General features: G+C 44.6%; 97 protein-coding genes, 1 tRNA gene and 2 pseudogenes (1 of these 100 only partly in view). 48 read left to right on the top strand and 52 right to left on the bottom strand.

What is annotated here, in order from left to right:
• Positions 1 to 203: 203 nt before the first annotated feature.
• Positions 204 to 2063, bottom strand: coding sequence for a PDZ domain-containing protein (locus HB679_RS19160; protein ID WP_214073627.1), 1860 nt, complete (start codon positions 2061 to 2063; stop codon positions 204 to 206).
• A 68-nt stretch (positions 2064 to 2131) separates the two neighbouring features.
• Positions 2132 to 3250 carry a DUF4407 domain-containing protein gene (locus HB679_RS19155; protein WP_214073626.1) on the bottom strand — a complete coding sequence of 373 codons (1119 nt, stop codon included), beginning with the start codon at positions 3248 to 3250 and terminating at the stop codon, positions 2132 to 2134.
• Positions 3251 to 3372: 122 nt separating this feature from the next.
• Here HB679_RS19155 and HB679_RS19150 point away from each other — a divergent pair, with 122 nt between their 5' ends.
• The 3 genes from HB679_RS19150 (at position 3373) to HB679_RS19140 (ending at position 5324) form a co-directional block, all read left to right on the top strand.
• Positions 3373 to 3687, top strand: coding sequence for a rhodanese-like domain-containing protein (locus HB679_RS19150; RefSeq protein WP_214073625.1), 315 nt, complete (start codon positions 3373 to 3375; stop codon positions 3685 to 3687).
• A 5-nt stretch (positions 3688 to 3692) separates the two neighbouring features.
• Positions 3693 to 3878: a DUF6358 family protein gene (locus HB679_RS19145; RefSeq protein WP_214073624.1), complete on the top strand. Its 186-nt coding sequence runs from the start codon at positions 3693 to 3695 to the stop codon at positions 3876 to 3878.
• A 102-nt stretch (positions 3879 to 3980) separates the two neighbouring features.
• A complete protein-coding gene (locus HB679_RS19140; protein WP_214073623.1) occupies positions 3981 to 5324 on the top strand; it encodes an MFS transporter in 1344 nt (447 codons plus the stop codon).
• Between the two features lie 100 nt (positions 5325 to 5424).
• On the opposite strand, the gene HB679_RS19135 is transcribed toward HB679_RS19140, so the two are convergent.
• The 11 genes from HB679_RS19135 to HB679_RS19085 all read right to left on the bottom strand — a co-directional run bounded on the left by HB679_RS19135 (position 5425) and on the right by HB679_RS19085 (position 16378).
• Positions 5425 to 6663, bottom strand: a complete 1239-nt coding sequence (locus HB679_RS19135; RefSeq protein WP_214073622.1) for a cyclopropane-fatty-acyl-phospholipid synthase family protein — start codon at positions 6661 to 6663, stop codon at positions 5425 to 5427.
• A 63-nt stretch (positions 6664 to 6726) separates the two neighbouring features.
• Positions 6727 to 7536 (bottom strand): DUF1365 domain-containing protein, encoded by an 810-nt coding sequence (locus tag HB679_RS19130; RefSeq protein ID WP_214073621.1) that lies wholly within the window; start codon positions 7534 to 7536, stop codon positions 6727 to 6729.
• Between the two features lie 230 nt (positions 7537 to 7766).
• Positions 7767 to 9107 (bottom strand): FAD-dependent oxidoreductase, encoded by a 1341-nt coding sequence (locus HB679_RS19125; protein WP_214073620.1) that lies wholly within the window; start codon positions 9105 to 9107, stop codon positions 7767 to 7769.
• 42 nt (positions 9108 to 9149) lie between these two features.
• Positions 9150 to 10274, bottom strand: a complete 1125-nt coding sequence (locus tag HB679_RS19120; protein WP_214073619.1) for an alpha/beta hydrolase — start codon at positions 10272 to 10274, stop codon at positions 9150 to 9152.
• Positions 10271 to 11305 carry a cyclopropane-fatty-acyl-phospholipid synthase family protein gene (locus HB679_RS19115; protein ID WP_214073618.1) on the bottom strand — a complete coding sequence of 345 codons (1035 nt, stop codon included), beginning with the start codon at positions 11303 to 11305 and terminating at the stop codon, positions 10271 to 10273. Before HB679_RS19115 ends, HB679_RS19120 begins: the two co-directional genes overlap by 4 nt.
• Positions 11306 to 11466: 161 nt before the next feature.
• Entirely contained in the window at positions 11467 to 12261 is a 795-nt protein-coding gene (locus HB679_RS19110) for a DUF1295 domain-containing protein (protein WP_214073617.1), read from the bottom strand.
• Entirely contained in the window at positions 12254 to 12589 is a 336-nt protein-coding gene (locus HB679_RS19105) for a DUF1475 family protein (RefSeq protein WP_214073616.1), read from the bottom strand. Before HB679_RS19105 ends, HB679_RS19110 begins: the two co-directional genes overlap by 8 nt.
• 97 nt (positions 12590 to 12686) lie before the next feature.
• On the bottom strand, positions 12687 to 13211 hold the full coding sequence (locus HB679_RS19100; RefSeq protein ID WP_255547663.1) for a peroxiredoxin: 525 nt from the start codon (positions 13209 to 13211) through the stop codon (positions 12687 to 12689).
• A 73-nt stretch (positions 13212 to 13284) separates the two neighbouring features.
• The gene (locus HB679_RS19095; RefSeq protein WP_214073615.1) at positions 13285 to 13896 is read right to left on the bottom strand and encodes a SprT-like domain-containing protein; all 612 of its coding nucleotides are present in this window, start codon (positions 13894 to 13896) and stop codon (positions 13285 to 13287) included.
• A 148-nt stretch (positions 13897 to 14044) separates the two neighbouring features.
• Positions 14045 to 16159 (bottom strand): ferrous iron transport protein B, encoded by a 2115-nt coding sequence (gene feoB / locus HB679_RS19090; protein ID WP_214073614.1) that lies wholly within the window; start codon positions 16157 to 16159, stop codon positions 14045 to 14047.
• Positions 16160 to 16378 carry a ferrous iron transport protein A gene (locus HB679_RS19085; protein ID WP_214073613.1) on the bottom strand — a complete coding sequence of 73 codons (219 nt, stop codon included), beginning with the start codon at positions 16376 to 16378 and terminating at the stop codon, positions 16160 to 16162.
• A 272-nt stretch (positions 16379 to 16650) separates the two neighbouring features.
• Between HB679_RS19085 and HB679_RS19080 the strand changes: the two genes are divergently transcribed.
• From HB679_RS19080 to HB679_RS19070, 3 genes are all read left to right on the top strand, one after another.
• Positions 16651 to 17103: a 3-oxoacyl-ACP synthase gene (locus HB679_RS19080; RefSeq protein WP_214073612.1), complete on the top strand. Its 453-nt coding sequence runs from the start codon at positions 16651 to 16653 to the stop codon at positions 17101 to 17103.
• Between the two features lie 33 nt (positions 17104 to 17136).
• A complete protein-coding gene (locus HB679_RS19075; protein ID WP_214073611.1) occupies positions 17137 to 17790 on the top strand; it encodes a YceH family protein in 654 nt (217 codons plus the stop codon).
• A 100-nt stretch (positions 17791 to 17890) separates the two neighbouring features.
• A complete protein-coding gene (locus HB679_RS19070; protein WP_214073610.1) occupies positions 17891 to 19618 on the top strand; it encodes a histidine kinase N-terminal 7TM domain-containing protein in 1728 nt (575 codons plus the stop codon).
• A 71-nt stretch (positions 19619 to 19689) separates the two neighbouring features.
• On the opposite strand, the gene HB679_RS19065 is transcribed toward HB679_RS19070, so the two are convergent.
• From HB679_RS19065 to HB679_RS19055, 3 genes are all read right to left on the bottom strand, one after another.
• The gene (locus tag HB679_RS19065) at positions 19690 to 22617 is read right to left on the bottom strand and encodes an outer membrane beta-barrel protein (protein WP_214073609.1); all 2928 of its coding nucleotides are present in this window, start codon (positions 22615 to 22617) and stop codon (positions 19690 to 19692) included.
• Positions 22618 to 22652: 35 nt separating this feature from the next.
• Positions 22653 to 23441 (bottom strand): hypothetical protein, encoded by a 789-nt coding sequence (locus HB679_RS19060; protein WP_214073608.1) that lies wholly within the window; start codon positions 23439 to 23441, stop codon positions 22653 to 22655.
• A gap of 159 nt (positions 23442 to 23600) precedes the next feature.
• A complete protein-coding gene (locus HB679_RS19055) occupies positions 23601 to 24710 on the bottom strand; it encodes a histidine kinase (RefSeq protein ID WP_214073607.1) in 1110 nt (369 codons plus the stop codon).
• Between the two features lie 118 nt (positions 24711 to 24828).
• On the opposite strand from HB679_RS19055, the gene HB679_RS19050 reads away from it, so the two are divergent.
• Entirely contained in the window at positions 24829 to 25539 is a 711-nt protein-coding gene (locus HB679_RS19050) for a LytTR family DNA-binding domain-containing protein (RefSeq protein WP_214073606.1), read from the top strand.
• A 175-nt stretch (positions 25540 to 25714) separates the two neighbouring features.
• Here the strand turns inward: HB679_RS19050 and HB679_RS19045 are convergent, their stop codons facing one another.
• From HB679_RS19045 to HB679_RS19030, 4 genes are all read right to left on the bottom strand, one after another.
• Entirely contained in the window at positions 25715 to 26344 is a 630-nt protein-coding gene (locus tag HB679_RS19045; protein ID WP_214073605.1) for an NAD(P)H-dependent oxidoreductase, read from the bottom strand.
• 69 nt (positions 26345 to 26413) lie between these two features.
• A complete protein-coding gene (locus HB679_RS19040; protein WP_214073604.1) occupies positions 26414 to 28624 on the bottom strand; it encodes a biosynthetic peptidoglycan transglycosylase in 2211 nt (736 codons plus the stop codon).
• Positions 28625 to 28732: 108 nt separating this feature from the next.
• Positions 28733 to 30118 carry a hypothetical protein gene (locus HB679_RS19035; RefSeq protein WP_214073603.1) on the bottom strand — a complete coding sequence of 462 codons (1386 nt, stop codon included), beginning with the start codon at positions 30116 to 30118 and terminating at the stop codon, positions 28733 to 28735.
• 87 nt (positions 30119 to 30205) lie between these two features.
• Entirely contained in the window at positions 30206 to 30601 is a 396-nt protein-coding gene (locus HB679_RS19030; RefSeq protein ID WP_214073602.1) for a hypothetical protein, read from the bottom strand.
• Between the two features lie 168 nt (positions 30602 to 30769).
• Here HB679_RS19030 and ruvX point away from each other — a divergent pair, with 168 nt between their 5' ends.
• Positions 30770 to 31183, top strand: coding sequence for a Holliday junction resolvase RuvX (ruvX, locus tag HB679_RS19025; protein WP_214073601.1), 414 nt, complete (start codon positions 30770 to 30772; stop codon positions 31181 to 31183).
• Positions 31184 to 31319: 136 nt separating this feature from the next.
• Positions 31320 to 31748: a hypothetical protein gene (locus HB679_RS19020; protein ID WP_214073600.1), complete on the top strand. Its 429-nt coding sequence runs from the start codon at positions 31320 to 31322 to the stop codon at positions 31746 to 31748.
• Positions 31749 to 31760: 12 nt separating this feature from the next.
• Here HB679_RS19020 and HB679_RS19015 read toward each other — a convergent pair whose 3' ends face one another.
• The gene (locus tag HB679_RS19015) at positions 31761 to 32249 is read right to left on the bottom strand and encodes a molybdopterin-dependent oxidoreductase (protein WP_214073599.1); all 489 of its coding nucleotides are present in this window, start codon (positions 32247 to 32249) and stop codon (positions 31761 to 31763) included.
• Positions 32250 to 32345: 96 nt separating this feature from the next.
• Here HB679_RS19015 and HB679_RS19010 point away from each other — a divergent pair, with 96 nt between their 5' ends.
• From HB679_RS19010 to ffh, 6 genes are all read left to right on the top strand, one after another.
• Entirely contained in the window at positions 32346 to 32984 is a 639-nt protein-coding gene (locus HB679_RS19010) for an O-methyltransferase (protein WP_214073598.1), read from the top strand.
• A gap of 2 nt (positions 32985 to 32986) precedes the next feature.
• Positions 32987 to 33550, top strand: coding sequence for a glucosaminidase domain-containing protein (locus tag HB679_RS19005; protein WP_214073597.1), 564 nt, complete (start codon positions 32987 to 32989; stop codon positions 33548 to 33550).
• 16 nt (positions 33551 to 33566) lie between these two features.
• Positions 33567 to 34457 carry a glucosaminidase domain-containing protein gene (locus HB679_RS19000; RefSeq protein ID WP_214073596.1) on the top strand — a complete coding sequence of 297 codons (891 nt, stop codon included), beginning with the start codon at positions 33567 to 33569 and terminating at the stop codon, positions 34455 to 34457.
• 64 nt (positions 34458 to 34521) lie between these two features.
• The gene (locus HB679_RS18995; RefSeq protein WP_214073595.1) at positions 34522 to 35280 is read left to right on the top strand and encodes a hypothetical protein; all 759 of its coding nucleotides are present in this window, start codon (positions 34522 to 34524) and stop codon (positions 35278 to 35280) included.
• Between the two features lie 75 nt (positions 35281 to 35355).
• Positions 35356 to 36396 carry a DUF3078 domain-containing protein gene (locus HB679_RS18990; RefSeq protein WP_214073594.1) on the top strand — a complete coding sequence of 347 codons (1041 nt, stop codon included), beginning with the start codon at positions 35356 to 35358 and terminating at the stop codon, positions 36394 to 36396.
• A 115-nt stretch (positions 36397 to 36511) separates the two neighbouring features.
• Entirely contained in the window at positions 36512 to 37837 is a 1326-nt protein-coding gene (gene ffh / locus HB679_RS18985; RefSeq protein ID WP_214073593.1) for a signal recognition particle protein, read from the top strand.
• A gap of 66 nt (positions 37838 to 37903) precedes the next feature.
• On the opposite strand, the gene HB679_RS18980 is transcribed toward ffh, so the two are convergent.
• A complete protein-coding gene (locus HB679_RS18980) occupies positions 37904 to 38266 on the bottom strand; it encodes a type II toxin-antitoxin system VapC family toxin (RefSeq protein WP_214073592.1) in 363 nt (120 codons plus the stop codon).
• Positions 38253 to 38420 (bottom strand): hypothetical protein, encoded by a 168-nt coding sequence (locus tag HB679_RS18975; RefSeq protein WP_214073591.1) that lies wholly within the window; start codon positions 38418 to 38420, stop codon positions 38253 to 38255. Before HB679_RS18975 ends, HB679_RS18980 begins: the two co-directional genes overlap by 14 nt.
• 108 nt (positions 38421 to 38528) lie before the next feature.
• On the opposite strand from HB679_RS18975, the gene HB679_RS18970 reads away from it, so the two are divergent.
• Together HB679_RS18970 and HB679_RS18965 are read left to right on the top strand one after the other, a co-directional pair.
• Entirely contained in the window at positions 38529 to 40130 is a 1602-nt protein-coding gene (locus HB679_RS18970; RefSeq protein ID WP_214073590.1) for a M1 family metallopeptidase, read from the top strand.
• A 248-nt stretch (positions 40131 to 40378) separates the two neighbouring features.
• Positions 40379 to 41722, top strand: coding sequence for a glycoside hydrolase family 140 protein (locus tag HB679_RS18965; protein WP_214073589.1), 1344 nt, complete (start codon positions 40379 to 40381; stop codon positions 41720 to 41722).
• 2 nt (positions 41723 to 41724) lie between these two features.
• Here the strand turns inward: HB679_RS18965 and HB679_RS18960 are convergent, their stop codons facing one another.
• Both HB679_RS18960 and HB679_RS18955 read right to left on the bottom strand, forming a co-directional pair.
• A complete protein-coding gene (locus tag HB679_RS18960) occupies positions 41725 to 42306 on the bottom strand; it encodes a TetR/AcrR family transcriptional regulator (protein WP_214073588.1) in 582 nt (193 codons plus the stop codon).
• Between the two features lie 63 nt (positions 42307 to 42369).
• A complete protein-coding gene (locus HB679_RS18955) occupies positions 42370 to 43119 on the bottom strand; it encodes a glucose 1-dehydrogenase (protein WP_214073587.1) in 750 nt (249 codons plus the stop codon).
• 163 nt (positions 43120 to 43282) lie between these two features.
• Between HB679_RS18955 and HB679_RS18950 the strand changes: the two are divergent.
• A pseudogene (locus HB679_RS18950) lies at positions 43283 to 44338 on the top strand (YifB family Mg chelatase-like AAA ATPase); the annotation flags it as partial.
• Here the strand turns inward: HB679_RS18950 and HB679_RS18945 are convergent.
• The 3 genes from HB679_RS18945 to HB679_RS18935 all read right to left on the bottom strand — a co-directional run bounded on the left by HB679_RS18945 (position 44325) and on the right by HB679_RS18935 (position 46637).
• On the bottom strand, positions 44325 to 45803 hold the full coding sequence (locus HB679_RS18945) for a recombinase family protein (protein ID WP_214073586.1): 1479 nt from the start codon (positions 45801 to 45803) through the stop codon (positions 44325 to 44327). The pseudogene HB679_RS18950 and the gene HB679_RS18945 overlap by 14 nt on opposite strands.
• A 137-nt stretch (positions 45804 to 45940) precedes the next feature.
• On the bottom strand, positions 45941 to 46399 hold the full coding sequence (locus HB679_RS18940) for a hypothetical protein (RefSeq protein ID WP_214073585.1): 459 nt from the start codon (positions 46397 to 46399) through the stop codon (positions 45941 to 45943).
• The gene (locus tag HB679_RS18935) at positions 46377 to 46637 is read right to left on the bottom strand and encodes a hypothetical protein (protein WP_214073584.1); all 261 of its coding nucleotides are present in this window, start codon (positions 46635 to 46637) and stop codon (positions 46377 to 46379) included. Before HB679_RS18935 ends, HB679_RS18940 begins: the two co-directional genes overlap by 23 nt.
• A gap of 591 nt (positions 46638 to 47228) precedes the next feature.
• Between HB679_RS18935 and HB679_RS18925 the strand changes: the two genes are divergently transcribed.
• Both HB679_RS18925 and HB679_RS18920 read left to right on the top strand, forming a co-directional pair.
• Positions 47229 to 48110: a hypothetical protein gene (locus HB679_RS18925; RefSeq protein WP_214073582.1), complete on the top strand. Its 882-nt coding sequence runs from the start codon at positions 47229 to 47231 to the stop codon at positions 48108 to 48110.
• Between the two features lie 34 nt (positions 48111 to 48144).
• Entirely contained in the window at positions 48145 to 49059 is a 915-nt protein-coding gene (locus tag HB679_RS18920; protein ID WP_214073581.1) for a toll/interleukin-1 receptor domain-containing protein, read from the top strand.
• A gap of 59 nt (positions 49060 to 49118) precedes the next feature.
• Here HB679_RS18920 and HB679_RS18915 read toward each other — a convergent pair whose 3' ends face one another.
• A complete protein-coding gene (locus tag HB679_RS18915; protein WP_346345162.1) occupies positions 49119 to 50705 on the bottom strand; it encodes a recombinase family protein in 1587 nt (528 codons plus the stop codon).
• A 311-nt stretch (positions 50706 to 51016) separates the two neighbouring features.
• Here HB679_RS18915 and HB679_RS18910 point away from each other — a divergent pair, with 311 nt between their 5' ends.
• Positions 51017 to 52240 carry a TraM recognition domain-containing protein gene (locus tag HB679_RS18910; RefSeq protein ID WP_214073579.1) on the top strand — a complete coding sequence of 408 codons (1224 nt, stop codon included), beginning with the start codon at positions 51017 to 51019 and terminating at the stop codon, positions 52238 to 52240.
• Here HB679_RS18910 and HB679_RS18905 read toward each other — a convergent pair.
• On the bottom strand, positions 52237 to 52590 hold the full coding sequence (locus HB679_RS18905) for a hypothetical protein (RefSeq protein WP_214073578.1): 354 nt from the start codon (positions 52588 to 52590) through the stop codon (positions 52237 to 52239). The two genes, HB679_RS18910 and HB679_RS18905, sit on opposite strands and share 4 nt — an antisense overlap.
• A gap of 114 nt (positions 52591 to 52704) precedes the next feature.
• Between HB679_RS18905 and HB679_RS18900 the strand changes: the two genes are divergently transcribed.
• Positions 52705 to 53397, top strand: coding sequence for a class I SAM-dependent methyltransferase (locus tag HB679_RS18900; RefSeq protein ID WP_214073577.1), 693 nt, complete (start codon positions 52705 to 52707; stop codon positions 53395 to 53397).
• Between the two features lie 501 nt (positions 53398 to 53898).
• Here HB679_RS18900 and HB679_RS18895 read toward each other — a convergent pair.
• The gene (locus tag HB679_RS18895) at positions 53899 to 54180 is read right to left on the bottom strand and encodes a hypothetical protein (RefSeq protein ID WP_214073576.1); all 282 of its coding nucleotides are present in this window, start codon (positions 54178 to 54180) and stop codon (positions 53899 to 53901) included.
• 123 nt (positions 54181 to 54303) lie between these two features.
• Between HB679_RS18895 and HB679_RS18890 the strand changes: the two genes are divergently transcribed.
• Both HB679_RS18890 and HB679_RS18885 read left to right on the top strand, forming a co-directional pair.
• A complete protein-coding gene (locus tag HB679_RS18890) occupies positions 54304 to 54774 on the top strand; it encodes a hypothetical protein (RefSeq protein ID WP_214073575.1) in 471 nt (156 codons plus the stop codon).
• 275 nt (positions 54775 to 55049) lie between these two features.
• Positions 55050 to 57722, top strand: a complete 2673-nt coding sequence (locus tag HB679_RS18885) for a type IV secretion system DNA-binding domain-containing protein (RefSeq protein WP_214073574.1) — start codon at positions 55050 to 55052, stop codon at positions 57720 to 57722.
• 160 nt (positions 57723 to 57882) lie between these two features.
• On the opposite strand, the gene HB679_RS18880 is transcribed toward HB679_RS18885, so the two are convergent.
• On the bottom strand, positions 57883 to 58116 hold the full coding sequence (locus tag HB679_RS18880; RefSeq protein ID WP_214073573.1) for a helix-turn-helix transcriptional regulator: 234 nt from the start codon (positions 58114 to 58116) through the stop codon (positions 57883 to 57885).
• A gap of 109 nt (positions 58117 to 58225) precedes the next feature.
• On the opposite strand from HB679_RS18880, the gene HB679_RS18875 reads away from it, so the two are divergent.
• The gene (locus tag HB679_RS18875) at positions 58226 to 58684 is read left to right on the top strand and encodes a hypothetical protein (RefSeq protein WP_214073572.1); all 459 of its coding nucleotides are present in this window, start codon (positions 58226 to 58228) and stop codon (positions 58682 to 58684) included.
• Positions 58685 to 59064: 380 nt separating this feature from the next.
• On the opposite strand, the gene HB679_RS18870 is transcribed toward HB679_RS18875, so the two are convergent.
• Together HB679_RS18870 and HB679_RS18865 are read right to left on the bottom strand one after the other, a co-directional pair.
• The gene (locus HB679_RS18870) at positions 59065 to 60228 is read right to left on the bottom strand and encodes a hypothetical protein (RefSeq protein WP_214073571.1); all 1164 of its coding nucleotides are present in this window, start codon (positions 60226 to 60228) and stop codon (positions 59065 to 59067) included.
• A 131-nt stretch (positions 60229 to 60359) separates the two neighbouring features.
• Positions 60360 to 61727 (bottom strand): hypothetical protein, encoded by a 1368-nt coding sequence (locus tag HB679_RS18865; protein ID WP_214073570.1) that lies wholly within the window; start codon positions 61725 to 61727, stop codon positions 60360 to 60362.
• A 60-nt stretch (positions 61728 to 61787) separates the two neighbouring features.
• Between HB679_RS18865 and HB679_RS18860 the strand changes: the two genes are divergently transcribed.
• On the top strand, positions 61788 to 63719 hold the full coding sequence (locus HB679_RS18860; RefSeq protein WP_214073569.1) for a discoidin domain-containing protein: 1932 nt from the start codon (positions 61788 to 61790) through the stop codon (positions 63717 to 63719).
• Between the two features lie 5 nt (positions 63720 to 63724).
• On the opposite strand, the gene HB679_RS18855 is transcribed toward HB679_RS18860, so the two are convergent.
• Positions 63725 to 65200, bottom strand: a complete 1476-nt coding sequence (locus tag HB679_RS18855; RefSeq protein WP_214073568.1) for a hypothetical protein — start codon at positions 65198 to 65200, stop codon at positions 63725 to 63727.
• A 62-nt stretch (positions 65201 to 65262) separates the two neighbouring features.
• On the opposite strand from HB679_RS18855, the gene HB679_RS18850 reads away from it, so the two are divergent.
• The 3 genes from HB679_RS18850 (at position 65263) to HB679_RS18840 (ending at position 68812) form a co-directional block, all read left to right on the top strand.
• Positions 65263 to 67053, top strand: a complete 1791-nt coding sequence (locus HB679_RS18850) for an O-antigen ligase family protein (protein WP_214073567.1) — start codon at positions 65263 to 65265, stop codon at positions 67051 to 67053.
• Positions 67054 to 67133: 80 nt separating this feature from the next.
• Positions 67134 to 67613, top strand: a complete 480-nt coding sequence (locus HB679_RS18845) for a DUF2059 domain-containing protein (protein ID WP_214073566.1) — start codon at positions 67134 to 67136, stop codon at positions 67611 to 67613.
• Between the two features lie 350 nt (positions 67614 to 67963).
• Positions 67964 to 68812 carry a hypothetical protein gene (locus HB679_RS18840; RefSeq protein WP_214073565.1) on the top strand — a complete coding sequence of 283 codons (849 nt, stop codon included), beginning with the start codon at positions 67964 to 67966 and terminating at the stop codon, positions 68810 to 68812.
• 171 nt (positions 68813 to 68983) lie between these two features.
• Here the strand turns inward: HB679_RS18840 and HB679_RS18835 are convergent, their stop codons facing one another.
• A complete protein-coding gene (locus HB679_RS18835) occupies positions 68984 to 69244 on the bottom strand; it encodes a helix-turn-helix transcriptional regulator (RefSeq protein ID WP_346345161.1) in 261 nt (86 codons plus the stop codon).
• Between HB679_RS18835 and HB679_RS18830 the strand changes: the two are divergent.
• Both HB679_RS18830 and HB679_RS18825 read left to right on the top strand, forming a co-directional pair.
• Positions 69244 to 69729: pseudogene (locus HB679_RS18830) on the top strand (ATP-binding protein); the annotation flags it as partial. The gene HB679_RS18835 and the pseudogene HB679_RS18830 overlap by 1 nt on opposite strands.
• A 76-nt stretch (positions 69730 to 69805) precedes the next feature.
• Positions 69806 to 70648, top strand: a complete 843-nt coding sequence (locus HB679_RS18825; RefSeq protein ID WP_214073563.1) for an FkbM family methyltransferase — start codon at positions 69806 to 69808, stop codon at positions 70646 to 70648.
• Positions 70649 to 70674: 26 nt separating this feature from the next.
• Here the strand turns inward: HB679_RS18825 and HB679_RS18820 are convergent, their stop codons facing one another.
• From HB679_RS18820 to HB679_RS18800, 5 genes are read right to left on the bottom strand one after another with little or no spacing between them, the layout of a single operon-like run.
• On the bottom strand, positions 70675 to 71484 hold the full coding sequence (locus HB679_RS18820) for a hypothetical protein (RefSeq protein WP_214073562.1): 810 nt from the start codon (positions 71482 to 71484) through the stop codon (positions 70675 to 70677).
• An 11-nt stretch (positions 71485 to 71495) separates the two neighbouring features.
• Positions 71496 to 72500, bottom strand: coding sequence for a type IX secretion system membrane protein PorP/SprF (locus HB679_RS18815; RefSeq protein WP_255547662.1), 1005 nt, complete (start codon positions 72498 to 72500; stop codon positions 71496 to 71498).
• Positions 72497 to 73471, bottom strand: coding sequence for a gliding motility-associated C-terminal domain-containing protein (locus tag HB679_RS18810; protein ID WP_214073561.1), 975 nt, complete (start codon positions 73469 to 73471; stop codon positions 72497 to 72499). Before HB679_RS18810 ends, HB679_RS18815 begins: the two co-directional genes overlap by 4 nt.
• 23 nt (positions 73472 to 73494) lie before the next feature.
• Positions 73495 to 74187: a hypothetical protein gene (locus tag HB679_RS18805; protein WP_214073560.1), complete on the bottom strand. Its 693-nt coding sequence runs from the start codon at positions 74185 to 74187 to the stop codon at positions 73495 to 73497.
• A gap of 36 nt (positions 74188 to 74223) precedes the next feature.
• Positions 74224 to 75330: a hypothetical protein gene (locus tag HB679_RS18800; RefSeq protein ID WP_214073559.1), complete on the bottom strand. Its 1107-nt coding sequence runs from the start codon at positions 75328 to 75330 to the stop codon at positions 74224 to 74226.
• A 397-nt stretch (positions 75331 to 75727) separates the two neighbouring features.
• Here HB679_RS18800 and HB679_RS18795 point away from each other — a divergent pair, with 397 nt between their 5' ends.
• The 6 genes from HB679_RS18795 to HB679_RS18770 all read left to right on the top strand — a co-directional run bounded on the left by HB679_RS18795 (position 75728) and on the right by HB679_RS18770 (position 81413).
• Complete coding sequence (locus HB679_RS18795) at positions 75728 to 77056, top strand: APC family permease (RefSeq protein WP_214073558.1); 1329 nt, start codon at positions 75728 to 75730, stop codon at positions 77054 to 77056.
• Positions 77057 to 77218: 162 nt separating this feature from the next.
• Complete coding sequence (locus HB679_RS18790; protein WP_214073557.1) at positions 77219 to 77887, top strand: OmpA family protein; 669 nt, start codon at positions 77219 to 77221, stop codon at positions 77885 to 77887.
• A gap of 141 nt (positions 77888 to 78028) precedes the next feature.
• Entirely contained in the window at positions 78029 to 79174 is a 1146-nt protein-coding gene (locus HB679_RS18785; protein WP_214073556.1) for a hypothetical protein, read from the top strand.
• Positions 79175 to 79176: 2 nt separating this feature from the next.
• A complete protein-coding gene (ricT, locus tag HB679_RS18780; protein ID WP_214073555.1) occupies positions 79177 to 80571 on the top strand; it encodes a regulatory iron-sulfur-containing complex subunit RicT in 1395 nt (464 codons plus the stop codon).
• A gap of 14 nt (positions 80572 to 80585) precedes the next feature.
• Positions 80586 to 81068, top strand: a complete 483-nt coding sequence (locus HB679_RS18775) for a gliding motility lipoprotein GldH (protein ID WP_214073554.1) — start codon at positions 80586 to 80588, stop codon at positions 81066 to 81068.
• A 54-nt stretch (positions 81069 to 81122) separates the two neighbouring features.
• Positions 81123 to 81413: a hypothetical protein gene (locus HB679_RS18770; protein WP_214073553.1), complete on the top strand. Its 291-nt coding sequence runs from the start codon at positions 81123 to 81125 to the stop codon at positions 81411 to 81413.
• Here the strand turns inward: HB679_RS18770 and HB679_RS18765 are convergent, their stop codons facing one another.
• Entirely contained in the window at positions 81414 to 82382 is a 969-nt protein-coding gene (locus HB679_RS18765) for an aldo/keto reductase (protein WP_214073552.1), read from the bottom strand.
• Between the two features lie 142 nt (positions 82383 to 82524).
• Here HB679_RS18765 and HB679_RS18760 point away from each other — a divergent pair, with 142 nt between their 5' ends.
• Both HB679_RS18760 and rmuC read left to right on the top strand, forming a co-directional pair.
• Entirely contained in the window at positions 82525 to 82842 is a 318-nt protein-coding gene (locus HB679_RS18760) for a helix-turn-helix domain-containing protein (RefSeq protein WP_255547661.1), read from the top strand.
• An 88-nt stretch (positions 82843 to 82930) separates the two neighbouring features.
• The gene (gene rmuC / locus HB679_RS18755) at positions 82931 to 84334 is read left to right on the top strand and encodes a DNA recombination protein RmuC (protein ID WP_214073550.1); all 1404 of its coding nucleotides are present in this window, start codon (positions 82931 to 82933) and stop codon (positions 84332 to 84334) included.
• Positions 84335 to 84451: 117 nt separating this feature from the next.
• Here the strand turns inward: rmuC and thiL are convergent, their stop codons facing one another.
• A complete protein-coding gene (gene thiL, locus HB679_RS18750) occupies positions 84452 to 85510 on the bottom strand; it encodes a thiamine-phosphate kinase (RefSeq protein WP_214073549.1) in 1059 nt (352 codons plus the stop codon).
• Between the two features lie 276 nt (positions 85511 to 85786).
• On the opposite strand from thiL, the gene HB679_RS18745 reads away from it, so the two are divergent.
• Both HB679_RS18745 and HB679_RS18740 read left to right on the top strand, forming a co-directional pair.
• Complete coding sequence (locus tag HB679_RS18745) at positions 85787 to 87268, top strand: DNA/RNA non-specific endonuclease (RefSeq protein ID WP_214073548.1); 1482 nt, start codon at positions 85787 to 85789, stop codon at positions 87266 to 87268.
• A 204-nt stretch (positions 87269 to 87472) separates the two neighbouring features.
• Positions 87473 to 88000, top strand: a complete 528-nt coding sequence (locus HB679_RS18740; RefSeq protein WP_214073547.1) for a hypothetical protein — start codon at positions 87473 to 87475, stop codon at positions 87998 to 88000.
• Positions 88001 to 88145: 145 nt separating this feature from the next.
• On the opposite strand, the gene nadA is transcribed toward HB679_RS18740, so the two are convergent.
• Positions 88146 to 89138, bottom strand: coding sequence for a quinolinate synthase NadA (gene nadA, locus HB679_RS18735; RefSeq protein WP_214073546.1), 993 nt, complete (start codon positions 89136 to 89138; stop codon positions 88146 to 88148).
• 409 nt (positions 89139 to 89547) lie between these two features.
• On the opposite strand from nadA, the gene nadB reads away from it, so the two are divergent.
• Positions 89548 to 91140, top strand: coding sequence for an L-aspartate oxidase (nadB, locus tag HB679_RS18730; protein ID WP_214073545.1), 1593 nt, complete (start codon positions 89548 to 89550; stop codon positions 91138 to 91140).
• A 53-nt stretch (positions 91141 to 91193) separates the two neighbouring features.
• Here nadB and HB679_RS18725 read toward each other — a convergent pair.
• Both HB679_RS18725 and HB679_RS18720 read right to left on the bottom strand, forming a co-directional pair.
• Positions 91194 to 91266: transfer RNA gene (locus HB679_RS18725), tRNA-Gly, on the bottom strand.
• A gap of 35 nt (positions 91267 to 91301) precedes the next feature.
• Positions 91302 to 91853: a hypothetical protein gene (locus HB679_RS18720; RefSeq protein ID WP_214073544.1), complete on the bottom strand. Its 552-nt coding sequence runs from the start codon at positions 91851 to 91853 to the stop codon at positions 91302 to 91304.
• A gap of 47 nt (positions 91854 to 91900) precedes the next feature.
• On the opposite strand from HB679_RS18720, the gene HB679_RS18715 reads away from it, so the two are divergent.
• Positions 91901 to 92413 (top strand): gamma carbonic anhydrase family protein, encoded by a 513-nt coding sequence (locus tag HB679_RS18715; protein WP_214073543.1) that lies wholly within the window; start codon positions 91901 to 91903, stop codon positions 92411 to 92413.
• Here the strand turns inward: HB679_RS18715 and HB679_RS18710 are convergent.
• The 5 genes from HB679_RS18710 to HB679_RS18690 all read right to left on the bottom strand — a co-directional run bounded on the left by HB679_RS18710 (position 92403) and on the right by HB679_RS18690 (position 98883).
• Positions 92403 to 94052, bottom strand: coding sequence for an Ig-like domain-containing protein (locus HB679_RS18710; protein WP_214073542.1), 1650 nt, complete (start codon positions 94050 to 94052; stop codon positions 92403 to 92405). The genes HB679_RS18715 and HB679_RS18710 overlap by 11 nt on opposite strands.
• Positions 94053 to 94164: 112 nt before the next feature.
• Positions 94165 to 96027 carry a tRNA uridine-5-carboxymethylaminomethyl(34) synthesis enzyme MnmG gene (gene mnmG / locus HB679_RS18705; RefSeq protein WP_214073640.1) on the bottom strand — a complete coding sequence of 621 codons (1863 nt, stop codon included), beginning with the start codon at positions 96025 to 96027 and terminating at the stop codon, positions 94165 to 94167.
• 75 nt (positions 96028 to 96102) lie between these two features.
• Positions 96103 to 96354, bottom strand: a complete 252-nt coding sequence (locus HB679_RS18700) for a hypothetical protein (RefSeq protein ID WP_214073541.1) — start codon at positions 96352 to 96354, stop codon at positions 96103 to 96105.
• 7 nt (positions 96355 to 96361) lie between these two features.
• A complete protein-coding gene (locus HB679_RS18695; RefSeq protein WP_214073540.1) occupies positions 96362 to 98230 on the bottom strand; it encodes an ABC-F family ATP-binding cassette domain-containing protein in 1869 nt (622 codons plus the stop codon).
• A complete protein-coding gene (locus HB679_RS18690) occupies positions 98227 to 98883 on the bottom strand; it encodes an NAD-dependent epimerase/dehydratase family protein (protein ID WP_214073539.1) in 657 nt (218 codons plus the stop codon). Before HB679_RS18690 ends, HB679_RS18695 begins: the two co-directional genes overlap by 4 nt.
• An 85-nt stretch (positions 98884 to 98968) precedes the next feature.
• Here HB679_RS18690 and HB679_RS18685 point away from each other — a divergent pair, with 85 nt between their 5' ends.
• The 5 genes from HB679_RS18685 to HB679_RS18665 all read left to right on the top strand — a co-directional run bounded on the left by HB679_RS18685 (position 98969) and on the right by HB679_RS18665 (position 102739).
• A complete protein-coding gene (locus tag HB679_RS18685; protein WP_214073538.1) occupies positions 98969 to 99682 on the top strand; it encodes a pirin family protein in 714 nt (237 codons plus the stop codon).
• Between the two features lie 86 nt (positions 99683 to 99768).
• Positions 99769 to 100548 carry an ABC transporter permease gene (locus HB679_RS18680; protein ID WP_214073537.1) on the top strand — a complete coding sequence of 260 codons (780 nt, stop codon included), beginning with the start codon at positions 99769 to 99771 and terminating at the stop codon, positions 100546 to 100548.
• A 4-nt stretch (positions 100549 to 100552) separates the two neighbouring features.
• Positions 100553 to 101347 (top strand): ABC transporter ATP-binding protein, encoded by a 795-nt coding sequence (locus tag HB679_RS18675; RefSeq protein WP_214073536.1) that lies wholly within the window; start codon positions 100553 to 100555, stop codon positions 101345 to 101347.
• Positions 101344 to 102096: an MlaD family protein gene (locus HB679_RS18670; protein ID WP_214073535.1), complete on the top strand. Its 753-nt coding sequence runs from the start codon at positions 101344 to 101346 to the stop codon at positions 102094 to 102096. Before HB679_RS18675 ends, HB679_RS18670 begins: the two co-directional genes overlap by 4 nt.
• 70 nt (positions 102097 to 102166) lie before the next feature.
• Positions 102167 to 102739 carry a TetR/AcrR family transcriptional regulator gene (locus tag HB679_RS18665; protein ID WP_214073534.1) on the top strand — a complete coding sequence of 191 codons (573 nt, stop codon included), beginning with the start codon at positions 102167 to 102169 and terminating at the stop codon, positions 102737 to 102739.
• 190 nt (positions 102740 to 102929) lie between these two features.
• Here the strand turns inward: HB679_RS18665 and HB679_RS18660 are convergent, their stop codons facing one another.
• On the bottom strand, positions 102930 to 103030 hold the end of the coding sequence (locus tag HB679_RS18660; protein ID WP_214073533.1) for a glutathione peroxidase. Its footprint extends 412 nt past the window's final position; 101 of the gene's 513 nt are visible here — the last part of the coding sequence; the start codon falls outside the window, past its right edge; it ends in the stop codon at positions 102930 to 102932.

Genomic DNA, 103030 nt, shown 5'->3' with positions numbered 1-103030 from the left:
CTGACTTAATCGCCCGTTCAGAGATCGTCACGCTTGTACCTCGCTCACGATGACGTGCAGGGGGTGGTGAAGAACCGATCGTGGCAATCTCCGGCTCGCTGACTTAATCGCTCGTTCAGAGATCGTCACGCTCGTACCTCGCTCACGATGACGTGCAGGGTGGTGAAGAACCGATCGTTATGATCGTACCGTTTGTGTCTTAGTTATTTCACCTTCGACGACAACCACGAATTCCGGAAAGCCAATTGATCTGCCGATGGCGTAAGGCCTGCTTTTTCAAAGGTTAAAACTTCCAGTGCAGGGCTTTCTTCTACGGTAATTGTGGTTTCGTGCACTCCGCTGCGATTAGTATAGGTTATAGCTATTTTATCGCCTGGCTTTTTAGCGTTCACTACGGTACTCATCGTGTATGAGTCGGGGATATCTTTTCCATCTGCTTTGGTGATTACGTCGCCCGCATCAAGGCCCGCTTTATAGGCTGGCGTACCAATGCTGCTAGGGTATGCTAGGGCTAAACCGTTGCCAACACCATGTACCGCTGTGCCCCGTCCATATACGGTCAAGCCAATCCACGGTTTGCCCGCGGCATGCTTGCGTAATACCAGGCCTGCTTTTGCCAGCAGTGTTTCATAATTATTTTTGTCGATGCCATTAATGTACTTATCAAAAAATTCGGCAGCGAATTTTGGGTTCTTGGTCACTTTGCCCAGGTCGGTCTGTAAATCGGCAACGGTATAAGGTTTCATCACTTTGCCGCGTGCCAGCCAAACGGTACGCATGTAATCATCCAGCGTTAAATTAAAATCGCTGCGCAGGCGCAGATCAAGCGCAAGGGCTATGGCGCCGCCATAGTAGTAATAACTGGTGAATGTATTTGTGTAGTTAGTTGGGTCGATAGCGACGCCTGCATCTGTAAACACCGCGTCGCGGCTAGCCTGCGTTGCTGAATATTGTAACGCGCCCGGACCATTCAGCACCGAGTTTACCAACCCGGATAGCGTACCTGCATAGTCGTCTACATTATGAAAACCAGCACGAACCAACAATAGCTCGCCATAGTATTGTGTAAAGCCTTCTGCAAACCAGAGCTCATTGCTCATGTTAGCATGGTCAAAGTTAAATGGCTCTAACGATTTTGGGCGGATGCGTTTAACGTTCCAGCTGTGAAAATATTCGTGTGCAAAGGTGCTTAGTAAGCCTATCTCATTGCCGGCAACCTTATTGTCCATATCGACGATACAAGTTGAGTTGCGGTGTTCCATGCCATCGCCGGAGTTGGTTGGATATACATCATCCAGGAAAGTGTATTCGCCATAGTCGTACGTTGGCAGCTCACCATAAACGGCTTTTTCTTCGAGCACTACCTTTTGCACCTGCTTGCCAAAGTTGTCAATGGTGGCTTGTTCATCGTTAGAATGAATAGTCAGGTTAATGCGTTCGGTCTTACCGTCGGTATTAGTTACATCCCAATGGGTTTCTTTAAAGTTTGATAGCTCAGTTGGACTGTCCATCATATATTGAAGATCGGGTGCCGAGTAGATATTGGCGCCTTCATGCTTTAATTGGGTGGCTACTTTCCAGCCGTACTTATCCAAATCGTTAAACTCAAAGCGGACAGGGCGTTTTTCTGAAGCACCGGCAACCCACATAAATGCGGCCGGCATATTTAAATGCGCATGGCTTTGATCAATACCGGCATAAGTGCCGTCTGTCCAATTGGCGTATAGCGTGTAGGTTATTTTAACAACTTTATCATGTTCGGCAATCACGTATTCATCGCCGGCAGTTTGTTTAACAACTAACGGGGCACCGTCGCCATTGGCGGCTTTTACATTGTAAACGTTTTTACCAAACTCATGGGTAGCATATCGCCCTGCTGACGAGCGGCTCATGTGCAGCTCAATCGGTCCATCCTGCGCGGGCGAAAGGGTTATCGAAACTTCGGCTTCATGATGCGCCGCGTTCGGGAAAGAAATAGAATAGTAAATGGGTTTTTGAGGAGCTTGCGCAAAAGCGTCTGCCATGCACCCGGTAAATGCAGCGACAAGTAATAGTTTTTTCATCAGATCAGTGTAATTGGGGTCAAAATACGAATTAATCTGATGAACGGCAAAACGTCTCAAATTTGCGTTTAGTCATAACGATGCCGGTCGCGATCCTGCCCCGTGCGGCTGGCCAGCGTGTTGCGCCGCCGCTTTACATCCTCGTCGACATGATCGTCATAAACACTATCAATAACTTTGATGTCCCGCTCTTTATCGCGCTCGGCATAGTAGATATTGGCTTCGTGAGTTTTGGCCATAGCCACATCATATGGCCCTTTGGGCGACATCAGCTTTACAAAAACCGGCAGGCACTCAAACAAAATAAACAGGTAACCAATAAATGATATTGCAAGGTAAGTATCTAAATCGCGGGTTCCGTTATCATTATAGGTGAGCTGACCCAGCGCCCAGTTACGGTCGGCAAAGCCGGCTACTTTTGCCAGGCTGTCCAGTTGATGGTCGCTAAATAAACGGGTAGCATTCACACCTTCATATTCTTTACGCTGACCAAGGTATTGGTCCATTTTGTCGGCGTTTTGAGTAACCAGTTTCAGGCGGTCTTCTTTTTCCTGTAGTACACCTTGCTTTTGTTTGGCATAAGTACCGTAGCCTACAATGCCCGAGGTTTGGTTATTTTTGTCACCAAAAACTTCCTCGTTTAATTGCACACGCGAGCGGTTGATGTCCCTTTCCAGCGAATCTTTTTCTTTCTTCAGATCAGCCGTTTTGGCCAGTTCCTGGCTATATTTCTGATTATACGTTTTTTGCAGTGTATCTATTTTACTATGCTGGCCCTTTATGTAAGCGACTTTTAATTTCTGGCGAATTTCTTTGTCAAAGATCTTTAGCTCCAGCGGGCGTGATATCACAATACCGATCATAATCGCCAGTAAAATACGTGGCGATGCCTGCAAGATCTGTTGATTGGTGCTGCCTTCTTTATTGATGGACGATACGATGTAACGGTCCATATTAAAAATGGCGGTACCCCAAAGTAAACCGAACAGAATAGCGAAGCCAACGGCAAAGGCATCGCCGTTAAAAACAAAGTACATGGCGTATCCGCCTGAAAGTGAAGCAAAAAGTGCTGTAAAGAATATGGTTGCGCCTATGCCTACGTATTTATTATGCTCGATGGGATATTTTTGAAGCGTGTCTACATGTGCGCCCGAACAGAACCAGAAAAACCGGGTTATTTTATCCATTTATGATGTCGTAATACAATTATTGTTTATGAAACGCACTAAGGCTCCAATTGTTACAAAAATAGGACGTATTTGTTACACATAAGCCCTACATTTGACATGTAAATTAATTTCAAAACACTATGCAAGAGATAACAGTACAAGAACTTAAAGACAAATTAGATAGCGGCGAAGACTTTCAGCTGGTTGACGTTAGAGAAGATTTTGAGTACGAAACATCAAACATTGGTGGCCAGTTAATACCGCTGGGCGGCATATTAATTGAGGCCGATAAAATAAGCAAAGACAAACCTGTAGTAATTATGTGCCGCAGCGGTAAACGCAGTGCAGCAGCCATTGCACAGTTAGAGCAATTGGGTTATACTAACCTGTCAAACCTGCAAGGCGGTATTTTAGCCTGGGCATCAGAGATTGACCCTGAGATGCAAGTATACTAATTGTTATGAGGAAAAAGATTTTTTTGAGCACCCTTTACAATCTTTGCATTTTTGGGTGTTTATTCCTGATCTGGAAAGGTATCGATGAAAAACATTACGAATATGTTGCCGGCGGCGTGGTTGGTGTAGGCATATTTCTGGTGCTTAAAGTGCGGATACTCAAAGAGGTCCGAAACACATTGAAACCCTGATAACATTAAAAGGCCCGGAATAATACTCCGGGCCTTTTTCTTTTTGCCTAATCAACCTTTTCATCTAAAATTCATTATCTTATTAGCATATTGCGATAAGAGATGCCCGTTGTAAAATTTCCCTTCAGAAAACAGCTGGCTTATACCTGCGGGATGATAGGCTGGAGCATGATGACCAATACCATCATTGTGATGCTGCCCTACTTTTATCTGCCCCCATCAAACTCAGGGCTAACCCAATATGTGCCGCAACTACTGTTATTCGGCTTATTCAATATTTTATCGGTTATTGCTGCTTCGGGGCGTTTTGTTGATGCGATTTATGATCCATTCATAGCATCGTCCAGCGATAAAAGCAATAACCCAAAAGGCCGGCGCATCCCATTTATGAAATGGGCCATTATCCCGGCGATGCTTTTTTTCTGCCTGACGTTTTATCCGCTGGTAAAAGGCGAGAGCATGAGAAATGCTGAGTGGCTCACCATCAACATGATCTTTTTCTTTATGGGGGCCACAACCTATATCATCCCCTATAACGCGTTGCTTCCCGAACTTACCGACACGGCTGCCGAAAAGGTGCGACTATCGTCATTTCAACAAGTGGGCTTTATCATCGGTATTGTGTTCTCAGCGCTCATCAACAACTTTGCCGATCTGTTTCAAAAGTTCGCGCATATAACCGAGCGCGACACCGCGCTACAATACACCATATGGAGCTTAAGCATATTGGCCGGTTTATTTATGCTGATCCCGGTATTGTACATCAACGAGAAAAAATATTCAAGTGGCAAGCCGTCACACTTGCCACTGTTGCCGGCTATCCGCAAAACCTTCAGCAACCGTAATTTTAAATACTACCTGGTTTCTGATTTTTCATATTACATGGCGTTGAGCATCATATCCAGCGGCTTACTGTACTTTGTAAAGGTGCTGCTGCATTTGCCCGAATCGCGCGGAGGGGAGTTGATGGGAGTGATGGTGCTATTCTCGCTGGTGTTTTATCCGCTGGTTAATTACCTGTCTAAAAAGATCGGTAAAAAACCTATTGTACTGTTCTCCTTCGCGCTGCTGAGTTTAATTTTTGTGGCGATATTTTTCTTAGGTAAATTTCCGTTCGCTCCGATTGTACAGGCTTATATGCTGGTGCTTTTTGCCGCGATTCCATTGGCCTCACTAGGGATACTGCCTAACGCCATACTTGCTGAGATTGCGCAGCGCGATGCCAACCAAACCGGCGAAAACCGCGAGGGGATGTTCTTTGCCGTGAAGTACTTATTTGTAAAACTAGGTCAGACTTTGGGAATTGCTTTGTTTGCTTTTTTAACCGTATACGGCAAAGACCCGGGTAATGATTATGGTTTGCGACTTAATGGGATCTGCGGATGCGTGCTTTGTGTAATGGCTTTTGTGGTGTTTACGCGGTTTAAGGAAGTAAGGAGGAGGTAACCGTTTTCTGTCATTGCGAGGAGGAACGACGAAGCAATCGCACGCGTTCGGCTTTTCTCCTTGCGATTGCCGCGCTACGCTCGCAATGACAAATTTATTATTAAAACCCTGTATTATTCGGCCTTGAATAAACCAACTGCATGGTATTGATATTACGCATAGCGAAAGCTGCCTCGCAATAGCATAAATAGTAGTTCCATTTGCGGATGAAACGCTCATCGAAACCTAAGGCTTTAACCTCTGATAGATTAGCATTGAACTGATCGTACCATAATTTTAACGTATGGGCGTAATCGGTACCAATATCTTTTAAGTCAACCAGGGTCATATCGCCGGTGCGGTTGATAGAACCGTTGATAGCACCTACCGATGGCAGTAGCGAGCCTGGGAAGATGTGTTTCTGGATCCAATCCACACCTTTGCGCAGGCTTTCATACCGTGAATCGGGAGAGGTGATTACTTGTAATGCCAGTATGCCATTCTTTTTTAACAGGTCATGGCATTTTTTGAAATAAACATCCAAGAACTTGTGTCCAACAGCTTCCAGCATTTCTACCGAAACAATCTTATCATACTGACCCTCAAGCGTACGGTAATCGCGCAGCTCAATACTTACACGGTCACTTAAGCCTTCGGCTTGTACGCGCTCTACTGCCAGTTTATGTTGTTCTTCTGAAATGGTTAATGAGGTTACTTTGCAGCCATACGTTTTTGCCATGTAGATAGCATTGCCACCCCAGCCACTGCCAATCTCCAACACATGGTCGGTAGGCTTTAAGTGCAGCTGACGACATAAGCGATCATACTTGGCTAATTGTGCTTCCTCTAAAGACATTCCGTTTTTATAAAAATAGGCGCTCGAATAGGTCATTGTAGGGTCCAGGAAACTTGCAAAGAAATCATTATTCAGATCATAATGTTCGGCAATATTTCGGCGCGATCCATTAACCGTATTGGCACGTTTAAAGTGATATACTTTGTTAAATAATTTTAGTAGATTTAATGAGAGGGTTTTTACTCCGCTGCCAGATACACCCGGTGCGTTGTCGATATTTAACAGCACCCATTTAATTACATTGGTAATGTTATCGGTCTGCCACAAACCATCTACATATGCTTCCCCAAAACCAATATCGCCAAATAAAATTATCCGCCTAAAAAACTCGTTGCTAACCACGTCTATACGTGCAGCAATATTGCCCTCGCCCGTACCCATGGTCAGTTGCTGACCGCAAGGCAAAGTGATATACAGCCTACCCTTGTCCATTTCAGACAGAGATTTTAAAACCAGGTCCTGATAAAAGCTTTTCTTCTCGACTAAGGCAATTGTATTAGACATTGTATTCAGTTGATAAATGGTTCGTTAGGCTACTTACGGAAAAAGCTTTACTAAAAGTTTTAATTAAGATAAAACATTTGGCTTATATGGTCTAAAAACATCCTTCTGAAGCTGTTTATCCGCATCTTTTTTATGATAAGGGATTTTCTTTAACCATAATTTAAGCGCCTGCCAATGAATTAGCCCAATTACCTTTAACGTAATAAGCGGGAAACTGATAAAATACAACAGCAAATTGGCATCGGTAAGTGCCGCGCGATTACCACTTAGTGTGCTGATAAAAAAACGTTCGCCTGCCTTATTATAATCATCAATCCGCACTTGTAGTTTTTCGCCGGGGAGTCTCAGATCGAAATCAAAATTGGTATCCATCTCCATAAATGGCGACACGTAGAAATACTTCTCGGTATTCAGTTTAAACTCGTCGCCCTGTTTGGTATCGGCACCTAAAAAATAAGGCTTCATTTCGCGAAAAGTATTGCAAACTTCAACTATCGAACAAACGGCGTTGCCCTGCTCGTCATAACAGAAATAAAATGATACCGGGTTGAACTGGTAGCCCATGGTACATAGATTAGTCAATACCATAATGCGGCCATTGCCAATATCAACACCATTTTGTAACAGGTAATCTGTGATATGCTGACGGATATTTTTTGAGGTATCCGGTTTCTCGCGAGGTAATTGCAGGTGATCTTTATCGCGGAAATTGAAAAGGTTGAATTTATTGCGACTCATGAATTTTAGTCGCTTTGCCAGCGCGTCGATCTCATCCAGATCCAAATAAAACATAAAGACATCATAATGAAACCGGTGCTCTTTGGGTGAGAGCCGGTGATGCATTACAGTAGCTTTATATAAACAGGAGTTCATTGATTTAATGTACGGAAAAAATGGGGCTTTGATTTTATTGTCATGCCGAACTTGTTTCGGCATCCCACGCGCTAAGTATACACCTATATGTCTGTCAACGGAGATCCTGAAACAAGTTCAGGATGACTATATTATTTTGTCATTGCGAGGAGGAACGACGAAGCAATCGCACGCGTTAAAGCTTTTCTCCTTGCGATTGCCGCGCTACGCTCGCAATGACAGTTTTAATATTACTTCGGCTCCTCTACCAATTCTTCCCTATATACTGCCTTACCCAACAATTGCGAACACAAATTCACCGCGCTGGTAAAAGCATCCTCATGGAAACCATATTTAAAATAGCTGCCGCAATAATAAATCGGTCCATTCTCATTTAGTTTGTGCAGTTCGGCCTGGGCCTGTATGGCTGGAACATCAAATAGTGGATGCTCGTAATCTAACTCTTTAATGATCTTTTTGGGGTCGATATCATCGTGCGAGTTGATGGACACGAAATAATTCTTCTTGTCTGACACGCCCTGTAGCTCATTCATCCAGTAAATGGTTGTTGGCGCCAGCTTGCCTTTATGATTACGGATGCTGTAGTTCCAGCTGCTCCAGGCCAGTTTGGTTTTAGGCATGATGCTTTCGTCGGTATGCAGAATGGCTTTGTTGTATTGGTACTTGAATTTGGATAGCAGACGCTTTTCGTCGACGGTTGGCGCAACCAACAATTGTAGCGCCTGATCGCCATGCGTGGCAATGATCACCCGATCAAACTTTTGTTTAGAGCCGTCAGCTGCTTCAACAACTACGCCATCTGCTTCTCGCGTTACTTTGATCGCTTTGTGATTAACGTAAATCTTATCTTTAAATGGCTTGATCAACAACTCGCGATAGCTTTGACTACCATTATGCAGCGTGTACCATTGGTGCTGGGTATTCAAGCCTAAGAAACCATGGTTCAGGAAAAAACGGATCAGCGTCACCGCGGGGAAATCCAGCATCTGCTCCATCGGCGTGGACCATACTGCCGAACTCATGGGCACCAGGTATTTCCATAACATATCCTCACCAAAACCAAACTCTTTAATGTACTGGCCGATGGAATAGTCGGCATATTTGGGGTCGTCGACAATCTTAACACTTTCTTTGTTAAACCTGCCAATCTGCATCAGCATTCTGATGTAGCGGATATTGAAAATATTCTTCCGCTGCGCAAACAGGTGATTAACGCTGCTGCCGCTATACTCCAATCCGGTTAGGACATATTGCACACTGAATGACATATCGGTTTTCTTAACCGGGGCGTTAAGCTCTTTAAACAACCGGCAAAGGTTTGGGTAGGTTTTATAGTTAAACACCATAAAGCCGGTATCCACATAAACAGGCTTGCCATCTTCATCAATAGTTACGGTGTTGGTATGGCCGCCTACATAATCGTTTTGTTCGTAGATGGTCAGATCGGTATGCGGATGCAAGAAATGTGCGCAGCCCATGCCGGCAATGCCGGTGCCGATGATGGCCAGACGCTCCCGCCCATTGAAGGGAAAGCTATTAGCGGCATTATTATTTATGTTGGTTTCTTCCATTTGGTTTCTGCGTTATTACTCCCCCTTTAGGGGTCGGGGCGCTTAAGGTGTTGCTGTCGTTACTGCACTTAAAAACCTCTCCACCGCATAAGTAGACAATTGCCCACCGGGACCATTCAAATTATAATCAAAGCCATGCGTTGCCCAAGGCAGTTTTAGCCAGTAATGTTTAATGCCGAATCTGTTTAGCTTTTCATTCAGTCGGCGGCTGTGTTCATAAGCTACCAGCACATCACTATGCCCATGGATGATGAGCGTCGGCGGTGAGTTTTTGTCGACAAATTCAATTGGCGAGCTGTTAAAATAGTTCTGAGGCACTTTTTCGTACGGGCCGCCCAGATAATGGCGCATTACTGCGCGCGAATCCATGATCAGGGGATTTGATGGAATGGAGTAGCCCCACACCATATCGGCGGGGCCATAAAAATCTATAATGCCTTTAATGTTTTTGTCATGCAGCGTATAGGCAGCCAGTAAAGCAATCTGTGCACCGGCTGATCTGCCTAATAAAACAAATTTATTGGTGTCGATATTTAGCTCGTCGGCATGTTTAGATAAGTACTTTACAGCCGACTGTACGTCCTCCACCGGTGCCGGGTTTTGCCATTTGGGCGCCATGCGGTAGTCGATAGCTGCAACATTATAGCCTAATCGCGCCAGGTGGCTGTTTAGCTCTGGCAATTGTTTACTGTCGCCACTACTCCAGGAACCGCCATGAATTACAATAATGCAAGGCTTTTTGCCGATGATTTGTGAAGGATAATAATCAAGATTTAGCGAAGTATCGGCATACTTAACGTATTGAATATTTTTGTACGATAGCGGTTTATTGCCGGCAAAAAGCTTAGTGATACTAAAGGGGTTCTCGTCGTTGTCTGATTGGGCAAAGTCAATATTGATATCGTGCTTCAAACCCGAAGCAACAACGTAAGCCCTGACAATAGGCGACAGATAGATTAATATTGCCACAACGCCAATGATCGTTCCTATCAGTTGGTATTTCTGTATCCAAATGCCAGATAGCGTTAATAACGCGGTGATTCCTGCAAATAGCAATGGAAACTCTGTTACGCCTATCGCCAGTAGCCATAGGTAATAAGCAGGCGCTTTAAAAATTGCCAGCAGCGATATTAGGAAAAACAGGATGATTAATAATAACCTGATCATGCGCCGGTTTTATGAAATAAGTAGTGGCTCACAATCCATTCGTTACCGTCGTTAAAGTTCCAAAGTTCGGCACAAGCCATATAGAATAAGCGCCAGTATACCCACCATTTTACCGCTTGCTCTTTTCCATAGGTTTGTTCAAACAACGGTATGATCTCGGCTTTGTGCTCGTCCATATTTACCAGCCAGGCTTCGGCAGTTTTACCGTAATGGCAGCCGTTAACATGCCAATGTTTTTCGACCACCAAATCATCATTAAAATAAAACAGCAGGTCGTCGCTGGGCATAATACCGCCGGTGAAAAAGTATTTGCTCATCCAGTCGGTATCATCAATAACCTCAAACTTGTACGCGTATTCTTTGTGGGTAAATATGTGAATCCACAATTTACCATCAGGTTTTAAAAACGAGGCTACCTTAGCCAGCAGCAATTGGTAATTGCGCATATGCTCAAACATCTCGACAGACACCACGCGGTCAAACTGCTCGTCCAGCGTAAATACGTTGATGTCGGAAGTTAAAACCGTCAAGTTGGTAATGCCGCGTTGCTTAGCTTGTTCGTCGATATAAATCTTTTGCGTACGCGAGTTAGATAAAACCTTAAAGGTGCTCTTAGGATATTTCGCCGCCATAAACAACGACAATGAGCCCCAACCGCAACCCAGCTCCAACACCTGCTGACCGTCAACCAACTCGGCGCGTTGGCAGCTTAGTTCCAGCATATCGGTTTCGGCAGTGCTCAGATCGGCAGTACCGTTTTTCCAATAGCCAGACGAGTATTTAAGATTTTTACCCAGGCAGTATTGATAAAATGGCGTGGGTACTTCGTAGTGTTGCTCGTTTGCATCGGCAGTATTGATGGCTATAGGCGAGGCTTTCAACTCGGCGATCAACTCCATCAGGTGGGCCTGTTGCGCTTCTACGTTGCCTTTATTTTCGTCGTCAAGCCGTTGTTGTAATAGCTGACGGATGCCTTTGCGCAGCAAAAAATCGGGGATCTTATCGTTTTCTAATAGTTTGTCGTACCACATGGTATAGAAGGTTTGTGTTGTACGTAGTACGTCAGACGTTTTACGTTTTTAGTGTGCTTTATGTTTTTAGAGAGATACGGCGTAAGCCGCAATATAGATTTTGAATGATGATATTTAGCTGTCCAATTAACGTAAAACGTCCAACGTATAACCTAAATGTATTACCCCTTTTTGAACCACGGCACAAAAACACTCACCTTTTGCTGATACTTTTTAAAAGCCTCGCCTTTACTGCGCAATGATTGCGCCTCGGTTGTGGGGATGCCTGTTACTTTAGTCAGCAAGTACAAGATAATTGCCGGGCTTATCACCGCCAGGTAGCCACAAGGAGAGCCCAGGGCGAACACGAAGTACGACACCCACATCAGCCATTCAAAAAAATAATTAGGGTGGCGTGAGTAGCCCCAGAGGCCGGTATCGCATACCTTGCCTTTATTAGCCGGGTCCTTTTTAAAGTTGGCCAGTTGCTGGTCGGCAATGGCTTCGCCGATAACGCTGATCAACCAAAGCAAAAAGCCAGTGTACTCTATCCACGAAATACAGGGCGTTGTATTTAGGGCGATGATGAAAAAAGGAATGGCCAGCAGCACGTTTGATATAGCCTGCATCTGGAAAAAGCCAAACATTTTAGGTTCGGCATTTTTGCCCCATTCTTTGCGGATATGCGCATAGCGCGGTTCTTCTTCGCGCAAGTGTTTGAGTACGCGTAAAGCCAGGTGGGTACCCAGTCTAAATCCGGCAGCAACAACCATTCCGCAGATCAGCAGTTTTCGCGGTTCATAACCCGGAGCAAACAGATAAAGAATGATAGCAATCACCGGGAAATTGTATGACCAGAAAATGTCGACCACGCCCGCGTTTTTGATTTTGTAGGCCCAAACCCAAACCAGCGCCATGATGACGCAACAGGCGATCACGCTATAAATAATCAACCCTAAAAGAGATGTATTATTCATGTTGTTTACTAAAAAAATCTTTTAAGCCTTCGCCGGGTTTTAGTCTGAAAAGCTGTATCAGGACAAAAGCACAACTGGCTATACTGCCCAGTACAACTAACAATATCAACCAGATAATTTTTAAGGCGATGGATCTCTCCTTATAACACACCCATACAAAAATTACCAGCACATTGGCATAAAAATCCCAAAGCGTGGCGCGCATCCAGGGGATGGAACCCAAGAAGTCCCATTCTTTAAATAGGTTGCTGTGGATGCTGGTAGTGATAACCGTGTAGCACATCCAGGCAAACAGTACGCTGAAAAGTATTTTGAGGGTAGTGATCATGGTCTGTTAATTAAGCCCCTCCCAACCCTCCCCAGTAGGGAGGGCTTTGAAAAGCCGGTTAAAAAAGTCTCCCCTTCCGGGGGAGATTTAGAGGGGGCTATTTCTTAGCCGACTTTATAAACGCCAGCGCATCATCAGCATGTTCTTTGCCTTGCAGCATGGCAGCATGCTGATAAACAATTTTGCCCTTTAAATCTACTATAAAAGTTTCGCGACCGGAAAACATCAGGCGACTTCTTACACCAAACATATCGTAAACCTTATTGCCTGGATCGCTTAAAACAGTAAAGGGAAGCTGGTAATGCTCTGCAAAGGCCTTATGGCTAGCTACGGTACTGCTATTTATACCGATTACCTTTGCACCGGCTTTAGTAAAAGCATCAAAGCTATCGCGGAAGGCACAAGCTTCTTTGGTGCACACCATACTTTCATCCTTCGGATAAAAATAGATCACCATAATGTCTTTGCCTATATGGTCGGCTACATTGAATGTCTTGCCGTTTTGGTCAGTTAGCGAAAAGGCGGGTACCTTATCGCCAACCTCTAAATGTTTTTTATCCTGTGCGTGTGATTGGATTATTAAACCGGCCATCAATGCGCAAACTAAAAGCAACTTCTTCATAAGTCTAAATTGTTGTGTTTACAACACTTACGCAAGTTTATAGTTTGGCGGTTGGAGCCGAGGAAAATAAATGTTAGTCGTTAATCACTTCTACCTCGGCTACCGGACTAAACAGGTAAACTTTTTTAGTGGCCAATTCGGTGCATTTGTAACGTTTGCGCAATTTCTCTTCCCTGCGGAAAATGCGGCCATCCTTCAGTTTAAATATAGCGTGGATAGGTAATTTTTCAACCGTGTGGATGTCTTCTTTCGGCGCGTCGTATTTGCGCAGAGAACGGTACAGTGTTAAATCAGAACAACTGGATGCCGCCGGATTATTCAAATAGCTCACAATTGCATGCTTCACATCAGGCGGAAAAACTTCTTTTTCAAAAAAAGGTTGCATCATTTTTTTGAAATTGCTTTTCCACTCATTGCCGTGGGGTTTTACCTGGTGCTTATGTTCGTTCCAGGTGTGTAGGTGTGCAAACTCATGCACCGTGGTAACCAAAAATGCGTAGGGATTTAAATCAAAATTAACAGAGATGCGATGACCCTTGCCCTGGTAGGGTGCACGGTAATCGCCAAATTTAGTGCCGCGGTTGCGCGAGATCTTAAACTCGCATTTAAAGTAATCTATCCAACGGCCAATTAGCGGCGCGGCATCGGGCGGGAGATACTTTTCTAATACTTTTACTTTATCCAATTTCTACCTCAAATCAAAGATACTTTTTTAAGCGGAAAGCTGAAAGACTAAAGGTGAAAGCAAAAAGTCATTGAGATAAATTGACAGGGGGGTGCTTAAAGAAAATTTGACAAGAAAAGCTTTTAGCTTTATTCTTTCCGCTTTAAGCTCATTTCAACAAGTGATACGCCACGAAACTGGCCGCATAAGCCAGCACTGTCATGTAAGCAAATTGTATGGCCGGCCAACGCCAGTTTTTGGTTTCGCGATACACTACGGCCACCGTGCTGGCGCACTGCATAGCAAAGGCGTAAAACATCATTAATGAAAATGCTACCGCAAAGGTAAATACCGGTTGGCCCGTCTGCGTGTTTTTAGCCTGGTGCATTTTTTCCTGTACCGATTGGATATTGTCCGCATCGCCATTCACACTGTAAATGGTGGCCATGGTGCCCACAAAAACTTCGCGGGCAGCAAATGAGGTGATCAGGGCTATGCCTATCTTCCAATCAAAACCCAGCGGGCGGATAACCGGCTCAATGCTATGACCCAGCACGCCGGCGTATGAGTTTTCTAATTTTGCTGTCGCGATGTCGCGGTCCAGTTGATCGTGCGGGACAGTTTTGGTGTATTGAGGTTGGCTGTATTTGGCATCAATTTGCGCAAAACGATTACCAGGACCATAACTAGCCAGCACCCAAAGCACAATAGAAACGGCTATAATAACCTTACCCGCTTGCAGTACAAATGCTTTTGAACGCTCATACATCGAAAAGGCAACATTCTTCCACCTTGGCGTACGGTAAACCGGCAGCTCCATGATAAAGTAGCCGCGCTCGCGGCTCTTTAAAATATATTTAAATACCCAGGCTACAATAACGGCCGATACCAGGCTCAGTACATACATCCCCGTTAGGGCTAAACCTTGCAAGTTAAATACCCACCAGATATTTTTATTGGGGACAACCAGCGCAATGAGCAAAGTATAAACCGGCAAGCGGGCAGAACAAGTTACCAGTGGCGTAACCATAATGGTGATCATCCGGTCCTTCCAGTTTTCAATAGTACGGGTACTCATGATGGATGGCACGGCACAGGCAAAACCGCCGATTAGCGGAACTACAGATTTGCCGTTCAAGCCAACCTTCCGCATCAGCTTGTCCATCATAAACGTAACACGCGACATGTAGCCGGTATCTTCTAATATCGATATAAAGGCAAACAGGATAGCGATCTGTGGGATAAAAACCATTACACCGCTTAAGCCGGCTACAATACCATCAGCCAGAAGGTTCACCAACGGGCCGGCAGGCAAGGTTTTATGCAGGGTATTTTCCAACCATACAAATGCCTGCGAAATTAAATCCATCGGATACGACGCCCAGGTGAAAATCGCCTGGAACATAAACATCAGTATGGCGAAGAAAATGATAAAGCCAAAAACCTTATGCGTTAAAACCTTGTCTATTTTATTGCTTATGGTTTCGTCTTGCGCCGTAGATGGTGTTTTTACCGTATCGTAAAGCAAGTCGTTTATAGCGCTGTAGCGGGCAATGGTTTCAGCACCTTGCGCTTTCTGCGAATGGAAACCATGCTCTTTTTCAAGCGCTTCTATCCGGTCCGACTGTTCAGTCGACAGAAATTTGAGTGTTTCATGCTGATGCGCCAGCTGTAAAGCAAAGTATGGATTGCCAATATTCAGCTCGTTGCTGATGCTTTCTATCAGCTGCGGGGCGATGGATCTGACATCAATGCTATCTACCTGCATGGCTACCTTGTTAGCAATAGCAATAGCCTGCTTCAGTTCGTCAATACCTTCTTGCTTACGCGCTGCAATAGGCACAACGGGTACGCCCAGGTTTTGCGCCAGTAAATTAATATTGATATCAATGCCCGACTTTTTAGCCAGGTCCATCATATTCAGCGCAACAATTACCGGGATCTTCAGATCGGCAACCTGGCTGTATAATAGTAAATTTCTTTTAAGACTTGTTGCGTCAAGAATAACCACAACCAGGTCGGGACTCAGCGCGTTGGCCCTGTCGGCTAATACCGAAAAAACTATAGATTCGTCCTGGCTTTTTGGATAGAGGCTGTAAGTGCCCGGCAGGTCGACAACCTCTGCCACACGGCCATCAGGCAGTTTGGAGTAGCCTACTTTTTTATCAACCGTAACCCCCGGAAAGTTTCCTATTTTTTGGTTAAGCCCGGTTAATACGTTAAAGAGTGTTGATTTACCGGTGTTTGGATTCCCAACAAGTGCAACTCTTATATCGGCTTTCAATTATTTATGCAAAATGATAGTTGAGGCTTCGCGTTTACGCAGGCTCAATTGGTATCCGGATACATTGATGGCAATCGGGTCGCCAAGCGGCGCAATCCGGTCAACCCTGATCTCTTCGCCGGGCAAGCAGCCCATCTCCATTAATTTTACTGACATTTCCAGATCAGTAAATTCTTTTACGATACCTTTTTCTCCAACCTGCAATTGCGAAAGTTTCATCTTAAGTGGTTAACTGAGCAAATGTATGTCTTATTTATAATAAATCCAAATAAGCTGATTTATTTTATGCCTCCGATCACCTTATTGTAACAAATACACACTTTGAAAAATTTTTTTTTCATGTATATACATCTGTTTCATAAAAAATAACGTTCTTTGTGTATTATCTGTAAGCTCACGCTTACAATGTGATAAGGTTTAGGTTGAAAGCCCCCAAGCAGCGAGTGTGCGGGGGCTTTTGTTTGCCTAAAATTTTAAAGTTTAAAACCACCGTGAATCAACTCAAACAGCTATTATATCAACAATGTCTTAACTATGTTGAGCAGCGCATGGCTGCCGCACAACAGGGTATTGACGAAGCGCAACAAGCATCAAAAGACGATACCAAAAGCAGCGCAGGCGATAAGTATGAAACCGGACGGGCAATGGCACAGCAGGCAACAGACCGTAATATGGCCCAGCTCACCGAAGCCAATAAACTAAAAGTTGCTTTAAATCAAATCAATCCGGCGACGATACATGACAGCGCCGACCTTGGCAGTGTGGTGATAACCAACCTGGCTAAACTCTATATTGCCATAAGCGCAGGCGCTATATCTGCCGAAGGCGAAACCTATATGGCCATTTCGCCCGCATCGCCCATCGCCCTAAAAATTAAGGGACTGCGGGTTAATGATGAATTTAATTTGAACGGCAAAGTTTATAAAATAGAAAGTATTTTATAAGTTCACGCCCAATCTAATATCAAACCTTATAATATGGATAACCAGCAAACCCTGCCGCTACTTAATGCCACCGAACTACGTGTACTTGGATCTTTAATAGAAAAAAGCCGCGCCACGCCCGATTATTACCCCATGACCATTAATGCCATTACCTTGGCTTGCAATCAAAAAACGTCGCGCAAACCGGTTGTACAGTATGAAGATGAGACGGTAATGGATGCGCTGAACACCTTAAAAAGGCGCGGACTGGTATCAACCGCAACCGGCGGGTCTATTCGTTCGGTAAAATATAAACACAATTTTGCTATTGTTTATCCACTTATCCCATCAGAACTGGCCATTATGTGCCTGTTGATGCTGCGCGGCCCGCAAACACCAGGAGAGATTAATACCAACGCCAGCCGCTTGTATGAGTTTGAGTCGATAGAAGAAGTGCAGGAGATGCTTGAAAAGCTAGCCGCCGGAGATATTACCTATGTAATGCAGTTGCCTAAGCGCCCGGGGCAAAAAGAAGCGCGATACGCCCATTTATTAGCCGGTGTACCAGAAATTACCGACGAGGATGATGATTACGAACAGCCAGCCGGCCGTTCAAACAGCGGGTTGGAAGCCCGCCTTGCCAAAGTTGAACAAGAGCTTGCCGAGCTAAAGGAAGCTTTTGATAAATTGATGAAAGAACTGAGCTAAAACAAATAAATAGCCCGTTTTATCTAGCCTGCATTTACTATATTCGTATACGTTGTGCAGGGCTAGCCTGCTAATGCAATATTAATACCCCTGAATCATTATGCACCTGCCCAATAATTTATTTGCTATAACGCTTATTTTAAGCGGCTTGGTTACTGTTGGGGTATCGTGGGCAATATTTAAGCGAACGGGTGGCGCTGTGCGTTGGTTTGGGTACATGATGCTAAGCATAGCCATCTGGGCCATTGCTTATGGCTGCGAACTGTCTTCCTACTCATTGACCCAGATGTTGTTCTGGATCAATTTCGAATACTTCGGCATTGCTTTCGCGCCCACACTCTGGATCGTCTTTGTTATTGGTTTTACCGGCAAAGAACATTGGCTCACACCACTTAATCGTTTCCTTATATTTTTAGAACCTAGTATTACGTTGTTAATGGTATGGACCAACCACTGGCATCACCTCCATTATGCTTCGGTTGGCGTTGATAACTCGGGCCCATTTCCATTGCTGGCTATAACCACCGGGATCTGGTATAAAATTCATACCGTCTATTTTTATTCTATGTTAGGCTGGGGGATGTACCTGATCATATCCCGTTTCAGAAAAGCCGACGAGTTCATCAAAAAGCAAAATCGTATCATCCTTTTTGGTGCATTTATACCCTGGTTAATTAACTTAAGCTACTTGTTAAACCTACGCCCTTTCGGGCACCTGGATTTAACGCCTTTTGCCTTTATTGCATCGTCTTTAATTATCTCTATCGGTTTATTGGGCTTTAAATTGTTCGACGTAGTACCCATTGCCCGGGGTAAAATTGTTGATGCTTTACAAGAGGGCATCCTGGTGTTTGATACGCAAAACCGGGTAATTGATATTAACCCCGAAATGCGAAAGATCCTGCCGCCTAATATTAATCACGTTATTGGCAAATCGGCGGCGCATTTGTTTCCTGGCTTTACCGAGTTGAACGATGCGGTACATAACCAGGAAAATAGCTGGATAGAAATAAAACTGGATGATGGCCGGATTTTCGCGGTGACGCTTACTTCGCTGTTTGAACGACAAACTATTTACAGCGGCAAGATCATGCTGTTTCGCGACATCACCGAGCGCAAACAAAGTGAGGAAAAGCTGCAGGAATTGAATCAGTTGAAGGACCGTCTATTCTCTATCATTTCGCACGATTTACGTACCCCATTACTTAGCCTCATGGATATTTTGAGTATGAACAACGACGGTATGGTGAGCGATGAGGAGTTCAGAAGCTTCTTACCTACATTGACCAAGAATATTGGCTATACTTCCGGACTGGTAGAAAACCTGTTACAATGGTCTAAAAGCCAGTTGGAGGGTACAATAATTAACGGGGTACATTTTGATATCAAGGATAATGTAACTTACCTGGTAAGTAGCTTTGCTCAATTGGCTGCTGATAAAGGCATCAGCATTAAAAGCCATATTTATATGCCGACAATGGTGTTTGCCGATATGGACATGGTTCAGGCTGTACTGCGTAACCTTTTATCAAACGCTATTAAATTTTGCCGTGCCGGCGATAAAATCATCGTCGATGCCGAAGTTAGAAGGGATACTGCCACCATTTGGATTGCCGATACCGGTGTAGGCATTGCCTCAGAAAACCTGAGTAAGCTCTTCGGAAACAATAACTTTACTACCCGCGGTACCACCAATGAACAGGGCACTGGTTTAGGACTATTGCTTTGTAAAGATTTTATCGAAAAAAACTGCGGACGTATTTGGGTAGAGAGCACACAAGGCCATGGCAGTAGTTTTTACTTTACCCTCCCCACAGATCCGGCTTAAACAGACGTAGCGATGAGTTTAAACCCATCGCTACGTTTGTCCTGCTGTTGAATGAACAAAAACCTTGCTTGTTAGTAGATAAAACTACCGTCGCCACGGCGTTGCATGTTGCGACCGTTACGTTGTGGTGTACCGCTCCATTTTTGCAGATTCCAGCGCAAGCCCACCAGGAAATAGCGGCTTTGCGCATTTGATAAAGTATTGGTAACACCGCCAGAGGTTACCGTTTGCTGGATATAATTGTTTTGATGCAGCAAATCATACACGTTCAAGGTGAAGACCAGGTTACGTTTCTGAAAAAACTCTTTTTCAAAACCCGCATTCAAAATCAATGGGTTTGTATTACCGCCGCTAATACCGGTGATGTACCGCTTGGTGGCATCATAATTAATTTGCCAGGTTTGAAAGAAATAAAACCGGCCCTGTAACCCTAACGATGTGGTATTTAACGAAGTGGATTTGGCATTTAGCAATGTGGTAAAATAGCGTGAAACGTCATAACCCACAAAAGGGTTGATCTCGACATTATCATTTGGGCTAATGCGTGGGCCAAAGCGCTCGTCAAAGCGCCAGTTGGTTTGATGATACAATTCATTGTTACTCATAGCCGGGGTATAGCTGTAAGTGATATTGCCGTTTAACGATAGATTTACCTCGCGCTGGTTTGATTGTTTGGAGAAAGAGTAGCGCCCTACAATGTTGCGCGCCCCGCTGATGTTGAGATAATGTGTTTCATTTATGTTTTTAAACGTGTTTTTGGTAGAGTCGAGCGGATTAACCGTTAATGGAACTTGTATCAGCAAGTTATTTTGTGCTATAGAGTTTTCTATTGAGCTGGCATTTAACCCCAGGCTTATGCTGGTTTTAGAGTTGGCAAAATAGTTATTGTATAGTGCGCTGATAGCATGTGTAAACGACGGCTTCAAATTAGGATTACCAACAACGATATTGTTGGGGTTTGACCGGTCTGTAAACGGCTGCAACTGGGTAAAGCTAGGCTCGGCGTTAGTTCCGGTATAATTCAGCGTAAATCGCTCTGTGCGAGACCATGAATAAGCAAACCGAAATGCCGGGATGATCCTGAAGTCGGACTTTGAAGTGGAAGCATTCTGGCCAACCGCAGTATTTAATTTCTCGCCAGACAATGAAAACGGAACTGCCGAAGCGCCGATAGACAGGTTTACCTTGGTGTTATAATATCTGTAATCAATGGTACCTTTAGCATCTGTCACTTTATAATCGTAAATATTGCTGTATCTCGGCACTTCTTTTACTAAAAAGTTTGCCTCTACGGTATCCTGTATAGAAACTGCCGAGTTGTTGCGCTGGCTGATGTTGCCGCTAAACTCCAATAATGATGTTGTGCTCAAGGGTTCAACATAAGTCATGGTAGCCCGGTAGTTGGTGGTTGTATTGGTACGTGTACTCAACAAATGCACAACCGAGTCTTTTATAGGAAAGCTGGCAGTCGAATCGGCAAAATATTGATAAGATGTATTCTGCTCGCCATTTGCTTTGCTGGTAGTATGTGTTATGCCCAACTGCATCGAGAAATTGCGTTTCGGTTTTTTAAACAAGTGCAAGTATAATGCGGTGATACCGTAACTGCTGCTGGTATTTAAACTTGAGTTTGTGCCGGTGTTGGTGACATGCTCAAAACCCGACTTGTAGAAGTTTTTATTATCACTATAAGCGTCATTGAAACTGGTAGACTTACTATAATCAAAAGTGGGGTTAACCTGTATGTAGTTAGAGCTATCCAGGTTCATGTCCATTTCAAAATGAAGATCATGCCCTTTGCTGTCGTTTTCTGAGTTGCTTTTATTGGTAAAATCACTGGTGCCCAAGCTGGTATATCGTTGGCCGTAACTATCATTAAGGGCGTTGTTATCTTTAAAGTTATAAACGTAGTTGGTAACTACCTGTATCTTTTTGCTCCATTGGTCCCGATAGTTAAATGACGGCGAACCCTGCTTGATGGTACCGCCACTGGCGCCATTGCCGCCGCCGCTGCGGGCATTTTGGCCAACGCCTGTGCCACCACCACCATCATTAGTAGCGCCGCCCTGTAAGCCTGATGATTGTACACCTTGTATTGTATTATTAAGCTTACCGATAACGCCCAATTGCTGATTGGCGTTAATACGTTGCAAAAACAACTGTGCGTTAAACCTGTCATCGTCACCGTATTGCCCGGTTAAGCGTCCGGTAGTACCTACCGATCGATCTGCCTTTGTTGTAACGTTCAGTACTTTTTGCGGATCGCCGTCTTTAATGCCGGTACGTGCGGCCTGGTCGCCGTAGTCGTCAACAATCTGTACTTTTTCAATGATATCCGCGGGTAAATTCTGGATAGCCTGCGCTACATCGCCACCGGCGTATTCCTTACCATTTAACTTGGCTTTCATTACCTGCTGGCCCTGGTGAGTTAGGGTACCATCACTCCCCACTTCCATGCCTTCCATTTTCTTCAACAGTTCATCAAGTGTAGCGTTTGCACGCACTTTATAATCGCTGGCGCGATACTCAACCGTATCCTCTTTGTAGGTAACACTTGGGGTTCCGTTAATGGTTACCTCATTTAGCTTGTTGTTAGCATTTTTAAGCGTTATGGGGTCAAGCACAAGGTTTTTCTTGGAATCGCTAAATGCGCATTTCTGCACATAGGGCTTAAAACCTACGCTGTTTACACTAATGGTGAAAACGTTCTGTTTAACCGCATGGATAACAAATATGCCATCGGCATTCGTGGCTACGCTTATCGTGTCAGACTTCGATTTCAGTATAACAGTAGCACCAATAACGGTTTGCCCATTTTCATCTTTGATTATACCGCTCACATCTCTGCTCGCCAGCGGGGGAGCTATCGGCGTAGCCGGTTGGTTGCCCCGGTCAGGTCGGCCCTGGCCACCTTGCCCGCCGCCCCCACGGTCGCCTCTCTGCGCCCAAAGCTGGCCGGCCGTCAGCATAAGTAGTGTTATAAAAATTAGTTTCTTCATGGGTAGGTATGAATTGTTTTTATAGGTAGCTGTTTTTATTTTTTTGCCAGGGTGTATTTGCCCCAAAAATCGCTGGGGGTTACCAGGTCCAGAAAATCGAGCGCATTTTTTCCACGGGCACCGCCGCCCCCTCCGCCACCACCACCACCGCCAGGAACCTGGAAGCCTTCCAAAACAATATGGTAAGCAAGCTCTTTAGTGTCGCCGGGCGCAAGGCCAATTAATTTTAAAGGGATAGCCATTTCAAAGGTCAGATCGCCGTCAGTGTCAAAATTTATAGCAGTTTTAATCCCCTCAGAGTTGTAGATGGATAACAGCGTGTCGGTTATGCTTTTCACATTCAACACCCTGAGTTCCTTTGCGGCTACAATGGTGCGCTGTTGTACCGCGTGCATCAATTCTGTATCTGCCCCGGCGTTACGGTTTTCAAACCGGTTACCCAGGCTACCTGCTAACCTTTCCGGGTGGTCAATTATCGGGAAGGTAACGCTTGGCGCATCTTTATCTTTTTTCTTACCATCGCTGTTAATAATCAGGTCTATCCCGCCTGATATAATTTTAGCTTTTGTTGTGAAATCGGTTGATTTGGCTACCAGGTAAATATATTTCTCGTCGTTAGCCAGTATATATAATAAGCGTGTATTGTGGTTATAGGCCTGGAAATTGCCGTTCCACTCATTGAGTTTACCATCAATTTTAATGGGCGATGGCGCCAAAACGCTTCCCGCCTGTACCGTTGCCAGTTTCTTGGGATCGGCAACCTGCGCAAACAAATAGGTGCCGGCCAACACGAATAAAACTGTTAAGGGGATAAGCTTTTTCATTTATAAAAAGATAAAACGTAAGCCGGACTTTTAGTTCGGCATGAACAAGGTTAATAATAGCGTATCAAAGTAAGAAATAAAGTATACCACCTTGTTGATTGTAGCGACAAATTTACGGATTGCTGCGACCAGCATTTTGATTTTTAAGACCTTACGCCTTTATTGAGCCAGCGTAATAAATAGGTTAACCGTGAAGGTATCCTTTTGATTTTCGATATCGAGCTGATGCTTGTTCGGGTATAAAATAGCCAGGCGGCGACGCACGTTTACAATACCAATACCCGAGTTACTATCCTTAGAAACATCCAGCGGGCTAATGACATTATCGACTTTAAAATGCAGCTGGTTTTGGGTTTCGACAACTGCTATAGATATATTGATCACCGGGTTTTCTATCATACCGGTGCCATGCTTCACCGCATTCTCTACAAAGGGGATGAGCAGCATAGGCTCAATGGTGTACCTGTCCAGATCGCCGCTGGTTTGCAGGTTAACTTTTACTTTGCTGCCAAAACGCAGCAGTTGCAGGTTGATATAGCTGTTTAAATATTCAAGTTCTTTACTTAACAACACCTTGTTATCATCGCTCTCATATAACATATAGCGCATTAACTGCGATAGGTTAATTAACGATGGCTCCAGATCGTCAGACTTTTTGCGGGCCAGCGATACCAGGTTATTCAGAATGTTAAACATAAAATGCGGACTGATCTGCGAACGCAAAAAGGTCAGCTCCGATTGCAGATTGATGTTTTCGCGCTCTTTAACCAGCTGCTGACGCGCCCGGTTATCCAATATTACCCGGTAACAAAAACTGCAAAGTATGGCAACTAATGACGACAGGATAGGCGACAAGTTATACGGGTTTCTGAAACTTCGGCGCCAATGACGTTCATGGTGCAGTCTTGGTTCGGGCTGGCCATTAGCTAAACTATCTAGCGCCGAGGGATGATGGACAAAGCGCCCTATGTGCGGTGGCTCAAAACGTAACAGATGCCAGCACAACCAATAACCAATCAGCAGCGCGAGCAGCGCTACTACATACAACAAGATGTTTTTATCCCAAAGGGGATATACTGCGAAGGTGTGGATATAGAACAGGCATAGCAATAAACAATAGCTGCTTACAACGTTGCCAATAAACCGCGACCGCTCTTCGTTTGGCGTGTTGTTATCAATGCCCAGAATGAAAGGTAGTACCAATAATAATAACCAAACCACAAATGGCATTGCCATCAGGAACCAACGGTTATCAATTAGTCTTTTCATAACACAAATAAAATCAGAAAAATGCACATTGTAACATCTATGCGACACCCGACCATATTGTTGCGACGAACAGCACATATTTACGACGATAAATAGCTATTATTGTATATACCAATCCATGAACTGCATCATCATTGACGACGAACCCCTGGCGCTCGAACTGCTGGAAGACAACATCCGCATGGTGGATGGTCTGGAGCTGGTTGGGAGTTTCCAATCTGCTATGGCGGCTACAAACCTGCTACAGCAGCAAACCATCGACTTGATATTTTGCGACATCCAAATGCCCGGTATCAATGGGCTGCAATTTGTAAAAAGCTTAACCAATAAGCCGCTCATTATTTTTGTAACCGCTTATGACCAATTTGCTTTAGATGGCTTTGAACTGGATGTGGTGGATTATTTGCTCAAACCGGTAGCAACAGAACGATTCCTGAAAGCCTGCAACAAAGCGAAAACTATATTTGAGCAAAGCAAACGCAGCGCGGGCACAGAGCTTGAAAAACGTCGAAAGTATATTTTTTTATATGCAGATTATAACCTGGTCAAGCTAAATCATGAGGATATTACTTATATCGAGGGTTTAAAAGACTATGTAAAGATCTACCTGGCTAATGCACCTAAGCCCATTATATCCCGGGTGACCATCAAATCCTTAGAAAGCCAGTTACCGGCAGATGATTTTTTCAGGATTCATAAATCATACATCGTGAACCTGGACCATGTGCATTCTATCCGCAAGGGCAGGGTTAAGGTAGGTGATGCAGAAGTGCCCGTTAGTGACGGCTATAAAGAGGTTATTGATAAAATGACGGGGCGGTTGGATTAAGACCAATAACCACCACGTCATTGCGAGCGTAGCGTGGCAATCCCTATACGCTAGACAATCGCTTCACCGGAGATCGCCACACTCGTTCCTCGTTCGCGATGACGTAAGGAGTAAAAAAGCGATGCCGTTTTTCAACAACATCGCTTATCAAATTTTTGCTTCCCTTGTCCCGGATTTATATATGAATAAATAATTCTTCTTTAGGCCTGCGCACTTTAACAGCTTTGCTTAAACCATCATCCTCTGCACGGAAACCTACAGGAGCAATTACTGCAGTTGTTAAACCCAATGCTTTTAAACCCAAGATCTCGTCAAATTTGGCAGCGTCAAAACCTTCCATTGCGCAAGTGTCAATGCCGTGTTCGGCGGCAACGGTTACCAGTACGCCCAGCGCTATATAGCATTGCTTTTTGTTCCAGGTGATCCTTGCTTCATCTTCCATCTTGCTTATATTATTGCTGATATTGGTTTCAAACAACGCTAAAGTCGCACGGTCAACGCCACGGGTTTGAGCGATACGATCGATGTAATTTTTTACATAAGCGCTATCCAGACCGGTTTCGGCAGCAAACACCAATATGTGCGATGCGGTGGTTAATTGTTGCTGGCCGCGGGCGGCTTCGCGCAACTGTTCTTTAACATGTGGGTCGCTAACCACAATAACACGGTAAGCCTGTAAACCGGCAGACGATGGCGCCAGCTGTACGGCATCTAATAAAGTATGTAGTTGTTCGTCGCTTAGTTTTTTAGTGGCGTCGAATTTTTTGGTGGCATAGCGCCAGTTTAATTTATCTAATAATGACATATGTGTGTTAACATCTAATTTGTGCCAAAATTAAATGTTTAAACACATATTAGCATCGTTATAAAGTAATTATAGTTTCCCCTGGTCTTTTAGTGCCTGGCGCTTGGCTTTGATATCGTCTTTAATGGCGCGTTTTTCCTGGCGAATCTGTTTATTGGTTTTACCTGTAGGATCTATCGCGTTGATACGCTGATCTTCCTCATCCTTCAGCATCTGATCTGTTTTTTGCTGTGTGGTATCTTTTTTACCAAACAAGCGCTGGAAGAAATTAGGTTTCTTTTCTGGCTGTGGCTCTTCTATAACTGGTAATGCAGCATCTATATCATCATCAACCGGTGCATTCAGGATTCGGTTAGCAGAGGCCGAATCAACCGGTGCCACATGGCGGCGCTGACTTTCTTTCAGGCGCACGGTATAAAACCCGTACGAGCTGCTATCTGCCTGTACAAAACCCTTGCCCATCATCATACGGCCTAATGAGTTAAAATAATTCTCCAGGCCCGGGCGCAGGCTGCCATCAGGCAAAAATGCATACAAACCGGCTTTAGGGCGCGGTACAATACTGGCCAGGTAAATACTTTCACCAAGGGTTAGCTCGGCAGGCGTTTCGCCAAAATAATAGCGTGCGGCTTCGGCAATACCGTAAATACCAGGACCCCATTCAATGATGTTGAAGTACACCTCCAGCATGCGATCCTTGGTCATGATGTTGTTATTCTCTATCAGCCAAACAATAAAGATCTCTTCAATCTTACGGCTCAATGTTTTCTTACGGGTAAGGAACGAATTTTTAACCAGCTGCATAGAAATTGTACTGCCGCCGCGTTTAAACTTATGTTCTTTGATATCGGTAACAACCGAAGCCCGAATAGCTTTTTCTACAAAACCATGGTTTTTATAAAAGGTCGGGTCCTCTGCAGTCATAACCGCATTGCGCAGGTATGGTGATATATCCTCAAGCGGTGTATAATCCGGGTTTGACGGCCCGATCATGTGCGACGGCATCGGCTTGTCATTTTCGTATGGCGTATAAACAAACGGTTTGTTTAGCTTGGTCAAATCTGTTTTGCCGTAGCTAATGATCTTGAAACCGGCATCCTTATCCATACGCGAATCAACCTGCAAGCTATCCGGGTTGTTTTTATTCAGATAAAAATTAGCCGAGTAGTTTAGCTTTCCAGCGACCTTAATGCCCGCCAACGATTCAAACATCCCGTTAGGGAATGAATCAAAAAGATCCTGCGCGTTTTGCCAACCGGTAGTTACTTTAAACTCATATATCTTAACGGGCTTAAGCGTGTATTTAATAAAGGGATGCGCGCTCAGTTTTTTAAGATGGATAACAGACGAGCTATCCAGCGATAAATAGTTCGACCCAACAAAAAAGTTAGCTTCGATCGATCCATCGGGTACAACAATGTCATTTGCAGCCAATCCCGGTTGATTGATAAGCAGGTTATGAACGCTGCAATAAGTTTCTATCTGGGTTTCGCCATCCTGGTGTTTAACGTCATTTAGCTTGATGGTAACATTATCGAAATTCACCTTTGCCTTAAAACGCTTACCGATGAACGGAATTTCTACTTTGCCATTATCGGCATACAATTTAACATCGATGTGTTTATCGCTGGGGTGCATGGTACCAGAGAAATGCCAGGTAGCAACAGTATCGTTTAGTTTGATAGTCGAGGTTAAATCGCCATCATCAATCTTAGCCGTTTGGGTAAGCAGTTTAAGCTGCGTGCTATCGTTTTTAAAGGAGACTAAAAAATTATTTATCAGCAGGTTATCCGGTATTTTATATAAAACCTGTTTAATGAGGTTGTTTGATAGCTCACTCAGATCGACTTTGTTATGCGTCTGTGTTGAGTCGGCTTTCTTTTTAAACAAAAAATCAAAGTTTTTAACGCCTTTAATATCTGTGAGGTTTAAGTGTCCGTTTAACAGATCCACATTAGCCAGCTTGATGTTGCCAAACAGCAAAGGCAGCAATTTAATACTTACATCAAAGTGTTTAATAGTTAATAAGCTATCGCGATTTTCTGGAACTATAGTAATATCAGAGCAGGTAACCGTAGTAAGGCCGGCAAAGTGCGCAGAGCCTATTTCAAGGTCGAGATGATACTGACGTTTGGCTTTTTCTTTAGCTTTTGCGATTTCATGTTGCAGGATGCTTTCACGTTTGGTATAGGCAATGTACCCGCCGATAAGCAATATAACGAATAAGGAAGCAGCTATAATAACCGCCAGGCGGATGTATTTAGGATTAAGGCGACGCATCAACGATTTTTTATCCAAAACTAAACTAAATTGTAAGGATACAAACGCCGCGACCAGCAAAATGTTTCCTTTGCATCGGCGCGTCGCCTTAATTTTACGCTATCTGGCCTACATATCCATCATATGGCTCATCTTCATCAGTGATGGGTTGATACGCAGATAAACCTCAAAACTTAGCGGTGCAGAGCCGTAATAATTTTTCAATGGCAATGGCGAAACGTCTACTGTTCCTTGTATGCCCAAAGTTAGGTTGGTGTTTTTAACCGTGCTGATGATATAGTTAGTACCCAACGTAAAGGCGTTGATGTTAAAATTTGGATTACCCGGGAATGTGGTTTCCATATCCAGCTCATCAGCATCTTTTTGAACATATTCATATCTGCCATAAATAGCGGCACGGCTGCGTTGCAATGAGCTTTCCAGCAAGATAGATGGCAATGTTTTACCGTTGTTTAAGAAATGGTTTTGCCCGTAAACCAGCGTAGTAGAAATGTAGCTGTCGTCGCCCAGCATTTTAGTATTAATGGCAGATGCTGTGAAGCGATTTACGTTTTGCGCAGGTTCTGCCTCTTCCGGGCTGCGGATGTAACCATCAGAAACCTGCAGCGCCCATTGTTTCGACGGATTGTAAGATATTCTGGCCGAATACGAATCAAACCTCATGGCATCAAAATTATACCTAAACTCATCCGGCTCTCGGCCGGTAAATATGGAACCTTCAAGCTTAATATCGCGGTAGCGAAAGCCCAATGTGGCTACACCAAAGGTAATGTGTGTAGCATCCTGGTAATGATGGCCCAGGGGCGCGTCCGGGTCGTCCATAGCAGACAAGCGGTGCATAAACACGGGCGGACCAAGTGCCGGCTCGCCGGGATACCCGAAGGATGCTGAGAGATCTGTCTCTTTAGCGATTCGCTGGGTATAGGCCACGCTCAGCTCGGCAAACAGATCATGCGGGTGTTGGGTATCCACCAGTTTATGCCCTTTGTACGATTCACCGGTTTGGTAGAGCAGCGGATACCCCGCCGGACCAACCAAAAACGGATCGGCAGAGAACATGGTGTTGATAGCAAACAAGCCGTTGTTGCCAACCTTGGTTTGGGTCATGGCCATGATCATGCTGGGTGCATCAAACTTGGAGCCTCCGCGATTGCCCGCCTTGAAAGCATCCTGGTTATTGTAGCGGATAAAGACGTCGCCATGGATCATGGTGGTCCATTTCTTGCCTTTAATCATATAGGCGTATGACGGAGATTCATCAGGGACCCAGGAGGTGCCCGAGCCGTCGCGGTTCATGGGCAGATCGAGCGAAAACTGACTGTTCATCTTCATGTCGCCCATGTCCATCATCATGTCGTCATCGTTCATTTCGACGCCATTCATGTGGTGCGTATGTTTCTTAGGCTTGGTAGTATCGGTTGTGGTTTGCTGCGCGAACAACGGTATCGCGGCAGCTAAGCATATAGCAGTAGTTATTATTGGTAAGATTTTCATTGGGGCTGATTAAAATTAATCGTAAAAAACAACAGGCATACAGCAGGATTATCCCGCTGATGCAACAATCAGGACGATGAATTTAAATCAGATACGGAGTGAGCAGTTTTTAATATACTGCGCGGCCTTGCCCGAGGATGGGGTAGGCGGCGGCGGTGGTGGCGGATTAGCGTTCAGCTTGTCCAGCAGCGCTTGTTGTGCCGATAGTACGTAATCGCCAAAAGGGATTTTAGAAACCTCAAAGCCAAACAGCTTCATCATTAAAGAAGGCGACTCGCCTTGATGAGCGTCTTTAACTTTTAAGTCGACTTGTTTTTCTTTGCAGCATTTTCTGGCTGCCAACGGTACTGCGCAGCTTTTAGCGGGCACAATAATACTGGCGCCGGCCAGCACCTTACCGCAGAAATGCAAATTCAGCGCGAAGCCCAAAGCTGTAACCAGGTACACCTTTGCCATAAACATCGCCGAATATCTTTTGAGCATGTTACAAAGCTAATTGATAGTTAGTTAAAATGCAAGGACGAATCGGCTGCGAAACTTTTATGTCTGTGTAGTGGGGAATGATGTGATTGTGTGGAATACCTGTCATCATTCTTAAACAATCTCTATCTTTACCCCAATGATCATTGCCCCACCAAACACCATACCACCATGCGTATCATAGCTTTCGATTACGGCACCAAACGCATCGGCATAGCGGTGACAGATCCCTTGCAGATCATTGCTACCGGGTTAGATACGGTGCATCCTTTACACATCATCGATTTCTTGAAAAAATATCTGCAAGCCGAGCCGGTAGAGCGCTTTATAGTAGGCGAGCCTAAGCAGATGGATAACACACCATCGCAGTCGGCCATACATGTTAAGGGCTTTGTTAATCTTTTGAAAAAGACATTTCCTGAAATCCCCATCGAAATGCTTGACGAACGCTTTACCTCTAAAATGGCATCGGCAGTAATAGCGCAAAGCGGTATGGGTAAAAAAGCCCGGCAAAACAAAGAACTGGTTGATAATATCTCGGCGGTTATCTTGCTGCAAAGCTGGATGGAAAAGTCGCGACCTTGATTTTTAGGATTTAAGGATTACCTTGATTGCAGCGCGATAATCGTATCTCAAAATTTTGCAATCAAAAATCAAGAAAATCCTTAAATCCTAAAAATCAAGGTATATATTTGAATTAACCACTAAAACTTAAACGCCTATGAAAACCAACCTAAAATTTATCGCCGTATTGTTATCCTTTTATTTTGTCACAACTACTGCTTTTGCACAAAAAACAGATGCTAAGACCGCCCCATTCGTTGGCATCTGGGAACTGTATAAATCGGCGGCTAATGGCAGTCCTTTAGGTAATTACCCTCCGGGCTACATCAAAATATACTACGCTGATGGCAGCTTTTCTATTATAAGGGTACAAAACACAGGGTCAATTATTAAGGGCCGCGGATTTTATGCCGTTGACGATGACCAAACTTGCAGAGAGGCCGACAAATTAGAGGATCTTGCCCCCAAAGGCTTTAAAATTAGCTACGAGTTTAGCGCTGATAAAAAGATATTAACCATTGGGTTTTCTTACCCGGATGGATCGGCGTTTACAGAGGCCTATAGAAAGTTGGAACCTGCGTCTTAATGCAAAAATCAACTACTTCAAAAAAACCACTTTTAAACCGGTTACCTGCCTAACGCAGCGAGCCGGTTTTTTTTCGTCCTGTACAATTATTCTGAACGGACCCTCGCCAGTAGGTAGCGGTTTGCCGTCAACGGTATCAGCCAGGATAATCAAACGGTCGGTGTAGTTTTTATCCAACTCCGCCAGCGCAAAGGCTACTTCGTAGTTATCAGCTGCATCCACCAACACACATTTGGTTAGGTTTTTTCCTTTCAGCTGATCTTCCATGGCGACGCCGGCTTGTTTTAAAATATCAGACAGCGTAACGCCGGTATAGGTATGATCAACTTTGCCATCTTTATCTTTACGCGTTACGGTAGTTTGTTTAAACTGGTGCAGGGTGGTGGCGTCGATAGTCAATGGGGTAGCCACCTCACCGGTAATTTTTACGCCTTGTGCTAACGATGCGAAAGGCAATATAAATAGGCCTGCAAAAACTATTTTGATTAAAGTGTTTTTCATTGTGTTTTATTGATGATATAGTGTCGAAAATAGGTAAACTATAGCCGAAATACCGTCTCAAAAAACCATTTATTTCAAAATGCTTACCTTTGCCCCATGGAAATTTTGCCAGACGACTTACAAACGTACCTGAATAACCATTGCGAACCGGAACCCGAGGCCCTGCAGTTTATTAACCGCGAGACCTATTTAAAGGTACTTAAGCCTAACATGCTTTCGGGCCATTATCAGGGTAGATTGCTGAGCATGCTGAGCAAAATGACGGGGCCGCGGCGCATTCTGGAGATTGGCACTTTTACCGGTTATGCCACCATTTGCCTGGCCGAAGGGCTGACAGAGGATGGCATTATACATACCATTGAGGTGAATACCGAAATGGAAGAAATGCTGAAAAAACATTTTTCGCTAACAGATGTTGAAAAAAAAATCCAGCAGCATTTTGGCCCCGCAGAGCAAGTATTGGCCACTTTAAACTCAGAAGTGTTTGATATGGTGTTCATTGATGCGGATAAAAAGAATAATTTACTTTACTTTGACTTGATTTTAAATCAAGTCAGATCCGGAGGGATCATAATAATTGATAATGTTTTGTGGAAAGGAAAGGTTTACGGCCCCGAAAAAGACGCCGATACCGAGAGCTTCCGTAAACTAAATGACAGCATAGCTGCCGACACCCGGGTTGAAAAACTCATACTACCGGTGCGCGATGGCATTCTGCTCATCAGAAAAAAATAATTATGAAGAAAACCTTACTGATTTTAGCGTTACTTACCGCGTCATTCGGCGCATTTTCGCAAAAAAACACGTCGTTAGCTTACATCGAACAATTTAAAGACAATGCCATACAAATTATGCATGAAACGGGTATCCCCGCCAGCATTATTTTAGGCATCGCCATGCATGAGTCGGGCTGCGGCAACAGCACTATCGCTCAAAATTTAAATAACCAATTTGGTGTTAAGGGCGGCGGCGGTGCCGTGTTCTACAAACATCAAAAGAAAGTAAGATCGGCTTACAAAAAGTATGATTCTATTTTAGAATCGTTCGACGATTTTGCACGTATCATCACCCAGCGTCAGCAACTGGGCCGCATCTCTGACCAGCTTACCCAGTATGATTATGTAAAATGGGTTAAAGGCATACAAAAAAGCGGATATGCCAGCAGCCGCAAATGGGGAGCTCAGGTATTGGGCATCATTCGCAAGTATCAGCTAAATGATCTGGATCAAACCCCGGCAGAGCAAGCTCAAACCGCCCAGGTTACTACAACGCCTGCAGACGCTCCCGACTTAAAAAAATAAATCCTATTTTGGCAGCATGACTAATGCAAGGCCCCGAGCTATTGCCCATGGGCAAATTATAAACTATTTGTTTGCCGTTACGGCGCTTTTATCATCTTGCTCGGCGCATCGACGGGCCATCAGCAATTCCCCGGGCATTAATCTCATTTCAAACACCGAGGCTAATCACAATAACGACGTTATTAAGCGCGAGCGCAAGGACGCTATAGCAGCTTACGTACCTTTTACCGCCCTTTCTTATATCGACCGTTTCAAAACCATCGCCATACAAGAAATGAACCTCTATGGCATCCCGGCCAGTATCACATTAGCGCAGGGTTTGTTTGAGTCGGGTAATGGCAATGGCGATCTGGCCAAGATTGCAAACAATCATTTCGGCATTAAATGCACCAGCGACTGGAAGGGCCGCAGCTATTATAAAGACGACGACCTGGTAAATGATTGCTTCCGCGTTTATGATCATCCAGAAGATTCATACCGAGATCATTCTGAGTTTTTAAAAAGAAAACGTTACGCATCATTGTTCGAGCTGGATAAAAATGATTACAAAGGTTGGGCCTATGGCTTAAAGCAGGCGGGCTATGCTACCAACCCCAAATACCCGGAGCTGGTGATTGGCATAATAGAAAAATATCACCTTGACCAATATGACCGCCCTGAAGGAGAGGTCCAAAAAATTAAACGAGAAGATCGCGTGTTATCGCAAATCAACCAAAATATAGGTAGGGCCGTAAAAGACTCGTTGGTACAAAACACCCCAACCGCCAAATTGTATACTATAAAAACAGGCGACACACTATACAACATTTCCAAGCGTTTTGGTTTAACTGTTGACGAGCTTAAGGCTTTAAATAATATGGCTGATAACACAATTAAAATTGGCCAAACGTTGGTGATTGCAAAGTGAGATCCCGTTAATTATTGTTAAATATTTCGCCGCAACCCAACCATTAAATTAGTTTTGTCTGTTAATGAAACCCGCGCTAATCTTTTTTATCTGCATTTTAATAGGTGCGCGGGCACTGGCCCAGGAAACCACCACCCTTTCAGGAATTATATTTGATACCGATAGCAAGGACCGGTTGTCGCGGGTTAATATTTCTAATTTAACCACCGGCTATTATTCGTACGATAATATAAATGGCACCTTCGAGGTTGGCGCCAAACCTGGCGACAAGCTGGTTTTCTCGCAAGCGCAGCATCACCCGGATACCATCGTAGTTAAAGATTTTACGCCTATTGCTGTTTACCTTAAACCAACGTCTATACAATTAAAGCCGGTAAACATTCATGATTTAAAATTGGATCCTGATGCACGTTTGGCCGCCAAGAAAAAAGATTATGGCAAGGCTTATGGCTCATTAGCTGACGATGATTTTCTGACGCTTACCCCCGGCCTGGGCGTTGGCTTAGGCATTGATGCCATATGGAATGCCCTGAGCCGCGAAGGGCGCAATGCAGCACATCTGCGCCAAACAATTGCAAATGATTACAAACAAGATGTGGTAGATTCGCGTTTTAACAGGGCGTTTGTTGCACGTATAACCGGCTTGTCCGGCGACAAGCTAACGGATTTTATGAATAAATATCGCCCGGGGTATTACTTTTTAGCAACCGCCAGCGAGTACGAGTTTATAACTTCCATACATACCAATTTAAGGCGTTATTTACGTAATCCGGCCGCGCATGCTTTAATTCCGCTATCGCGGCTGGACACATTAAAAAAATAAATTTTTCATCCCGGTTAAACCTTATAGCGTTTAGGCTATCTGATTTAAAAGGAAAATGCGTTTCTTTGTCTATCTATGCATAAAAACATACCTGGATATCTTTTTTTAATACTCTTAACGTGTGCAACGTTTTCCGCATCAGCGCAAAACACAGACACAACAAGAAAAGACAGTGTAAAAATAGATACTGCTATTTTAAACAGGTATCGTATTGATGCGCCCAAAAACTCTTTACCGGTGCGCAGCCGCACCATCCAACTCAAGCAAGAGTTAATACCCGTTACTATGCTGGATTACCACGTTAGTTACTGGCATAAATGGATTACGCTTGGTATCAATTTCAACCAATCATCCTTTAGTAATAACTATGCGGCGGGTGGTACAAACGCTATGGCTATAGGCGCTAATTTTGAATATAAGGCCGAATATCATAAAGGAACATTTGATTACGTGCCGGATCTGCAAATGCGTTATGCAAAATCGAAGAATAAAGGCCAGGGTTCCAGAAAATCAGACGACTGGTTATGGTTTGATAATAAGGTAGCCAGCCAAATGTCGAAAAGCTGGTTTTTCTTTGGCTCATTAAACTTCCAGTCGCAGTTTGACAAAGGTTATAACTATGATCAGCCCGATTATCATACTCAATTGCCGCCATCTTTAATATCCCGATTTATGGCGCCGGGTTATCTGACCGAATCTATTGGTTTTGAATATAAACCTAAACCCTGGTTTGATTTACGTATAGGTACCGGTACTGCCCGCCAAACCTTTATGATAGACACGACGGTATATCACAACAATGGAGGTAATAATAACAATGTGCCTATCGGAAAAACCTTCCATAATGATCTGGCATTTCAGTTGGTTGCAGCTGTAGATAAAATGCTTGACAAAAGAAATACGCTGCACCTTACTACCCGTTATCAACTATTTATACCTTACCAGGAGAATGTTAAATTCATTAGTCATCGTATAGATGCCGGCTTAAGTGCGCAGGTAACCCGCCTGTTCAGTGTTTCTATGAATAGTACATTTATATACGACAGAAGCCAAAAAGCAGACCCGCAGGCCACGGAAGGGTTGTATATGGGGCTTTCTTATCACTTCCCTTATTAGGGCCAGTTTAATTTCTTTCTTTATTCTGGCGATCTGTTGGCGGGCGTTAAGGCATAATTGATACAAAATCATACCTTTGTAACCTCAAAAAGCTTAATTAAAGTACCAAGTAAATATGTTTGAAAATCTTTCGGATAAACTCGACAGGGCGTTCAAGGTCCTGAAGGGCCAGGGAACTATTACAGAAATAAACGTGGCCGAAACTATGAAAGAGATCAGAAAAGCTCTTTTAGACGCCGACGTAAACTATAAAACCGCCAAAGCATTTACTGATGATGTAAGGCAAAAAGCACTGGGGGCTAACGTACTAACGTCTGTTTCGCCGGGTCAGTTGCTCACCAAGCTCATGAACGATGAGCTGGCTGCTTTGATGGGTGGCACTACTGCAGAGCTTAACGTATCTGCATCGCCAACCATTATATTAATCGCAGGCCTTAATGGTGCTGGTAAAACCACGTTCACCGGCAAGCTGGCCAACTATCTTAAAACACAGAAAAATAAAAAGCCTCTATTAGTTGCCGACGATATTTACCGCCCTGCAGCTATCGACCAATTGATGGTGCTGGGTGAACAGATTGGCGTTCCGGTTTATACCAACCGCGAGTCGAAGGACCCGATAGCTATTGCCCGCGAAGGTATCGCGCAAGCAAAACAAAACGGCAACAACATCGTCATCATTGACACCGCAGGCCGTTTGGCTATCGATGAGGCTATGATGGTGGAGATCGAGCAGGTTAAAGCAGCTATCAACCCGCACGAGATTTTGTTTGTGGTAGATTCCATGACCGGCCAGGATGCGGTGAATACCGCTAAAGTATTCAATGACCGACTTGACTTTACCGGTGTAGTACTAACCAAGCTGGATGGCGATACCCGTGGCGGTGCCGCGCTATCTATCAAATCTGTTGTTAACAAGCCTATCAAATTCATCGGTACCGGCGAAAAGATGGAAGCTATTGATGTTTTCCACCCAGATCGTATGGCGTCGCGGATATTGGGCATGGGCGACGTGGTTTCTTTGGTTGAACGCGCGCAAATGCAGTTTGACGAAAAAGAAGCTGCCGAACTACAAAAGAAGATCCGCAAAAATAAATTCGACTTTAACGACTTTTACAGCCAGATCCAGCAGATCAAGAAAATGGGTAACATGAAAGATCTGATGGGCATGATACCGGGCGTGGGTAAAATGATGAAGGATGTTGATGTACCAGATGATGCCTTTAAAAGCATTGAGGCCATCATCCAATCCATGACTCCGGCCGAAAAAGAAAACCCCGATTTGATTAACCAAAGTCGCCGTAACCGTATAGCCAAGGGCTCGGGTAAGGACCTTACCGAGGTTAATCGCCTGATCAAACAGTTTGAAGATATGCGGAAGGTAATGAAGCAAATGAGTAATCCGGCAGCCATGGCCGCCATGATGAAACGAATGCCGAGATAACCTCAAAAACACAGAAAGCGACTTAGGTCGCTTTTTATGTTTTTGAACGGGCGATTTTCTGTCGGCTTAAATTAATATAAGCTCTATGCCTTCTATATTTTTAAACCCTTTGTCAGATGACACCAACGGTATTTGAAGATATTTTGAAGTGGCTGCTATTATCGCATCTGGCGTTTTTATCTTGGTTTTTTGTCGTAGCTCAATAGCCAGCCTCCTAATTTCAGCGGTAAGCTCGAAAACAATACAATCATCCAAAATAGCACGAAGTTTTTGTTGTTCTTCTTGGGTTATCTTATGCCTGCCAAGCAATTCTATTTCGGTAATTACCGACACAATAACAGAAGAATCCAGAAATGGCTCTACTTTTTCCCTGCCTTCGTGAACATCAATTAAAAAGTTAGTATCATCAACAAAATCAAACCCAGTCATTCCTCACTTGCTTTTGATATTCAAGTCCGTCAATACCACGTTTTAGTTTTCCAAAATGGTTGCGTAACCCTTTTTTACCGGATGTTTTAGCAAGCTCGTCCATAGCCTGTTGTACTTTTTCTTTGGTAACCGGTTTTTTTATCTCGATGGTCATAATCAAATATAACAAAAAATCTTTGTCTTATTAAAACGCAAACATGTGATATAATTTCTTCTTAAATCGAACAATTTAGCTTATTATTACATGTAAGATAGTAATGCTATGAACAAACTGAGGTTATACTTTTTTGCGGGATATGCGCTATTTACGCTGTCTGCGAAGGCGCAATCGCCCGATGCTCTGATTGATGTATTACACTATGGATTTAGCATCCGGCTCAACGATGCCGATAACAATATTAAAGGCAAAGCCGAGATCCTGGTTAAGTTTTTGAAAACTCCCGGGATCTTCCAGATAGACCTGGTCAAAAAGAAAGTCGACGGCAAAGGCATGACGGTGAACCGTGTTTTGGAAAACGGCAATGCGGTACATTTTCAGCAGGATAGCGATGCGATCAACATCAGCACCAAAGCCAGAGAAAATACTCAGAAAACCTACACCATTTATTACGAAGGCATACCTGCCGATGGCCTGATCATATCCACCAATAAATTTGGTAAGCGCACTTTTTTTGGCGATAACTGGCCAAATCGTGCCCACAACTGGATACCCTGCGTGGATGAACCTGCCGACAAAGCCTCGCTTGATTTTATGGTTACCGCGCCCGACCATTACACCGTTATCGCCAATGGATTAAAGATTGGCGAAAGCGTGTTGCCCGGTCACCTAAAAAAAACGCATTGGGCAGAAACAGCACCGTTGCCAACCAAGGTCATGGTGATCGGCGTAGCCGACTTTGCCATTGACCACCCCAAGGATGTAAACGGCATCCCGGTTTATACTTACGTTTTCCCGGAAAATGCCCAACAGGGTTTTAAAAGCTATGCCGTAGCCAGCGACATCCTGCCTTTTTATATCAGCAAAATCGGCCCGTACGCTTATAAAAAGCTGGCCAACGTACAGTCTAAAACCATATTTGGCGGTATGGAGAATGCCAGTTGTATCTTCTATTTTGAGGAGTCGCCGTCTACCAAAGATATCGAGGAGCTGATGGCACATGAAATTGCCCACCAATGGTTTGGCGATGCCGTAAGCGAGAAAGATTTCCGCCACCTTTGGTTGAGCGAAGGTTTTGCCACCTACCTTACCAATTACTACCTGGAAAGCAAATATGGTGTCGATACCTTGAAAAAGCGCTTGATCGCGCAGCGCAAAAAAGTTATCCGTTTTGAGAAAGAGCGTTATACACCCGTTGTTGACACGACGATTAAAACCGACTATATGCCGCTGCTCAATGCTAACAGCTATGAAAAAGGCAGTTGGTTTTTGCACATGCTGCGCCGCAAGCTGGGCGACGGTGCTTTCTGGAAAGGCATCAACACCTACTATCTGAAATACCAGGGCGCCAATGCTAATACGTCCGATTTCCGCGAAGTGATGGAGGGCATCAGCGGACAAAACCTGAAGCCGTTCTTTCATCAATGGCTCAACACCTCCGGTCACCCGGACCTGGCGGTAACCTGGAAATTCGACCCCAAAACCAAGATAGTGGATATTACCGTCGAGCAAAAACAAAACGACTTATATGCTTTCCCGCTTGAAGTTGAAATTGATGGACAACTGCAAACCATGAACATTACCGAACGCAGCACAACTGTACATTTGGCGGCAGGCAAAAAGCTGTCCGCTATTAAAGTAGATCCGAATGTGAATTTATTGGCGAGTTATGCGGTGGTGGATCAATCAGGAGCTGGTTCTAAATAGACACTTGCTGATCCACGCGAGAGAGTGGATCACTTTTAATGACTTTTACGTCTTTTTTGGATCAGCCAAGAATATGGGTTTCGCTACCACTGATAAACCGGATTTGTTATTTAGTTTATGGGGTTTTATTATCAAGCCGTCATTGCTGTAAGGAACGAAGCAATCTCTCTGTTTGCGATAAGCCGATCAGGTTTATAGAAAATTCTATAACTTACAATATTATAAACCTTGCTTCGGCGTCAATATTCATGAAAAAGTATCTACTCAGCATCTTATTGCTTGCGGCTCAAGTAAGCGCTTTCGCGCAGTTTACGGTAAGCCCGGATAAGCACTACATCCTCAAAGACAACCAACCATTTTTTTGGCTGGGCGATACAGCCTGGGAGCTTTTTCATCGCCTGAATAGAGAAGATGCTGATTTTTACCTGAAACATCGCAGCGAGCAGGGTTTTACAGTGATCCAGGCTGTGGCCTTGGCCGAGTTCGACGGACTCAATAAACCCAATGTTTATGGTGATGAGCCGCTGATCAACAATGACCCGACCACACCCAACGACAAATATTTTAAACATGTAGATTATATCATAGACAAAGCGGCCGAATGCAATCTAAACGTTGCTTTATTACCCACCTGGGGCGACAAGATCAATAAGGCCTGGGGTGTCGGGCCGGAGATTTTTAATGAGAAAAACGCAGCTATATATGCAGAATGGCTGGCTAAACGGTACAAGAACCGGAAAAACATTATCTGGATTTTGGGCGGCGACCGCAACCCGCGTAACCAAACAGATATAGCCATTTGGCGGGCAGTAGGTTTAGCCATAAAAAAGGCAACCAATAATAAGGCGCTCATCACCTACCATTGTTCACCCAATGAATTAGGCTCGGCAGAGTGGTTCAGGAATGAGTCATGGTTTGATTTTAACATGTTTCAAAACGGCCATTGCCGCGATGTAACTAATTATATTAAAGTTTATAACGCCTATAACGCCCTGCCGCTTAAACCGGTTATAGACGGCGAGCCCCTTTACGAGGACCATCCTATTTGTTTTAATGTGGCGGATCTGGGTACATCCAGCGCTTATGATATAAGGCACTATGCTTATACAGATCTGTTTTCGGGCGCGTTCGGGCATACTTATGGTTGCCATGATATCTGGCAAATGTATTCACCAAATAACGAGCCGATAAATGGCCCACATGTGTTCTGGCAAAAGGCAATTGATTTACCAGGCGCCAAACAAATGACTTTTGTAAAGCGACTGATGGTATCGCACCCCATACTTGACCGCATGCCCGACCAAAGCCTGATTGTAGAAAATGACTTGCCGCCCATGCAGCGCATCCAGGCTACCCGCGGTAAAGATTACGCTTTTATCTATTCATCAGAAGGAAAACCTTTTACGGTAAACATGGGTAAAATAAGCGGCGACAGAATTAAAGCAACCTGGTTTGATCCTAAAAGCGGTAAAACCACACCTGCCGGCGAGGCAGAGAATCAAGGAACAAAGAAGTTCACACCTCCGTCATCCGGTTACGGCAATGATTGGGTTTTGGTACTTGATAATAGCGGAAAGAATTATCAGTTGTAAAATTAATCCAGCACCGATACGGTTATTTTAATAATGTTGTCAAACATGGCTCTGTCTAACGTTGATTTCGCGGTTACCTGAATGCCTTTTACCGTGTTAAAGATAAACCTCGCCAGGGCACGTGCATCCATAGGATTACTGATCTCGCCATTGTCTTTGCCTTTTTTGATCAATTGATAAAACGACTCTTCTAATTGCTGATCGTTTTTACAAACCACGTCGTTCACCTCCTGGTCATGCAGCGCCACCTCCACTTCGGCGTTTACCATAAAACAGCCTTTCTGTTGTGAATCGCCCAGCATTTCATCGGTGGTAAACTCCAATAAACGCCTAATGGTTTCTTTTGCCGGAGTGGCATCGTCAATAATTTCCTGAATTTTGGCATATCCCTGTTTCCGGTAGCTCTCCAGTGCCTTCATGTAAAGCGTGTGCTTATCGGTATAGGTATCATACAAGCTTGAACGACTAATACCCAATCCATCCACCAGGTCCTGCATAGACGTACCATTGTACCCCTTGTACCAAAAAAGTTGGATGGCTTTGGCCAGCACTTCGTCTTCATCAAAATCTTTCGTTCTTGCCATAATAGCGAATAGCCTTGCTTGTTAAAGCAAAGCTATTCAATTAACTCATTTTTAACAACCCTATTACCTTATACCGCCACTGGCTACCAATATTTCGCCGGTAAGCCAGCGTGAATCGTCTGATGCCAGGAATACGGCAACATCTGCAATATCATCAGGCAACCCAATACGGCCAAGCGGTGCAGTACGTATAGCTTCTGCGTGAAAATCGCTACCAATAAAACCCGCGGTATGCGTACCCTCTGTTTCAACCATCCCCGGGTTAATAGAGTTTACGCGGATTTTTTTAACACCAAGCTCTTTGGCTAGTACATGGGTAATTGCATCAACCGCACCTTTGGTACCGGTATAAACAGAACTGCCCGGAGGCGTAATATTGGTTACTGCCGAACCAATGTTAATGATGCTGCCACCGTCTGCATTAAAGTTTTTTACTGCGCCTTGAGTGGCTAGAAGCAATCCTAAAACGTTAGTGTTAAATTGGGTGTGAAAATCTTCGGCGTTGATTTCTTCGATAGCGCCAAATTTGTAAACACCGGCATTATTTACCAGAATGTCAACTGCGCCAAAAGCTTTAGTTGCTTCTGCAAATAAACGGGTTACGTCGGCTTCGTTTGACACGCTTGCCTGAACGGCTATAGCTTTGCCACCTGCCGCTACGATCTCTTCAACCACCTTATCGGCACCGGCTTTGGCCGAAGCATAATTTACTACTACGCTTGCGCCGGCTGCTGCAAGGTGTTTAGCTATACCCGCACCTATTCCTTTTGATGCGCCTGTTACTACCGCTACTTTATTTTCTAATTTTTTCATGTTCTTGGTGATTGTTTTTCTATGTTTGGAACAATCGTTCCGCAAACATACAACCATTAAGGAACGATCGTTCCAAATAAAAAATATCATTGCTTTTTGATGACGCAGCATTTCTCGCTCCGAATAAATTCTATATCTTACGCTATTATAAATCTTATTGCAAGTGTTAGTTAAAACCTTTGGCAGCGCCGTTTACGGCATCGAAGCCATTACCATTACTGTTGAAGTTAATATTGCCGCCGGCACCAAGTATTTTATTGTGGGCCTGCCCGATGTTGCCGTAAAGGAGAGTTATTTCCGGATCGAATCTGCTTTAAAAAATTGCGGTTTCCGGATGCCGCGCCAGCAAGTGGTGGTAAATATGGCGCCCGCTGATATCAAAAAAGAAGGTTCGTCATACGATCTGACTATTGCTACTGCGGTCCTTGCTGCGTCAGGACAAATCGAAGCAGAAAACCTGGACAAGTACCTCATCATGGGCGAGCTTTCGCTTGATGGCGGGCTACAACCCATTAAAGGTGCATTGCCTATTGCTATACAAGCCCGCAAAGACGGTTTTAAAGGTTTTATCCTACCCAAACAAAATGCCCGCGAGGCCGCCATTGTAAATGAGCTTGAGGTTTATGGCGTCGAGAGCATAAAAGAGGTAGCCGGATTTTTTAATGGCGACATTGAACTAACGCGTGAAGAGATAAACACCCGCGAGGAATTTTATAATAGTATCAATAATTACGACAGAGACTTTAGCGAAGTAAAAGGGCAGGAAAATATTAAACGTGCTTTAGAGATAGCTGCGGCAGGTGGTCACAATGTGATTCTGATTGGCCCGCCCGGGGCTGGTAAAACCATGCTGGCACGCAGGTTACCTTCGATATTGCCGCCATTGAGTTTATATGAAGCTTTAGAAACCACCAAGATACATTCGGTAGCGGGCAAACTGTCGGCGGCAGATGCTTTGGTTACTATACGCCCGTTCAGGTCGCCGCATCATACCATTTCAGATGTCGCCCTTGTTGGCGGCGGGGGCAATCCGCAGCCCGGCGAGATCTCGCTGGCGCATAATGGCGTTTTATTTCTGGATGAGTTGCCAGAGTTTAAGCGCAGCGCACTCGAAGTAATGCGCCAGCCACTGGAAGAACGCCGGGTAACAATCTCAAGAGCCAAATTTACGGTCGATTATCCCAGCAGCTTTATGCTGGTAGCCTCTATGAACCCCTGTTGCTGTGAGAACTTTTCTTCGCGTTTTCAGGAAGCTGGGGGACGTACGCGAGCGTGATCGTGATGTCCTCCCTGCCGACCTGGATGCCACTTACCACCGTCTCGACGATGCCGCGCTTTTGCTCGAACTCCAGGTGCTGCCACCGCTCGTAAAGCGTCCGCAGCTCTCGTATGACGCTGTCGCCGGACATGAGCTGAACGGTGCGGACATCTATCTCCGCCTCCAATAACGGAAGCTGCCTGTCCAGTTGCTGCAGCCGCTCCTCGGCGGGCCGGTTTCTTTCCGCAAACTGTTCCTTGGACAGTTCGCCCTCGACGCGCAGGTCCAGCCACGCGTCCATTTGCCGTTTCAGCCGGGTTCGCTCCCTTTTTGTGCTTTCGAGCAGCTCCTTTTTTTCCTGTATTACGCCGCCGGCCTCGGCGGCGTACCCTGCCACGTCGATGCTGCGCAGATAGTCCTGCAGGTACGCTTGGAATATCTCGTCCATGTCGGCGACCGAAATCCGGTGCCTGCACTTGCTGCAGGCATACACCTTTGAGGTGTGGTAGACGTACATGGTTTTCCCGCACTCGCATTTCACGAACCCTGACAGCAGGTACACCGCCTTGGGTCCCGGCGTGCGCCTGCTTTCCTGGATGTCGAGCAGGCGGTTCACCTCTTCCCACAGTTCCGAGCTGACTATCCGCGGGCATGGCATTACGACCCACTCGCTTTCCGGCTTCAGCTCCCAGGCCTTTCCGTCACCGAGGCTTCTCGTGTAGTTGGCGCGGCGCTCGCCCTTGGCGGAGCTGTCGCGCAGCAGCCTCGAGACAGAGGTGGCGGTAAACATCGACCCGTTGCGGGTTCGGTATCCCGCGTCATTGAGCGCCTTTGCGGTAGTCAGCTTTCGCTGGTGCAGCATGAAGAGCTCGTACATGAGCTTTCTTACCGGCGCTTCCCGCTCGTCGATTACCAGTTCCTTGTCCTGCCACCGGTATCCGAAGGCAGCCTGCCCGCCCAGCGGCTTGCCGAGCTTTGCCCGAATGGGCACAGACGCGGCCACCCGGCTGCTGATTTCCTCGCGCTCCCATTCGGCCATCGCGGCGATCATGGTATAGAACAGTCGGCCCGCGGGGCTGCTGGTGTCGATGCTTTCCGCAAGCGATATGAGGTCCGCGTTGTGTAGGCGGAACACGTTGGCAAACTCGAGAAGCTCGATGGTGTTGCGGGCAAGCCGCGCGAGCTTGGAGAATACCAGGCCCGTAATGTGGCCGCTCGTTACGTCCGCCAGCATGCGCTGCGTCTCTGGGTGCTGCATTACCGACTTGCCGCTTACCGCGTCAAGCTGGTAGATTTCCATTATTTCCCAGCCCTTTGCCTGGGCGTAGTACCGCGCCCGCTGCTCGTGGTGCTCGGGACTGTCGTCCTTTACCTGCATTTCTGTACTTACTCGGATGAAGATGCCGATTCGTTTGTTCGGTTCCATTGGTTGGCTATTTGATTGTGAAAGGAATAGTGTGTTTAATATAAAGATAGCGAATTGTCTGTAGCCTTTGTAGTAAAGCAAAAGGCGCGCAAAAAGATGCATCGCAGCCGAACAAAAAAGCCCTTTCGGGCTTTTGATTATTGATGAAAGCAGGAGGCAAGTATAGCTTGAAACGCCTTCTCGTGGTATTGGTTCTTCTGTCTCATGGCGCTCTCGTAGGTGGGAACGAGCGCTGGAAAGTGCTCTATTACGATCCGCATCATGTGCGCAGTGTTTCTGGCACCAACGAACAGCTTTAGGTCCTTCTTGGTACATGTCTTGATTCCGCAGCCATGGCGCTCGCACGCCTTCGTCACCTCGTCCAGAACCGACTGCACGGTTTCTGGGTGGTGCGACTTCGGTGGGAGCTTTATAACAACAGCCGAAGCTCCGTATTGATATATGTACCTCTCGATGCGGCTGGCTATTATTTCTGCCTTCTTTTTCGACCACGTCTCCCGAAACGAATGGGTCGCCCAGTTGGCAAGTTCGCCGTCTTGCAGCACCGCCACGCCGACCGTCGTCGTGCCGAGGCTAACTCCGAGTACCGTCGCCATGAAGCCGCGTGTAGTCGTTAATTTTCCCCACGAATATCGCCGCTCGGGAGACGGCTATCAGGTGGTCCGGCGCGTCGCACGCCTTTTGCAGCGACTGCCTGATGTAATCGTGCGGTACTTCCTTGGTATATTTTAAGAACTGCTTGAGCGAGGTCTGGTCTTTAAGTCTGTAGGCTATTTCGTTGGCCAGACTGATTTGCTCCTGTGTATAGAATTGGTTAAAGTGTGCGCGCTCCATAATGATTTGTTTTCTATTAATTGTAATCGTTCGTTCGCTCGCTCGATTTTTTTATAGCTTTCGCACTATCGTTCGATATATCTAGCCACCCACACTGTGTTTTGTCCGGTAAAAGACATAAGGCCCTCTAAAGGACAGGGTATCGCCCCTCAAAGAAGCACAGCTCCGCTGTGTCCATTTCGGCTTTTACCTTCCTGAAATAGTCTGGGTAGAGGTCGTTGGGATAAGTGCGATACAGTACACTTAGCTTTACCAGGTTGACGCCCGAAGGCATGGATTTTCCCTTCTCCCAACTTCGGAGCGGGACGGTGCCGTACAGCCCGAGCAACTTAGCCACCTCCGTCTGCTTGTATCCTCGCAGTCGGCGGTGATGCACTAGTCTATTTGGAATAGGTCGAGTTCCTTTTTCCATACGACAATTTTACCGTAGGGATCGGATGTAGTAAGTAAAGTAGACCTGTCGATAAACACGTCTTGTGGATTTAACTTTTGGTAATACCTTTTTTATTGGATTTGGTTTACCCGAAAAATCTTTGTCTTCCCCTTCATGATAATGGCTATCTTTAAAATGCTCATTAAACAATTAAAATCATGACTATCGTTGCATCTTGGTTCAACAACGAATCACCTAAAACGCCGAGCATTTGGACAGCCTCGGACACAAAAATATCTTTTGAAACAGGAGCCACGTTGCAGGGTAACAAAATATTCGAACTGAGCGTCGTATGCAAGCAACTCTCTGGTAATGGCTACGGAACTATATTGCACCGCTCTTCCTTAACTTTTGCCTATGCGGGAAGCACCATGCTGGCGGTAAACACATTTGCGACACTGAATACTGTGTTAGGCAATCTCGGCGGGGGCGGTGTTACCAACCGACTTTTGCCGGACGGTGAAAGTATACTTCGGTCTGCGGCAACCATTTTGCGAATGCACAACATGTCCATTCGCAATGCGGGCGAGATAACAATCTGCGGCGTTTGCCCCAAAAGCGGGAGGCTGTTTATCGGCAAGGTAACCGCCAAAATGAAGGAAGACGTTATGGACTACAGTATCGATTTGTACTTTAACGATCTAAAATCGTTTACTTGCGTACTGATGGGAAGCCATAAGGAACCGATTCGCGAACTGGTTGTATTGGAGATTAAAAAAAACAAGACGAAGCGCCATGCTTATTGGCGCGCGCCATTTCAAGTCTTGGCCAATATAGTTTCCGAAGAAACCTATCCCGACGAAATTGGCGGAAACCTTCTGTTGTCCGTTGTCTATCCACAGTGGGGCACTAAGCTCTATTCCGTAACTCGAGAAGTCGGAGACGGCACGCAAAAATACCAGAACATAGATATTTTTGGCGAACTTGGCAATAAGGTTGGCGAATGCCTAATCGCGATAGACAGCATGATTATCGACTTTGATAGCGTGGACGCTTTTTATCAAAACTTATTATCAAAATCTTCTCCTAATAAAGAGTAATACAAATTGGTTTTTCAGTAATATGTAAGTACCTATGGCCGCAGACTTATTTATCTCCTACGCATGGACATCAACCGAACATCGCGAATGGGTTCGGCTGTTTGCAAGCCAACTCCACCTGATTGGTTATAACGTGAAGATTGACGAAACGGTAGACTACGGTTCCAGCCTCAGCGGTTTTATGCAGGAGATAACAGACTCTTCTCATGTTTTATTAATTATAGACGAGAATTACGTCTCCCGTGCGAACGATATGCCAGATTCAGGGGTTGGCATTGAGAATAAATGGATTGGTGGTGTCTTCAGCAATAAACCCGCTAATTGGCTGTCAGTAGTCTTTGTCCGAAATCCTGAAAACAAGTTGCCCGCTTGGCTCATAGGCCATAATCCCAAAGGCTTCAACTTTAACGCCCGTCCCGAAAAAAACGAGTTTGCAGGAGCAGCGCAAGTTGACGCTGTTTGGCGGTGGGTTGAAGGCTTGCCAGCCAATAAGGCAAATGCAGTGACGTTGGCAGAAATTCGCAAGCGAGCGACAAGAATCGAACGCGCCGATGCCCTGCGTAATCCCGCGAATTACGCGAACCCGGCCCTAAATGGGCGCATCACGTTTCAACATAAAAATCAAAGGTATTTTACTGTAGGTCAAGGCGAGTTTGAGTTTAAAATTAAATTCGCTGAGCGTAGTCATAATAGCATTTACGTTTACTTTGATAACGAACTTAAAGCCTTGGGCTTAATCACAATACCGAATTATGATCGACAAGCCGTTGATTCATTCTTAACACCGGCTCGTGCTGCCGAGCCTGTCGTCGGTCAAAGCGTTGTTCTAATGAACACCCATGGCCTACTTTGCATAATCACCATTGATGAAGTGCAGAGCGAAGTTAACTCTACCGAATATATTCCACCGCACGTAACATTCTCTTATGAAGTATTAACTGGCTTATAAATGACGCCCTGATTAACTCTTGAAACTACACGCACTGTGGACATGTATCCGTGTTGTTTTCAGGCTTGTTTCTTAGTTATTTGCCTAACCCTTATTAAATCGCCCCTTACCGCCTCCCAAAACCCTCTGTTTTCCAAGAGGTCATCATACAGTAAAGTAAATGTATCGGTTGACAGGGTGTTTTTTTCTGGGAGCCCAGAGTCCACTCTAGACGATTTACCATCGTCAAACACCTCTTTTACTTTAAAAACACTGGCTATTTTCGGTGTTCGTAAAATATTGCCATCCCATAATACACCCTTGGTAAAAACGAACTCTTGAAAGAGTTTCCTTATTTCCAAAGTGCCGGACTGCCAAAATACATGAGGCGCTTTCAATATTTCAACGGCATCTCGCATTAGTTCAGCAATGCTTACTTCATTCGCTTTGCCGACATACAATTGGGTCTTTAATTCGTCCAGTTCAGCTTCCAGGTGTTTTATTCTTAGGGTTAACGTGTCCTCCTTTATCGTGGTGCTGCCGATTAAATTTAGGAACTTATCTATCTGCGTGTTTATTTCTTCAATCCTTTTTTTGATCGCCACCGCGGCCAACGCGCTATTATTTTCCTGCAATCCGAAATGCTTCTCCAGCGCTTCCCGGAGCAAATTTATGTGGGCAGTGTCAAAAGCCAGAGTTTGCAACAGGTCTAAAAACTTTTGTTCCAAGGCTTCTTTCCTTATGGTCGTGTTTGGTAGTCCGAACGAGTAATATGGATAGCGTTTCGTCTTTCCTTTTGACCAATAGCCTACCAGCAGCTTGCCGGTCTCGTGCTTTATGAATCGGCGAAGAGGAAAGTCCGGGTTTTCCTTCAAATAATGCCGCGTTTTGTTTTTCTTACCTTTCAATATGCCCTGCACCGTTTCAAAAAGATCGACGGGCAAAATGGCTTCGAAGGTCCCCTGCACCGTCATGCCGAATTTCTCGATTACCCCCTTATATAATGGATTTCGCAGCAATCGGTAAAAATACGCGTGGTTGATCGGGTTGCCGATTCTGTCAGCCAGCCCCTTTTCGGCCATAAGTAATCGAACCACTTCCGTCGAATACAGTCGCTCCGCGATCATTTCAAACGCTTCGAGAACGAGCGGCGCGGCATGGCTTGGCGCTATCGTGGCCTTGTCTATCCTTATATTTTCATAACCAATAGGCGCCTTCCATACGTAGCGCCCTTCCTGTACCGCTTCCTTCATGCCGCCCACAGACCGCTCGGTTCGCACCTCGTTGTCGAACTGGCTGACGTTAGCGATTATGTTCTCCATAAAGCGGCCGGCAGGGGTGTCCTCAAAGTACTCAGTTACTGACTTGATTTGTATGTCTCTCCTCTTTAGTCGTACCTTGATGTGGCTATAATCTGCGATGTTTCTGCTAATGCGGTCAACCTTGTAGGCTATCACCGCATTAATTCCGTTCTTCCTGCTTTCGCAGAAGGCGAGCATCTGTTGCAGCTGTTTTCTATCCGCCGTTTTGGCGCTCTCTCCCTTTTCGATGAATATTTCAGCTATGTCATATCCTTCCTGTTCCGCGTACTCGCGGCAAATACGCTCCTGCGATACAAGAGAGTTTCCCTCGTCAACCTGCTCCCTGGTGGATACCCGGCAGTATATGACGGCGCGCTTCGCGGCGTTAGTTTGTGTTTCGCTTTCTGTAGAAATAAGCCGTTACAATTATCTGCGCCAATAGGTCAATCTGTTCCTCGACCGACCGCTCCACCTCCGGAAAACCAAAAGCGGAACCCTGCACAACGTCTGTGTTGCTAGACAACAGACAGCAAGGCTCCGCTTTTGGTACGTTGTTCTTTTGTCTGTTGTCTAGCGGATTCAGCATAGCATAATCTTTTTGAGGAATACAAACAGTATGGTCTTCGAAGGCAACTTTTGGTAGTGAAGCACAGGCCGTATAAATCCACCTTTTTACATTGCTACCTTACCAGCAGTATTTTTTCTATCATGCCTTAGTGCATGACCATTCAAAACCATTCACCCCCATAGGCTACACCAACTGGCGAAACGCAAACCAACTGTTCGGCATCAAGCTGCAAGACCGATATAGCCACATTTACGTGCTCGGAAAGACAGGGGTTGGTAAAACGACCCTATTGCTTAACATGGCGATTGACGACATATACAAGAACTACGGAGTATGTCTTATAGAGCCGCACGGCGACGCATGCCTGAAGCTCCTCGAGGAGATTCCAGAACACCGAAAGAAGGATATCATCTACTTCGATGCAACCGAGCCAGCCCACCGCACGGGCTTTAACCCGCTGCACGACGTGCCAAAAGAGCAACGACACGTCATAGCATCGGAAATAGTCATGTCGTTCAAGAAGATATGGAGCGACAGCTGGGGCGTACGTCTCGAGTACGTATTGAAATACTGCATTCTAACGCTGCTGGACTATCCGACAGCCACGCTGCTAGACATAACTCCGCTGCTGCTAGACCCGCAGTACAGGAACCTGATACTGCATTACACGGAAGATGCCGCAATTCTCTCTTTCTGGCATAACGAATACGATAGGTATTCGCCGACGCTGAGGACCGACGTAATCATGCCGATTCTCAACAAAGCGGGGGTGTTCCAATCGAACACAGTGTTGCGCGAGATAGTTGGACAGCAGGAAACGTTAGACATGGACAAAATAATGAATGAAAGCAAAATTCTTGTCTGTAACTTGAGCAAAGGATTAATCGGGGAAGATGTGTCGCAAATATTGGGAAGTCTTTTGACTACCGCAATACAGGCGGCGGCAATGCGGAGAGCAAGGTTTTCACCAGACCAACGTAAGCCTTTTATGGTATATATAGATGAGTGCCATAGCTTTATAACAACATCTTTTGCCAATATGTTATCTGAGGTGCGAAAATACCACGTCTCTTTGTTTTTAGCACACCAGTATTTAGAGCAATTATCCGAGGATGTATGTAGCGCGATACTCGGAAATGCAGGAACAGTGATTGCGTTTCGCCTCAGTGCAAGCGACGGAAAAATAATGGAACAGGAGTTTTATCCCGTTTTTAAACAAAGTGATTTTGTTTGCCAGGGACGATTTGCAGTTTATATAAAACTACTAATTGATGGATTAAGCAGTAAACCGTTTAGTGCTAAAATAATAGACATAGAGAGTAATGAAAGCTAGCCTCTACTTTGATGTGAGTGGTCGTCCCCATATTTAACACAACTACATGCTTGTACAGGAAAACCTGTATCTAATCTCCAACAAGTTTCTATAGCATCTACCAGCAGGGGACTATTTTTATCAACGGGCGTGATTGTTTGAATTCTTGTTTTTCTGTCAGTCATTTCTATAAGTACTTCGTCGTCCGCGACCTCAAAATGTTCATGTAACAACGTTACCCCAAACCTTTGCAAAGCATTATGCCTTCTTAAAACGTCATAAATCTCACCCATAACCGGTAAGTCATTTTCATTCAATGGTTCAACATCTCCGATGTCAACCAGTCGCTTGGATAAAACCTGTGCTTCCATTTGATTTTCAATTTATTAACTAATATAAAAATATCGATTATCATTTCAAAGAGCCATAAAAAATAATTAATTAACCATTTTGACTTTCATAAAATCAATGATATAATATTCTTAGTGAAGGTTATTGTTTCCGAAAATTATAGAAACAATCAAAAAGTCATTATAAAGGGCTTTATTTCCAAATTTCTTGAAACTAAAAATATTGATACTATGCTTGATATCGGTGCAGGTAGTTCAGCTACAGCACTCGCGTTTAAGGAATCTGTTCGTTCATACTTAGCAGTTGAAAAAGATAAAAGAAAAGCAGAAAGCTTACGATCAGTTGATATACCAGTTATCAACAAAACATTCCCATGTTCTATTAAAAAAAAGTGGACGTTGGTCTTGTTATCTCATTCGATCCCAGAAAACAAACACAAATACCATAATTTTATTAAACAGGCGTGGGATTTGGTTAGCGAAAATGGATATCTAATTATCATTACTTTCAAGGGCGTTACAGATAGTCTTCGTAATATCAAATCTGAAATTTTCGAGACCAAACTACAAGCGTTTGAAAATGAAAAATATATCGAACTCATTAAAATATTAGAGTTATTTGGGAAATTGCAATATAAAACAATAACCAGCATAGAAAGTTCAACTTGTAAAAACGATATATATAATTCGGTTTTGAGTTCATTAAAATGCAATAAAAAGCAAAAATGTAAATTGACATCTATTTTAGAAAAGCGTTATAGAACAAATCTAACCTATAAAATCTATCATAAACATAACGTCCTAATATTAAAAAAGCATAACAATTAGTACCTTTTTCTAGTTCATAGGAGGAAAAAAGGTATTTCACTCACCGCAATCACATAAAAAATAACGCCAGGGCATGGACGCTTGTGGCACCCACTATTCAGTCAGTGCCACAAGCGCCGATGCTTTTTTCCTGTCATGATTTTTCATCGCGATTGCGCTCGTTTCATAAACCTTGCCTTTGTCTTTTCAGCGCTTGCTTTGCGCGCTCCTGAAAACCCAAGCAGGTTTCGTGTTAGGCTCGCCTGCTCAATCGGGAAACGCTGCGCTGGCCAAGTAGTATGCGCCACTCCGCGCGCCAGCAGCCCCCACGGCGCACACTGACTTGTCCTGCTTGTGTAAGACATACCTTGCAGTCGCTCCGCTGCCCCTGCAAGGACGTTTCCCTCAGCTCGCAGTCGGCTCCGTTGCTCTGCGCCGCCTCTTTACGGCTCGCGCTGCGAGGCGTTGCGCCGAATCCCCAGCACGCCGGCTGCGCCGTCATGTTGGGGATATCGTGCGCCGTTAGGAAAGGTACTTTTCGCCGAGCTTGCCGAGCACGCTGTCGTGCCGCGACAGCATGTCGTTTTGCCTCCTCAGCAGGGCGTTGTGCTCCTCGAGCAGTTCCATATATCGATCCTGCTTGCTGCTCAGCCTCTTTATGCCCAAGAACCAGCGGAACACGCCGCGAAGAAGCAGCACGCCCAGTATTAGGCCCAGTATCGGGTGAGTCATCATGAGTTCGAGAAGATTCCAGTTCCAGTGCAGGTGCGGGAACGAATAGGGCTGTTGGTAAAAAGGGTCCATGCGAATGACGGCTTAGGTTAAAACTTAATTAAAGTTAGAGATGCAGGTTGTAAAAAACAAGCATTTGGAATTTTAAATTGTTGTAAGTAGCTTTATATCAAGCAACAACCAAAAACCTTCAAAATGTCGACAACAACTCTCAACCACACCTACCGGCACTTTGCCGACCTCCAGCTCTCAACCAAGGAGTTCTACAAGAAGCTCGAGGAAAGGATAAAGTCATACGAGTATCCCGCGGACGTGCAGGTCTACCGTGCGAACCTGTCCACCTCCGGCATCTTCAGCGTAAAGCGCGAATATCTCGTCATCTGCTACCGCAGCTACGTGTACTACGTCTGCGCCGCCCCGTTCGGCAGGAGCTTCTTCATCACGTGGTGGTTCCAGTACGAGCGCTCCGGCTTCCTGGAATGGCTTTTCGTAAGCAGGATTATGAGCGCGCTTTTCGAGGACAAGGAAAAGACCATGTTCAGGAAGGACACGCGCCTGATGTTCCAGAACAGCGTGAACGACATCATCACCGAACTCTCCGCTACCGTGCAGCCGACGCACGGCATCCGACCAACAGCGCCGCTGGCGCAACAGCACCTGTCGTAGCATGGAATACCGCAAGGCACTTACCGAGCAGTTCTACCAGTGGGAGCAGCGTGGCAGGGGCTGGCACCTCTTCGAGTCGCCTGTAGACCTGGAACCGGCCTTCGAGCCGTTCTTCGGACACTTCGTGCCGGGCCCGATAATCGATGACGGGATACGGCCAAGCTGGTGGCACAGGCTGATGCCCGGTGCAACGACTGCCGCAACCGATAGCTCGCCAACCATCCCCGATCCGCCGCAACCTTTGGCGTACGAAAGCAGCGATCACGGGGGATAACGTGATTTTTGCGGTTTCCATCCCGAAAACGTATTCGGCAAACGCTGCCTCCATTGAGCGTCTGCTTGCTATGCTGGCGTCGGGCAGGCAGACGATCAGCTTCGAGCTTATCGCTACGAGCGCTCTAGTGACGCTGCAGTTCGCCTGCAATTCGGGCGGCGCGTACTGGCTCAGGGCGCAGTTGGAAGCCTATCTGCCAGAATGCGCTGTTTCGGAAGTTCGGGACGACATGCTCGCCGCGCTCATGAAGGGAGGAGGCGGATTTTGCGCCTCGGACTTCGGGCTTAGCGAGGAGTTCACGCGCCCGATGGCCGGATTCGAAGGCAAGGGACAAGACCCCTATACTCCCCTGTTCGGAGTCATCTCGCAACTGCGGGAGCGGGAGGCCGTCGTCGTGCAGGCGCTTTTCTGCGGCCTGCGTCACGCCTGGGCGGAAAGCATCAACAATTCCGTGACCGACAACCGGGGCGACGGGTCGTTCTTCTATAACGCGCCGGAAATGCCCAGGCTCGCGCAGGAAAAGACCGCGCTGCCTCTCGTCGGCGCAAGTCTGCGGGTGCTTACCATAGCGGAGACGGGCCAGGCGGCGCAACACCTGGCGGAGCACGGCGTGCGCTGCATCGTGCTGGCATCAATCTCGCCAGCGAACTCCCTGCTGGCGCTGCCCAACCACGACTACAGCCTCGAACTGCGCCTAAGGGACATCGCAGGCCGGCAAACCCGCCGGCTGGGAATGATCCTGAACGTAAGGGAACTTGCCGCCTTCGCGCACCTGCCGAGCGCCAGCCTTTCAAGGCTGCTTGCAAACGGGCGCGCCACGAAAGGCGCGCCTGAGCACCTAAGCGACGAAAGCTACGTCCTGGGAATCAACGAGCACCAGGGGCGCTCTGCCGCGGTCGGCATAGGCGTGATGCAGCGCACGAAGCACGTGCACATCCTGGGAGGCAGCGGCGTGGGCAAGTCCACGCTGCTGCATTCTCTCATGCTCCAAGACATACGGAACGGCATGGGGCTCTGCTGCCTCGATCCCCACGGGGACCTCATCGACCTCGTTCTGGATTCCATCCCTGCCGGGCGCGTGCAGGACGTCGTCCTTATCGACCCTTCGGACGCCGGATACCCAGTCGGCTTCAACATCCTTTCCGCCCACAGCGACGCGGAGCGAGAACTGCTCGCCAGCGACCTCGTGTCGCTCTTCAGAAGGTTCAACACTTCCTGGGGCGACAACCTAAACTCGATACTTGCCAACGCCGTTATGGCGTTTCTGTACAACTCTACGCCGGGACATCTGGGCGAGCTTCGCCGCTTCCTGGTAGAGCCCGCCTACCGCAGCCTAAAGCTCGCCACCTGCACCGACGCGGACATCAAATATTACTGGCAGACCGAATATCCCCTGATAAAGTCGGCGTCCATCGGCTCGATCCTGACCCGCCTTGACAGCTTTCTGCGCCCCAGGGCGATCCGCAACATGATCTGCCAGCATCGGGGCCTGGACTTCGGCTCCCTGATGGACTCCAGCAAGATCGTCCTCGTGAAGCTCTCGCAGGGACTGATGGGCGCTGAAAACAGTTACCTGCTCGGCGCATGCATCGTCGCTAAATTGCAGCAGTGCGCGATGGCAAGACAGCAGCAATCCGCGCGGGACCGCGTCCCCTTCTTTTGCTACATAGACGAGTTCCACAACTTCGTTACAGAGAGCATGGGCCATATCCTCAGCGGCGGGCGCAAGTTCGGCCTGGGCCTGGTGCTGGCGCACCAGGACATGCAGCAGGTGCAGCGCAACGACAGCGATATCGCCAGCGCGCTGATGTCAAACGCGGGTACCCGCATCTGCTTTCGTCTCTCGGACACCGACGCCCGGCGGATGCAGGAGGGCTTCGGCGGGTTTAATGCCGACGACCTGCAAAACCTCGGGGTTGGCGAGGCGGTGGCGAGGGTGAACACCGCGGACGCGGACTTTAACCTGAGCATCGTGCAGGCGAGCGAAGACGCGGGACAAAAAGCCGCGTGCATCGAGCACTCCCGCGATCGCTATAGCGTTCAAGTATCGCCCGCGGCTGATAGCGCTTCAGATCAGGAGCCAACGTCACAATCTCCGCCAGCGATAGCGAGACACGATTTGCCCAGCGAAAGCGCCCCCGACAAATATGCTTCGTCCGCTGAGACCGAAAGGCCCAATAGGAGCGAGATGCGGGAGCATCGATATCTGCAAAACCTCATAAAGGCAATGGCGGAACAGCACGGTTACAAGGCCAACTTGGAAGTCCCTACCGAGGACGGCTTGGGGCAGATAGATGTCCTGTTGCAGAAAGGAACCGAAACGATAGCCGTGGAGGTGTCCGTATCCACGGGTGCAGAGTGGGAGCTGCATAACATTAGAAAGTGCCTGGCCGCGGGCCATGCCAGGATTGTCGTCTGTTCGCCCAAGCCACAGAAGCTGCTTCAGATAGAAAAAAAGGTCAACCAATCTCTCTCAGCTGAGCAAAGGGAGAAGGTCCTTTTAATTGCGCCGGAACGGATATCCTTATTATTCGCCGACTCGGCGGATAGGTATTCCGAAGATAAAACTATGAAGGGGTACAGAATAAAGGTAAAGTACGACAGCGCGACCCAGGACTCCATAAAGGCTGAGATCATAAAAAGAATTGTAAGAAAACAGGCTCCTGGCGTCTGAGACATTCTCGACAGAATCCATAAATACCAGAGCGCATGCATGGCAAGGCAACGCGGGATAATGACACCGATAGCAACGGCAATTAACATACAGGCGAGCAAACCGCGTGGTTCTCTATTCCATTGGACAATATGTATATACGCCTCTTCTACTTATTGTGCTATTGAGTAACGAACAGATCGTTCATAGGAATCTCGAGCGCGGTGCAGATTCTTTTCAGCATCAGAACCGTGACGTTGGTGTTACCCGCCTCGATCCTCCGCATGTTCGACTTCTCGATGTCGCAGCGATAGGCCAGCTCCACCTGGGTGACCCCCTTCTCCTTCCGTATCGCCGCTATCCTGGAACCCAGCGCCGCCAGGAAATCCCCGTCTTCTTTTTCCCGCGCTTTCATGAGGGGAAATGTCCAACTTATTTTGCGACAAATAGTTATCATATATGATAACTATTGCCTATATTGTTCCCCGATAAACAATCCAAACATCAACTAATCAAACCAGCTCATGAAAGCAATCAGAACCTACGCGCTACTTGCGGCGCTGCTCTGGGGATCGTCCCTGGCGTCTTGCAAGAAATCAGAACAGGCAAAGGAAAAGTCAAGCCTGCTTACCACCGCGGCCTGGAAGCCGGGAGCCATGGAATGGCAGACGACGCAGGGAAACTGGATCACTCCCCCGTCGTGGGCGGGCGCGGAATACCTCGCGCCGATCACCTTCTACGACAACGGCACCTACACGACGGGAACGACCTCGGGCTCGGCTGGCGCGTGGCAGCTCTCTACGGACAAGACGCAGCTCGTGATGGTCAGCTCGGGGGGCACCAGTTCAACAGTCACCATCGCGTCGCTTACGGCAAATTCTCTGCAACTCTCCCACGCACTCCCTGCTGACACCTACGATTACAATGTGAGCACCAAGGTTACCACGAACTTCACCAATACGCGCACGACGTTTTCGCACTAGATAGGAAAATAGGAGAGATTTCTCCCAGATAGCGCGCCGACAAGATGTCGACCTTCGCCCCAGGCGCGCTATCTTGCACACGAGCAAAAATATTAAAGCAAAAGAGATGACATTCGTGTCGAGAAACGCACCATCGGCGGGATAAGAGGTTATTCGACCAGGCGCTTCCTTCGCCAGGTAACGTCTATGATTATTCTTTCAAACACGCCGGCAACATCGCGGCCTTGTCGGTGAATTGGCTAAACACCCCGCCGCCAAGTATAAGTGCTATTTTCCTTGTGAGCAGAAGGGAGACCCTGTTGTCGTGAGCAAAGAGGTAGAAGCTCCTGCGTCACGGCTACGACTGGTAATCTCGACGCTCTTCTCAGAAGCCGCTTTCATTACCCCAACCACAACTTGTTTAAAAACTCGGCGTAAAACGCGGTTTGCAAAAATATCGCGAGCAAATAGTAGATGACGAAAAACCCCAAAGCAGCTTTATGATGTTTGAGAGCAATTAAGGTCGAAAAAAACATTACAAGAAAACCTAAAACCCTTAGATTAGGATATTCGAAAGCGCCCGTGAAAAACACCCCCAATACAATGAGCAGGGCAAGGCCTAAGCGTTCAAGCGGTAGTGGATTAAAGTGCTTAAATAGATAGACCAAGAAGATTAAGGCAAACGGGGTGCACATCACGTGACGATTCAGGCTCCAAATGTTAGTGCCCCCATTGCTTTTATAACTGAAGACGACATCTAGGATAGACATTCCCGACATATACAATGCGGACATTAAGACCGAAGGATCTAGGTCGCGATTCTCTGTTGCAGATTCAGAAACTTTCCGCCGAATCCTTATTACGGCTGCTTTGATGCAGATGTAAATCGCTATGCAGCCCAAAAGGAGCGTAACAGCGTCTACGCCAAGAACCCGCGCTGGAGAGATTGTGGTCAACGGAAAAGTAGGGACAAGCCAATGCCGATTCCAATATTTTTGGATCTCAATAAAATAAAACCACTTTCCAGTGGCACATTTCAAATACCAGGATGCCAACAGAAAGCCCGCGGTACTTGCCAACAACTTGCAGACCGCTTTTATAATAGAATTTCGTTCGAATGTTGCGGTTAGTAACTCGCATATGATTATAGCCGGCAAAAATATCATGCAAACCGACCGGACCAACGAAGCGCCGAAGAGGCCTATGCAGATTAGCAGGTTCGATTTTTTTCTGTACCCGATGATAAGTATGGTGCAGAAAAGAAAAAACAGCGATTCGGAGTAAGGCAGAGCGAAGAAGATAAACGAGGGAAACGATAGAAGCATCAGCAAGAATCCGGCCTTTAGCTTTTCGACTTTCAGCAGGACAACAAACGAACAGCCAAAAACCGCGAGATTAAAAAGACTGATGCCTAGATTGCTGAAGTCAAAATAGCTCCAAACCAAGGGAAATAAGGGAAAAAAGGCGGCATTGTTACCCGCGTTGGGCTGGTAATAATACCCGAACTCCTTGATAGAGAAATACCAGTACGCGTCATAATGGAGCAAGTTGGATTGGCTCGGCATCGCGTAGCTTTTCCTACAATAAATAGACAGCAGTGCGTATAAGCATGCAAGGAGAGAAAGGTGGAAAATTGCTAGTAGTATGGTTTTGTCCAGCTGCAAAAGTTTTGCTCTTATATAATTGAACATGGTCATCATTTGAAAAGTACGAAAGGCAGCCTCACTTCATTATAAAAGATAGTTGACGACGATTCGTCGTCCAAAAAAAACTTTAAGGTTGTCTTTTCCCTGGTATACGGTATCGATATAGGAATAGCCAGAGAATCCCTGGGACCGATTTCCACGTCAAAATCGCGTTCGATTTTCCTCGCAAAACCGGTACTTTGAACATCATATTTCACTCTGCCCCTAAACTTAGCAGCGTTGTTGTTATACAAAACAGCAACCGTGTCCAACACGTTATTGCCATTTATCTTATAGAGCCTGGACAGGTCAACCCTGGTGTTGTTGTCATAACCAAGCACCGCAACCTGGGGCCTTCCTGTTAAGCCGCCGTCACCCCCGCTGTCAAAAACTCGAACGGCCAACACGTTTTTCCCGCTCCATTTTATCCGCCGGTCGTTTGAGCTTAAGTCATACATTCTGTCCAGACCCGCTAAGGTCGACCTGTCCTTAAAGCGAATATTGCCGGCATAACCGGGTTTCGCTGTTGACCCGTTCTCTCCTATCAGCTCACCATTTAGGAAAACCTGGTCGGTGTCGTCCACTTTGCCGATCAAAAACCTAACTGTCGAATTGTTGGACTGTCGAATTTGTAAGCTTAAACCTGTCAAATCTACGGCCTGCCTATACCAGGCGAAGCCGTCAAGCCCGTTATGTCCCTGCCTCTCCCAAACTTCGCCGCTGGAAATTGAGCGCCACTCTTTGTCATTGAGATCGATGTTTTTATAACCGGAGGAGTCCCCTGCTTTGAACTTCCATCTTGCCGCCAACTTGAAGCCCCGGACTAATTCGAATGTCGACGTCTTTATAAACACGTCGGAAGTCATGCCGCCACCAGCCTTTTGCTTGCTAAGAACCCTAACGGCTATCAGATTCTCCCCATCCCAATTTATCAGCCTGCTTCCTATAGGAATTTCATATTTGCGCGTCAGATCGGGCATGGAAGCCGCGGAAACGAACGACGTGTCTCCTGCGACGTTGTTTCCGCCGATAAGATTGCCGTTGAGGAAAAACTGGTCCCGGTCACCTATGAGCCCCAAATAAAACTCTAGCTTTTTCGCTCCCCCGTGTTTCCTCATTGCCGAAGGAATAACCACCTTATACCGGTACCACGCAATCCCGTCACCGGCATCATTGCTTACCCCCAGCTGTTCAAATGTTTCATCGTTTTTTATCAACGACCAGCCGGAATCGTCGAGCCCGGGGCTTGAATAGCTCTTGGAGTCGCCAATTTTAAATCTCCACCGCTCGCCGAGAAAAATCGTGCTGCATTCTTTTTTTGCCTGCGTGCATCCTAGCGCACAAGAAATAAATGCCAAAAAAGTAAAAAAAGATTTCATTTGGTTCAGGCTTAGGTATTTTTAATTAGTTTTAAATATAAAAAACTTATCACACCTAAAATGCGAATTATCCTCTTTTTATTGTCGAGCGTGCTTGTTATTTCTTGCCGGCAACCAAGGCTTCCGGCAAATATTCAGAGGTCCGTAGAGGAATCAGGCGCTAATCGCTCTCAGATCGCCGAGCTTATCAGCCACTATTCGGGCTCCGCCAGCGATAGCCTGAAGCTCCGAGCGGCGCTGTTTCTCGTGGACAACTATCGCGGAAGGGGCTACTATACCGGCGAGCTCCTTAAAAAATACATGGACTATCCCGCGTTTGTCATGAGGGATCTTGATCACGGCGAATACATTATGAATTCCTTCTCCAAGCTTTATGGGCCATACGACAAGGGCGACCTTTCCTTTCAGTACGACCTTAAGGAGCTGAAAGCGGAACAACTTATATCTAACATCGATGCCGCTTTCAAGGAATGGGGTGAACGCCCTTGGGCGAAATCTTACGACTTCGAACAGTTTTGCAACTACGTTCTGCCATTCAGGATAGACGACGAGGCGCCGTGCTATAACCGCATGGATATTTACAAAAAGTTCAGCTTTATCCTCGATTCAAAAAAGCAAAAACTCGATGTTGTTGCTGCTTGCGCCCTGGTAAATGACGAGCTAATTAAAGAAGGATGGGTTTTAAGCAACCGCGCGACATTTTTGCCACACTACAATGCAGATACCCTGATTAAATACAGGACAGGGTCTTGCAGGGAAATGGTTGATTTAGGTATTTATACCATGCGATCCTTAGGCATTCCCGTCACCTTTGACTTTTTGCCTCACTGGCCCTATCGGCGCCAGGGGCACAGCTGGGACGTGGTAATCAACGAAAAGGGCAAGGCGATACCATTTCTTGCCGCAGAAGACGATCCCGGCACCCCGCATCGGCCAGGAACAGTCAGAGGCAAGGTCTATAGGCATACCTTCATCGCCAATCCCTTAAGCCTGGCCGGCGTGGCCAACGAAAGCGAAACTTTGCCCGAGCTCATGGACGACCCGTATACCATGGACGTGACAGACGAATACGCGAAAGTGCACACGGTGAAGCTGGTTCTCAATAGAATTAATAACAACGCTAAAACACGCCTCGCCTATCTGTCCGTTTTTGACGACGAAAAGTGGCAACCGATCGCATGGAGCAAACTGGTCGGTCAAAGCGCCGTTTTTGATAAGGTTGAAGGCGGCATAGTTTTTATGCCATCGTATTTTAGCAGGAACGGGGTTGTCCCTGCCAATCCGCCTTTCATCCTCAACAAGGATGGAAGCATTCACGATTTAATTGCCGACACGCGACACCGTATCCGCGATTTTTATTGTCAAAGAATCTACCCTGTCGTTGCCGAAAGCTATATGACCGATAATATGACCGAGGGAAGGCTTCAGGGCGCGAATAAGAGGGACTTTTCAGACCGGACCGATCTTTACGAGTTTAAAGTCAGGGCCCTGCCAGGCTTGAACAAAATCATTCCTACCAGCAATAAAACCTTCAGGTATATCAGATTCATTTCTTCTGCGAAAAACAAATGCAGCGTTGCCGAATTCAACGTGTATTCATTGGGAAAACGGCTTTCAGGAGAGCCGTTCGGGGCAACTTTCGCTGAAGAAGAAGGGTTGGGCAAAGCCGTAGACGGCAATGCTTTTACAAGCTATGAATCCGGTTTGACGTCCTCGTGGATAGCCTTGGATTTAGGGAAGCCAGTAAAACTAGACAGCATTACGTTGCTGCCCAAGATCGACAATCCTAGAGAACACGGGATTGTTCCCGGTAAAGCATACACATTAAACTACTGGATAGACGGAAAGTGGAAGCCTATTGGAACCCAGGTGGCAAGGACCGACGAACTGCATTTCAGGAACGTACCATCAAACGCATTGTACCTGCTCTCCACAGATCTTCGGGACACGAGAATCTTTACATACCAGAACGGCAAGCAGGCATGGTGGTAGGGTTCTTACAGCTCTAGCTCATATAGCAACAGGGGGTCGTCCCGGCGTCCGTCAAGCCCTTTTAAATAACTAATCCATGCAGGAATGCTCCTCGTAACATCTTTCAGCCTGTATGACTCAAACAGCTCCGAATACAAATCTACATACCGTTCTTGAATGAGTATCAGGTTCGTGTACTTCCTATTAAATCTCGCCGCACTTAGTAATTCGAGAGGCAGCGTCCGCACATTTTTGTCAAGGTAAAACTTCTGATTCGGCGGAATCGGGTGATAAGGATTTTCGTTACCGACGATCCAAAGTATAACGTCCTTGCCACGGTAGGTCTCATGAATCGTTTCGGTTATGTTCATCATTCCATCGTTGTTTGCGGGAGAAAACACAGTTACCAGCAAGGCACCGCTGTTCAGAACAGAGAGTAAAAAGACCGCGGACATCTTCGGCCACTTTAGATGTTTGCAGGGGCCGAGTAAATGTTGCAAGCAATCGTAAGCAGACAGAATGAATAACGGGACAATATTTGCAAGCGGAAATAAAAACCGTAACTCCTTGTGTGGAGTCAAAGCGTGCACCAACAAGAAAGGAACGATGATCCAGCAAATGAGGCTCTTACCCCGGAATAGGCAACACATTAAGATACTGGCCCAAATGACTATGCCTATGGGAAGGGTTGCGTCCTGGGACGACTCTGTGAAATAAAAATACCAAGGCGATACCCCGTACCTCGATGCTGCACCATCGACAATATTTGCGACGTAGTAGTTTACAAATGTTATGGTAGCCGAATTGTAAAACCAAAAATCTATCAGGAAACCGGCAAAAATCATTGTTGCTAGGGCGGTTACTATTTTGAATAGGTCCTTTAACGCGATTTTATGCACAACAATAAGCCACACAATAATCCCGAACGACATAAACGCGCTTTGAAAACGAAAAATGAAATTCAGCCCACAAAGCAGCCCGAACAACATGTATCGATTTTTATTCCTTGAAAACAAAACCGCGACGGATAAGATAAGCGCTAAGCCGGAATAAGACTCGGAAGAAAAGCGAACGTTCACAAACGGCAGAAACCACAAAAAATATGCCGTCAAGCGATACGACACCCAAAGACTGCTGTGCAACAAATGCTGTGTCCTCTGTATGAAATAGGTAATCGAACAGACAGCGAGTAATGCAGTGATCATTCTCAAGGCAATCATAAGCTTGTAATGATCGGTCAAGCCCAACCATCTAAAAACAGACATGAAATAAAAAGCGATAACGGGCTGTGTGGCGGACCGAATTTGTGCGTTATATTCCCAAGAAAGGTCGGATGGAGCATTATTTCCTGCCTTCAGTTCGGCAAATTCGATTAATTGATAATGTTCGTCGTAGTAGTAATAGCCGTTGTTAAATATAGCCGAGGTTGCATATACAATCATCGCCGAGATGAACAGTACTGTATTTACCGTTAGCGCATTCTTTTTGATCCGTTTTATCATTAAGTTTAGGTCGTCATTTATTTGCTAACGGGCTGCCCCGATAACCTTGCACAATTTAAGAAATGTTTATTAAAGAATCGCGAAGTGCTCATTCCAACATTGTTCGTTATGTCCGCGCTACCCAGGTTGCCGTCTTGTCTCTTTTATTATTGTCGTTTTGCGCAATAACGTTTTTCAATCCTTACTTATACAACTATCCCATTTATAAGGGAGGACATTATTTCTTTGCAGAGTTGCTGAGCCTCACTGTTTGCGCGGGAGTTTTTATCGAAATTTCAACGGTTCGAAAGTTTTACAGCCTAACGAAACTAGATATCGCTTTTGCGGCATTTGTGTCAGCGTGTCTGTTGTCTAGGATACGATTCGCAAACGATCTCTATATCAACGAGATAACAATGAACTTTTTCATGCTATGTCCGATCTATTTGCTAATTCGCCTAGTCATTAACAATCAGAATATAGGTATACTTTTTTACGTGCTGGCAGCTTTGTATGTTATTGAAATCACGATGCTAGTAACAGAGCTTGCGACTTCATACCATTCAACACATCTCTTTTTGGCGCTGAAAGGCACATTGGGAAATTCTGGTTTATGCGCTGAATTTTTGTTGTTGGTTACACCTGTCATCGGCCGCCTTCTAGGAAAACATCGCTTTAAGGCACGCCTTATAGTTTATGCGCTAACCTCGATCGCGATCTTTTTAATGGAATCCCGAGCCGCCCTACTGGCACTTGCGGTCATCCTGGCATTCGATTGGGGCCTATTTGAAAGCGGAAGAACCAGACAGCGCTTCGCTAAATCACAGTTCGCTCTTCTTGTAGTTATTGCGACGATTTTTGCGGGACTGCTTATTTGTAAGAAGAACTCCGCTCTAGGGCGGGTGTTTATATGGGAGCTGTCTGCTAAGCACGCTTTCGGCTCACCCATTGTGGGAATCGGCTATGGTGAATTCCCAAAGCATTATCAGGATTGGCAATTGAGTTACTTCCTGTCGCCAGACGCAAATCAAAAGAACATAGCCTTCGCAGATCTCCCTAACAACTGCTTTAACGAAGTATTGCAAATATTCATCGAGTTAGGTGCCGCAGGCCTGTTCTGTTTTCTACTCATTTGCTACCTTGTATGCCAGGCTCGTCCAAAATCAAACCAAAGCCCTGTCCGAACTCTAAAAGTAAGCCTTTGTGCGTTGTTGGTGTTTTCGTTATTTTCCTACCCCCTGCATAGTTTGCCAATCCTGTCGTTTGGCATAATTTTTTTGGCGGCCATTAGCACCTTTGGCCTTTCTTCCCAAAAGGTGTTGATAAAAGGGGTATACGGAAGGCTGCTTTTGGCCATAGTCTTCTTTTGGAGCGCCTATGCAGTTGCTTTTTCAAAGCAGAATAACGAAGCAATAGCGACATGGAACAGTGCAAAAAAAACTGAATCTGCCCACCAATCTGGTGCACTTAATTTGTACGGAAAAGCGTATCCCCAGTTAAAAACAAATGGACTGTTCTTGCTCGACTACGGCATGAGTTTGTTTTACAACCATAAATATAGAGAATGCATCGGAGTACTGCACAAAAGCAGCTTACTCCTGCCGAGCACCGAGCCTATTTTGTTCGCCGCGCGAAGCTACCAGGAACTCGGTGACTTGAATGATGCCGAGAGCTTATACTATCAAGCCTTGAATTCAATACCATCTAGGCTTGCCCCCAAATACCTTCTTCTGAAGCTTTACCTGTTGAAACGCGACACTGCAAACGCTCGGAACCTCTGCATAAACATGATCGGGTCTGGCGAAAAAGCCCCCTCAGTTGAGGGGGAGGCGTATCTGCAATTCGCGGAAGAGACTTTAAAAAAAATAAAATAAATATTCTTAGGTTATATCAAACGAACAACCTACATTCGTATAACTTAAACCATTCATACACAGCGAAAACCTACTTTCCTATGGCCTTTCATATAAAAACGCTACTTGCGCTTAGCTTGATGTTTGTCTCATTCTTTTCCTTGGGTCAATCACCATCAAAAAGGGCAAAGATCAAAACCCTTATCGAGTTGGAAAACGAAGATCAAGTGATTCAGAAGGTGATGGCCAATTTCGTACAAGGCTTCAAGGCCGAAAGTAAGCTTACTAATAATGTAAGAGACAAGGCTAGATACGATGCATACATAAGCTCTTTATTAACCGATGCTACCGCCTCCGCCAAAAGGATCGTAGAAAAGGAACTGCCTATCATTTACGACAAGTATTACACGGAAGAAGACTTGGTCGAACTGATAAAATTCCGTCGTTCACCGTTGGGACGGAAGGTATCGCAAACCCTCCCGCTAATCCAAGCAGACATAACCAGGGTGATGTTAACGACCGAATATCCGCAGCTTAAGGAAAAGTTGGAAAAGAAGATTGCTGAATACCAAAGTAATTAAACATTTCAGTCTGGTGATATGAAAAACAATAGGACAACTTACGTAGGCGCTTTTATTTCTGGATTTGCCTTATTTATAGGGTCAAGTTATTTTCTGCACCTGTTCAGGGACATGGTTTATCAGAAGAAAAGCCTTGCCATGTCGAATAAAGAAACAATCGATTTTATCCTGGGAAGCCGAAATGTGACTAACCTCTGGAATGTTCAATATTATATATATGCAGCGCTGATACTTTTAGCCTTTTTTGGGGCGTGTGTTTTTCTTGTGGTATTCAGATCAAGGTCAAAAAGGCTACGCAAAACTTAATTTAAATTCTCAAAATCAATAAACATATTCAAACCTAACATCACATGAAAATTAGAAATTACATCTTCGCCGGCCTAGGGTTGGTGACGTTCTTTGTTGCCGTATTTGTTTACAGCTGCAAAAGAGACGGTATGTCCACGCCGGCTGTTAAAAAGGATTACGCGTATTATCAGGCCAATTTGTCTTCCAACCCCGATATTGTTGCTGTATTTAACAGTCATCAGGCCTTCATTAATACTTTCTCGGTTGCCTCAAAAAAAAGAATCGTTTCGATGATGCGCTACGGAACGGTTCCTGACTCTTTGAAGAAGCCTAGGTTGTCGATTGAGCAATTGCAGAAAATAGATTTTGGAATTAAAACGATGGGTGATCTTGAAAGGTCCTGGGCCCTGAGAGGTTTCGCCAAGGACACCCTGCGTATGGCAGGAAATCTTGCCGCGGGAAATGCGTCGCTCGTTAATTTCGTAAAGAGTGACAAGGAGTTCTGGGCCTTGCCTCAAGAGCAGCGAACCTCTTTACTAAAGGACGCGTTTTTAACGCTGTTAAAAAACTCTAGAAGTAAAAAAGGCTTCTCTTTGTTCAAAAAAGTGCAGGAACCGGACAGCTTCGGCTGTTACGATACATATAACACAACATTTAACCGCGCCCAAGAGGATGACGAAACTGCAAATGCCGACTGTATTTCGTTAGCTGGATCGTTGGAGTTAGCTTGCATGATGGGCGGTCCTGAACCGGCGACTTTGATTTGCTTGGCTGGAGTAGCGGCCGCAGAAGAGTATTGCCAAAATTCTGCGACCAATGCCTATAACACAACTTTAGATAGAGCGGAGGATGACTGGTCCTCATGCGTACGTTCGCATACGTCGGCATACAGTAAGACGACTACATTGTAGCTCTCGCAAACTTCAAAACAAAAAAGGCCTGATATAGATTAGGCTTTTTTTGTTTTAGGCGACGGGTACGGATGATTTATCGCAGCATATAAATTCCGGTGCTAAGGGGTTAAAAATAAAGATTAGCTAATCAAAAAAAACACCGCTCAATATGAGCGGTATTAGATTTGACTATTTACCTTCGGGTAGGTATCCGAGGAAAGCGAAAATCTTCGGGTGATGCCGCCCCTGCGGGTTCGCCCTGTTGTTTTCCCAGGATGTTACCGTGTCCTCCGAGACGCCGATCACCATCGCCACCTCCCTTTGCAGCATGCCCGACTCGATGCGCTTCTTTCTAAGGTGGTCGCCGAGCGTCTGGGGATCTGCGGGGGGAATCGCGAGGAAGGGCTTTTTTAATGTTTTGCGTCTTGGGGAAAATGTTATCACAGGGATGTCCATGCGGCTATTATAATCACCCCGAAAAAGAATGTATTTGCCCGCCGGGTATGGTGCAAAAATACCTGAGCAAAATATCCGGGCCATTGCTTGACCGTATAGACCTGCACGTAGAAGTAACACCAGTTAACTTTAGCGAGCTGGCCTCAGAGCGCCTGGCCGAGAAAAGCGAACTTATCCGAGAACGCGTCATCAAAGCCCGCGAAGTACAAATGGCCCGTTTTAATGAGCGCCCCGACCTGCATGCCAACGCCCAGATGAGCGCCCAAATGGTGCGCGATGTGTGCAAGATCAGCGAAGCGGGACAAAACCTCTTAAAGAAAGCAATGGAAAAACTGGGGCTATCGGCTCGTGCTTATGATCGGATATTAAAAGTGGCCCGCACCATTGCCGACCTGGGTGGGAGCGAAGATATTCAGATTGAACATTTAGCAGAAGCAATACAGTTCAGAAGTCTTGACCGTGAAGGTTGGGCGGGTTAGCGGATCTGGCCGTAATCATTCATTTTACAACAGATTGTCTATCTTTAGCTGATGCAGAAACGTCGCAGCCATAGCAATGAAGCGTAACGATAGAATAAAATTTAATATAACCCGTAATTGGAACTTCCCCGGTAAAGAGCGCCTGTCGTCATTACTAAACTCTTCTTATAAAAAACGGGCTTCCAGGGGGGGTATAGCATGGTTGACAAACGAGGATATTGCCATTTTTTGTAATGCTGATAATTACATTGAATGGAGCGTTCTAAGCAATGGCACCTACGAGGATGAGATCAGCAAGCTAATCCGGATCTCGTTAAAGCCGGGTGATAGCGCGTTGGATATTGGCGGTAATATCGGTTTGCAAAGCATCCGGATGTCAAGATGTGTTGGCAATAGCGGTAAGGTTTTCGCTTTCGAACCATTAAATTATCTCCAGGAAAAATTTAACAAAAACATTCGCCTAAACCAGGCAGATAATGTGACTTTGCTACCATTCGCCTTATCGGATGTGGAAGGCAAGGCTGAGTTTGCCATCAATCCCGGTATCTGGAACCAGGGAACATTCAGCCTCTTGAACAGCGATGCCGGGCCAGAAAAGCAAATAGTTGAAATTAAAGTCGCCGACCAACTTGCTGAACTTTCCTCTTTGCAATCTTTAGCTTTAGTTAAAATTGATGTAGAAGGTTTTGAACACCAGGTGCTGCGCGGAATGAAAAGCCTGCTACTAACACACAAACCACGCCTAATTTTTGAGTACGACGCCGACTATTGGATTAAAACCGGGCAGGATATACAAAATTGTTATGCCTTTTTAACTGGCCTGGGTTATTCATTGTACCAGGTTGATAAATTTGGTTGCGACCATATCAATTCGCCGCAACAAATTCAAGGCGGTAACCTTTTTTGTATACCGGAATAAATATTGAATCAGATCTAATAATTGAGTTATTGGGCAGTAACCTGGCCACTTAGCATATTGACCAAATAAATGTAAGTTGTGTTATCGCCCGAGATATGTAAAGTAACTCTGGACATATGGATTCCTAAAAACTCGATAGAGCCGGTAATGTTATCGGTTATATTGTTAGTTGCGTCTTTATATTGAAAAATAGCTGTTATGGTTGATGTTCCAGCCACAACGTCGGCCGTGCCGCTGCTAATGTCTACCTTAATCCCTTGCAGGTTATAATAACTATCCATGTATTCGTATTGCGCAATAGATTGTTTGGTTGCATCAATATGCGATGAAAAATAAATAATGCCCTGTACTGCTGATACTTTATACGTTTGGTCGATAGCCTTTACATTGTATAATTGGGTAAGCTTATAAACGGCTTTAAAGGCCGGCGCAGTTAGCGTATTGGCGATACTGTCCTGTAATGAGTAGCTATTCAAAACGTTGTTTTCGCAGCCATAAACAAACTTAAAGCGGGTATAATACGTCTTTACTGTGTCGATAACGTCCTGGCTGAGGTTGTAAGCGGTATCAATAGTTAAACCGCAATAAGGATTAACATCATTAATCTGCGGGCCACGGTGTGCCGGGGTGGATATGCTTAGCGGAGCCTTGATCCCGTCAGAAATATTGGCGCCCCCATACTGGCCAGACAATGATTTGTATAAACTTACCGCCAATTCGCGGCTCAATTCGGCCGGATTAAAAATACTATTAGGGCCACTATCGCTTTTTTTACAGGCTGCGTATATAACAGTTATCGCTAGTAACAAACAGAAATATTTAACTGAACTTCTCATGATGCATCAAATTAAAAATAGCATTTCTTCAACTGGTTATTAAAACGCGACCGCGGGCTATCTTGATTCTTGATTGTAAACGCCAGCGATATTTCATGCGAGCCATAACCCAGCGTACCCAGTTTGTTTAACGAATAATCAAAAGCATAGCCTATCCTTAAACTCTCCGATGCAAAAAACTCTACCGTAGCAACCATAGCGCTCGATGTTGGTAAACCGCTCTGCAGGTTAGGCTTGTTATAAAGCGGCACCGCGGTACGATAGGTTGCGCCGAGCCAAAGCTTATCGCTCATCAGCAAAAAGGTGTTAATATCCATGCTGGTAGGTGCCGTTTTGGTATCCTTTATCAGGATAGACGGCTTCAACTTCATATCGCCATCACTGTTCACATCAAAAATGCCCCCCATGGTAAAATACTCATGCGGCATGGGCACAGGCACACCCAGCGCGCCGGCGCTATTTGCAGTGTGCATATATTGCGGCAGCAGGTTATCTACCGATGCACCGATAAACCAATCGTTATTGGTATATAAAAAACCAATCCGCGCATCGGGCGAGGTAAAACTATGCGTACCTGTCGGGATATAATTATCGCCGGTCTGTACCGGATTCAGCTTGCTGCCGTCTATTCCTGCTTGTATAATACCAAGGCCCAAGCCAAATGCCAGTCTTGAATCCTCATCATCGCCAATTTGTATGCGATAAGAGTAATTGCTATAAGCTGCAATGTTACTTTGCGCACCAATCTGGTCGCGCTGCAGTAAAAGGCCCAAACCCACTGCGTCATTAGCAACAGCGCCATCGGCTGCTATTGAAACGGTGGTAGGCGCGCCTTGCAAACCAGTCCATTGCGAGCGGAAAAAGCTATTCACAAACCAGTCGCTTTTGTAACCCGCGTACGCTGGGTTAATGTATAAGCCATTAAATATATACTGGCTAAACTGCGCGTCCTGTTGCGCGTTGGCCGTAAAAAAAGCTGTTGCTAAAACAAAAATCAAGATCAGTCTCTTCATCATATCCGGGTTCTTAAAAGGGTTAAATAGCCTTTGTAGGTATCCCAAACACCGGCTTTATTTTTAGCACGCAGCACATAGAAGTAAGTCCCTTCTACTAAGCCTGAGCCATCCCAATCATTCTTATAATTTGTTTTTTGATAAACCACATTACCCCAGCGGTTAATCACGGTCAATTCTGTATCAGAATAAGTTTCCAGGCCCGGTATAACAAACGTGTCGTTTACTCCATCACCATTGGGCGTAAACACGTTTGTTATCACCAGCGGATAAACCTGCTGTACAGACTGATCGACGTTATTGGCCAAAACCGGGTCAATTTGTTCCCCTTTTATTTTTACTATACTTTGTACCATACCCGGTGTTAATACCTTTACGGTGATCACCAGCTTGGTTGGATCGTTCTGCGTAATCTGTCCAATGCTCCAGATCAGCGTACGCGTAGCGATATCGTATTTTACAGCATCATCGCCGGGTGCCGGCAGGTATACCAGGTTATCAGGTAAAACATATTTTACTTGTACGCCAGTTCCTGTAATCGGGCTTTTGTTGTTAGCCGTCAATATATAAGTAAAGCTATCCCCCGGCGATGCATGAACGTTTGACGATGCAATAGTTACCGCCAGATCGACCACTGTATCGGCCGGCGTAACGGGTGTTGTCTGCTGGTTTATCACCACTTTCACCGGTTCCGAAATATCCGACGGGCAGCCCTGTGTATTAAAAGCGACTACCGAATACATTCCTGCAGCCGCAGCTGTATAATCCTTATTTATTGCGCCCGGAATCTTTACCCCATCCCTATACCATTGGTAGGCCGCTGCATGATCAGTGCTTGCGTGCAGAACAATAGAAGCCCCTTCGTTGATCGTAAAAGTAAGGTCACCCCCCTGGCTAGTGGAAGTTTGAGAGTATACCTTACTTTTACCGATCAACAATGCGCATAAAATCATTATCCTGCACAACTGCTTCATTGACCCGGCTTGTTCACCGACAATTAGTTAGCTGAGATAGTTGGCTTGGTTGGCAGCGGCGATATAACGATGTCTTTGGTGGTTGATGCCGGACATGAAGTATTCAACGCATAAGTAACCGTTACGCCATAAGTCAAGGTACCCGCAGTGGTTATGCCGGTTACGTTATACGTATTTGAGTTTGCACCAGCAATATCCACGCCGCCCAGATTCCATTGATAGTTAATGGTAAAGCCTGTTGAAGGAGTAACATTTGCAGTAAGCAGGGTAGAATTAGCTGCTTCGGCACACATAGAACTGGTTGGCGTAGTAATAGTTACACTTAGCGGCGGCAATACATACTCTTTAAACACATCAGATATTGGCGAGGTACAACCATTGGCATTTTCTGTAACTACCTGGTACTCATAGTAACCCGCCGTTGTTGGCGTTTCAGTATAAGTACGGCCGGTCATGGCAGTAACTTCTTGTTTATTACCGCTTGCGTCTATTTTATACCAATGATATTTGGTATAGTCAACGCCGCTCGGGTCTTGTGGTGCGGTTAGTGAAATGTTTGTGCCTGCGCACAATACTTTAGCTACATCAGCAGCCGATGTTGGCGGCGGGCTGGTAGCATCACTTGGTCCGGACGCAACTTGTGCAGACGCAACGGTAGTTACCAATAACAGCAGTAATACCAGGGTTGGGATGACGGTTAGGAAACGTTTTTTCATGATGAAATAATTTTGCATTTATTAATAATGGGTTATTTATAATGATGGTGATATGCCCGGCTTCTGCGGGTTGGGTTTAATAGTTATTGTTGTGGTAACTGGCGCAGATGTACAGCCGGTTACTTTGTTTTGCTCGGTAATGGTATAGGTACCGCTTTGGGTAATTGCTCCTGCGTTTACATCGGTAATTACATGGCCCTGGCTATCTGTAAAAACATAGTTGTAGGTAGCGCTGTCATAGTTTATAATGGTTTGTGTGAGATCATAGGTACCGCAGGCGCTATTCGGACCAGTTAGTGCTAAAACAGGTATAGGGTTAAATATCACATGTATATTTTTGCGATATACCGGGGCAAACACAATATCATCAACCGCAAAGTCATTGCCGCTGGCTGCAATATTTTGGTTTACTAAAGCGATAGGCAACGAGCCGCTGCGGTTGCCTGAGTTCCAGGTGGTAGTAAAATATTGCCAGTTGCCGTCATTTGATGATGGGCTAATGGTTGCGCCCAGCGGTACGCCATCTATTGAAAATTGTAATTGAGCCGGGTTTTGCGGATTTACTGAAGTAACCCAAACCGAAAACACATAGTCTGTATTGGGCTGTACATTGATATTTTGTGTCCATACCGTAACGTTAGCCGTAGCTGCACCATTTACAATCAGCATTTGGCCGGTACCCGTGGTGTGGTCGCCCATCGAAGTAAAGTTAGTATGGATATTATGCGGATCTGTATTGATGGTATAGGTGCCTTCATTACTTAGTACACCGCAGCAGCAGCCATTACAAGAACTAGTTGCCTTTTTGTAGGTATACGAACTTGTGAAACCTCTTGTGGTTGAGTTAGTGGTAGCGGCCTCAAAATCGCCATTGGTTACCACACTGGTTCCGGTAACCTGCCACCAATAATCACCGGGGCTGGTAACGGTCAGGCTGGTGCCTGTAGTGCCGTCGTTCCAGATAGGGTTGCTATAGCCTGGTACGTTTTGGGTAGTTAAGGTTGTACTGCTACCGCAAGCTTTAACCGTGTCTGTAGTGACCGTAAATACAGTTATACGCGAAACATTCGCCCCGCTGAAGGACAAACCAATTATCCCCGTAAGGACAATACATACCAATACTTTTAATTGACGGGGTAACATTTACGCTCTCTAATCAACCGTGTTTAATTAACAGGTAAAGCGTTTTACGTAAACCAGCCCTAATGTGTTACAACAGTTAAAAAAAACGCAGGCATTTTTCTTAGTGGTGAATAAAATTATTCTTACAAATGTGTATATACAACACACTATCAGGTCCAAACCTTAGCAGTTAAAATTATAATTAATTGTTAGTCAGCCTTTTATATTCATATAAAATTCACAAACTTTATTAATAAATGTGGATAACCCACTGTAAAAATATTTCATTGCCACCAAACACCACAGGGATATTTAACCCAACATTTAACCCTGGGTTAATTTGATTTTTCGGGGCTTGATATATTTGTCGTACCAGTAATTCCTCAAATTCAGTATAAAACAATATTTTTATGCCCGAATGACATCGACCCGGTACGTAAAGAAAATCAGGCCAATACAACTCATCGCGGTAATATTCTTCACCGTGTCTGGCGGACCATATGGATTGGAGCCTTTGTTAGATTATGCCGGGCAGCATGAAGCCTTATTGGTATTGTTGCTTACGCCGTTATTGTGGGACATCCCTGCCATTTTCGCCGTGCTCGAGCTAAACAGTATGATGCCCGTAACCGGCGGCTATTACAAATGGGTAAAGTACGCCCTGGGTACCCGCTGGGGATTTTATGAAGGTTGGTGGACCTGGTTATATACTTTTGTCGATCTGGCTATTTACCCGGTGCTATTTGTCCAATATGCCTCCTTTTTCTTTCCGGGATTAGAGGTGTATAAAATCCCGGTTTGCCTCGTTATCATCTGGGCATCTGCCGGGTTAAACATCCTTGGTATTGTGCCGGTGGGTAAAGTATCATTGGTTTTAGGCGCAGCAGTGCTTACGCCTTTTGCTATACTTTTTGGGATGGCGTTTTTCAATCACCATGGCGTGCTTTTTATTCCTGCACCATCGTTAAAACACGTAGCCTTTCCATCACTTGGGATGGCGCTATACACCGTAATGTGGAACTGCCTGGGTTGGGACAATACCACCACTTATGCCGAAGAGGTGGAAAAACCGGTTCGTTCTTACCTTGTTTCTATGTTTGTGGCTTTTGCCCTGGTTATCGTCATTTATTTTCTGGTGATCTGGGTGGCGCAATTATGGGGTATTAGTCCGGCGGTATTAACCGATAAAGGCTTTCCGGCATTGGGCGAAATGATTGGCGGGCATTGGCTCGGCGCACTATTGGCTTTGGGCGGCATGGCCAGTACTTTGGGTATCTATGCGGCTGTACTATTGTCAGTATCCCGGGTGCCCCAGGTGATGTCTGAGGATAGTTTATTGCCAGCCCGCATCAACAAACTGCATTCTCGTTTTCAAACGCCTTATATATCCATCATTATCTGCTCGGTAGTGGTGAGTTTGATGATTCTGTGGACCTTTGCCGACTTGTTGATCATTGATGTAACCGTTTATGGCGCAGGTTTATCTTTAGAATACATTTCGCTCATCAAACTCCGCCGCAAACAACCTGAGTTTCACCGGCCGTTTAAGATCCCCTTAAACACAACCACTTTGTGCCTGTTATTAATCCTTCCTGCGTCAGTTTACTTTATCGCCCTAGGCGGGGCTTTCTCCTCATCCGCAGAAACCGTAAAACCAGCAGTGTTTGCGATAATTACTTTAGCCAGTGCCGAATTGTTCTGGCAACTATTACGCTGGCGTGCGCGAAAAACCGAAAGCGTGTACTAAAAATAAGTCAGCCGCTTTGGCGTGATTATCGCCTCACTTTTCGCCTGCATTAAAAAACTATTTCAGGAGTTGTTATTCAATGCTATTAGCGGGCTTTTAATTGATTGCTATTTACTTGGCACTTGGTTTGCCTTGTTATCTAAGAACATCGATATAAAATTTATGAAAGCAATCAGAAATAGTTTAGTAGCCCTTACCCTTACCATTGGTGTTATAGGTACCGGTTGCAGCTCATTAAATAAAACGCAAAAAGGGGCGGCCATTGGCGCGGGTGCCGGTGGTACAATTGGCGCCTTAATTGGCCATAGTGCGGGTAATACAGCTTTAGGCGCAATAATTGGTGGTGCTGTGGGTGGTACAGCGGGTGCTTTGATCGGTCATAAAATGGATAAACAGGCCGCCGAGATTAAGCAAACAGTACCCGGCGCCACAGTAGTCAGGCAAGGAGAAGGAATAGTCGTAAAATTTGATTCAGGTATCTTGTTCGATGTGGATAAAGCCGACCTGAAACCGGCCGCGCAGTCAAACCTGCATAACCTGTCTGCCTCATTAATCAATAATCCACAAACCAACATTACCATCGTTGGCCATACCGACAATACCGGCAGCGATGACCACAATATGGATCTGTCTATCCGCCGGGCAGAAGCAGTACGTTCTTTTATTGTAGCCGATAAAGTAAGCACCTCTCGCTTAACTACGGTAGGCAAGGGTTCTACAGAACCAATTGCTGATAATACAACCGCCGCCGGGCGTACGCAAAACCGTCGTGTGGAAATCAGTATCGTTGCCAACGACCAAATGAAACAACAAGCCGCACAGGGCCAATAATATTTAATACTTATAGTTTTAAACCCCGGCGAGCAATTGCCGGGGTTTTGTTTTTATAGCTCAACCGCCAAACTTTTGTAAAAAAGATATGGTGGCTGGGCATTCGTGTCATATCTCAAATCAAATTGCTAATTTGCACCAATGCAGTTTAAGCAAATAGTTGGGCAAGCGGCCATAAAGCAAAGGCTGATTAACTCGGTGAAAGAGAACCGGGTTAGTCACGCACAGTTGTTTTTGGGGCCGGAGGGATCGGGAAGTTTGGCTTTGGCTGTTGCTTACGCCCAATATTTGTCATGCCTGGAAAAACAGGAAGAAGACTCATGCGGCGAATGCTCATCCTGCCGTAAATATCAAAAGCTGGCCCATCCGGATCTGCATTTTTCTTATCCATTCTTTGCTAAGCATAAAGACGACACGGCCGTTACTTTCATTGAACAATGGCGCGAAGCTCTGCTGGCTTCACCTTATTTGAGTCTGGATATTTGGCGCGGTTACCTGGATGCCGATAATAAACAAGCCAACATCAACATAGCCGAGTGCCACCAGATCATTAAAAAACTGAGCTTTAAACCGTTCGAATCTGAATATAAAATACTGATACTTTGGCTGCCGGAATATTTGGATAAGGAGGGCAACGCACTTTTGAAGATCATTGAAGAGCCGCAACCCAATACCCTGTTTTTGTTGGTGGCGCAAAATCAAGATCAAATTCTGAATACCATTCTTTCGCGAACGCAATTGATTAAAATACCGTGTTTAACTTACGATGATGTTAAGGATGAACTCATCAATCAACATCATCAAACAGAAAGCGCGGCAGCCGAGCTGGCCTATTTAAGCAACGGAAATTTTACTGATGCATTATTGATGATGCAGCAGGACGATAAAAGCTATCACAGCCTTTTTGTGCAGTGGTTACGTTTGTGTTTTGCCAATAAGGGGATTGAGTTGGTGGGCTTTGTCGACCAACTATCTAAAATGGGACGCGAAAATCAGAAGAATTTTTTACGTTACGGGATAAGTTTTGTACGCGAATGTTGTTTGCTAATTGCAGGCGCCGGCCAGCTGGTACATTTACCCGCTACAGAACTGGATACAGCGCAAAAACTGAGCGCGGTGATGAATATTTCTATGAACCAGGCTATCATTGCCGAGTTGGAAAAAGCACATTATCACGTGGAAAGAAATGCAAACCCTAAAATTTTATTTTTAGATGTATCTTTACAAATTATGAGTTTTTTAAAACTTAAAACAAGCCCGCAAGGGAATCAATATATATCGAACTAATTATGGGATGTGGAAGTTGTTCAACGGGTGGCGGATGTTCGCCCGCAGGCTGCAAAAGTAACGGGTCTTGCCTTACTAACGGCTGCAGCAAATTAGATGTGTACGACTGGCTGTCGCATATGGATATGCCGGTAAATTATAAGCCTTTTAACATCGTTGAAATAAAATTTAAAGGCTCTCGCAAAGAGTTTTTCTTAAACAGCGATAACATATATTTAGAGAACGGCGACCTGGTTGTTGTCGAAACCGCTACGGGTGGTTATGACATTGGTCATATATCGTTAACCGGCGAGCTGGTGCGCGTACAGCTAACCCGCCGCCGCGTTAAGGAAGAGGATGTCTTAAAGAAGATCTACCGCCGTGCTACCCCTGCTGATGTGGACAAATGGAAAGCAGCCAAAGATATGGAGTGGGAAACCATGCACAGCGCACGCAAACTGGCCCTGAGCTTGAACCTATCTATGAAGCTCAGCGACGTGGATTACCAGGCCGACAAAACCAAAGCTACATTTTACTATACGGCCGAAGGCCGCGTTGACTTCAGGGAACTGATCAAGAAAATGGCCGAGACCTTTCGCATCCGCATTGAGATGCGCCAGATAGGTATGCGCCAGGAAGCAAGCCGTTTGGGTGGTATCGGCTCGTGCGGCCGCGAATTATGCTGCTCAACCTGGTTAACTGATTTTAAAACGGTTTCAACCTCGGCAGCTCGCTATCAAAACCTGTCATTAAATACTTTAAAATTAGCCGGCCAGTGCGGCAAGTTAAAATGCTGTTTAAACTACGAACTGGATACTTACATGGATGCGCTGAAACATATCCCTGATAATGTAAACGTGTTGAAAACGGTAAAAGGCGACGCGCGTTTGCAAAAAACAGACATCTTTAAAAAGCAAATGTGGTTCAGCTTTCCACAGGAAGAAGCGTGGATACCGGTACCGCTTGATAGAGTAAAAGAGGTACAGAAAATGAACAGAGAAGGCATATTGCCTGACGATTTAGTAGTATTTGTTGAGGTAGAAAACGAACCGGCCAAAGCATTAGATTACGAGAACGTAGTTGGGCAAGATAGTCTTACCCGTTTAGACGAGCGCAATCGCAACGCTAAAAAGAAAAACAAAAATCGCAATAACAAAAAGCCGAACCCCAATAATCAAACCGGCCAGCCAAACGCGCAACCCAACCAACCGCGCCCCGCAAATCCGCCAAGACAGGCAGATGCCGGTGGCCAACCGCAGCAGCCAAGGCCGCAAAATATCGCTCCGGGCCAGGGTCAACCAAGGCCTGAAGGTGCCGGTAACAACAATCGTAACCGAAACAGGAATAAAAACCGCAACAGAAACCGTGGTGGTGGCGGCAATGGCGGAGGTGAAGCAAATCGCCCGGCGGCCGAATAAACGAATAACAAGCAATGAAAAGCGCTTTAAAATATCTGTTCCCGGTTTTTTTGATGGTAGCTACTTTGTTGTGGGCCGGTTGTTCTGACCCCAAATCTGTCATCGATCAAAATACCGAGCTAAGCAACAACAATTGGTCGTACACTAACAAGATCAAAGAAGTGGTTAAGATTGACGATGTGCATTTGGCTTACAACCTGTATTTAAATTTACGGGTTACGGCCGATTACCGGTATTCAAACATTTTTGTACTGGTGCACCAAACCAACCCCGACCATAAAAGTACCAGCACCCGCCTGGAGTTTAAATTGGCTAACCCAGATGGTGAATGGCTTGGCGATGGCTCGGGTAATTTGTATAGCTACCAAATTGAGTTTGCACAGAATTATAAATTCCCGGTTAAGGGCGCTTATACTTTTGAGCTGGAGCAAAACATGCGCGACAATCCACTTAAAGAGGTAAGCGATGTTGGCCTTCGCGTAGAAAAAGCACAATAACAATACCTAGAGCCGCGTTAAATATTTTTGTTAATATCTACCATCAACCAAGCCATGAAAAAACTATCAGCAATTTTAATTATACCTGCATTTTTAGTATTTGTAGCTTGTAATAGTGCCCAAAAGAAAACCGGCAATGACCAGCCCGATACCGGCTCAAAGCACGGTGCATCCGGTCCAACAAAGCCAGAAACTTCATCAGCTTCTGACACCATTAACGGCTCTGCGGCACCTTTTGCCGAAACCACCGCCGGAACCGATACCAGTACCGATGGCTTTAACACCGACAACCCGCTGGTAGATACCGCCAAGCCAAAGCCGGCAAAAGGCAACGCCAAAAAATAGCTAGTAGTGCCGTTGCACCGTTTTTAGTATTTCATGAGGATAGCCAAGTTGGATGTTGCTTACAATATCTAATCTCGATACCTGCTCTGCAGAAAGTTGAATATCTACCGTTTTTAAGCTTTCCTGAAGTTGATTTAAAGTACGGGCCCCAATAATCGGAAAAGCGTCTCTCGTAAGCGCCCAGGCTAAAGCCACCTGGCCCGGTGTTACTGTTATTTCTTTTGCTATTGTCTCTAACTCATCTAAAATAGTTTTCGTTGCTTCGTCTTCATGATAAGTTGCTGAAGCAGATAATGTTAGCCGTCCAGATGCCCCTCGTCTATATTTCCCCGTGAGCAAACCACCTGCAAGCGGCGAATAAAGCATGGTCCCTAGCCCGAAATAACTAGCCATGTCCATTAGTTCACGATCTGCAGTTCTCTGCGCCAAACTGTATTCTATCTGTAATGCCGTAAGTGGTATTGTTTTTGCTATAGCAGCAGCTTTCCACGCAGGAAAATTAGCAAGCCCGGTATATAATATTTTTCCGGCCTGCAACAAATCTTCTAATCCCCGGGCTACTTCTTCAATCGGTGTTATGCCGTCATCAAAGTGCGGCATGAAAATGTCTATATAATCAGTTTTCAATCGCTTCAAACTGGCCTCAACTGATTGTCGCATTGTCTTGCGGTGATTACCGAAATTAGCCGGCGACGGATTTGTCTCGCTGCTGCGTGTGTATTTGGTGCAAATGATAAAGTCGTTGCGCATAGCCGCTACATATTTTCCAACAATTTCTTCTGCTTCTCCTAATTGATATTGATCGGCTAAATCAATAAAATTTCCACCCGAATCTACATACGCCGATAATATTTGTGGAATGTCATCTACAACGGCACCATAGCCACGACGGCTTCCGAAACTTGCCGCGCCCAATATCAATTGGCTGGCAGGCAATCCTGTTTGTTTTCCAAATAGTTTTATCTTCATAATTCAAATTTCGTTGCGCTGAAATGCAAAGTCAAGTACGGCTAAATTCAGCCCTATAGGATAGGACAATGAGATGACTTATTTTTGCGGGATGTACGAGAAAAAAATACCGGTCGAACTTGAATGCGGGCTTCACGTATTCATGGAAGTTATCAGCGGCAAATGGAAAATCAACCTGATCTGGTGTATCCATAGTGGAATTATAAGACCAGGCGAACTGCATCGACGCATACCGCGGGCATCCCGTCGCCTGCTAGACACGCAGTTAGCGCAATTGACCAGCCTTGGCATCATAACAAAAACAGTTTTTAGTCAAAAACCGGCCAAGGTGGAGTACGCCCTCACTCCATTGGGCAAATCATTAATTCCAGTTATAGCCGTTACAGCAAAATGGGGAGAGGCTAATCGTCCTTTACTGGAGCCATTACTTCAGTTACCGACACCAACACTGGTACAATAAACCCGCTTATTTTTTCATTTGAGATGAGCCAATAGGTAAACGGTAATTATTTTTTCTCTACCTTCGTTTTGCTAATATTTTTATCAAAATGATTGTCGCTGTTTTAGTAGCCTGCCTGGTTATACTGCTAGTTTCTGTATTGCTTTTCTTAAAAAAGCCCGCCACAGCCGAAGGTATTTCTGCGGATGATGTTGCGCGTTTAAAAACAGAAAATACTACCCTGAATATTTCTCTGGCTAAAGCCGAGGAGCGCGCATTGAACCTGGGCCAGGAGCGCGACAAAGCCGACCGTCTATTACAGGACGAGCGCGAGCGCTACGATGCTGCTGTGGCCGACCTGAATCAACAATTGGTTTCCGAAAAAAACCGCATGGCTAAGGCCGAAGAATCCTTCAAGGCACAACGCGAACGTTTGGGCGACCAGGAAAAAAGCATACAAGACATCCAGCAAAAATTTCAGAAAGAGTTTGAGAATGTTGCCGAAAAATTGCTGAAAGAAAAATCTAAAGAGTTTGTTGATGTTAACCGCGCCAACTTGGATACTATCCTTAATCCGCTGAAAGAAAACCTGAAAGCTTTTGAAGATAAGGTTGACAAAGTTTATAACATGGAAGCGGCCGAACGCAATACCATGAAAGGCGTGATCACCCAGTTAATGGATTTGAACCGCCAGATCAGCGACGAGGCACAAAACTTAACAAAAGCCCTTAAAGGCGACAATAAAAAGCAAGGTAATTGGGGCGAGGTGATCCTGGAGCGTGTGTTAGAACGCTCAGGCCTGGTTAAGGACCAGGAATATCGCTTACAAGCCAGTTTAACCGGCGCTGATGGCTCCAGACTGCAGCCCGACGTAATCATTGACCTTCCGGACGAAAAACATTTAATCATCGACTCTAAAGTATCCCTGATAGCCTACGAGCGTTTGGTAAACTGCGAAACCGAGGATGAACGTAAGTTATTCTCAAAAGCACATGTCGAGTCTATTCGCAGCCATGTGCATGGGCTATCCTCTAAAAACTATCATGACCTGTACAGCATTAATTCCCCTGATTTTGTGCTGTTATTTATCCCTATCGAGTCGTCATTTAGCTTTGCGGTGCAGATAGATTCTGAATTGTTTAGCGATGCCTGGGATAAACGTGTGGTGATTGTTAGTCCGTCGACTTTACTGGCGACGTTACGCACCATTGCCAGCATCTGGAAACAGGAGCGCCAAAATCGTAACGTGTTGGAGATTGCCCGCCTAAGCGGTGCCATGTATGATAAATTTGTGGGTTTTGTTACCGATATGGAAAGTATCGGCAAAAACATTAAGCAAAGCCAAAGCGCTTATGATAATGCCATTAACAAACTAACCGAAGGCAATGGTAACCTTACCAAAACTGCCGAAAAGATCAAAAGCCTGGGCGCCAAAGCCAATAAACAGCTCGACCAAAAATATATTGAAGTGGGTGATGACGACCCGGCCGAAAATGCTATCAGCGCCGATTAAGTAGTAAATAGCGCATATTAAACACTACTAATTTTTGCGCCAGTGAGGCATTGCTGCTAATAATATAGCAGCAACAACAATAGATCTTTCGTGTGGTTGGGTTTTAGGTTTAAAAGCTTAGCTGTTCGAGGTATCACTATTCGGGAAAGCATTCCAGCCCTGCGCCTTCAACGGATGTAAATTGCCCGATTTGGTAACCAGGTTACATCCCGATGCCGGCTCTGTAATGTGCCCTATAATACTAATATCCATTTTAAATTTAATTTTTTCATAATCGGCCTGCTTTACGGTAAATAGCAATTCATAATCTTCGCCGCCGCTTAGCGCGCAAACTGTTGGGTCAAGATTAAATTCGCGGGCTGTTTCAAAAGTCATCGGGTCAATGGGGATCTTTTCCTCATAAATGCTGCAGCCTTTATTACTTTGCTTACAAATATGCATGATCTCTGAAGCCAGCCCGTCAGACACATCAATCATAGCAGTAGGTTTTACGTCGATCTCTTTTAACAGTTCAATGATATCGCGGCGCGACTCGGGCTTTAACTGGCGCTCTACAATGTAATCTTTGCCTTCCAAATCGGGTTGTATGTTAGGGTTTTCCAGATAAATTAACTTTTCGCGCTCCAATAATTGCAGTCCTACGTAAGCGCCGCCTAAATCGCCCGACACACAGATCAGGTCGCCTTCCTGGGCGCCGTCACGGTAAACTATATCTTCGGCATTTGCATAACCTACTGAGGTTACGCTTAAAACCAGGCCCTGTTTTGACGAGCAGGTATCGCCACCCACCAAGTCCACACCGTATTTTTCGCAGGCGATGTAAATTCCTTCATAAATTTCTTCAACAGCTTCTATCGGGAATTTGCTTGACATGCCTATGCCTACAGTTACCTGGGTTGCTATGCCATTCATGGCATAAATATCGCTCAGGTTAACTTGTATAGCTTTGTAGCCCAAATGCTTTAATGGAGTATAGGCCAGGTCGAAATGAATCCCTTCCAACAGCATATCGGTAGATATCAAAACTTTTTTTCCTTCGGGATCTAATACGGCAGCATCGTCGCCAACACCTTTTAGCGTACTTTTTTGAACTAATGCTATATTTTTAGTCAAGTGATTTATCAGGCCGAATTCGCCCAGGGCTTCGATGTTGGTTTTCTCTTTATTATCAAACATATTGAACACGATTTTATGATTTAAAGGATGATGAAGATTTTTGTCTCGATTATCTCACTTATAGTTTCTGTGTAATCGTTTATCAAATCTGTGAAATCCTTTATCCGGCAAAAATACGAAAGCATAATTCAAATCGTGTAAATACTACTAAAACAACTTTTTAACTGCTGGTTACAGTTTTGTTTGTGTAACAATTTAATTGTATTTAAAGCGTGTTAACATTTTTAACACGCAATTAACATTGGTTACCGATATTTACCTTAAAAACATTTATACATGAAATTAAGAAAAATACTTATTTATGCAGGTTTTGCAGCGGTGGTTACGGTTGTGGGCTGTAAGAAAAATGATTCCGGCAATACCGGACCTACCGGATCAACAGGAACCACAGGTACAACCGGTACTACCGGCACCACAGGAACAACCCAACCAACGCCTTATAACATTACCGAAAATTTTGAATCAGGTACTAAAGCAGGTTATGCTGCCGGTGACGTTACTTTATATACCGGTTCATGGAACTTCAACAACGCTCTGATTGGAAATTTGGCTGCTGATGTTAAAAATGGCAACTGGTCTGTTAGATCGAAAGTTGGCGATTTCCACATGAATTTTGATATCAATGGTTTAAAATCGCTGGTGATCAGACATGCCAAATATGGAACCGATCCCAATTCAACCTGGCAATTATTAATGTCTATCGACGGTGGTGCTACTTATACACAGGTGGGCACCGACATTCAGGAAACAAACGCCACTACGTTTAAAACTGATACATTTAAAGTTAGCGTTACCGGTAAAGTTAGGTTTGAGATTAAAAACACTACAGCAAATACCTCGGCGCGCGTTAATTTTGACGACATTGCTTTCATTGGTACCGGCGACCCGGGCATAAGCCTTGGCGTTCCGGATACCAATCCGACTGACACTTCAAAATCAACTACTGCTGCAGGTGCCAGAGGTGTAACGGTAGGTACTGACGCTCCACCGGCAAGCGGCGACAACAGCAATCTGCTGTTAGGTAATCCATCAGACGCTTTACCAACTTTGGCCGCAAACACTAACTACCTGCTAAACCAGGGTTATTACGTCGAATCGTACAACAATAACCGTAATGAGCCTAACTGGGTAAGCTGGCACCTTGATGCAAGCAATTGCACTAATGCTACAGGCCGTTTAGATAACTTTGCCGCTTTTAGTGGCTTAGACCCAACCTGGTTTGCTGTACAAAGCAACGGTTATAGCGGTTCTGGTTTCGACAGGGGTCACAACTGTCCGTCTGCAGACCGTACCAGTTCAGTTAATGCTAATTCGGCTACATTCCTGATGACTAACATGATTCCACAAGCTCCACAAAATAACCAGCAAACCTGGAACGGGTTAGAGGGCTATTTACGCGATCAAGTTTTTGCAGGTAATGAAGTTTACATTATTATGGGTAGCTACGGTAGTGGAGGCGTTGGTTCTGCAAGTGCCAGTACGGTTAGTACCATAGATATGGGTAAAGTAACCGTACCAAGTAATGTTTGGAAAGTGGCCGTAATTTTACCGGTAGGCGATGGCGATTTATCTCGCATCAGCACTTCAACCCGTGTTATCGCTGTCAACACACCTAACATCAACTCCATAAACGTAGATTGGAAAACTTATTTAACTACTCCAAAAGCTATTGAAACCGCAACAGGTTTAAATTTATTTTCCGCACTGCCAGGCAGCGTAAAAGCAGCTTTAGAGGTTAAACAAGACACTGGAAACTAAATCATAAATAGGGCCAAAGGCCCCGAAAATTTTTTAGAAAACGGCCTGTTGATGAAATGTTGACAGGCCGTTTTATTAGGCTAAAAACCGGCGCAACCCGTCACAAAAAATACGGCCGAAGGCCGGAAAAATTTTTAGAAAAAGCGGCTTACCAATAAACTGTTGATGGGCCTTTTTACTTTTCTGACTATAAAATCAACCTAAATGAAAATCAAATTACTTATTGTTGCATTGATGCTTAGTTGCCTGTTTGTTAATGCTTCTATCGCGCAGCAAAATAAAAAATTTTATCCCTGGATGTTCGACCAGACAAAAGACTTCGATCTGGTTTACAAAAACAAAAAGGTAGAAGTTGAAATAAACAATAACAATATCAGAAAGATATTTGGCAAACCTCTTAAAACTTTAACTGCAAAATCAGAAATCACTGAACATATGTATACGGATTATTACTATCCGTTTGCGGTTTTTACAATTGAAGATAATAGCGTAACTCATATCGATTTTAAAGGTTCTAATTTATCCTATATATTTAAGTTGAAAGGGAAATTTAGCAAGCCTATAAACATAGGCTCCAGCGCAGTATATGTAAGAGATATCTTTCCAAACTCATGGCGAAATATGAAGGAAAATTTTGTGGTGGTCGATATTAAAGGTACAGACTGTTCTATACTTTTTGAGATAGGCGGCAGTTATATCAAATCCATATCTTTTGATTTTAACGAATCTTAAAATATTATTTTAAAAAAAAGAGACGCGATAATACACGTCTCTACTGTCATTGCGAGGAGGAACGACGAAGCAATCGCAAGGATACAATATCCGCGATTGCCACGCTACGCTCGCAATGACATAAATGTAAATTTAATACTGAGGTTTACAGTCCCAATCTCGCCGATATATCCAGCATTCTTTCAATAGGCTTCACTGCCCTAACAATAATATCCTGCGGAACTTCAATTTCGGGCATCTCGTTTTTAAGGCATAAATAAAGCTTTTCCAGCGTATTTCTTTTCATGTGAGGGCAATCGTTGCACGCACAATTATTATTCGGTGGGGCAGGGATAAACACCTTATCAGGGTTATCTTTCGCCATCTGATGAATGATGCCCGGCTCGGTAGCTACAATAAATTCTTTTTGCGGGCTGTTGGTAGCATATTTTAGGATTCCCGTGGTCGAGCCTATATAGTCGGCCATTTCTAAAATTACATCTTCACATTCCGGATGAGCCAATAATTTAGCATTAGGGTATCTTTCTTTTAGTTTGGTTATTTTCTCTCTGGAAAAGATCTCGTGCACCATACAGGCACCGTTCCACAATACCAGGTCGCGGCCGGTTTTTTTAGCTACGTAAGCACCCAAATTTTTATCAGGCCCGAAGATTATTTTTTGATCTTTAGGCAGGCTTTCTACAATCCCTATAGCATTGCTTGAGGTACAAACTATGTCACTTAAAGCTTTCAGTTCTGCCGTACAATTCACGTAAGTAATCACCAGGTGATCAGGATATTGCTCCTTGAATTTTTTAAACAAATGAGGTGGGCAACTATCCGCCAGTGAGCAGCCTGCTTTTACATCGGGCAGTAATACTTTTTTGGTTGGCGATAAGATCTTGGCTGTTTCTGCCATGAAGTGTACACCGGCAAAAACGATAATGTCGGCGTCGGTTTTTGCAGCTTGTTGTGATAGCCCCAAACTGTCGCCAATATAGTCTGCAATATCCTGGATATCGCCATCCTGATAGTAGTGAGCCAATATGACCGCATTTTTTTCTTTTTTGAGTTTTTCAATTTCATCAAAAAGGTCCAATGTTGGATCGATGTATTCATCGACATAGCCTTTCAGATTTATTTCTTCGAAGATATCCATTTCAACAATTCAAATAATAACAATTGATTTTTTATATAAAAAGAAACTATTGTTATTGGTGTGTTAGTTATGTTTAAAGTTGGTAGACGTTTTTATTTGATATATGTTTTGTTAACGACTTATTAACAGCTTATTGATATTTTGTACTGTATATTTTATTGATTATTAGATTGCTGTGATAATCAACTTTTATTTTTAAAACTTATATGTTGATATTTTAGTAGTGTTTGTAATGTTAGTTTCTTTGTTAATGTGTCGCAAAAGTCGCTTAAAAATTGTTACTATTATCACTAAAACGTAAGGTTATCCACCAAATAAATAGTTGTTAGGTTTTTGCTTACACAAAATTAACATCTTTGAACGCTATTGTTAACATACAATATAATTTTACACATCTAATACGAACAACATGTCCAAATCTGTGGATTTTCTGGTAGTAGGTTCTGGCATTGCCGGACTGAGTTTTGCACTAAAAGCTGCAAAGCATGGTAAGGTACTGATAGTTACAAAATCAAATGAAGATGAATCAAACACTAAATACGCCCAGGGAGGTGTTGCGGTGGTTGTGGATAAAAAAGAAGATTCTTTTGAAAAGCATATAAATGACACCTTAATAGCCGGCGATGGACTATGTGATAGGGAAGTTGTGGAGATTGTGGTAAAAGAAGGTCCGGATCGGATTAACGAGATCATTGATTACGGAACCAGTTTTGACAAAACGAACGAAGGTATTTATGATCTGGCAAAGGAGGGTGGTCACTCTGAATTCAGGGTATTACATTATAAAGATATCACCGGATTTGAGATTGAACGTGCTTTACTGGAACAGATCCATCAAAATCCGAATATAGAGATACTGACCCATTATTTTGCTGTAGATTTGATAACGCAGCATCATTTAGGGGTTTTTGTAGATAAGTCATCAACAGATATTAACTGCTATGGTATTTATGCTTTAAATACGGTAACCGGCGAGGTCGAAAAGTTTTTGTCGAAAGTTACAGTAATGGCGTCTGGTGGTGCCGGGCATATTTATTCTGTAACTACTAACCCGGTTATTGCTACCGGTGATGGCGTAGCCATGGTTTACCGCGCAAAAGGTAAAGTACGGAATATGGAGTTTATCCAGTTTCACCCAACTGCTTTATATAACCCCGGCGAGTATCCTTCATTCCTGATCTCGGAAGCTGTTCGTGGTTTTGGTGGGATATTGAAACGTACCAATGGCGAAGAGTTTATGCAGGAATATGACGAACGCAAATCATTAGCGCCACGTGATATTGTTGCAAGGGCTATTGATGCCGAAATAAAAAAATCAGGCGAGGATTATGTTTACCTGGATATTCGTCATCGTAGTAAAAAAGACCTGTTAACACATTTCCCTAATATATATGCTAAATGTTTGGAAATAGGTATAGATATGACCAAGGACATGATCCCGGTTTCGCCGGCTTGTCATTATATGTGTGGAGGAGTAATGGTAGATCATGATGGCCGTTCGTCTATCCAGAGATTGTACGCTTGTGGTGAATGTTCATCAACAGGTTTACATGGGGCTAATCGTTTAGCTTCTAATTCATTATTGGAAGCGTTGGTATTTGCACATAGGATCTATAAAAATGCTATCGATCAATTTGATGTTATCACAGTTCCGGAAAATATCCCTGACTGGAATGAGCACGGTGTAAAGTTATTAAACGAAGATATCCTGGTAACGCATAATGTGCGCGAAATGCAGAAATTAATGAATGATTATGTAGGTATTGTTCGGTCTGATTTCAGATTGGAAAGAGCTATGCGTCGACTCGGTTTATTGTACGAAGAGACAGAATCATTCTATAAACAAACTAAATTATCAGTAAAACTTTGCGAGCTGCGTAATTTGATCCAGGTATCATATATCGTCGTAAAATCTGCTATGATGCGTAAAGAGAGCAGGGGTTTGCATTACACTACAGATTATCCTAAACATCAGGCTGTTTTGGAGGACACGGTTTTTTAAGACCTGTTAAGACTTACGAAGTTTTTAAAACTTCGTAAGTCTTTCTCATATCGAGCGGAAAACGGGATTCGAACCCGCGGCCTTCAGTTTGGGAAACTGATGCTCTACCAACTGAGCTATTTCCGCTTATATTATTTTAATACACCAAATTTACGCTAAACTTATTTGGTGAGTGTATATTCACTCCATCCAAATTTTTTGAATAACCAGTCTTTTTCTTGACCCGTTTCCGTTTTCTTGGTTAGTATACTTACGTGCTGAGGCTTACCCCGTTTATCTGGTATAATGCTAACTGATTTTATTTGGCTTGACGATAGGAATATATTGGGGTACAATAGCAGTTCACCGTTTATCTCTATAGGCAGGGTTTGATTTTGTTTTGATATGGCATATTTATTCAGTAGTTGCGTTGTGCTTAGTAAGTTGGGTGTGTTCATAATCGTTAAAATTACAACGCCTTTTTCACCGCGTTCGCCAAAAAGTTTTACCGCTTCTTCCCCCTTAAACACCTGCATCTCCGCTATGTCTGAATCTGCGAAAGCCTGCATGGCCTGCGGAAACGGAATTTGATTATGATCATTCACGTTTGTTTTAATTAGGATGAGCATTTTTTTTGGCTTGAGGTCGGGCTTTTTTATAGTTTCAAATTGCTGGGCAAAGCAACTCAAATTTATGCCGATCGTTAGTACAGATAAGAAGAATGTCTTTTTCATTAGGTTTGGTTTGGTTGTATATCTAAATTAGTAAAAATATTAGATGTATGCCTGTAATTTTACCTGTTAAAGATAAAAGCCCTGTTTGGGGCCACGATTGTTTCATAGCCGAAAACGCTACTATCGTTGGCGATGTTATAATGGGCGATAATTGCTCCGTTTGGTTTAATTCAGTGATCCGCGGTGATGTAAACTATATCAAAATAGGCAACAACTCAAATATCCAGGATGGTGCTGTAATTCACTGTACCTATAACGGTGCCGCTACTGATATAGGCAACTATGTGTCCATCGGCCATAATGCGCTGGTACATGGTTGTATCTTGAAAGATCATATCCTGGTAGGCATGGGTGCCATTGTAATGGATAATGCTGTAATAGAAGAGTATGTAATCATAGGCGCAGGCTCAGTTGTACTAGAGCGTACTATTTGTGAGTCGGGTTATTTATATGCAGGTACACCGGCAAAAAAAATCAAACCTCTAACAGACGAGCAACGAGCCATGCTTGATAAACTGCCTGACAACTATGTAATGTACTCAGGCTGGTTTAAGGTGTAATAGCTTCACGTGGAACATCCACTGTTTCTTCCGAATCCCAGTTTGGTCGTATATTAATTAGCTTGTCATATACCCAAATATTTTCAGGTTGCCGGTTTTCTTTGATGCTCCCAGAATCCCACTTACCGTTTTTATTGTCGTCGTAGGTAACACGTAAACCAAATTTGCCTACATACAAGCTGCGGTAGGTAACCACTGCTTTTTTTGTTTTAGATACCACGTTAGTTTGTAAAACAATCCCTTGTTCATTCAATAATTCAACCACATACATTTTTGATGTATCGGGCAAGTTTAACGTTAGTGCCAGGCTGCTATAGTTGTCAGGTTTGGTTATAGTGAATTTTTTGATCTGGCGCTTATTTTTGTCGCCATAGATATCTGTGAATGCACCTTCTTCCGAAATGAGTTGATACACTACTTTTTGTTTCCACGGGTATTTAATCGTAAAGGTTTTACCTATACCAGTATCGCGAATCATGGTGTATTTTACTTCGTTCGAGTCTTCTTTCAGTGTAATGGAAGTTGGATCGAAGCTGTCTATAGGTAAGCTGGTATGTATTTTCAGATCTGTACCATTTTTTAACTCATTGTTAGTTGTGGTACCATATTTAAGAGACAGCACCCTGGTGAAAGATTCCTTACGCCCTTTTCTTAAGTAAGTGGTGTCCAACGGCTTTTTGTTATCAAAGAAGGCCATCCGCACCGAATCGAAATCCATGTTTTTAGAATAGATGGTCAGCGTATCTCTGGTTTTACTAAAGTCTAGTAGCTTTTGCTCATCCAACCCGTCCGGGTATAGTATCTTTACCGTAGGGTTATTCAACGGCCGGTTAAATATAAAAAGCATCCCACCGTCATTAGTAAATTGCTTTGACAAATATCTAAAATTAACAGGTTCCTGTTTAAATACTTTAAGGTCTATGGTCGAAGTGTCATGACTGAAATGAATAATGTGGCTTGAGAAGCCAATCAGCTCGGCATCGTTGTCGTAGATCTTATCCAAAACTTGTTCCTTTAAGGCGTATATTTTATAATCGCCTTCTTTAAGGTTAGATAATTTAAAATTACCTACCGAATCGGTCGTGGTATAAATGCTGGGTTTCTTTTTACCAAACAACAGAGAGTCTTGTTTTAAAGTAAACAACATCACCGTGGCATCTTTTACCTTTAATTGGGTTTGATTATCAGTAACCGTGCCCGACATAGTCAATGAATCAATATGGGTACCGGTAGAAAAAACGTAGGTGAAATTTTTAAGAATGTTGTTTTCGTTGACGTCGCCAATGGCCTTGCCAAAATTTATTACATAGGTTGTGTTTTTCAGTAGTGTATCTTTTAAATCAATAACCAATGTTTTTTGATGCCGCTTGATATCGGGGTTTTTTTCGGGAGCCGGGAAGACCGTGATTTCCTGGAACGGATTGTTCAATTTGAAATACTCGTCAAATTCCAGGCGGATTTCTTTCTCTTTAAAATTGTGCGTTAAATTGGCCGGACTAGCCTTCAATAATTTTGGAGGGTCAAGGTCTTTAGGGCCGCCTTGCGGTTTTTGTTGCACGGCGCAGCCAAGAAATACCAATGTGGCCAAAAAAACCAGGAAAATTGGACCATAAAACAGCCCCTTTTTATTTAACGTCATTTTTAAGCGAAATAAGCCACTTTTTATTTTTTATGAAGATTATCATTTAGATTTTAAAAAACGGCCTTAAAATTAATATTTTATAATTTATTGATTTACAGTTAGTTAAGTATTATCTGGATATATGAAGCATCAAAACTGAGATATCGGAAGGTGATACGCCCGAGATCCGGGATGCCTGGCCCAAAGTACGCGGTTTAATCTTCATCAATTTTTCACGAGCTTCTTTCGAGAGCGATTGCATCTGCTGGTAATTGAAATCCGGATTGATCTCTTTATCTTCCATTTTTTTCATGCGCTCAACAATATCCATTTCCTTTTCAAAATAACTCTCGTATTTGATTTTTATTTCAGCCTGCTCAATAGTTTCTTTATCGAAGGCAGATAAATAAATTCCCAACTCCGGGCTAACTCTTATAAGGTCGTTAATCGAAACCTGCGGGCGACTAATTAAATTGAAAAGTCTTGCAGCCTGCGATATTGGGGCAGTGCCTAGTTCTTCTAATAATCCATTTACGCTGGTCTGGTCTACTTGCTGTTTGCGGGTATAGGCCACAATATCGTCTGAATTCTTGATCTTGTTATTTACTACCTCCATACGCTCATCACCGATCAGTCCTAATTCATGTCCAATAGGAGATAAGCGGATATCCGCATTGTCCTGTCTTAATAGCAAACGATGCTCTGCCCTCGAAGTAAACATGCGGTATGGCTCTTCAGTGCCTTTAGTTACCAGGTCGTCAATCAATACGCCTATATACGATTCTGACCTTTTCATGATCAGTTCATGCTTATCCTTTAATTTTTGATGGGCGTTAATGCCGGCAATAAAACCTTGCGATGCTGCTTCCTCATACCCGGTTGTACCATTGATCTGCCCTGCGAAGTATAAGTTGCTGATCAATTTGGTTTCTAATGTCAGATTTAGCTGGGTAGGCGGGAAGTAGTCATACTCTATAGCATAACCCGGACGGAACATCTTTGCGTTTTCAAATCCCGGGATCTGCGTCAAGGCTCTGTATTGCACGTCTTCGGGTAATGAAGTAGAAAATCCATTTACATAAATCTCCACAGTATTCAAGCCTTCCGGCTCAACGAAAATCTGGTGTCGATCGCGTTCTGCAAAGCGGTTTATCTTGTCTTCAATAGATGGGCAATAACGTGGGCCTAAACCTTTAATCCGGCCCGTAAACATCGGCGATTTTTCAAAGCCCTCCTTTAATGTTTCGTGTACTTTGGTATTGGTATAGGTGATCCAGCAGCAACGTTGTTCCTTTATTTGTTCAACTTCCGTATAAGAAAAACGCCCTCTAACATCATCGCCCCATTGCTCTTCCATCAATGAGTAATTCAGGCTACGACCATCAATCCGCGGAGGGGTACCCGTTTTCATGCGGCCCGATTCAAAGCCTAGCGTCACTAACTGTTCGGTGATACCGGTACTTGCTTTTTCTGCAGCGCGGCCGCCACCAAACTTTTTCTCTCCAATATGTATAATGCCGTTCATGAACGTGCCATTGGTGAGCACTACAGCATCACTTTCTATTTCTATTCCTAAAGATGTACGTACACCTTTAATTGTATTTCCGCTCACCAGTAAAGAACTTACAGTGTCCTGCCAAAAGTCTACGTTGGGCGTTCTTTCCAATGCCAGGCGCCATTCTTCAGCGAAGCGCATGCGGTCACTTTGGGCACGCGGACTCCACATGGCCGGGCCTTTAGATAGGTTCAGCATCCTGAATTGGATGGACGATTTATCGGTGATAATACCCGAATATCCACCCATTGCGTCAATCTCTCGCACAATTTGGCCCTTGGCCACACCACCCATAGCTGGATTACAGCTCATTTGTGCAATCGTCCCCATGTTCATGGTGATCAATAACACAGACGAGCCAAGGTTTGCTGCTGCTGCAGCTGCCTCACAGCCGGCATGCCCGGCACCCACCACTATAACATCGTATTTTTTAAACATTTTAACCTCCATGTTCCACGTGGAACATTTGATTTCTTTTATTCTTGTTGGTGTTCCACGTGGAACACTTGTTTATTACTTTTCTTCTGCTGTTCCACGTGGAACTTTAAAGAAAGACACTAATGCAAAGCCCGCCCAAATACTTTCCAATATCACAAAAGGATAGAAGCTGATCAGGTAGGATGAAAGACCACAAAGCGCCGCACCTATAAAATTTAATGAACAATACAGCCTGCTGTTAGCCGAAATCTTTTTGTAAAGATTCAACAAAAAAGCAATCAGTAATATAATTACGCCTAATGATGCTATGATATCTGATATTTTCATCCTGTTCTTAGGCTTCTTTTAATTCTGCCAGTTCTATCCAACGCATGCTTTTTTCATCCATTTCGCTTGTTAGCCTGGTGATTTTAGCTGCGGTTTCGATAATAACCTCATTGTTCGACTCGCTGTTTAGCTTGTCATTTAACGATTGTATTTGCGTTTCTAACGTTGCTATCTCTTTCTCTAACGCATCAAACTCTTTTTGTTCTTTAAAGCTGAGCTTGTTTTTTGGTGTGGCTGAAGTAACAGCAGGAGCCAGCTCAACAGTTTTCGCGCTGCGATCTTGTTGTTTTTGTTCCTCCTGTTCTACTCTATAAGATGAATAGTTGCCGTTGTATATGCGTACTTGTCCTTTTTCTTCAACGATAAATAATTGTTCGGTTAGCTTGTCCAGTAAGTACCTATCGTGCGAAACGATCATTAGGACACCCGGATAGTTAGTTAAAAACTCCTCCAATACATTCAGCGTATCAATATCCAAATCATTGGTAGGCTCATCCAGGATCAAAAAGTTAGGGTTCTTCATCAGGATGCCCATCAACTGCAGGCGCTTTTTCTCACCGCCACTTAGTTTGGCTATAAATCCATATTGCTTAGCCGGCGGAAATAAGAACAATGTCAATAAAGCCGAGGCAGAAATAGTCTTACCATCAGCCATGGTAATAAACTCGGCCACATTTTTTACTACATCTATTACGCGCTCGTCTTCCTTAAAAGTCATGCCCGACTGATGGAAATAACCCATTACCGTAGTCTCGCCGGTTTCAATGTAACCGCTATCCGGCTTTAAATTGCCGGTGATCATATTCAGCAAGGTAGATTTGCCGCTGCCGTTTTTGCCCGCTAAGCCTATACGATCGCCTTTTTTAAATACGTAACTGAAATGATCTGTGTAAGTATTGCCATTAAACGCCTTGCTGATATCGTGCAGTTCCATAATCTTATTGCCCTGGCGCGCGGTTTTTACGCTTAATTCGACCGTCTGTTTGCCACCATTATTCTTGGTTTTAGCTTCCAGGTCATAAAAAGCATCAATACGCGATTTTGATTTGGTACCCCTTGCCTTAGGTTGACGGCGCATCCACTCCAACTCTTTACGTAAAAGATTCGAGTTTTTCTGAAACGATGCTTCGTCTGATGCTTCACGTTCGGCTTTTCTTTCCAGATAATAAGCATAGTTGCCTACATATGGAATGATCTTTCCACGGTCAATCTCCAATATCTCATTACAAACATTATCCAGGAAGTAACGATCGTGCGTTACCATCAGGATCGTTTTTGAGCCTTCGGTCAATAATTTCTCCAGCCACTCTATGGTGTCAATATCCAGGTGGTTGGTAGGCTCGTCCAAAATATACAATTCCGGGTCCTCAATTAATAGTTTAGCCAAAGCCAAACGCTTTTTCTGCCCGCCCGATAAAGTAGTTATAGACTGATTAAGATGATGAATATCCAATCGCCCTAAAATAGTTTTAATCTTATATTCATATTCCCAGGCATCAACCTCACTAAGCTCGGTCATCACTTCGTCTAAAGCTTTAGCATTGTCAGGATCATTCTCTAACAACTCTTCGTATTTACGAATGGCTTGCTGCTGCACGTTATCCTTATGAAAGATGTAATCACTAATAGTAACCGCATCTTTAAAACCAGGGTCCTGCTCCAGGTAGCCCATGCGCAGGTCTTTGGTTTGTACAACCTTTCCTTCAGTAGGTAAAAACTGACCGGCCAGCAATTTCAACAAGGTTGACTTACCGGCGCCGTTAATGCCTACCAGGGCCACACGCCTTCCTTTGTTTATACCTAGCGTAAGGTTTTTAAACAGCCAATGGTCATGGAACGAATGACCCAGATTTTCTACAGATATATAAGTGCTCAAGCTCTTTTCTTTATTTTATCAGATGTATACGTAAATACGCCCGTTTTATTTTTTAATGATTGTTTATACATAGCCTTGGCTACGTCTAAGGCCTGTATGGCCCGGTATTTTTTAAAGTCGCCTAACATCAGCGGACTTACTATTTTCATTACCCAAACAGCTATGGTTTCCATTACCCTGGGCTTATTTCTATGACCGATCAATAAAGAAGGCTGATAAATGAAAAGGCCTTTTAATCCAACCTTTTTCAAGTCATCCTCAGTATCACCTTTAATCTTAGTATAAAAGTTTGACGCGTCTGACCGTGCATCCATAGCAGAAACCAAATGATATTGTTCAATGCCATTTCTTAAAGCAATTTCTGCCAATCTTAATGGATAATCATGATCTATTTTTCGATAGTCATTCAAATCCGGCGTGTCTCTTCTTGTTGTACCTAAACAACAAAAAATTACGTCACCTTTTATTTGGTCTTCATGGTTGTCAATGTCATCAAACTCAACAACAATCTGCTCCAATTTGGTATTGCGCGACTTAATTTTTTTTCGCCCAATACTCAATACCTGGTCATACTCGGGCTGGTTTAAAAGCACATCTAATAATTTACTGCCAATTAGTCCGCTTGCGCCAACGATTATTGCTTTCTTTGTCATTAAAAACCAGGAATTTCAGGCAAAAATACACATAATAAATTATTGGAATAAATATTGTATGTTTAAACATGTAAATTTAAATAACATGAAAACTATATTTTATCCTGCCAACGAGCGGGGAACAAGCGACCACGGATGGTTAAAGGCCAATTTTTCATTCAGCTTTGCGGGATATTATCATCCGGATAAAGTTCACTTTGGTGCTTTAAGGGTATTAAATGACGATATTATTGCAGGAGGTACGGGTTTCGGTACGCATCCGCATGATAATATGGAGATTATTACGATACCGATAAGCGGCGCATTAGAACATAAAGACAGCATGGGTAACATTGGTGTAATTCATGCCGGCGAAGTGCAGGTAATGAGCGCAGGCACAGGTGTGGAACACTCAGAATATAATCATTCAAAAACAGAGGCCGCCAATACTTTGCAGATCTGGCTTTTTCCTAAGTTTAAAAATATAGCGCCACGCTATGATCAGCGCGACTTTAAAGATAAATTCAAATTAAATGAGTTTACCACCCTGGTAACCGGCGACAAAAATGTTGATGCCTTATGGATAAACCAGGATGCGACTTTCTCTATCGGTGAGTTTGAAGCAGGGAAAAGCACCACTTACGAAATTAAAAATGCCGGTAATGGCGCTTACATATTTGTTTTGGATGGCTCAATTAAGATAGGCGACCAGGTTTTAAACAAAAAGGACGCATTGGGTGTTTACGATAGTACATCAATTACTATTGATACCCAGGTAAATAGCCGCATACTCATCATAGACGTGCCGATGCTCCAATAATTTCATGCTGCCCTGGGTGCCAGGAATAATTGATGTAAAAACAATTGAGCAAAACTTTGTTGTTAGTACACTAATTAGGTAACCCAATGGCAGAAGAGATAATCATACCCGGCTGGAAAAAATGGCTGGAAGATATTGGCGAACAAGTTTCGTTCTTCACCCGCTTTGTCAAAAATATTTTTGTAGGCGGATTTGAATGGTCGGAGTTTGTTCGCCAATGTTATGAAATAGGGTACCGGTCGTTTATGCTGGTTGGTATCACCTCCTTTATTATGGGCGTGGTTTTAATTTTACAGTTAAGGCCCACGCTGGTAGCTTTTGGTGCAGCCAGTATGCTACCAAAAACCCTCTCCGTTTCTTTTGTGCGCGAGATTGGCCCCGTTATCATTGCAATAATCTGCGCCGGTAAAATTGCTTCAAGTATTGGTGCCGAGCTGGGCAGTATGAAGGTAACCGAGCAGCTGGATGCCATGGATGTATCCGGAGCTAACCCCCTGCAATACTTAGTAGTTACCCGGATTTTAGCTACTACTATTATGGTGCCGATACTTTCCGTTATGGGCGATGTGATTGGTTTGTTTGGTGGCTTTCTGGCTTTAAACCTGCGCGATCACATGAGCTTGTCTCTCTATGCCACCAAAGTTTTGGCGTCTTTGGATTACACCGACTTTTTACCTGCATTTATTAAAACCATATTTTTTGGCTTGGCGATAGGCTTTGTTGGATGTTATAAAGGCTTCCATTCTGCCAGGGGAACAGAAAGTGTGGGTTTGGCGGCCAACTCGGCAGTAGTAACGGCCTCTCTATGGATTTTTGTGATCGATGCCATTGCCGTACAAGTAACCAGTTTGTTGTTTTATAAGTAAGACCATGGAAGAAGCAACGATAAAACATCAAACCGAAAAAAAAGCGCCAGTTCATGACAAAAAGGAGGTGGTCATCGAGATCAAAAAACTTAAAAAGTCTTTCGGCACTAAACAGGTATTGACAAATATTAATCTAACCGTTCATCGCGGCGAAAACGTGGTAGTGCTGGGGAAATCCGGGCAGGGCAAATCTGTTACCATACAGTGTATTGTAGGCATGCTGATACCCGATAGCGGTACGCTCAAAGTTTTTGGCGAAGAGGTTGCCGAGCTTAACGAAAAGGAATTAAAAGAGCTGCGGATCAAAATAGGGTTCTTGTTTCAAAGCGGCGCCTTGTATGATTCTATGACCGTACGCGAAAACCTCGAATTTCCGCTCACGCGCGTTTTAAAGCTTAAGGACCACGCAGAGATAGATAAAAGGGTTGAAGATGTCTTAGAGAGCGTAGGATTAGCCGACGCGGCTGATAAAATGCCGTCTGACTTATCAGGCGGGATGCGCAAGCGTGCCGGTTTGGCGCGGACGCTCATCGTTCACCCCGAGATTATGCTTTATGACGAGCCGACTACCGGTTTGGACCCAATCACCTCACGAGAGATTAGTGAGCTGATCCTGAACATGCAAAAGAAGTATAAAACGACATCTATCATCATTACCCACGACATGGAATGCGCACGCATAACCGCCGATCGCGTAGTGATTATGAATGACGGCGAATATATTGAAGAGGGCACTTTTGACACGCTTCACCATTCAAAAAACGAAATAGTAAAATCATTTTTTAAAGATATCTCATGAAAACTACCTCATCGCAAAAAGTAAAAATAGGCCTGTTCACCTTTGTGGGTTTGCTGGTTGTAATTGCTGCCGTGTTTTTTATAGGCAACCAAAAGAGCTTGTTTAGCGCTACTATTAAACTGGAAGGTAGATTTAATAACGTTAATGGTTTGCAGGTGGGTAACAACGTAAGGTTTGCCGGCATTAACGTAGGCGTTGTTAACGATATCGACATTATAAACGACACAACCGTGCAGGTAACGCTGACCATCAATGATGAGGTGAAAAAATTCATCAAGAAAGACGCACGTATGAGCATAGGAAGCGATGGCCTGATGGGCGATAAACTGGTGGTATTAATGCCCGGAGGGGCCAACACTACCGATATGGTAAAAGACGGCGATCACCTGAATGCTGTTAACCCGGTTGATGTTGACAAGATCATCAGTAAATTTACCAGGATGGCTGATAACGCAGGTTCGTTAATTGATAACCTTGGACAGATTGTAGCTAAAGTTAACAACGGCAAAGGCAGCCTGGGCCGTTTACTGAACAACGACAAAATGGCCCGCGAAATGGAGAACACGGTAACGCAAGCCAAAGCAACGATACAAAACGTACATAAAACAACCAGTACATTAAACGAGGATCTGACGGCTGCCCAGCATAACTTTCTGCTAAAAGGTTTCTTTAATAAGAAAAAGAAAGCCGCAAAAGCCAAACAAGACTCCATCAAGAAAACACAGGAGAAAATGAACAAGAAAGATTAACAATTTTTTAACGTAAAGTATTTAAGATCAGGTTAAAAAGTTATTATATTTATAGACTAATTAGTCTATAATGCTACTAAGCAAACAAGAACAAATTCAGGCTACTGCACTCAGGTTGTTTGTGGCTGACGGTTTTCACGGCACTCCTACGGCCAAAATTGCCGCCGAAGCGGGCGTTGCAAATGGCACATTGTTTTACCACTACAAAACCAAGGACGACCTGGTGGTGGCGTTGTACAACAAGATCCAGGACGAACACGCCGCTAACCTGCAAACCATTATTAATCAGAATGATTTTATTTCTATCAAGTTCAGGAACATTTTTATACACTCGGTGAACTGGGCGCTGGGCAACCGCGACAAGTTTTACTATATACAACAGTTTAAATTCTCGCCGCACTTGTCGCAGGTATCGGCAGAGACATTAGAGCAGCACACTATAGGTTACTCGGCATTTATTGCTGAGGGCATCCGCAAGAAACTGCTGAAGCAACAACCGGTGAGCTTAATAATCTCGATGTTTAACGGCCACGTTTACGGCGTTTACCAATACCTGATATCCAATGACTTTGACCCATCCGAAAAAGAAAAAATTATTAATGACGGCTACGAAATGCTGTGGGATATGCTGAAATACATGTAAAGGGTAGTGTAATTAGTCTATGTTTTTTTATGCTTTTGACCCTTCTGTCATTGCGAGCTAAGCGCGGCAATCGCAAGGAGAAAAGTAGAACGCGTGCGATTGCTTCGTCGTTCCTCCTCGCGATGACAATCTGGATGCAAAACAAAAAAGCCACCCATAAGGTGGCTTTTCTAATTTCATTAAGATCTAATTACAAGTTGCTCGTAATGGCCGGATCCATTGGTGTAACTTTTGAACGGAAACGGTGAATTAATTTACCATTCTCGTCTAACAAAAACTTCTCGAAGTTCC

The organism is Mucilaginibacter sp. dw_454 (genome assembly GCF_018449775.1).
In the GTDB taxonomy this organism is placed as follows: Bacteria; Bacteroidota; Bacteroidia; order Sphingobacteriales; family Sphingobacteriaceae; genus Mucilaginibacter.
The sequence above is the reverse complement of the archived record's forward strand: the minus strand, read 5'-3'. Positions and strand labels throughout refer to the sequence as shown.

Bases quoted from the DNA above. Each gene is read 5' to 3' on its own strand.
- HB679_RS19160 (WP_214073627.1), bottom strand. From the start codon at position 2,063: ATGAAAAAACTATTACTTGTCGCTGCATTTACCGGGTGCATGGCAGAC.
- HB679_RS19155 (WP_214073626.1), bottom strand. From the start codon at position 3,250: ATGGATAAAATAACCCGGTTTTTCTGGTTCTGTTCGGGCGCACATGTA.
- HB679_RS19150 (WP_214073625.1), top strand. From the start codon at position 3,373: ATGCAAGAGATAACAGTACAAGAACTTAAAGACAAATTAGATAGCGGC.
- HB679_RS19145 (WP_214073624.1), top strand. From the start codon at position 3,693: ATGAGGAAAAAGATTTTTTTGAGCACCCTTTACAATCTTTGCATTTTT.
- HB679_RS19140 (WP_214073623.1), top strand. From the start codon at position 3,981: ATGCCCGTTGTAAAATTTCCCTTCAGAAAACAGCTGGCTTATACCTGC.
- HB679_RS19135 (WP_214073622.1), bottom strand. From the start codon at position 6,663: ATGTCTAATACAATTGCCTTAGTCGAGAAGAAAAGCTTTTATCAGGAC.
- HB679_RS19130 (WP_214073621.1), bottom strand. From the start codon at position 7,536: ATGAACTCCTGTTTATATAAAGCTACTGTAATGCATCACCGGCTCTCA.
- HB679_RS19125 (WP_214073620.1), bottom strand. From the start codon at position 9,107: ATGGAAGAAACCAACATAAATAATAATGCCGCTAATAGCTTTCCCTTC.
- HB679_RS19120 (WP_214073619.1), bottom strand. From the start codon at position 10,274: ATGATCAGGTTATTATTAATCATCCTGTTTTTCCTAATATCGCTGCTG.
- HB679_RS19115 (WP_214073618.1), bottom strand. From the start codon at position 11,305: ATGTGGTACGACAAACTATTAGAAAACGATAAGATCCCCGATTTTTTG.
- HB679_RS19110 (WP_214073617.1), bottom strand. From the start codon at position 12,261: ATGAATAATACATCTCTTTTAGGGTTGATTATTTATAGCGTGATCGCC.
- HB679_RS19105 (WP_214073616.1), bottom strand. From the start codon at position 12,589: ATGATCACTACCCTCAAAATACTTTTCAGCGTACTGTTTGCCTGGATG.
- HB679_RS19100 (WP_255547663.1), bottom strand. From the start codon at position 13,211: ATGAAGAAGTTGCTTTTAGTTTGCGCATTGATGGCCGGTTTAATAATC.
- HB679_RS19085 (WP_214073613.1), bottom strand. From the start codon at position 16,378: ATGAAACTTTCGCAATTGCAGGTTGGAGAAAAAGGTATCGTAAAAGAA.
- HB679_RS19075 (WP_214073611.1), top strand. From the start codon at position 17,137: ATGGATAACCAGCAAACCCTGCCGCTACTTAATGCCACCGAACTACGT.
- HB679_RS19070 (WP_214073610.1), top strand. From the start codon at position 17,891: ATGCACCTGCCCAATAATTTATTTGCTATAACGCTTATTTTAAGCGGC.
- HB679_RS19065 (WP_214073609.1), bottom strand. From the start codon at position 22,617: ATGAAGAAACTAATTTTTATAACACTACTTATGCTGACGGCCGGCCAG.
- HB679_RS19060 (WP_214073608.1), bottom strand. From the start codon at position 23,441: ATGAAAAAGCTTATCCCCTTAACAGTTTTATTCGTGTTGGCCGGCACC.
- HB679_RS19055 (WP_214073607.1), bottom strand. From the start codon at position 24,710: ATGAAAAGACTAATTGATAACCGTTGGTTCCTGATGGCAATGCCATTT.
- HB679_RS19050 (WP_214073606.1), top strand. From the start codon at position 24,829: ATGAACTGCATCATCATTGACGACGAACCCCTGGCGCTCGAACTGCTG.
- HB679_RS19045 (WP_214073605.1), bottom strand. From the start codon at position 26,344: ATGTCATTATTAGATAAATTAAACTGGCGCTATGCCACCAAAAAATTC.
- HB679_RS19040 (WP_214073604.1), bottom strand. From the start codon at position 28,624: ATGCGTCGCCTTAATCCTAAATACATCCGCCTGGCGGTTATTATAGCT.
- HB679_RS19035 (WP_214073603.1), bottom strand. From the start codon at position 30,118: ATGAAAATCTTACCAATAATAACTACTGCTATATGCTTAGCTGCCGCG.
- HB679_RS19030 (WP_214073602.1), bottom strand. From the start codon at position 30,601: ATGCTCAAAAGATATTCGGCGATGTTTATGGCAAAGGTGTACCTGGTT.
- ruvX (WP_214073601.1), top strand. From the start codon at position 30,770: ATGCGTATCATAGCTTTCGATTACGGCACCAAACGCATCGGCATAGCG.
- HB679_RS19020 (WP_214073600.1), top strand. From the start codon at position 31,320: ATGAAAACCAACCTAAAATTTATCGCCGTATTGTTATCCTTTTATTTT.
- HB679_RS19015 (WP_214073599.1), bottom strand. From the start codon at position 32,249: ATGAAAAACACTTTAATCAAAATAGTTTTTGCAGGCCTATTTATATTG.
- HB679_RS19010 (WP_214073598.1), top strand. From the start codon at position 32,346: ATGGAAATTTTGCCAGACGACTTACAAACGTACCTGAATAACCATTGC.
- HB679_RS19005 (WP_214073597.1), top strand. From the start codon at position 32,987: ATGAAGAAAACCTTACTGATTTTAGCGTTACTTACCGCGTCATTCGGC.
- HB679_RS19000 (WP_214073596.1), top strand. From the start codon at position 33,567: ATGACTAATGCAAGGCCCCGAGCTATTGCCCATGGGCAAATTATAAAC.
- HB679_RS18995 (WP_214073595.1), top strand. From the start codon at position 34,522: ATGAAACCCGCGCTAATCTTTTTTATCTGCATTTTAATAGGTGCGCGG.
- HB679_RS18990 (WP_214073594.1), top strand. From the start codon at position 35,356: ATGCATAAAAACATACCTGGATATCTTTTTTTAATACTCTTAACGTGT.
- ffh (WP_214073593.1), top strand. From the start codon at position 36,512: ATGTTTGAAAATCTTTCGGATAAACTCGACAGGGCGTTCAAGGTCCTG.
- HB679_RS18980 (WP_214073592.1), bottom strand. From the start codon at position 38,266: ATGACTGGGTTTGATTTTGTTGATGATACTAACTTTTTAATTGATGTT.
- HB679_RS18975 (WP_214073591.1), bottom strand. From the start codon at position 38,420: ATGACCATCGAGATAAAAAAACCGGTTACCAAAGAAAAAGTACAACAG.
- HB679_RS18970 (WP_214073590.1), top strand. From the start codon at position 38,529: ATGAACAAACTGAGGTTATACTTTTTTGCGGGATATGCGCTATTTACG.
- HB679_RS18965 (WP_214073589.1), top strand. From the start codon at position 40,379: ATGAAAAAGTATCTACTCAGCATCTTATTGCTTGCGGCTCAAGTAAGC.
- HB679_RS18960 (WP_214073588.1), bottom strand. From the start codon at position 42,306: ATGGCAAGAACGAAAGATTTTGATGAAGACGAAGTGCTGGCCAAAGCC.
- HB679_RS18955 (WP_214073587.1), bottom strand. From the start codon at position 43,119: ATGAAAAAATTAGAAAATAAAGTAGCGGTAGTAACAGGCGCATCAAAA.
- HB679_RS18945 (WP_214073586.1), bottom strand. From the start codon at position 45,803: ATGGAACCGAACAAACGAATCGGCATCTTCATCCGAGTAAGTACAGAA.
- HB679_RS18940 (WP_214073585.1), bottom strand. From the start codon at position 46,399: ATGGCGACGGTACTCGGAGTTAGCCTCGGCACGACGACGGTCGGCGTG.
- HB679_RS18935 (WP_214073584.1), bottom strand. From the start codon at position 46,637: ATGGAGCGCGCACACTTTAACCAATTCTATACACAGGAGCAAATCAGT.
- HB679_RS18925 (WP_214073582.1), top strand. From the start codon at position 47,229: ATGACTATCGTTGCATCTTGGTTCAACAACGAATCACCTAAAACGCCG.
- HB679_RS18920 (WP_214073581.1), top strand. From the start codon at position 48,145: ATGGCCGCAGACTTATTTATCTCCTACGCATGGACATCAACCGAACAT.
- HB679_RS18905 (WP_214073578.1), bottom strand. From the start codon at position 52,590: ATGGAAGCACAGGTTTTATCCAAGCGACTGGTTGACATCGGAGATGTT.
- HB679_RS18895 (WP_214073576.1), bottom strand. From the start codon at position 54,180: ATGGACCCTTTTTACCAACAGCCCTATTCGTTCCCGCACCTGCACTGG.
- HB679_RS18890 (WP_214073575.1), top strand. From the start codon at position 54,304: ATGTCGACAACAACTCTCAACCACACCTACCGGCACTTTGCCGACCTC.
- HB679_RS18880 (WP_214073573.1), bottom strand. From the start codon at position 58,116: ATGAAAGCGCGGGAAAAAGAAGACGGGGATTTCCTGGCGGCGCTGGGT.
- HB679_RS18875 (WP_214073572.1), top strand. From the start codon at position 58,226: ATGAAAGCAATCAGAACCTACGCGCTACTTGCGGCGCTGCTCTGGGGA.
- HB679_RS18870 (WP_214073571.1), bottom strand. From the start codon at position 60,228: ATGCCGAGCCAATCCAACTTGCTCCATTATGACGCGTACTGGTATTTC.
- HB679_RS18865 (WP_214073570.1), bottom strand. From the start codon at position 61,727: ATGAAATCTTTTTTTACTTTTTTGGCATTTATTTCTTGTGCGCTAGGA.
- HB679_RS18860 (WP_214073569.1), top strand. From the start codon at position 61,788: ATGCGAATTATCCTCTTTTTATTGTCGAGCGTGCTTGTTATTTCTTGC.
- HB679_RS18855 (WP_214073568.1), bottom strand. From the start codon at position 65,200: ATGATAAAACGGATCAAAAAGAATGCGCTAACGGTAAATACAGTACTG.
- HB679_RS18850 (WP_214073567.1), top strand. From the start codon at position 65,263: ATGTTTATTAAAGAATCGCGAAGTGCTCATTCCAACATTGTTCGTTAT.
- HB679_RS18845 (WP_214073566.1), top strand. From the start codon at position 67,134: ATGGCCTTTCATATAAAAACGCTACTTGCGCTTAGCTTGATGTTTGTC.
- HB679_RS18840 (WP_214073565.1), top strand. From the start codon at position 67,964: ATGAAAATTAGAAATTACATCTTCGCCGGCCTAGGGTTGGTGACGTTC.
- HB679_RS18825 (WP_214073563.1), top strand. From the start codon at position 69,806: ATGAAGCGTAACGATAGAATAAAATTTAATATAACCCGTAATTGGAAC.
- HB679_RS18820 (WP_214073562.1), bottom strand. From the start codon at position 71,484: ATGAGAAGTTCAGTTAAATATTTCTGTTTGTTACTAGCGATAACTGTT.
- HB679_RS18815 (WP_255547662.1), bottom strand. From the start codon at position 72,500: ATGATGAAGAGACTGATCTTGATTTTTGTTTTAGCAACAGCTTTTTTT.
- HB679_RS18810 (WP_214073561.1), bottom strand. From the start codon at position 73,471: ATGAAGCAGTTGTGCAGGATAATGATTTTATGCGCATTGTTGATCGGT.
- HB679_RS18805 (WP_214073560.1), bottom strand. From the start codon at position 74,187: ATGAAAAAACGTTTCCTAACCGTCATCCCAACCCTGGTATTACTGCTG.
- HB679_RS18800 (WP_214073559.1), bottom strand. From the start codon at position 75,330: ATGTTACCCCGTCAATTAAAAGTATTGGTATGTATTGTCCTTACGGGG.
- HB679_RS18795 (WP_214073558.1), top strand. From the start codon at position 75,728: ATGACATCGACCCGGTACGTAAAGAAAATCAGGCCAATACAACTCATC.
- HB679_RS18790 (WP_214073557.1), top strand. From the start codon at position 77,219: ATGAAAGCAATCAGAAATAGTTTAGTAGCCCTTACCCTTACCATTGGT.
- HB679_RS18785 (WP_214073556.1), top strand. From the start codon at position 78,029: ATGCAGTTTAAGCAAATAGTTGGGCAAGCGGCCATAAAGCAAAGGCTG.
- ricT (WP_214073555.1), top strand. From the start codon at position 79,177: ATGGGATGTGGAAGTTGTTCAACGGGTGGCGGATGTTCGCCCGCAGGC.
- HB679_RS18775 (WP_214073554.1), top strand. From the start codon at position 80,586: ATGAAAAGCGCTTTAAAATATCTGTTCCCGGTTTTTTTGATGGTAGCT.
- HB679_RS18770 (WP_214073553.1), top strand. From the start codon at position 81,123: ATGAAAAAACTATCAGCAATTTTAATTATACCTGCATTTTTAGTATTT.
- HB679_RS18765 (WP_214073552.1), bottom strand. From the start codon at position 82,382: ATGAAGATAAAACTATTTGGAAAACAAACAGGATTGCCTGCCAGCCAA.
- HB679_RS18760 (WP_255547661.1), top strand. From the start codon at position 82,525: ATGGAAGTTATCAGCGGCAAATGGAAAATCAACCTGATCTGGTGTATC.
- rmuC (WP_214073550.1), top strand. From the start codon at position 82,931: ATGATTGTCGCTGTTTTAGTAGCCTGCCTGGTTATACTGCTAGTTTCT.
- thiL (WP_214073549.1), bottom strand. From the start codon at position 85,510: ATGTTTGATAATAAAGAGAAAACCAACATCGAAGCCCTGGGCGAATTC.
- HB679_RS18745 (WP_214073548.1), top strand. From the start codon at position 85,787: ATGAAATTAAGAAAAATACTTATTTATGCAGGTTTTGCAGCGGTGGTT.
- HB679_RS18740 (WP_214073547.1), top strand. From the start codon at position 87,473: ATGAAAATCAAATTACTTATTGTTGCATTGATGCTTAGTTGCCTGTTT.
- nadA (WP_214073546.1), bottom strand. From the start codon at position 89,138: ATGGATATCTTCGAAGAAATAAATCTGAAAGGCTATGTCGATGAATAC.
- nadB (WP_214073545.1), top strand. From the start codon at position 89,548: ATGTCCAAATCTGTGGATTTTCTGGTAGTAGGTTCTGGCATTGCCGGA.
- HB679_RS18720 (WP_214073544.1), bottom strand. From the start codon at position 91,853: ATGAAAAAGACATTCTTCTTATCTGTACTAACGATCGGCATAAATTTG.
- HB679_RS18715 (WP_214073543.1), top strand. From the start codon at position 91,901: ATGCCTGTAATTTTACCTGTTAAAGATAAAAGCCCTGTTTGGGGCCAC.
- HB679_RS18710 (WP_214073542.1), bottom strand. From the start codon at position 94,052: ATGACGTTAAATAAAAAGGGGCTGTTTTATGGTCCAATTTTCCTGGTT.
- mnmG (WP_214073640.1), bottom strand. From the start codon at position 96,027: ATGTTTAAAAAATACGATGTTATAGTGGTGGGTGCCGGGCATGCCGGC.
- HB679_RS18700 (WP_214073541.1), bottom strand. From the start codon at position 96,354: ATGAAAATATCAGATATCATAGCATCATTAGGCGTAATTATATTACTG.
- HB679_RS18690 (WP_214073539.1), bottom strand. From the start codon at position 98,883: ATGACAAAGAAAGCAATAATCGTTGGCGCAAGCGGACTAATTGGCAGT.
- HB679_RS18685 (WP_214073538.1), top strand. From the start codon at position 98,969: ATGAAAACTATATTTTATCCTGCCAACGAGCGGGGAACAAGCGACCAC.
- HB679_RS18680 (WP_214073537.1), top strand. From the start codon at position 99,769: ATGGCAGAAGAGATAATCATACCCGGCTGGAAAAAATGGCTGGAAGAT.
- HB679_RS18675 (WP_214073536.1), top strand. From the start codon at position 100,553: ATGGAAGAAGCAACGATAAAACATCAAACCGAAAAAAAAGCGCCAGTT.
- HB679_RS18670 (WP_214073535.1), top strand. From the start codon at position 101,344: ATGAAAACTACCTCATCGCAAAAAGTAAAAATAGGCCTGTTCACCTTT.
- HB679_RS18665 (WP_214073534.1), top strand. From the start codon at position 102,167: ATGCTACTAAGCAAACAAGAACAAATTCAGGCTACTGCACTCAGGTTG.